This window comes from Micromonospora sp. CA-244673 (genome assembly GCF_050948395.1).
Lineage (GTDB): Bacteria > Actinomycetota > Actinomycetes > Mycobacteriales > Micromonosporaceae > Micromonospora.
The window spans coordinates 334090-447818 of record NZ_CP192019.1 but is presented as its reverse complement, the minus strand read 5'-3'; the positions used below and the strand labels follow the sequence as shown (position 1 = coordinate 447818).

The following is a 113729-nucleotide window of genomic DNA, read 5'->3' as shown; positions in this document are numbered from 1 at the left end:
GAAGGGCCGTCCGCCGGTGCCGACTGCGCCGCGGCCGGCTCGGGCGCCGCCCGGTCGGTCGCGCGTTGCTGCCTGAGGATGAAGCTTCCGACGAGCGCCAAGCCGATGGCGGCCGCCGCGACCGTGAGGGTGACCCCCTTGTTACGGCGCGACCGGTCGGTCGGCCGGGGTGCCGGCGATGTTTCGCCGCTGACTGTCAACTCGGGCCGTCCGTCGGTTTCCATCAGCCACCTTCACGTTGTCCGCAGCAGCGGATCGTACGCGAGCACCCACCTGCACCCTGTGCCGCGATCCCCACGGCCTGATCGGTCGCGGAAGGAGCGAAGCCCCGGCGGAGTTCGGGGAGATCGCATCATTCACACGGCCCACACGCGGTCGGATTCGGGGTCGACGGCATGACCCCGCACTGCCATCATGTGCGCCGTGAAGATCATTCCCGGTCCGGAGCGGACGCCGTCGGGCCGGTCAGCCACGGTCGCGCTCGGCCGACGTCATGCACAGGCCACGGCGACGGCGATCGTCGGCCTGATCGTCCTGGCGACCGCGCACTCCGTGCCGTGGTTGGCGGTACGACCCGGGCAGAGCACCGAAGACCTGATGCTGGGCCGGGCGCCCTCCGACGAGGTACGGAGGTATGCGCTGACCGACTTCCCGGGCTCCCGGGCGTCGCTGTACGTCGGGTGGGCACTGCTGCTGGCGATGCTGGTCGCGGCCTGGGTGAGGCCCCAGTGGCGCCCCGGCACACGGTTGGCCGCCTGGTTGCTCGGCGTGGCACTGACGCTCCTCACCTTCCTTCCCGGCAGCGACGCCGTGGACGCCAGCGGCTTCCCGCAGGCCGACCGCCCTCACAGCGAGTTCCTCGACGGCACGTGGCTCGCGCTGGCCGGGACGCTGATGCTGGCTGCCGCCGTCTCGACCCTGACGGCGGCGCCGGCGCCTCCGGCGGCCGCACACCCGACCCCGGCCGAGTCGGCGCCGGGCACCGAGAGCATCGCCGTCGATCGGCCAGATCCCGCGGGCCCGGCCCCGGTTTTCGCACCGGATCCACACCGGGCCGCCCGCCCGGCGCCGGTTCCCTGGTGGCGGCGCCCCTGGCCCGTGATCGGCCTGGCGGCTTCCGTCGCCGGAGCCGCCGTCGTCGGCACCGTGGTCTGGTACGCGGTTCATGCGCGCGTCGACCCAGACCGCGACCTGGGCGCGCTGGTGGTGGCGGGCCCTGCCAACTCGACGCCCACCACGCCGGCCGCGGTAGACGATCGGGTCGACATCACCCGGATCGTGCCGCTCGGCGAGGACTTCCGGTCCCTGATGCTCGTTGCGGCGGTGCGCAGCACCGTGCTGCACGCGGCCGGCGCGGCGTGGACCCGACCGGACTCCACCTCGGTGACCGTCACCCTGCTCCAATTCGACTCGGTGTCGGCGGCCGACCAGTTCCAGCAGTCCTACGTCAGTCTCCAGCCGGCGGCTCGCGGCCTCGGCGACCTGGCGGAGATCCGCGATGTGCCGGGGGCGATGACCTTCACCGGCGAGGGTCAGACCGAGGTACGCGCCGTCGCGCACCGTGACGAGATCGTCGTGCTCGTCACCGTGACCGGCGGGGCGCCAGATGCCGCAACCACCGTCGAGTCGCTGGTCCGCGAGCAGTACGGCCGGCTCTGATCCGCCCTCGACCAGCGACCCCCGGCCTCACGGCACTTTCGGCCCTCCGCCGACCCCTTGCCGACAAGGTGCGGCCCGCTCGCCTGGCCGGACAGCACGGAGCATCAGTGTGGCGGCCGTCCCCGCGGTCGCAACAAACGAGCCCTAGCATCGTCGGCGTGGCAACGCGGCTGGTTCAAATCAACATGAAGGCCCGGGACGACTCCGCGCTCGGCGGTTTCTGGGCGGAGGCGCTCGGCTGGGAAATCTCCAGCGAGGGACCCGGCGTGACCAACCTCGAACCCGAGGGCTTCGCCTACCCCGACCCCGTCGCCGTCTGCATCGACCTCATCGCCTCCCCCGAACCCAAGACGGCGAAGAACCGCGTACACGTCGACCTCGCCACCACCTCGGCGGCCCATCAGGCGGAGATGGTCGCGCGGCTGAAGGATCTCGGCGCGACACCCGCCGACATAGGCCAGGGCGACGTGCCATGGACGGTCCTGGCCGACCCGGAGGGCAACGAGTTCTGCGTGCTGGACCCCCGACCGCTCCACCGGGACACCGGACCGATCGCCGCGGTGGTGGTCGACTGCGCGGATCCGCGAGCCATGGCCCGCTTCTGGGGCGAGGCCATGGACTGGACCCTGCACGAGGTGACCGACCACAAGGCGGTACTGCGCTCGGCCAAGGGCGTCGGCCCATATCTGCAGTTCCTCCGCACACCCGACGTGAAGACCGGGTGGAACCGCGTCCATCTCGACGTCCGCCCCTACCCGGGTGACGATCTAGAGGCCGAGGCGGCCAGACTGCGGACGCTCGGCGCCGCCGCCCTCGACCTGGACCACAACGTCGCGTGGACGGTCCTCGCCGACCCCGAAGGCAACGAGTTCTGCCTCCTTGCCCCAAGCTGACCCGGTCCGTCCACTGCGGCCATGAGCCGCGACCTTGCGACGCTCCTCAGCCCCACGGCTCAAGGACCAGACGCGTCGGCGGCAAAGCGATCGACCTCGGGAACCGATTCCGCGAGACCGTTGCCGTATATACCGTCGGTCTGCATATACTGCGAGCCATGTCGAGTGCACCGATGCAGGAATCGACGTACCTGATCCTCACCGCACTGGTCGAGGAAAACCGGCACGGGTACGCCATTCTGGAGGAAGTCCGCCGGATCTCCGCCGGGCGTGTGGAACTACGCGCCGGTACCCTCTACGCCGCCTTGGACCGGCTTCGGACCGAAGGCTTCGTCGAGGTGGAGCGCGAGGAACTCGTACAGTCCCGGCTGCGCCGCTACTACCGGCTCACGGGCTCGGGCGCGCGACGGCTGGCCGAGGAGAGCGCGCGGCTGCGCAGCAATGCCGAAGCCGCGACCGAACGCCTGCGTCGTGCCGGCCTGCTCATCCAGGGCGGTGCGGCGTGACGATGGAACGGGCCTACCGGCTGCTGCTGGCCTGCTACCCCCGCGAACACCGCCAGCAGTACGCCGACGAGATGCTCGGGGTGCTGCTGGACGACGCCGAACCGGACCAGCGCCGGCCCGGGGCCCGCGATGTGCGTGACCTCCTGAGCGGGGCACTACGAACCCACGTCCACTACAGCGCCGCCCGGCTGTCCGACCGGACCTGGCGGGACGCCGCGTCGGCCCTGGGCCTCATCGCCGCGCTTGCCCTGTTCGCGTACGCCGCGCGCCTGCCGGTGCTGCATTTCGCTCTGCTCGCCACCGGTCATCCGGGCGGGCTCGGCGATGTCCTCCCGTGGCAGGCGTGGCTCCTGCCGGTGGCCTGGCTCGTCGTGGCGGTCCTGGCCGGGTTCGGGTGGCGCCGGAGCGCTGCCTCACTCGCCGGGGGAGCCGCCGCGCTCGAAGTGGCCCGGGCAGCCGGCGAGTACCTCGCGTACCGCTCGGTGTTCAACCTCTGGCCGGCAGTGCTCGCCGGAATGGCCGCCGCGGCGCTCGCCGTCCCCGCCTCCCGCTCCGGCGCGGCCGTCATCGGGCGCTGGCGGCTCGGCGTGTTCACCGGCGCCACGCTGCTCAGCGCGGGCACGCCGGCAATCGCGGCGCTCGCCCTGCCCCAACCAGGGTCCGAGGCCGTGCGGACGAGTTGGATATTCACCACCGGTGTCGACCACATCGAGGCGCTGCTGCTCGGTGCCGGCTACCTGGTCAGCGCCCTCGCCGTCGTGTCCACTCCGGCATCGCTGCGGCGGCGCCTCCTGACCTTGCTCGTGCCGGTCGGGGCGGTGCTGCTGCTGACTCGGGCCGGGATGGGCCTCCTGCAACGCTCGGTCCACGACGGGATCTCCGACGGGCTCCACCTCGCGCAGTGGCTGGCGCTGGCCCTGGCACCCGTGCTGGCGTTCGCGGCCGCCGTGGCCGCCCTGCATCGCCGGGAACGACCCTCGCGCCTGCTCGCCATCGACGGTGAACCGCGGCCGCCCGAGGACCCGCGCCGATCCCGATAGGGCGCAGGGCATCGACGGTTGGGCACACCGGGAATTCAAGCTCTTCCGCGCGGCACGGATGCGGCTACCAGTACGTCAGGCGAAACACGTCTCGGGCGACCAGGCCGCCCGGCGGCCGCAACGGGTCATAGCCGTCACCGAAATACCCCGCTCGCTGATGGGAGCGAAGAACGAGGCGATGGCCGGCGAACACCAGGATGAAGCCCACGGCAGCCATCGGTGCCGCCGCCTGTGGGGGCATCAGCGGTACACCCGCCGCCCGGAACGGCCACGGAAGAACAGCCAGGAGGATCGCCAAACGGTAGACCCAGATGCCTGCGCGGTAGGTGAAAAGCCGGCGGCACGCCTCGAACGCGCTGCTGTCGATTGACACCGCGCTAGGTTAGTCCGCGCTCGGCTCTCATCGCCGGCCCTGCCGTCGCCGCTGTCCTTGTCCGGTATCCCTCGGCGCTGCCGGTCAACCGCTCCTCTGCCCGAAGCCCATCTCCGCCGTGAGTCCGCACATCGTGGAACGGGCCTGGTCTGTTCGGCTTCGCCCGGACTTACGGTGGAGGTGAGCGGCCCGATCTCTGTCGAAGATCCCCGCCGGAGGCATCGGTCTTGGGGTCCTGGCGCAGTCTGCAACTATCGGCCGGCGCGCCGGCCGATGCCGGCGCTTGCGCCGCCAGCACGATACCTACCTATGTATGCCTACGGTGTACCCGTCGGTGCCACATAGACTGCGCACCGCCCGGGAGGGCGGAGTTCGAGACCAGCTTGGGAGAGTAGACAGATGCCTGCCTGGAGGCCGCATGGGCGGGCCATGCCCCTGCTGCTGCTCGTACTGCTCGCCGGCTGCGCGGACCGCAATCCCGCCGAAGAGGCGATATACGACTCGGCCAATGCCCTTGCCCGCGAGGTGGAGGGCGTGCCGGCGTTCCACAACGGGCAGTTGGGTACGGCCGGGGTCAACTACCTCCGGGCTGGAATCGAACGCGGTGGAGACGAGGTCCTGGGCTCCGGGGCCTCCTCCGGCGAGGAAGCGGTCGGTCGGGTCCTCGGCTGGATCGATGCTCGATTCACCCGACAAGCCCAAGGCGGCCTTATCGCCAAGAATGACTTCACCGCGACTCTGTGCCTTCGATTCGAGGTCCGATCCGACTCGACAGGCGGATCGATCTCGTACCACGAGAAGGCCTGCCCCTGATCGGACAGCGACCGTGAAACCCGCCCCACCTGCTGCGGTCTTGCCGCCCGTTCACCGCGCCTTCTCAGCTCTCGCCGCGGCTGTGGCGACGAGTTCGCGCAGCCTCCGCTCCGCCGCCGGCCTGCCTGTGCCACGGCCGGGCCCGTATCGCACCAGGGAGGTAAAGTCCCCCGCCCTCAGCAGAACGGAGTACCACGCTACGCTCGTCTCCGCCTGCCCGTATCGTGCGCTCTCGAGCCAGGCGACCGCTTCATCGCCGGCCCTCGGAGTCGCGATCGACCGCATGGACAACGTGAAGGAGTAGCCGGGGGCATCGCCGCCCTCTTGCCAGGTTCGGCACCGCGTGAGACTCGCCCGGAGACGGGCGATGTCAGCCTTGGCCCCGTGCTGGGGATGCACCTTGACGATGTGGACGACCGACTCGCTGTGCGCCGTATCGGAGAAGGTCCAAGCGGCACTGACCATCACCCGGGCGTTTCCCCTGGTGTAGAGGCCACGCTTCACTCCGGTGCAGGCAGCGTTGTTGGTCCGCCGCTCCCGACTAAGACCAGCTTCATTGTCGCGCCACTCATCGCCGACATCGTGCCGTGTCAACAGCAACTGCCGGGCCTCGCTGTCGGCGGTTGGGCTGCCGGCCGCCGGAGATGGCGCTGAAGACGGCGTAGGGCTGGCCGCTGGCCCAGCCCCCGCTGGCGACGTGCGCGACGCAGCAGGACGTCCTGTGCTCCCACCACATGCCGCCAGCAAGAGTGCCACGACGGCGCCGGCCACCAGTGACACCGGGAGCCTGACCAACGACGCCAGCAGCAAGCGGCCGAGACCACGATGCCGAGCCAACCGGCCGGCGCGTCGCAGCTCGGGAAGATAAGTCTCCGGCATGACGAGGACCGTACTGGCTACACGCAGCCGCCGTGGACCCGTCGACGACACGCACTTCGCAATCGCCAAGGGTCTCGTCGGACTGTCAGCTTGGGAATCGGGTTAGTCCACACCGTGAGTAGCTGTCTGGCCTGGTACCTCAGCACGGAGCGCTCCGCCCGCGACTGCCGGGGGGTGCCGCTGGACGCCGGTATTGACCGCTGCATCGGGCACGCATCGGGCACGGGAGCTTTGGGTGAGGCTGGAAGTATGGCTTTGGGGGCTCCGAGCTGCGACTACGTCACCCGACGCATTGCCGAGGGCAAGACCAAAACCGAGATCATGCGCTGCCTGAAGCGCTACATAGCCCGCGAAGCCTTCACCCGCCTGACAAGTACTCTGCCGCCTGATCCGGGAGCTGACGCTGGGAGATGACGGTGCACGAAGCCGAGGCAACGTCCCGTCCCCAGGATTGGACGGTCCGAGGGCTTCCCCTGCCCCCGACGCTGGTCGCCCTGCTGGAGCATGGCCTGTGGCGGCACCCAGGAGCCCAAATACTCCACGACGTCATGCCATGGTTCCAAGACCCCCTGATGTTCCTCGACAACCTTGACCACATGCGGTTTGAGAGCGATTCCCTGGATCTCCTCGCCGACGACGCCCCGTCATCGCAAATGTTCCGGGTGGGTCGCGGCAGTCAAGTCGACCGGCACGTCGCCCTGCCGTGGCTCGACGCGGAGCGCGCAGTCTTTATCGCAGTCAACCGCAACCCCGGCGACGACGTTGCCCTCGCGCTCGACTACCGCACCGACCTCACCGATCCGAGCGTTGTGGCCAGCGACTTCTGGACCAACCCGAGCCAGTGCTCATGGCGACTGGTGGCACCCACATTCACCCAACTCGTCGCGGTCCTTGGTCTCGACTGATCGGCCGCGTTCCGTTGACAGCAATAGGAGCGTCAACCTCGCCGACAGCCGGCCGATCGTACATGTGTACGAGTAGGCTGCTCCTGGTGGAGGACGCGGGCGCTGGTGGAACGGGTCTTGGGGTCGCATGGCCGGGCGGGACATCTGGTTGCTCTCCGATGGCCGGCTCTGGCGAGTCCGTGGCCGCATCGGCGGTGACGAAGGGCAGGAGGTGTCGTACGAATTCCCCGACCAAGCATCTGCCCGGTCGATAATCGACCGGGCGATGAAGACCTCGGCCGGCACCTGGCGGGACGTCACGGAGTCGCTTCGGCAGGAGTCCAACCGCCAGACTCGCTAGGTGAGTGGCCGCTCGATCTGGGAACGCGCCTGCACGAATTTGTTCGGTGAAAAACCTGACGAGCCGAGTTGGGTCACCATGCCGATGGTGTGGTTGTCTGCCCATGCACAGACGTGGACCTTGACGTCCTGGGTCTCACCCTTGCCGCAGCGAGCCTCGCCGCCCATCGGCCCTGGTCGGATGGGCTGGATATCGGACAGTCTCGGCAGAGCGGCGAAGATCTTGTCCAGGCTTCCCTTGGAATCCGTGACCCTGCCGGAGACCCCGCTGACAAGGATGGTCGTGCTGTTATCGAGGAGGGCGTAGGCGGCGCCGACCTCGCTGGTTGCCTCACCGTCGAGGAACGGCTTGAAGGTGTCTGTGTTTTGCTGGGCCTGATCGCGCAAGGTCCCGCTTGTCGACTCCGGCCAGCCGCTGAGCAGCTTCTCCGGCTTGACCACACGCATCGGCGCAGCTGGAGACGGCGACGCTGTGCGTGGCAGCGACGCCCCTTCCACCGGGTTGGCGGCTCCCGAACAGCCACTCGCCGTCAGGAGGGTCGTGAGGGCCAGCACGGCCACACCCGCCGCGCGTTCTCCCGCACCTGCCTGCCGTGTCCTTGCCATGCGCCACGTCCTCGTCTCACGTTCCTGGGAGCGCACGGTATCCCAAGCGATCATCGTCGAGGCATACGCGTCTCCCGCGACGTTCGCCTCTGCTCGGCGTAGACAGGTCGGTAGCGGTCAACGGCAGGTGTCTGGCCGGACGTGCACACCGCACCACGGTGGCAGCTGGGCTGCCCGCACCCGCCGGCCGCCGGCGTCTCGCTGAGTTTCGAACCGCCACGGGTGAGCCCGTCCCGCTGAGATTGACCAGTTCGTTCCACCAGACCGGGATGACATGGACCTGGCCGCCGGGACGCTGCGCGTGCGGGGCAGTTGCAGCGGGATCCTGAGACCGGCGGCCTGGTGTTCGTCGAGACGAAGACGTCCCGGTCTCGTCGGACCCTCCCGCTGCCGTCCACCGTGCTAACGGCACTCCGCCGCCGCAGGAGCGCCAGGCGGGGGAACGCTTCGACGCTGACAACTGGGCCGACCCTGGTCTGGTCTTTGCCACCGCCGTCGGCACGCCCCTCCACCCACGCAACGACTACCGGTCGTTCCGCGAAATCATCCGGCGGGCCGGCTCCCGACAGGTTCGTCTGCACCACCCTCCGGCACACGGCGGCCAGCGTCCACTTGCTCAGGGGATGCCCGTCCGAGTGGTCACGGAGATCCTCGGCCACTCGCAGATCAACGTCACTCTCAACATCTACGCGCACGTGGCCCCAGAGATCGCGCGGGAAGCCGCGTCACGGCTGGAGGGGGCGCTGTGATCGGGTGAGTAGGTCGGCTGCTCGCTTGGCTGCTCAGCCTCGCGATGGCAAGTAAAAGGCCCAGGTCATGATCGGCGATCAAGCCGGTGACCTGGGCCTTCCTATGGAGCCGCCTGACGGAATCGAACCGTCGACCTACGCATTACGAGTGCGTCGCTCTAGCCGACTGAGCTAAGGCGGCAACGATCGTCAAGTGTACGGCACACCTCGCCGGACGCCGAACGGGATCCCCCCGACCTTCGAACCGGACATCCGGGAGTTTCGGCACGTGCGCGGGAGAGACTTCGCGGTCGGTCGGGACTACCCTGCGGCGGGTGAGTGACGATCACGTGCCGCCGCAGCAGCCGATCCCCGAGGCGCACCCGGGCGAGCGGGCCAGCCGACGACCGCGCAGCCTGGACCCGCTGGAGCTGGGCTTCACCCCGCGCAAGCCGGTCCCGTGGCTCGCGCCGCTGCTGCTCATCAGCACCGGGCTGCGGACGCTGCTGGCGATGCTGTTCGGGGCGTACCTGGACAAGCGCGAGTTGCAGAACGCGTTCGGCGACGACACGTTCCGGCAGGTGGGGCCGGACGGCGGGCTCTGGCTGGACTACGTGGCCGACCTGGGCGACGGCTTCGACGCCACGTACTCGGTGGCGCACCTGCTCGCCCAGCCGGAGCTGGAGGTCGAGGGCCACCGGCTGCCCCGGGCGCAGACCCTGGTGATGGGTGGCGACCAGGTCTACCCGTCGGCGGCCTACGAGGCGTACGAGGATCGGTGCAAGGGGCCGTACCAGGCCGCGCTGCCGATCGCGCCGCCGCAGCGGCCGACGCTCTTCGCGGTGCCGGGCAACCACGACTGGTACGACGGCCTGACCGCGTTCCTGCGGCTGTTCGTCCGCTCGCGGGACCGGCACTTCGCGGGCTGGGGCACCGGCCAGTCCCGCTCGTACTTCGCGGTGGAGTTGCCGGCCGACTGGTGGCTGCTGGGCCTCGACGACCAGTCCGGGTCGTACCTGGACGACCCCCAGCTCACCTACTTCGACGAGGTTGCCCGGAAGCTCACCCCGCGGTCGAAGGTGATCCTGGCGGTGCCGGCGCCGACCTGGGTCAAGGCCCACGACCATCCCACGGCCTACGACTCGATCGACTACTTCATCCGTACGATCGTCGCGCCCACCGGCGCGCAGGTGCGGCTGCTGGTCTCGGGCGACCTGCACCACTACGCCCGCTACACCGGCCCGGAGCGGCAGCTCATCACCTGCGGGGGCGGCGGCGCCTACCTCTACCCCACCCACCAGCTGCCCGAGCGGCTGGAGGTGCCGCCGCGGGACACCCTGGCCCGCCGGTCCAGCCGCACCCGCGAGTACGACCTGGCCGCCCGTTATCCGGACAAGGCCCGCTCCCGGCGGTACGGCTGGGGGATCTTCGCCCGGCTGCCGTTCCGCAACCCGGGTTTCACTACCCTGCTGGGCACCCTCCACACGCTGCTGATGCTGGCCATGGCGGGGGTGGCGGGGAACCACGTCGGCACCACGGAGCAGCGGCTGTTCAGCGTGCCGCTGGTGATCATGCTGGCGGTGACCCTGCTGGGTGCGGCGTTCTTCGCCAAGCCGCCCAGCGCCGGCGGGAAGCGGCACGCCCGGCACTGGATCCTCGGCGTGACGCACGGGCTGGCCCACGTGGCGCTGGCCGCCGGCGGCACCTGGCTCTGGCTGCAACTGCCGTTCTACGACTGGCCGTGGCCGCTGCCGGCGGTCGCCGCAGCCGTCCTGTACGGGCCGGTGAGCGGGCTGGTCGCGAGCCAGCTGGTGGCGCTCTACCTGCTGGTGGCGGGATCGTTCGGGGTGAACGTCAACGAGCTCTTCGCCGGCCAGGGCATCGAGGACTCGAAGTCGTTCCTCCGCATCCGCATCGACCCGGACGGCACGCTGACGATCTATCCGATCGCCGTCGACAAGGTCTCGCACGCCTGGCAGCTGAATCCCGACGAGTCCCCCACCTCAAGCTGGATCCTCCCGAAGACCCCGCTGACCCCGCGCCTGGCCGAGCCCCCCATCGTCCTCCGCTGAGGCGCGCGCCCCAACCCAGGGAGGCCGAGGGCGGGGTTGCCCGCAAGGGGGTTACGAGTAGTGCTGGTCGTGGGCCTGGCGGGGGGCGCAGACCGAGGCGCGGCTGCAGGAGCAGCGGGAGCCGTCGGCGTCCAGGCGGACCGTGACCGAGTCGCGGGGGACGCTGTGGCCGACGACCTTGCCCTCGCCCTCCGGGGTGGAGACGCGGCTGCCCACCGCCGGGGCGGACTCCTGGAACCGCTGGTAGAGGGGGTGCTCGTACTTCAGGCAGCACATGAGCCGGCCGCACGCGCCGGAGATGCGCAGCGGGTTGAGCGGCAGGTCCTGGTCCTTGGCCATCCGGATGGTCACCGGCTCGAAGTCGGTGAGGAAGGTGGCGCAGCACAGGTCCCGCCCGCAGGAACCGATCCCGCCCTGCACGCGGGCGGAGTCCCGGGCGGAGAGCTGCCGCAGCTCCACCCGGCAGTGCAGGGTCGCCCCCAGGTCGCGGACGAGGGAGCGGAAGTCGACCCGGTGCGGCGCGGTGAAGTAGACGGTCGTCCGGTCGCTGCCGGTCTCCGGGGTGGCGAAGACGTGGTCGATCGCCACCACCTTCATGGGCAGGCCGTGCTCGCGGATCAGCCGCTTGGCGGCCACCTTGGCGTCGGCCTTGCGCCGGCGCAGCAACTCGTCGCGGCGCAGGTCGTCGTCGCCGGCCAGGCCGGCGAGCCGGGGGAAGCCGGCGGTGTCCTCGCTGACCCACTGCGCGGCCCAGACGCACTCGGCCACCTCGGGCCCGTCGTCGGTGGGCACCAGCACCTTGTCGCCCACCTGCGGGCGCAGCTCACCGGGGTCGAGGTAGAAGAGGCGCCCGTACCGGTTGAAACTGACCGCGCAGAGCATGCCCATGCCCACCACCCTACGACCTCCGGACGGATCCGGGCCGGCCACCCGTCGCCGTCCGGTCACCCGGCGCAGCGATCCATGATTGTCGACTCGACCGAACCGACCCCGACCCCTCGTGTGGTTGGTCCTCGCCCGGACGGCTGAAACATGAGTCAGCTACGGGACAAACGGCGGCCGACCGCGTTGAGTGAAGCCATACCTGCGGGGGGTGCAGGAGAAGGCCACGGCGTCGCCGCCGGAACCCGGCCACGGCCGGTTCGGCGTGCGACGCCGTGGACCTGCGAGGGCCCGGTCAGTGCCCGATCCGGGTGGTGCCGCCGTAGTGGGGCACGCTCGTGGTCCGCTCCCGCCAGGTCGTCTCGGCCAGGCTCGGCGCCCACTGCCGCAGCAACGTCTCCGCGCCGTCGTAGGCCACGCCGAGCACGCCCAGCACCCGGGTGGCGATCTCGGCGGCCGCGAGGGCCCCGGACCGGCCGGCCTCGGCGCCCGGGCGGGTGGCGACGTGCACCGTGACCGCCTCGGCCGAGCGCAGCGCCTCGGCCAGCGCCCGGGCCAGCGCGGCCCTGCTCCCCTCCACCCAGTCGGCCAGGGCGTCGGCGTAGCCGGCGGTCGACTCCAGCCGCCCGACCAGGCTCTCCGGCCCCTCGTCGAGGTGCCGGAGCAGCGCGGTGCGGGCGTCGTCGTAGGCCGCGGCGGCCGGCCCGGACCAGGCGACCGGGTCGGCGAGGACGGCGCCCGTGTCGTCGTACCCCCGGACGAGCCGGCGCACGGCATGGCCGGCGCCGGCGAGCGGCGCCGGGTGCAGGTCGAGGAACTCGCGGACGGCCGCGCCGGGGAGCACCCGCATCCGGCGCAGCAGCGGCCAGAGCCGGTGCCCCTCGGGCGCGCCGGCGGCGACCAGCGCGTCGACCCGGGCGAGCAGGTCGAGACCCGGCTCGGCGAGGCGGTCGAGGGCGTCCATCACGCCTCCCGGGCCAGCCGCCGCGCGGCGGACTGGTCGGTCGCCGAATAACGGTCGGCGGCGCTGCGCAGGGCGGCCGCGGCGGCGGCCAGCCGACTGGCGGCGGCCTGCGCCTCGCGGGCCCGGTCGCCGGTGGCCTCGGTCCACTGCCGGTGCAGGGCGCGGCCGACCTCGCCGGGCCGGCCGGCGGCGTGGGCGCCGAAGGCCGGATGGGGCGGGTCGGTGGCGGTGACCGTGTGGGCCAGCGTGGCGAGGGTCGCGCCGGCCTCGTCCAGGCGGGCCGCCAGCACGCGCAACGTCTCCATCTCAGGCTCCCGCCAGCGGCCGGTAGGCCGCGAAGGTCTCGTTGTGCAGCTTCTCCCGGGCCCACTGCGCCGCGTCGGCGGCGGCGGTCACGGCGGCCTGCACCGAGCCGGCGACGTCCCGGGGGTTGCGCTGGTGCAGCGGGCCGAGGAAGCGCACGTCGGTGATCCGCCCGCTGGCGGTCACCACCACCTCGACGAGGCCGTCCGGCGAGCGGACGGTGACCTCGACCGTCGCCACCGCCTGGTCGAACTCGGCCTGGAGGGTCTCGATGCGCCGGTAGCGCCGCACCGCCTCCTCGATCCAGGCCTCGTCGATCTCCCCCCGTGACATCGGCGGACTCCTCCCGGCTGACCTCGTCACTGAGCGTGCCGCCACCGTCACCACGCGGCCACACCGGACCGTACCGTAGTCAACAAAGCCTGTCGATGCCCTGTGGACAACCGCGACCGGCGGTGGTCAGCCCTTCCACAGGGCGAGCATCATGGCCTCCACCGCGATCCGGGGCTTGACGTTCGCCTCGATGGCCGCCCGGCACTCCAGGACGGCCTCCAGCCGGCGCAGCGCCCCTTCGGCGTCCCACTTCTGCGCGCCGGCCCCGGCCAGCGCCGCGGTGTCGGTGTGCACGGGCGCGACCGGCGCCCGCAGCGCCATGGTGAGCGCGTCCCGGTAGAAGCCGGCCAGATCGACCAGCGCCCGGTCGAGCGCGTCCCGCTGGGCCCGGGTGGCCCGCGACTTCTGCCGCCGCTCCAGGTCCTTGAGCTGCCCGGCGGCGCCCCGCATGGCCCCGGCCGCACCCCGGCCCGTGCCGCCCGCGCCGAGCGCGGTCTGCAGCGCGGCCCGTTCCGCCTCGTCGGTCTCGGCGACCGCCGCGGCGGCCTCCGCCTCGGCGGCCTCGATCAGCGCGGAGGCGGCGTCGAACGCGGCCCCGACCCCGGTCAGCCGGCGCGGCACGGCGAGCACGGCGTCACGGCGCTGCCGGGCCTCCGGGTCGCGGGCCAGCCGCCGGGCCCGGCCCACGTGTCCCTGCGCCGCCGCGGCGGCCCACTCGGCGACGTCGGGGGCGATGCCGTCCCGGCGTACGAGCACCTCGGCCACCGCGCCGGCCGGCGGCTGCCGCAGCGGCACGAGCCGGCACCGCGACCGGATGGTCACCGAGATGTCGTCCGGGTGGGTGGAGGGGGCGCAGAGCAGGAAGACGGTACGCGGTGGCGGCTCCTCGACCGCCTTGAGCAGCGCGTTGCCGGCGGCCTCGGTGAGGCGGTCGGCGTCCTCGATGATGACGACCTGCCAGCGCCCGCCGGACGGCGTGCTGGCCGCGCGCAGCACCAGCGCGCGCATCTCGTTCACGCCGATGGAGAGCCCCTCGGGCACCACCAGCCGCACGTCGGCGTGGGTGCCGGCGAGGGTGGTGTGGCAGCCGGGGCAGCGGCCGCAGCCGGTGCCGTGCACGCACTGCAGGGCGGCGGCGAAGGCGCGCGCGGCCACCGACCGGCCGGAGCCGGGCGGCCCCGTGAAGATCCAGGCGTGGGTCATCCCGGCGCCGGGGTCGACGCCCTCCGCGCCCTGACCGGTGGCGCCGCCGGTCCCGTCGAGCTCCTCGGCGAGCGCGTCGAGGTCGTCGTGCCCACCGTCCGGGTCGGCTCCGCCGGCTGCCGGGGCGCCCGCCCGCGCCACCGCCGGGGCGGCGGCACGGAGCAGGGCGGCGGCCGAGGCGGCGGCCCGCCGGAGCGTGGCCACCGCCTCGTCCTGCCCGACCAGGTCGGCGAAGACGTCCGTCATCGGTGGGGGCGTTCCATCGTCACCAGCTCCGCGTCGGATAACTCGGGCTGGACCGTGGTGTCGGGGCCCTGGGCCGGGCGGGGGTGCACGATGCCGGCCGGGTCGACGAGGAACTCGTCCACCCGCCGGGCGACCGCCGCGGCGATCTCCTCGACCGGGCGGGACGCGTCGAGCACCAGGTAGCGCTTCGGGTCGGCGGCGGCCAGGTCGAGGAAGGCGTACCGGACCCGCTCGTGGAACGCGAGCGACTCGGCCTCCAACCGGTCGGCGCCCTGGTTGCGGGAGTCGACCCGGGACCGGCCGGTGCGCGGGTCGACGTCGAGGAGCACCACGAGGTCCGGCTTCAGCCCGCCGGTGGCCCACGAGGAGAGCCAGGAGACCTCCTGCACCGGCAGGGTCCGCCCGGCCCCCTGGTACGCCAGCGACGAGTCGACGTACCGGTCGCTGACCACGACCGCGCCGCGGACCAGCGCCGGCCGGACCACGGTGGCCACGTGGTGCGCCCGGTCGGCGGCGTAGAGCAGCGCCTCGGAGCGCGGCGACGGGGCGTCGTCGTCGGAGGTCTCCAGCACCAGCGAGCGGATCCGCTCCCCGATGCCGGTGGCCCCGGGCTCCCGGGTGACCACGACGTCCCGACCCTGCCCGCGCAGCCGCTCGGCGAGCGCGGCGAGCTGGGTGGACTTGCCGGCGCCCTCGCCGCCCTCGAAGACCACGAACAGGCCGCTGGAGACGAAGGGCTCGGCCGGCATCAGCGGGCGGCCCCGGATCGAGCCCCACAGGTCGGCCAGGACCGGTACGCCCTTCTTGTCGTCCATCTGGCCGAATGCGCTGATCCCGGCGAAGATGCCGGCGGCGCCCGCGGCGAGCAGCAGCAGGCGGGTCGAGGAGACCGAGATGCCCAGGTCGGCGATGGTCAGCTGGCGGGAGCCGCCGACGCCGACCAGGAGGCTGCTCAGCGCGATGGCCAGGATCAGCACCAGCCGGGTGCCGATCTGCACCACCGCGAAGACCCGGCCGCGCACCTCGTCGGCGACCTCGCCACCGAGCAGCGTGGTGCCGGCCAGGAAGGCCATGCCGGCGCCCGCGCCGACCAGGATCGCGCCGAGCATCGCCATGGACAGGTGGATGGCGAAGGCGAGCACCAGCACCGAGGCGCTGGCCAGCACGATGCTCATGCCGAACCAGCGGCGCCGGGACATGTCCCGGACGATCATCGGCCCGAGCCCGATGCCGAGCGCCAGACCGACGAAGATCGCGCCGAAGAGCAGCGAGAACGCGGCGTCACCGGCGCCGAGCGAGTTGGCGAAGAACTTGGCCGTGCCGACCACGATGCCGCCGCCCGCGAAGGCACCGAAGATGCCCAGCACGAGGCCGCGTACCAGCGGGGTCTGGCCGATGTACTTCCAGCCGTCGGCGAACTGGCGGAACATGCTCTGCTCGACGCGCTCCGCCTCGCCGCGCTGGGCCTCGCTGATCTCCTTGATCCCGAAGGCGACCACCAGCGCGGTGGCCAGCCGGGAGAAGGCGTTGAACCAGAGGGCGAGCTGCGCCGGCTCGGCCCAGTCGGGCAGGTCGCCACCAACCGCCCCGCGCACCCCACGGTCCAGCACGGCCAGCGCGATGGCGGCGGCCACCGGGGTGAGGCCGTACGTGGTGATCAGGGTGAGCTGGTTGGCGGTCTCCAGCCGGGTCCGCGGGATCAGGTTCGGGACCGCGGCCTCCTTGGCCGGGATCCACAGCAGGGTGACCGACTCGATCAGGAAGGTGGCGATCAGCGCCCAACCGACCACCAGGCCGCCGCTGGCGCCGGTGAGCGCGTAGAGCGGGATGGAGGCGAAGAGCACGAAGCGCAGCAGGTCGCAGATGACCATGGTCCACCGGCGGTCGAACCGGTCGGCGAAGACGCCCGCCACCGGGCCGAGCACCAGGGCCGGCAGCAGGCGGATCGCGGTCACGCCGCCGAAGGCGGCACCCTGGGCGGTGCTGCCCGAGACCTGGGCGGCGGCGAAGAGGGCGGTGGCGAGCAGGCCGAGCCAGTCGCCGAAGGAGGCGACGCCGAGCACGATCCACAGCCGGCGGAACGGCCGGATGCGCAGCACCGACCGGATGGCGGCCGCACCGGAGCGGTCGGCGGGCGACGACACGCCGGGCGACTCGCCGTTGTTCTGGCTTTCGATGGCCGTACCTCCACGTGCCGGCCCAGAGCTGGGCATCCCCGGTGGAACACTCTAGTCGCGGCGAGCTGCGACCCCCTCCGCGACATTCGCCTGCTCGCCGAGCCTAGGCCGCCGGCACCACCGCCCGCAGCCCGGACAGACGCGAGGGTATTTCGCATTGGCGTCCAGACAGTTAGCGTGCAGACGTGGCCATCGACCGTGACAAACTTCGCGATCGCCTCGATCGGGCGACCGCCCACCTCGACCCGCCGTACGCGGTGGTCGATCTATCCGCCTTCGACGCCAACGCCGACGCGCTGGTCGACCGGTCCGCCGGCAAGCCGGTCCGGATCGCCAGCAAGTCGGTGCGGGTCCGGGAGCTGCTGACCCGGGCGCTGGCCCGGCCCGGCTGGCACGGCGTGATGGCGTTCACCCTCCCCGAGGCGCTCTGGCTCGCCCGCAGCGGCGTCAGCGACGACGTGCTGGTCGCCTATCCGACCGCCGACCGCCGGGCACTCGCCGAGCTGGCCGCCGACCCGGCGCTCGCCGACGCGGTGACCCTGATGGTCGACGACGCCGGGCAACTCGACCTGGTCGACCAGGTCTGCCCGCCCGGTCGCCGGCCGGCGCTGCGGGTCTGCCTCGAACTGGACGCCTCCTGGCGGCCCCTCGGCGGGCGGGTGCACGTCGGCGTCCGGCGGTCACCGGTGCACAGCGCCGGCGCGGCCGGTACGCTCGCCGCCGCCGTCGCCGGGCGGCCCGGCTTCCGGCTGGTCGGCCTCATGTCGTACGAGGCGCAGATCGCCGGCCTCGGCGACGCCCCGCCCGGGCAGGCGGTGCTCGGCACGGCCATCCGGGTCACCCAGCGCGGCTCGTACCGGGAACTGCTGGCCCGTCGGGCGGCCGCGGTCGCCGCGGTACGCGAGCACGCCGACCTGGAATTCGTCAACGGCGGTGGCACCGGCAGCGTGGCCGCCACCAGCGCCGACCCCGCGGTCACCGAGGTCACCGCGGGGTCGGGCCTGTACGGGCCGACGCTCTTCGACGCGTACCGTGCCTGGCGGCCCACCCCGGCGGCGTTCTTCGCCTGCGCGGTGGTCCGCCGCCCGGGGCCCGGGCTGGCCACCGTGCTCGGCGGCGGCTGGATCGCGTCGGGCCCGGCGGCGGACAGCCGGCTGCCCCGGCCGTGGCTGCCGGCCGGGCTGAAGCTGCTGGGCGCGGAGGGTGCGGGCGAGGTGCAGACCCCCCTGGCCGGCGACGTGGCCACCGCCCTGCGGATCGGCGACCGGGTGTGGTTCCGCCACGCCAAGGCCGGCGAGCTGTGCGAGCACGTCAACGAGGTGCACCTGGTCGACGGCGACAGCGTGGTGGCCACCGTGCCGACCTACCGGGGCGAGGGCCACGCGTTCCTCTAGACGGTGACGGCGGGTCCCGGTACACCTCGGGAACCCGCCGTTCGTCGTCAGCCCGGTCGCACCCGGGCGTCGCACCTGTGATCGCCACCGCCGGCACCAGGGCGGTGGCGCCCTGCTCAACCCTGTTGCACGGCCTCCGTCCGGGCGTCGACCTGCCGGTGCAGGTACTCCCGGATGAGCGCCTTCGCCTCGACCAGCACCCGCTCGTCGCCCTCGGTCTTCCGCCGGAACGCGAGCTTGATCAACGAGTCCGCGGCCTCCACCGCGACCTCCAGGTGGAAGCGGAGGTCAGGCACGCCAGCCAGACCGAACCGTTCCGTGAGCACCCGGGCGAGCTGATCCGCGATCACCCCGTTGTTGTCCCGCTGCTCGTCGAGCAGGTGCAGGTCGACCACGTCGCCGAAGTGCAGGGTACGAAAGCCCGGGACCGTGCGGTGCATCGAGATGTACTCGTCGATGGCCGCGTCGACGCCGTCCCACCAGTGGGTCAGGTCGGCGGAGGAGAACCGCTCGTCGAGCCGCTGGAGATACGACTCCATCGTGCGCAGCGTCAACGCCTGCACGATGGCCCGCTTGTCTGGAAAGAACTGGTAGACCGACCCGATCGCCACCTCGGCACGCTCGGCGAGCAGGGTCGTGGTCAAGCCCTCGTACCCCACCTCGTCGACGAGCTCGGCGCAGGCGTCCAGCATCCGCTGGACCCGCGCGACACTTCGACCCTGCACCGGTACCCGACGCAGCGGCCCGGTCGTGGCGGCTGGTGTGGACACTCGCCACCCCCCTTCGACGGATGAACATATCTGCACGTCACGAGTCTGTGACTACCGGTACAACGAGCCGGGCTCGATTGCGGTATTTACCAGGTACAACGTTCCTGATATGAAGTCAGTTCATATTCACGTCGAGGAGCGTCCCCATGGCCGGCACGCCAGCCGCCTGGTCCAACTGGGCCGGCAACCAGCGCAGCACCGCCGCCCTGACGGTGCGCCCACGCACCGTCGAGGAGGTCGCCGAGGCGGTGCGCCACGCCGCCGACACCGGCCGGACGATCCGGGCGGTGGGCAGCGGACACTCCTTCACCGGCACCGCCGTCGCCGACGGGCACCGGCTCGACCTCGCCGACCTGGACACCGGGGTCACCGTCGACACCGCTCGCCGCCTGGTCACCGTACCGGCCGGAATGACCCTGCACACGCTCAACGACCTGCTCGCCGCGCACGGCCTGGCACTGCCCAACCTCGGCGACATCGACGCGCAGACCGTCGCCGGGGCGCTCTCCACCGGCACCCACGGCACCGGCGCGAAACTCGGCTGCCTGTCCACCTTCGTCACCGCGCTGACCCTGGTCACCGGCACCGGCGAGGTGCTGCGCTGCTCCGCCGACGAGCACCGCGACGTGTTCGCCGCCGCCCGGGTCGGGCTCGGCGCCGTCGGAGTGCTGGTCGAGCTCACGCTGCGGTGCGTCGACGCCTTCGTCCTCCGCGCGCACGAGCGCCCGGCGGCGCTCGCCGCCGTGCTGGACGACCTGCCCGGCCTCGTCGAGCAGCACGACCACGCCGAGTTCTACTGGTTCCCCTACACCGACCGGGTGCAGGTCAAGACCAACGACCGGGTACCCGCCGACGACCGGCCGCTGCCCCGCTGGCGCGGCTGGCTCGACGACGAGTTCCTCTCCAACACCGTCTTCGCCGGGGCCTGCCGGCTGGGCCGCGCCGCGCCGGCCCTCGCACCCGGAATCAGCGCGATCTCCGCCCGGGCGCTCACCGAACGCACCTACACCGGCCGCTCCGACCAGGTCTTCTGCACCCCGCGCCGGGTCCGCTTCGTGGAGATGGAGTACGGCCTCCCGCGCGCCGCCCTGCCCACCGCGCTGGCGGAGTTGCAGCGCATCGTGGCCGGGCTGCCGTTCAAGGTGCTGTTCCCGGTCGAGGTGCGGTTCACCGCGGCCGACGACATCTGGCTCTCCCACGGGTACGGGCGGGACTCCGCGTACGTCGCCATCCACCAGTACGTGGGGGTGCCGTACGAGCCGTACTTCCGGGCGTTCGAGAAGGTCGCCACCGACCTGGACGGCCGCCCCCACTGGGGCAAGCTGCACTGGCGAACGGCGGAGTCCCTGTCCACGGCGTACCCGAAGTTCACCGACTTCCTGACCGTCCGCAACCGCCTGGACCCCGACCGCCGCTTCACGAACCCGTACCTGACCCAGGTGCTGGGCTCCTAGAGATCTTGGTACGCAGCCGCCCCTGGAGGGGCGGATCCGTACCAAGATCCGCTGGCTGTCCACAGGGGGTGGCGGGCGGCGGCGGGATCCGCAGGGATGGAGGGTGTGCGGGCGGGTGGGGAATCGGCGGGGTTTGGGCGGCGGGTGCCGGCGGATGATGCTGATGAGTTGAGTTGGCTGCTCTTTCGGCAGGGGGATGTGCTCAGCGCCTCGCAGGCACGGCGATTCCTGTCCGACAAAGCCGTCCGCCACCGCGTGGTCAGCGGGCGGTGGCGGCAGGTGCACCGGGGCATCTACGTCGCCCACAACGGGCCCGTCGGCCGCACCCAACTCCGCTGGGTCGCCGCGCTCGCGGCCGGCCCGGCGGCCGTGCTGGGTGGGCTCACCGCAGCTCAGGCGTGGGGACTACGCCGTTACGAGTCACCCGTCGTCCACCTGCTCCTGCCCGCCCGGCACCAGGCGAGGTCGCTACCGCCGTGGGTGCGGCTCCACCGGACCGCGGTGCTGCCTGCGGAGGACGTGCTGGCCGTCGGGCAGCCGCCACGGACGATGCCCGCCAGGTCGCTGGTCGATGCGGCGCAGTGGGCCTCGACCGACGACCAGGCCCGCGCGGTGATCGCCGCGGGCTTCCAGCAGCGTCTCGTCGGCGGAGACGACGTGCACCGCGTCCTGGCCAGGCTGCCCCGGGCTCGCCGACGCGAACTGATCCGGGCGACCGCGTCGGATGCGACGGGCGGCGCCCACTCCCTCGCCGAACTGGATTTCCTGAGCCTGGTCCGTCGAGCAGGTCTTCCCGAGCCGTCGCGGCAGGTGATCCGCCGAGACGCCAACGGCCGGCGACGCTATCTCGACGTGTGGTTCGCCGAGTGGCGGGTGCACGTCGAGATCGACGGTGGACAGCACCTCGATCCGCGCACCGCCTGGGCCGACATGCGACGGCAGAACGACCTGTGGAGCAGCGGAGACCGAATACTCCGCTTCCCCGCCTGGGCGGTCCGCCACAACCCGACCGAAGTCCTGACCCAACTCCGCACCGCCCTCCGAGCGGCCGGCTGGCCCGGCTGAATCTTGGTACACCGCCGCCCCTCCAAGGGCAACCACGTACCAAGATCTCGTCAGTCGGTTTCGGTGCTCGCGGTCGCCTTCTTCGGGGCTGCCTTTTTGGCTGGGGTCTTCTTTGCTGCCGTGGTTTTGGCTGTTGCCGTCTTTTTGGCGGTGGTGGACTTGGCTGCGGCGGCGGTCTTCTTGGCTGCGGTCGTCTTCTTGGCCGGGGCGGCCTTCTTGGCGGCCTTCTTCTTCGGGGCCGGGCCCTTCGCCCGCTTCTCGGCGAGCATCTCGGAGGCCTCTTCGAGGGTCAGCGCCTCCGGGGTCTGCGCGCGCCGCAGCGAGGCGTTGGTCTCCCCGTCCGTGACGTACGGGCCGAACCGGCCGTCCTTGATGACCAGCGGCTTCTCGGTGGCCGGGTCGTTGCCCATCTCCCGCAGCGGCGGCGCGGCGGCCCGGCGCTGGCGCGTCTTCGGGGCGGCCAGCAGGGCGAGCGCCTCGTCCAGCGAGACGGTGAACATCTTGTCTTCCGAGTCCAGCGAGCGGAACTCGTCACCGCGCTTGACGTACGGGCCGTAGCGGCCGTTGTTGGCGAGCACCTCGTTGCCCTCAGGGTCGGTGCCGATCAGCCGGGGCAGGCTGAGCAGCTGCAACGCCTGGTCGAGGGTGAGGCTGTCCGGCGACTGCGAGCGCAGCAGCGAGGACTTCCGGTCGCCGCTGGCCACGTAGGGGCCGAACCGGCCGGACTTGAGCAGGATCGGCTCGCCGGTGGCCGGGTCGTCGCCGAGCTTGCGCTCGCCCCCGCCGCCGAGGAACAGCTCGTGCACCTTCTCCGGGGTCAGCTCGTCGGGGGCCAGCCCCTCGGGGATGGGCGCCCGGTCGCCCTGGCCGCCGCCCTCCTCGCCCTCCGCGGCGGGCGCGGGCTGCTCACCCGGCAGCGCCCGCTGGAGGTACGGGCCGTAGCGGCCGACCCGGACGACGACCTCGCGCCCGTCGTCCTCGGTGAACAGCGGGATCGAGTTGACGCTGCGCGCGTCGATGTCGCTCAGGTTCTCGGTGACCAGCTTCTTCAGCCCGCCCGCGTGGGCGATGGCCTGGTCGCCGGTGCCGTTGGCGCTGCCGAAGTAGAAGGAGGTGAGGAAGTCGACCGCGGCGTGGTCGCCGCCGGCGATCTCGTCCAGCTCGTTCTCCATGCTGGCGGTGAAGTCGTAGTCGATGAGGCGCGGGTAGTGCCGCTCCAGCAGCCCGATCACCGCGAACGCCAGGAACGACGGGATCATCGCCTGGCCGCGCTTGAAGACGTACCCGCGGTCCTGGATCGTCTGCATGATCGACGCGTAGGTCGACGGGCGGCCGATGCCCAGCTCCTCCAGGGCCTTGACCAGCGACGCCTCCGTGTAGCGGGCGGGCGGCTGGGTGTGGTGACCCTGGGGGGCCAGCTCGTCGGCGGTGAGCGGCTGGTCCTTGGTGAGGGTGGGCAGCCGCCGCTCGGCGTCCTCGGCCTCGGCGTTCTCGTCGTCGCTCGACTCGACGTAGGCGCGCAGGAAGCCCGGGTCGGTGATGGTCTTGCCGGTGGCGCCGAAGTCGGCCTCCTCACCGGCGGTGGAGAGCGCCCGGATGCGCACCGAGACGCTGGAGCCGACCGCGTCGGTCATCTGGGAGGCGATGGTGCGCCGCCAGATCAGCTCGTAGAGCTTGAACTCCTCGGCGGACAGCTCCTTGGCCACCTCGCCCGGGGTGCGGAAGTTGTCCCCCGCCGGGCGGATCGCCTCGTGCGCCTCCTGCGCGTTCTTCACCTTGCCGGTGTAGCGGCGGGGCTCCGGCGGCACGCTGCGCTCGCCGTACAGCTCGGCGATCTGCCGGCGGGCCGCCGCGATGGCGGTCTCCGACAGGTTCACCGAGTCGGTACGCATGTAGGTGATGTAGCCGTTCTCGTAGAGCCGCTGCGCGGTGCGCATCGTCTGCTGGGACGAGAGCCGCAGCTTGCGGGCCGCCTCCTGCTGGAGGGTGGAGGTGATGAACGGCGCGTACGGGCGGCGGCGGTAGGGCTTCTCCTCGACCCGGGTGACCGTGAACGGCCGCCCGTCCAGCCGCGCGGCCAGCCCCCGGGCGCCGCTCTCGTCGAGGTGCACCACGCCGGCGCCGGCCCGGACCCGGCCCGTGGTGGGCTCGAAGTCCTTGCCGGTGGCGATCCGGTCGCCGCCCAGCGCGATAAGGGTGGCGTTGAAGGTGCGCGGCCCCTCGCCGGGGTTCGCGACCGCCAGGGTGGCCAGGATGTCCCAGTACTCGGCGGTGCGGAACGCCATCCGCTGCCGCTCCCGCTCGACCACGATGCGGGTCGCCACGGACTGCACCCGGCCGGCGGACAGGCCGCTACGGACCTTGCGCCAGAGCACCGGGGAGACCTCGTAGCCGTAGAGCCGGTCGAGGATGCGCCGGGCCTCCTGGGCGTCGACCAGGTCCCGGTCGATCTCCCGCGGGTTGGCCACGGCGGCCTGGATGGCCGGCTTGGTGATCTCGTGGAAGACCATCCGCTTGACCGGCACCTTGGGCTTCAACGTCTCCACGAGGTGCCAGGCGATCGCCTCGCCCTCGCGGTCCTCGTCGGTGGCGAGGAAGATCTCGTCGACTTCCTTGGCCAGCGACTTCAGCTTGGTGATCTGCTTGCGCCGGTCGGCGGAGACCACGTAGAGCGCGGCGAAGCCGTTGTCCACGTCGACGCCGAGCCGGGCCCAGGGCTTGTCCTCGTAGGCGGCCGGGATCTCGGCGGCGTTGCGGGGCAGGTCCCGGACGTGGCCGAAGCTGGCCTCCACGACATACCCCGGGCCGAGGTAGCCCGAGATCGTCTTGGCCTTCGCCGGTGACTCGACGATGACCAGACGGGTGGTTCCAGCGTTGCTCGGCACGTCTCTCCCCGACCTCACTCCTACGCAATGCCCGCTTGGGGGCGTGTTGCACCCTGCCGGACCACTGGCGGTCCGGATGTCCAACGTAACGCGCCGTCCGCGTTCCGGGTTTCGTGGGCGGCAAATGATCAGGTGGCGTCGACCATCGGCCGGCACCCCGCCGGACGGCGCCACCGTACACCGTGGGTAGGGCACCGAGCGGGTCACTGTGACGATCACGCACCCACGGCGGAGGGGACACCGGTCGTTTTCCTGCGCAAACCTCCGCACGGGGTGTCCGGGATCGGACAGGCGGTGGGCTTGCGCAGGAAGGTCAGCCGTGCGTCACCGGCCACTCGGCCGCCGGCACGGCCCGGGGCCGGTCCCCGACCAGCTCAACCAGCCGGTTCACCCGCCGCCGACCGGTGATCCGGTACGCCGGCCCGCCCTCGTCCGCCTCGACGAACGCGGCCGGCAGCCCCACCGCGGCCAGCGCGGCGCGCACCGTCCGCCAGCACTCCTCGTCGGCCGGGCCGAGCCGGAGCCGGAACCCGGCCGGGTCAGCCGCCCCGGCGGCGGCGAGCCAGAGCCGCAGCCGCCGCCCGTTGAGGTGGAACGCCCGTGGGGGCCGCTTCACCGTCCCCCGCAGCCAGGCCAGAGCGAGCGGGGCGAGCGTGGTGGCGTACGCGGTGCGCACCAGGTGCCGCCCGTCCCCGGTCGGCTCCCAGCTCGCCGGGATCCCCCGGGCGCCCAGCTCGGCCACCAGCACGTGCACCCGCCAGGCGGCGTCGACCACCACGGAGACCCGGGCCGTCCCGCCCATCCGGACCACCTCACCGGGCCCGGCGAGCAGGCCGGCGAGGTCCGCCAGCGACGGATCGGCCGCCTCGGTGGAGAACAGCGAGGGCTGGCGGGCCGGGTTCGGAGAGGGTGGGGTCAGCGACACTCCGGGACCTCGTCGAAGGCCTGTTTGAGCTCGGGCGAGTTGAGCTTGCTGGTGTCCAGCGCGCTCGCGTCGTACTCCTTGTTGAGCGTGTCCACGGCGGTGCGCACCCCGTCGTAGAACGGGCCGGCCTGGGCGGTGTCCAGCCCGTCGATGGTGTCCCGGGCCCGCCCGTACGCGTCCCGCACCTTGCTCAGCGAGGCGCGGAACCCGGCGGAGATCTCGTCGCCGTGGTCGGTCTCCGGCACGCCCGCCTCCTCGACCTTGCGCCGGGCGGTCTCGCTGGCCTCCTCCGCCCCGGCGAACAGCCGGACCAGGTTCTCCTTGGCCTGCGCCGGGGTGGTCTGCGCGGTCATCTGCTGCTGAGTGCTGCTGGTCAGCTTGTTGATCTCGGCGCGCCACGGGCTGAGCGCCTGGCAGACCGACGCGGCCCAGGCCTGCGGGCTGGGGCCGCCGCAGCCGGCGACGACGAGAACCAGCGTGGCCAGGACCACCGTGAGCTTTCCGGCGGTTGCCGCCCGGCGCGTACGCATGCGAAGCAGCGTACGACCTTGCGGTGGAAGTGCCACCGGTCAGGTTTCGTGCACGGGACCGCCGGACGGCACGGTTCCCGGCCGGCCGAGGCCGACCGGGAACCGTCGCGTCGTCCGGGTCAGGCGTTGACCGTCTCCACCTGCGGGTCCGGCGTGCCGGCACCGCTGTCGGAGTCGTCCATCGCGATGCCCTTGCGCTTGCTGAACACCACCGCGGCCACGATGACCAGCGCGGCCACCACGGCGATCGTGATCCGCAGCGGGGTGTTCCGGTCGGTGCCCACGCTCCAGGCCACCACGGCCGGGGCGATCAGCAGCGAGACCAGGTTCATCACCTTGATCAGCGGGTTGATCGCCGGGCCGGCGGTGTCCTTGAACGGGTCGCCGACGGTGTCACCGATGACGGTCGCGGCGTGCGACTCGGAGCCCTTGCCCCCGTACGCGCCGTCCTCCACCAGCTTCTTGCCGTTGTCCCAGGCGCCACCGGAGTTGGCCAGGAAGACCGCCATCAGGGTGCCCGCGCCGATCGCGCCGGCCAGGTACGAGGCCAGGGCGCCCGGGCCGAGGCCGAAGCCGACCGCGATCGGGGCCAGGATGGCCAGCAGGCCGGGGGTCATCAGCTCGCGCTGCGCGTCCCGGGTGCAGATGTCGACGACCTTGCCGTACTCGGGGCGCTGGGTGCGGTCCATGATGCCGGGCAGCTCGCGGAACTGCCGGCGGACCTCCATCACCACGGCGCCGGCCGAGCGGGAGACCGCGTTGATGGCCAGGCCGGAGAAGAGGAAGACCACCGCCGCGCCGATGATGAGGCCGACCAGGTTGCGCGGGTTGGCCACGTTCAGCGAGTTGAGGATCTCGGTGCCGACGTCGCTCACGCCCGCGTCCTCGTACGAGGAGCGCAGCGTGTCGGTGTACGAGCCGAACAGCGCGGTCGCGGCCAGCACCGCGGTGGCGATCGCGATGCCCTTGGTGATCGCCTTGGTGGTGTTGCCGACGGCGTCCAGCTCGGTCAGCGTCCGCGCGCCGTGCTCGTCGATGTCACCGGACATCTCGGCCACGCCCTGGGCGTTGTCGGAGATCGGGCCGAAGGTGTCCATCGCGACGATGACGCCGACGGTGGTGAGCAGGCCGGTGCCGGCCAGCGCCACCGCGAACAGCGACAGCGTGATGGAGCTGCCGCCGAGCAGGAACGCGCCGAAGACGCCGGCGCCGATCAGCAGCGCCGAGTAGACCGCCGACTCCAGGCCGACGCTGATGCCGGCGAGGATGACGGTGGCGGCGCCGGTCTGGGAGCTCTTGCCGATGTCCTGCACCGGGCGCCGGTTGGTCTCGGTGAAGTAGCCGGTGAGCGCCTGGATGGCGGCGGCGAGCACGATGCCGATGACCACCGCGCCGATGGCCACGAGCCGCGGGTTGCGGTCGACGTCGGTGAGACCGCCCTCCAGCTCGCCGAAGGTGGCGGGCAGGTAGGCGAACGCGGCGATCGCCACCAGCACCGCGGCGATCAGCGCGGAGAGGTAGAAGGCCCGGTTGATCGCGGTCAGACCGTTGCGGTCCGAGGTGCGCAGCCGGGTGATGAAGACGCCGACGATCGCGACGAGCACGCCGATCGTGGAGATGATCAGCGGGAAGACCAGGCCGGTCTCGCCGAACGCGGCGCGGCCCAGGATCAGCGCGGCGACCAGGGTGACCGCGTACGACTCGAAGAGGTCGGCGGCCATGCCGGCGCAGTCGCCGACGTTGTCGCCCACGTTGTCGGCGATGGTGGCGGCGTTGCGCGGGTCGTCCTCCGGGATGCCCTGCTCGACCTTGCCGACCAGGTCGGCGCCGACGTCGGCGGCCTTGGTGAAGATGCCGCCGCCGACCCGCATGAACATGGCGAGCAGCGCGGCGCCGAAGCCGAAGCCCTCCAGCACGGTCGGGGCGTCACCCCGGAAGATCAGCACGACCAGCGCCGCACCGAACAGGCCGAGGCCGACGGTGAGGAAGCCGACCACGCCACCCGTGCGGAAGGCGATCTTCATGGCGCCCTCGCGCCCGCCTTCCCGCTCGCGGGCGGCCGCGGCGACCCGCAGGTTGGCGCGGGTGGCCAGCCACATGCCGGCGCCCCCGATGAACGCGCTGAACCCGGCGCCCACCACGAAGAAGGCCGACCGGCCGATCTTCACGAGGGTCTCGTTGCCGTCGGTGTCGTGCACCGGCAGCAGGAACAGCAGCACGACGGCGATCACCACGAAGATCGCCAGGGTGCGGAACTGCCGCAGCAGGTACGCGGACGCGCCCTCCTGCACCGCCCCGGAGATCTCCTGCATGTTCGTGGTTCCCGTACCGGCTGCCAGCACCGCCTTGGTCAAGGCGGCCGCGAAGACGAGCGCCACCAGCGCGATGACCGCGGCGATGACGACGTACGTCACGTTGGCTCCGGTAAGGGACAGTGCGCCGCCGTCGGCGGCCAAGGTCCCGGACATCTATGTCCTCCTGTACCGAACACTCGCGCCGGCCAGTGGAGACGCACGGACCGACGCCTGGATTGCGGACTCGCAAGCGCGCGCCAACCCACCCCGGCGGACCAGCGATGAACACCCATTCCCGCTGGCTGCGAGTCGGGTCACTTGCTGACAACCCGGGTACTGTAGCCCTCCGGCGTGGTGAGGGTCACACCGAGGGGCCACCGTGTCTTGATGATCTTCGTAACTGTGCTATGTGAAGAAATCTGATATAAGCACCGGGCAGCACGACGAGGCCGCGTCCCCCGAGGGGAACGCGGCCTGCGGACAGGACAGGGTCAGGGGCGGCCGACCGGCCAGACCATCCGGACCTCGGTGCCGACGCCCTCGTCGACCGGGCGGACCTGGAGGTCCTCGACGAAGCCGGCCAGCAGGGCGAACCCCACGCCGGTGGTCAGCGCGTCCTCGCTGAGCGACTCCTTGGCCAGCTCGTCCGGGGGCAGCGCGGCGAGGCCGATGCTCGCCTCGATCGGGGCGCGGTCCACCACCCGCACCGTGTAGGCCCCGCTGTCGGACATCTCCACGTAGACCGGGTCGGGCAGCCCGTACTGCCGGTGCAGCGCGACCGCCCGGGTGCACGCCTCGCCGATGGCCAGGCGCACCTCGTCGAGCAGGTCCTCGCGTACCCCGGCCCGGCGGGCCACCGCCACGCCGACCAGGCGGGCGGTGCGGACGTGCACCGGAGCCGGGGAGAACGAGAGCTTGACGGTCGCCATCACGCGCCGGCGCCGGTCGCGTCGGCGTTGATCGCCGCGTCGACCGTGGGATGCAACGGGAAGACCTGGTCCAGGGCCGTGATGCGGAAGATCTTGAGCAGCGGCTCCTTGTCGCAGACCAGCGCGAAGGAACCGCCGGCCGAGCGGAGCCGCTTGAGCGCGCCGACCAGTACGCCGAGGCCGGTCGAGTCGAGGAAGTCCACCCGCCCCAGGTCCACCACGACCCGGCGGGCGCCGCCGTCGATCAACTCCAGGAGCCGTTCCCGCAGGCGCGGCGCGGTGTAGACGTCCACCTCACCGCCGACCTCGAGCACCGTGTGCTCCCCCACGGTGCGGGTCGCCAGCGACAGCTCCATCGGTCCCTCCTCGGTAAGCTCTTCTGGGCATCTAACCATCCCCCCGCGCGGCCCCCTGCGGGTCACCGGCGCAGGCTTCCCCATACCCCCGCCCCCGGGTTTCCAATTCCGAACACCAGTGCGAGAGTGCAGGACGTGTCTACCGACAGCTTCAGCTCGGCGCGTCTACCGCCGCGCGACGACCTGAAGCAGTCGACCGACAGCTTCGGCTCGGCGCGTCTGTCGCCGCGCGACGACCTGAAGCAGTCGTCAGCGGCCACCGGGTCGGCGGGAAGTGGCCCCGGGCGGTCGCCGGGTGAGCTGCTCCGCCGGCTGCGCCTGCGGCACGCCACCGACCCGGTCACCCACGTCGAGCGGGTGCCCGCCCGGGCCGGCGAGCCGGCGCCCTGGCCGGACTGGGCCCCCGACGAGCTCCGGGCGGCGTTCGCGCGGCGCGGCGTGGTCGCCCCGTGGCGGCACCAGGCCGAGGCCGCCGAGCTGGCGTACGCGGGGAAGCACGTCGTGGTGGCCACCGGGACGGCGTCCGGCAAGTCGCTGGCGTACCAGCTGCCGGCGCTGGGCACCCTGCTGGCCGACCCGCGCGCCACGGTGCTCTACCTGGCCCCGACCAAGGCGCTCGCCGCCGACCAGCTCCGCGCCGTCGCCGGCCTGGAACTGGAGGGGGTACGCCCCGCCACCTACGACGGGGACACCCCGCGCACCGAGCGGGAGTGGATCCGCCGGCACTCCCGGTTCGTGCTGACCAACCCCGACATGCTGCACCACGGCATCCTGCCCGGGCACGCGCACTGGTCGGGCTTCCTGCGCCGGCTCGCATACGTGGTGGTCGACGAGTGCCACACCTACCGGGGCGTGTTCGGCTCGCACGTAGCGCACGTGCTCCGGCGGCTGCGGCGGCAATGCGCGCGCTACGGGCGTACCCCCGTCTTCGTGCTGGCCTCGGCCACGTCGGGCGACCCGGCGACGGCGGCCGGCCGGCTCACCGGCCTGCCCGTCGCGGCCGTCACCGAGGACACCTCGCCGCGCGGCGGGGTGACCTTCGCGCTCTGGGAACCGCCGCTGCTGCCCTCCTCCGACGCCGCCTCCCCCGACGCCGACCTGCTCCAGGTCCGCCGCTCGGCGCTGCGGGAGACCGCCGACCTGCTGACCGACAGCGTGATCGAGGGGGTACGCACGCTCGCCTTCGTCCGGTCCCGGCGCGGCGCCGAGGTGGTCGCCGCGAACGCCCGGCGGGCGCTCGACGAGGCGGTGTCCGGGCTCGGCGACCGGGTGGCCGCCTACCGCGCCGGCTACCTGCGCGAGGAGCGCCGCGAGCTGGAACGCGCGCTGCTCACCGGCGACCTGCTCGGGCTCGCCTCCACCAACGCCCTGGAACTCGGCGTCGACCTCGTCGGGCTGGACGCCGTGCTGATCTGCGGCTGGCCGGGCACCCGCGCCTCGCTCTGGCAGCAGGCCGGCCGGGCCGGCCGCTCCGGCGACGAGGCCCTCGCGGTGCTGGTGGCCCGGGACGACCCGCTCGACACCTACCTGGTGCACCACCCCGAGGCGCTGTTCGGGCGGCCCGTCGAGGCGACCGTGCTCGACCCGGCCAACCCGTACGTGCTCGCGCCCCAGCTCGCCTGCGCCGCGCACGAGGCCCCGCTCACCCCCGCCGACCTGGAACTCTTCGGCGAGGGCGCGAAGGAGGCGGTCGACTCGCTGGTCGAGGCGGGGGCGCTGCGGCAGCGGCCCACCGGCTGGTACTGGCGGCACCGCGAACGCCCCGAGGTCGACCTGCGCGGCGAGGGCGGGGCGCCGGTCTGCGTGGTGGAGGAGTCCACCGGCCGCCTGCTCGGCACCGTCGACGGCGGGTCCTCGCACTTCCTGCTCCACTCCGGCGCGGTCTACCTGCACCAGGGCGTCTCGTACGTGGTCGACTCGCTCGACCTGGCCGACGGTTGCGCGCTGGTGCACGCCGAGGAGCCGGACTGGTCCACCCACGCCCGGGACGTCACCTCACTGTCGGTGGTATCCGTCCGCTCGTACGTGGACGCCGGGCCGGTCGGGCTCTTCCTCGGCGAGGTGGACGTGACCAGCCAGGTGGTGTCGTACCAGCGGCGGCGGATCGCCTCCGGCGAGGTGATCGACACCCGGCCGCTCGACCTGCCGGCGCGCGAGCTGCGCACGGTCGCGGTCTGGTTCACGCTCTCGCCGGAGTCGCTGGCTCTTGCCGGCGTCGAGGCGGCGGACATCCCGGGCGCCCTGCACGCCGCCGAGCACGCCGCGATCGGCCTGCTGCCGCTCATGGCGACCTGCGACCGGTGGGACATCGGCGGGCTCTCCACCGCCCTGCACCCGGACACCGAGGCGCCCACCGTCTTCGTCTACGACGGCCACCCGGGCGGGGCGGGTTTCGCCGAGCGGGCGTACGGGACGGCGGCCGCCTGGCTGCGCGCCACCCGGGACGCGATCGCCGAGTGCGGCTGCGAGTCGGGGTGCCCGTCCTGCGTGCAGTCCCCGAAGTGCGGCAACGGGAACAACCCGCTCTCCAAGCCCGGCGCGGTCAAGGTCCTCGACGTGGTCCTCGCCAACCTGGCGGCGGCCGAGGGCCGGCGAGGGGCGGTGCTGCCCCGGCAGGAGGGGCGGGCCACGGACTGATCTCCTGGTTCGTGGGACGGACGCATGAGTGGCGCCACATCGGGGCATTAATGCATGGGAGCGCTTCCATATCCCCGAGATTCTTCCCGCCGGAGGTGCGGCCATGGCCGACACGATCGCCGAGACCGTCGACCTGCTCTACACGATCGACCAGGAGAACCTCACCCCCGACCAGCAGATCGCGCTGGGCGTCGCGCTGGCCAACCTGGCCCAGGCGGAACGCCTGGAACAGATCAACGAGCGCCTGCGCGGCATCCACCAGGTGCTCAACGCCTGGGCCATGAAGGCGACGGTCGACGGCGGCCGCTGACCGTCGGGCGGCGCGTGGACGGCGGTCGATCGGAGCACGGTCCGGAACGTGCCCGTCGCGGGCGGACGGTGACGGCCGGGTTGTGCGAGACTCCGGCGTTCACCTCTTCAAGGAGACCAGATGCAGCTCGACAGCTTGCAGGCCCAGCAGCGGTTCATCGTCCGGCAGCGGATCCGGATGATGGTCAACCAGTACGAGGTCCACTCGGTGGCACCGGACGGCTCGGAAGGTGGGCTGCTCGCGTTCGCGCAGCAGAAGCGGCTCGCCTTCAAGGAGCAGGTGACCATCTACACCGACGACTCCAAGCAGTACCCCCTGCTCGGCTTCAAGGCCCGGCAGCGCCTCGACCTCGGCGCCACGTACGACGTGACCGACCACGCGGGCACCCCCATCGGCCTGTTCCGCAAGGACTTCGCCCAGTCGCTGCTGCGCTCCACCTGGCACGTCGAGCAGGCCGGCCTGCCGCAGATGACCGGCCAGGAGCGGAGCCTCCCGGTGGCCCTGCTGCGCCGCTTCGTCGACTCGCTCTCCTGGCTGCCCTACCACTTCGACTTCGTGGCCAACGGCCAGCCGGTGTTCTCGGTCGACAAGAAGTGGGGCCTGCGCGACCGGTACGTGGTCGACATCCACCACCCGCAGATCGACCGGCGACTCGTGATCGCCATGGCGGTCGGCCTGGACGCCCTCCAGTCCCGCTGACGCGCCGCCTCGGCCGCCGTACCTGAACGGCCCGGCCGGTCGGGGCGGCGAGCTGCCGCTCCGACACCGGCCGTGGCCGCCGGGGCCTTGAGCTTCCGCTCCGACAACCGGCCGTGGCCGTCGGAGCGGTGAGCTTCCGCTCCGGCACCCGCCGTGGCCGTCGCGGCGGTGAGCTTCCGCTCCGGGACCGCCGCGGGCGGTCAGCCTCGGGGCGGGCCGGCCCGGGAGGTGGCGGTCGCCGCGCGGGCGAGCCAGGGCAGCGGGGCGACCCTCACCTCCGCGGTGACCACGACGTCGAGGCCGTCGAGCCGGCAGGCCGTGAGCCGGCCGCCGTTGGCCGCGGCCAGGTCGGCGGCCCGTCCACAGGCCGCCTCGGCACCTTCCATTGCCCGGCCGGCACCCGCGAGCGCCCCGAAGTCGGCGGCGTTCCGGGCCTGGTGGCGTGCGCACCGGGCCGCGCCGAGCCCCGCGCCGAAGAGCCCGACCAGCACGAGCACCAACCCCACGGCGAGCAGGCACACGGTCGCCCCACCCCGGTCGCCGCCCGGGTCCGGCGGCCCGTTGACCACCCCCGCCGCCCGGCCCGCCGACCAGTTCCCCTGACCGGCCGGGCGGATCCCGCCGCGCACCGTCACGGTCGCGGTCCGGGGGCGCCGGGTTCGACGGCGGCGACCGCGGTGCCCGTCACGGTGAGCCCGGGCAGCCGCGCACCCAGGCTCCGGACCGGCGCCCGGACGGTCACGGTGACCCGGTCGCCGGCCACCGTCACCGAGATGTCCGCTCCGGCCGGCGCGTACCGGGAGCCGGCCGTCGACCCCGGCTCGCCCCGGGCGGCGGCAAGCGCCGCCTCGCGGGCCGCGTCGAGGCAGCCGGCCCGCGTGGTGACCGCGTCGACCGCGGTGAGACCGGTGAAGAGGAGGAGCATCAGCGCCGGCAGGCCGGCCGCCAACTCGGCCGTGAACGAACCCCGCTCCCGCGCACCCCACGATCGGCCGCTGCCGGCCCAGGTCGACGGCGAATCCGGGTCGGAGCCGGGTCGGCGGCCGGCCCACCGGCGACCGGTCACTTCAAGGCCCGGTCGATGACGGCGGTGAGCGCGGACTGCACGTTGCCGGAGGTGAGCACCTTCAGCAGGATCCCGGCGAAGGCGACCGCCGCGAGGGTGCCGACGGCGTACTCGGCCGTGTTCATTCCGGCGTCGCCGCGCAGGCGGGTGAGGAGTTTGCGCATGGCGTACTTCCTTTCTCAGGGGTTCACAGCACGTCGCCGAGGACGGCGACGATCACCGGCACCAGACCGGCGAGAATGAAGGCGGGCAGGAAACACAGCCCGAGCGGCAGCACGATGAGCACGCCGGCCCGGCGGGCGGCCGCCTCGGCCGTGGTCGAGCGGTCGGACCGCAGGTCGTCGGCGAGTCGGGTGAGTGCGCCGGCCAGCGCCGCGCCGCTCCTCGATGACCGGACCGCGCCGGTCACCAGGCGCTCCGCCCCGGGCACGGGTCGCAGGTGGTCCCACGCCTCCGCCGCCGTGCCGCCGAGTTCCAGCGTCCGCCCGACCCGGCCGAGCCGGTCGGCGAGCGGCCCACCGAGCGCCTCGGCCACCGCCAGCACCGAGCGGTCCACCGGCGCGCCGGCCCGGAGCGCGGCGGCCAGCAGGTCGGCGGCGAGGGGGAGGTCGGCGGTCTCCCGGAGCCGGCGGTCCCGGACCGCCCGTGGCTCGATCCGGCGCAGCAGGCGGTCGGCGGCCACCACGGCCAGCGCCCCGACGAGCACACCGGGCCAGCCGCCCACCACGACCAGTGCCGCCACGCCCGCCAGGCCGGCGCCGAGCCGGATGCGGTCCGGCCACCAGGCCGGTCGGCTCCGCTCCGCCCGCCGGGTGAGCGCGAGGAGGCGCAGCCGTCGAGCCGGACGGACGGCCGACCCGGACGCGACCAGGAGCAACGCCGCCGCGCCCAGGCAGGCCGCCGCCACCGCCTGCCGCGACATCAGTCGGCCCGCCCGGGTGCCGTGCCGAGGCGTTCCGCCCAGAGCAGCCCGCCGATCTGCAGCGCCACGGCCGCGAGGGCGCTCCCGCCGCCGACGGGGGTGTGCAGGAGCACGGCCACCGGGTCGACGCCGATGGCGTACCCGAGCCCGATCCCGCCGAGCGGTAGCGCGGCGAGCAGCCAGGCGGTCGCCCGTGCGCCGGCCGCCTGCGCGGCTGCCGCGGCCAGGCCCCGGTCCGCCACCCGGGCGTCGGCCTCGACCCGTTCCAACAGCTCCGCCAGGGGCGCCCCGGTGCGGTCGGCCAGTCGTACGGCGGCTCGTGCCAACCGGACGACGCGCCCCGGGCCGTCGCCGATCGCGTCGCCGGCCGGCAGCCCGGCCCGCAGGTCGGCGGCGAGTGCGCCGATCTGGTCCAGGTCGCGGCGGTGGGCCAGCTCGACCGCCCGGCGGGCCTGCCGGCGCAGCACCGCCCGGGCGGCGAGCGCGCCGTAGGCGGCCAGGACCAGCGCGGCCACCGGGCCGCCGAGCAGCGCACCGGCCCCGGCGCCGACCACGGCCCCCGCCGGCAGGGCGGTTCGCCCGGACAACCGGCCACGAGCGGAGGTAGGGACGAGAGCGGCGCCCATCCGGGGCCGGCGCGCGCGATCGGTCGGGGCGGGTCCGGTGGTCGGGCGCGTCGGGTCGCGCCGCCCGGGGGGCCGGCCCGGAAGGGGACGCTCGGCGGGACGTCCGAGCGGGGCCGGGCGGGTGTCCCTGGTGGGGAAGCCGGTGTCGGGCCGGTGGGGAACGCCGGAGTGGGGTGTCCGCACCGCCGGTCCGGGCCCCGCGCCTGGGCGGGCGCACACCGACCCAGGGTCGCCCGGAGCGCGGCGGCCCGCCAGGTCGAGGACGGCGTGCTGCCGGACCCGGCTGGCGCGTAACGGCCAGGCGATCGTCGCCGCGGCACCGGCCAGGAGCACGGCCACCAGCCACACCTGCCCGGTCACGACGGACCCGCCGAGCCGGGCCACGCCGCGCAGAGGATCGGCGGCACTGTCACGCCCCGCTCACGGAGCAGGGCACCGAGCGGTCGGGCGGCCAGGCCGAGCCCGCGCCCGCGTATCCAGGCGGGGACCACGGTGACCACCCGCTCGGGTCCCTCGGGGAGGAGCAGGCCGACCGACTCCAGCACCCGACCCTCCGTGGTCCGCCGGACCTGAAGGAGGACCTGGAGCGCGGCGGTGACCTGGGCGTGCAGTGCGGCCCGGGGCAGGCCACCGAGCATCCCGAGCGCCTCCAGCCGGGCCGGCACGTCCGCCGGGGCGTTGGCGTGCAACGTCCCGGCTCCGCCGTCGTGGCCGGTGTTCAACGCGGCGAGCAGGTCGACCACCTCGGCACCCCGGCACTCGCCCACCACCAGCCGGTCCGGCCGCATCCGCAGCGCCTGCCGGACCAGGTCACTGAGCCCGACCGCCCCGACTCCCTCCACGTTCGACGTCCGCGCCTGGAGGCCGATCACGTGCGGGTGCACGGGCCGCAGCTCGGCCGCGTCCTCCACCAGCACGATCCGCTCGGTCCCCGGCACCAGCCCGAGCAGCGTGTTGAGCAGGGTTGTCTTGCCGGAGCCGGTGCCGCCGGTCACCAGGTAGGCCAGGCGGGCGGCCACCACGGCGGCGAGCAGCGGGGCGACCGGCCGGGGCACGGTGCCCTGCCGGACGAGCTCGTCGAGCGTGAACGGCCGTTGCCGGAAGGTGCGGAGCGACAGGTAGGGCCCGTCGGTCGCCACCGGTGGCAGCACGGCGTGCAGGCGGGTGCCGTCGGGCAGCCGGGCGTCGGCGTACGGGGAGGCGTCGTCCAGCCGGCGCCCGGCTGCCGCGGTGAGGCGCTGGGCCAACCGACGCACGTCGTCGACCGTGCCGAGCGGCACGGCCACCTGGTGCAGCCCCCGCCCCCGGTCGACCCAGACCCGGGTGCCGTTCACCAGCACGTCGGTCACCTGCGGGTCGGCCAGCAGCGGTGCGAGTGGCCCGGCGCCGACGAGGTCGTGGTGGACCCGGTCGGCGATCCGGAGCAGGGCGGTGTCGCCGAGCACCGCGGCGTCCGGCTCGGCGCGTACGGCGGAGACGATGGCCGCGGGCGTGACGGGCGTGGCCTCGGCGGCGAACCGGTGCCGGACGCGGACGGCCAGGTCCTCGGAGTCGGCCGGGCCACTCATGCCGCACCCGCCGTGGGCATGCCGGTCAGCTCGTCGAGGAGTCGCTGGCAGAGCACGGCCAGGGGACCCTTCCCGCTGGCGGCCGGCGCCTCGCCCCGCTCCAGCCCCCGGCAGAGCCCCGGCTCGGGTCGGAGCGTGCCGGCGAGCGGCAACCCGAGCGCGCGGGCCACCTCGCTGGCCTTGAGCCGTCCCGGGGCGGGGCCTCGCACGATCACCGCCAGGTCGGCGCAGTGCGGGGCGGCCACGGCGACCACCCGGGCCGCGGCGGCGGTGGCCCGCAGCTCGGCGGGCACGACGATCAGCGCTCGGTCGGCCGCCTGGAGGGCGACCACGGCGGCGTCGTCCAGGTGCCGGGGCAGGTCGAGGACGACCATGTCCCGGCCCCGGCGGGCGGCGTCGACGGTGGCGGCCATCGCCTCGGCCGGCAGGTGCCGCAGTGCGCCGCGGTCCCAGGAGAGCACCACCAGGTCGCCCCGGCTGGGCAGGGCCCGGACCAGCGACGGCGGGTCCACCCGGCCGTCGGTGCCGGTGAGCCCGGGCCAGCGCAGCCCTTCGAGCTGCTCCCAGCCGAGGACGAGGTCGAGGCCGCCGCCGAGCGGGTCGGCGTCCACCAGGAGGGTGCGCAACCGGGCGCGGGCCGCGGTGACGGCGAGGCCCCCGGCCAGCACGCTGGCCCCGGCGCCGCCCCGCCCGCCGAGCACCGCCACGACCCGGGACGGGCCGGCGCCCGGGGGCTCGCCCGCGCATTCGGCGAACCGGTCGACCAGCCACGGCTCGGCGGCGGGCAGGGTGGCGACGTGCTCGGCGCCGATCAGCTCGGCGAGCTGCGTACCCGGATCGAGCTGGCCGGAGCGACCGACCAGGACCGTGCGGGACCGGCGGGGCAGCCGGGCCCGCAGGCAGGCCTGTGCCTGGTCGGCGCCGACCAGCACCAGCGGCGCCGGCGTCCAGCGGGCCCGCGCGGCGGCGGGATCGGCGGCCAGCTCGACCTCGGTGCCGCCCGCCGCGGCGAGCCGCAGCAGCTCGTCGAGGAGGTCGCCGTCGGCGGTGACGAGCAGGGGCAGCCGCCGGTACGGCGGCAGCGGGGTACGGGGCGGCATGGCGGCCTCCAGCGGTCGGACTCGGACGTGCCGCGGAGCAGCCTGTCGCCGGATCCGGCGGGCAGACACCCGGCACCACGTTCCTGTGGACAGCGACGACCGCTGTGGACGGCCCTCGGCCGCGGGGTCGATCTGCTATGGCGAGGTCGCTCACCACCGTCCTCAATGCACCGGTTCGTCCGCGCGATGTAACGACGTCGATCGTTCTCGCGGTAATTGACTGACGGCAATGTTCGGGCGATGGACGCCCGGCCGTCCGACCACAGAGAGGAACGGGGATGCAGAGAACCTGGCGGAGGGCGGCCCTCGCGGCCGGCCTGTCAATCACGGGGGCGCTGGGCGGGCTCGTCGCCGCCGCGCCGGTCCAGGCACAGACTGTGCAGTCCGGCTCGGTCTCCTTCAGCGGTGACCCCGGTGACTACATCACCGGCGGCGGGTCGTACGCGTACTCCACCGGCAACGGCGACCAGCTCACGACCGCCGCGTCGACCGACAGCAGCCACGTGTCGGTCAACGTCAACGGCTACAACGGCGACTGGTGGTATCTCGACTTCGACGCCCCGGGCAGCCAGCCGCTGACGCCGGGCACCTACGACAACGCGACCCGCTACCCGTTCAACGGCGCCGGTCCCGGCCTCAGCCTGGACGGCAACGGGCGCGGCTGCAACGAGCTGACCGGCACCTTCACGGTCCTCAACGCGGTGTTCGGCCCGAACGGCTACGTGCAGACGTTCGACGCCACCTTCGAGCAGCACTGCGAGGGCGGCGAGGCCGCGGCCCGGGGTGAGGTGCACATCGCCAACCCGCCGGCGCCCGCGCCGCTCGACCTGGAGCTCGACGTCGCCACGAACGGCACGGCCAGCACGATCAGCGGCAAGGCGGTCGTGCACGGCACGGTGACCTGCAACCAGCCGACCTCGGTGACGATGACCGGCGTGGTCGACCAGGTGGTCAAGAAGGTGCTGGTCCGGGGCAACTTCTCCGCCCTGGTCACCTGCACCCCGGGTGCCGCCGTGCCGTGGACGGCCTCGGCCACCCCCAACGGCAGCACCCCCTTCGGCAAGGGCGCCGCGGAGGTCAGCACCGAGGCGACCGGCTACGACAGCGAGTACCAGCAGTACGTCTCGGTCCACGACACGTCGATCGTCAACCTGGCCAAGTCCTGAACTGCCGGTGACGCGGGCGGCCGGACCATCCCGGTCCGGCCGCCCGCGGTCAGTTGGTGCGTCCCGGCGCGTCCACGATCCTGCCGGCGACGCGGATCAGCTCGACCTCGACGTCGCCCTTCTTCAGGCTGACCCCCTCGGGTGTCGTGTGGTCCTTGACCACGACGGTCCGGCTGCCGAGGAACTCGTGGGTGGTCGGGTCGAGCAGGATGTCCTCCTGCCGCCAGCCGTCCTGCACCATCCCCATCGCGATCGCCGGGCGGCCGTCGAAGTCGACCGGCTCGCTGGACCGGGTGACGCCCGGGATCAGGGCCAGGGCCCGCAGCAGGGTCGCCTTCACGCCGGGCGGCAGCACGTTGTCCCGCAGCATCGACTCGATCAGGACGTACGAGACGGCGTCGCCGTCCCGGTCGGAGAAGCTCCGGGCGCGCAGCCAGTCGAGCAGCGCCCGCGGATCGGTGGGCAGCCCGGCCAGCGTCGGGTAGTCCTGCGGCGGCATGACCTGCGGCAGGTCGGCGCTCTCCGGGAGGACCTGCAGCCTGCCGTCGACCAGGTCGGCGCTCTGTCGCCCGTCGGCCCGCTGCCACGACCGCGTGGTCTCGCGGGTGGCCTGGCCCTTGTCCTGGGCGATCTTGCCGCGGACCATCCTCAGCTCGACGTAGGTCCACTGGTCCAGACGCGGTGGCGTGAACGGTTCGGTCTCGGCGTGCACGGCGGCCAGTTCGAAGGTCTGCGCGACCGGCCCGCTCGCCACGTACGGCGCCGGGCGGGCCGGCGAAGTCGCCGGACCGAGGCCGCCGACCGCGACCACCCCGGCGACCAGGGCGGCCGCTCCGAGAGCGGCGAGACCGGACCGCCAGGTCCAGGCCGGCAGGCGCCGGCCGTGCCGCTCCGGCCGGCTCGGTACGGTGGCCTGGCGTTCGGTGATCCGGGCCAGCAGCGCCGCCCGGGCCCGGTCCTGAGCGCCCGGAGAGGGCGGCTCGACCTCGCTCCAACTTTCCCGCAGCGCGGTGATGTCGTCGATCACTCGGAATCCTCTCCCGTTGCCGTCGGGTCGGCGCCACCCAGCGCCGCCCGCAGTCTCGTGCGCGCCCGGTGCAGCCGGGATCGGACCGTGCCGGCGGGAATCTCCAGCGCGCGGGCGACCTCTTCGCAGGTCAGGTCCGCCCAGGCGACCAGCAGCACCACCTCCCGGTCGGCCGGTGCGATCCCCTCCAGCGCCGCGGCCAGCCGTCCCCGCACGGCCTGGGCGTCCAGCCGGACGGCCACCTGGTCGGCCGGCCCGTCGTGGCTGTCCCGGTCGGCGCTGTCGGTGTGCTCGGCCCGGGCAAGCGCCCGGTACCGCCGCGCCTCCGCCCGCTGATGCCCGGCGATGAGGTTCGACGCGATGCCGAACAACCAGGGCCGGGCGCTCCGTTGCGTGGTGTCGTACCGCCGCCAGTGGTCGAAGGCCACCAGGAACGTCTCCGCCGCCACGTCGTCGGCCAGGTCCCGGCCCAGTCGCCGGCTGGCATAGCCGTGGATCGCCGGGTAGTAGCGCTCGAAGATGGCGTCGAACACCGCCGGATCCCCGTGCATCCGGCGGATGATCTCCGCGTCGGTCTCCTCGGCGGCGGTGCACACGTCTCGTGTCACCACACCCATGAACTCTCCTTCTGGTCCGCATCCCTCCCGCACGGCCGAGGGCTCATCCCTACTTCGCCGATGGCGGCGGGAGTGTTCGCGGTGGGAGTCAGGTCACGCCCGAGCGGAACCGCATACTGAGTATGCTTCGCGCCGTGCGCACTGATCATCGGGCGGTGGCGCTCACCGCCGTGCTGGGCGGCCTCCTGCTCGGCTCCCTCGACTTCGTGTGGATCAAGTGGGTCCCGTACCCCTTCGCCGAGCTCGGCAACTCCACCGCCACCTGGGCCGTCGCGGCCTTCGCCTTCGGTTACCTGGTCCGATCGGGCCCGGTGCGCGCGGCGCTCGGCGCCACCGCCCTGCTCGTCGTGGCGGTGCCCAGCTACTACCTCACGGCGACACTCCTCCAGGGCGACGACCTGGCCGTGGTGTGGGCGCCGACGTCGCTGCTCTGGATGGCCTTCGGCGTTCTCGCCGGGGTGGTCTTCGGCGTCGGCGGCACCTGGGCGCGCCGGGAGGGCGCGTGGCAGGTCGTCGGGACCGCGCTGCCGGCCGCCGTCTTCTTCGAGGAGGCCACGCGGTTCGCGGGCAGGATCGGCGACCCCGGCCGGCCACCGGGCGCGGGCTGGAACGTCGCGATCGACGTCGCGCTCGGTGTCCTGGCCGTCGTGCTGGTCGGCCGGTCGAACCAGCAGCGGGCGCTCGCGTTGGCGGTCGCCCTGCCCCTCGCCGCCGTCATCTTCCTCGGATTCGCGGTGGCCGCCGGCCTCTGAGCCGGTTCTCCGAGTCCGGTCCGGATCACCCCGGGAAAGGGACGACCCCCGTCGGGGGGAGACGGGGGTCGTCGTGAGGTTCGGCTCCGGGGGGGTCGAGCCGAACCCACTCAGCGGTCACGGGGGGTGCAACCGCCGAGAGCCTCTGTGATCGACGGGAAGTGAACTCTCGTCGCGAGCACAAGCATGCCGCAATGGACCCTTATACGTCGAGTGGTGTCCACTCCACGCAACGCTAATTCGTGGTACGAGTGTGTGACCGCCGTCACTCAGAGGAGTGGCGGACCCCGATCGGTCCGGTCCCGGAGGGCCCAGGGACCCGACGATCGTGCCCCGTCCGGCTAGACTTTCGCGCCGTGGGCCGGAGTGCCGCTTTCTTCGATCTCGACAAGACCGTCATCGCCAAGTCGAGCGCACTGGCGTTCGGTCGGCCGTTCTACCGGGACGGGCTGATCACGCGCCGTGACGTGGTCAAGTCGGCGTACGCGCAGCTGATGTTCCGGCTGGGCGGCACCGACGAGCAGACCATGGCCCGCACCCGGGACTACCTCGCCACGCTCTGCAAGGGCTGGCCGGTGGAGCAGGTCCGCCAGATCGTCGCGGAGACGCTGCACGAGCTGATCAACCCCTACGTGTACGCCGAGGCCGCCGCCCTCATCGAGGAGCACCAGGCCGCCGGGCGGGACGTGGTGCTGGTCTCCGCCTCGGGCGAGGAGATGGTCCGCCCCATCGGCAAGCTGCTCGGGGTGACCGACGTGATCGCCACCCGGATGGCGGTGGCGGACGGCCGCTACAGCGGCGAGGTCGAGTTCTACGCGGCGGGCCCGCGCAAGGTCGACGCCGTCGGCGAGCTGGCCCTGGCACGTGGCTACGACCTCGCCGACTCGTACGCCTACTCCGACTCGTACAGCGACCGGCCGTTGCTGGAGTGCGTGGGGCACCCGACGGTGGTCAACCCCGACCGGGCGTTGCGCAAGCTGGCCGTGGAGAACTCCTGGCCGGTGCTGGAGTTCCGGCACCCCATCCCGCTGGGCCGGCGGCTGCGGGAGCGCCCGGCCGTGCCGGTCGCCGCGGCGGCCCTCGGCGTGGGCGTGGGCGTCGCCATCGGCATCGCCTGGTACGGACGGCACCGCCGCACCCGCGCCGCCACCCCGACCGCCTGACCGTCCCGGGCGAACCACCCGCCGCGCGACCGCGGCAGCCCGGGGGGACGCCGAAAAGGATCAGGACGCGGCGAGGATCTCGTCGCCGATGAGCGTGATCTGCTCCGCGCCGACCTCCACGGCCGCCATGTAGTGACGCAGCCAGGAGCGCAGCCCGTCCGGGGTGCCGGTGGCGAAGGCGCCGGCCGCGCCGACGTACTCGGGCTCCCGCTCCCGGTGGCCGACGTCAACGGCGACCAGCCCGCGCGGGTCGAACCCGGTGGAGATCAGCACGAGCCGGGCGGCGGCCCGCGCCACCACCCCGGACGGCCCGGCGAACGGGCGCAGGTTGAGCAGCTCGCCGTGCACCACGGCGGCCAGCACGAGCGGCGGCACCTTCGTGCCTCCGGCCACCAGCCCGGCCAGCCCGTCGAGGCGGGCCGCCACCACGGGGTCGGCCACCGGGCGGCCCAGCTCCGCCTCGGCCACGACGTCGCGGGCCGCGAGCACGTGCAGCCGGGCGAGGGCCTGGCGGGGCGCCTTCGGCCAGAGGTCGCTGAGGCCGGGCAGCGCCCCGGCCACCCGCAGCGCGCCCTGGAGCAGCGGATCGGTGACCGTGCCCGCGCGTACCTCCTCGCGCTCGTGCACCCGGCCCTCCAGGGCGGCGCTGGCCACGGCCGAGCGGAGGCTGACCTCGGCGGCGACCTGGCCGCCCTGGCGGCGCAGCGCGCGGTGCCGGTGGGCCTCGTCGACCCGCTCGCGGGCACGTTCGACGGCGGGCGCGATGTCGGCGAGCGCGAGCAGCGGGGCGAGCGGGTCGGTGGTCACCCCGCCACGCTAGCGATCCCCGTACGTCGCCGGAGCGCCAGCCGCCAGGAAGCGACGCGAACCACGCCCGCCGCCCACCGGCCCGGCGGTGAGAAGGGAACCCTCCTCTACCGGAGGCGTTGACAGGGGGATCCTCCTTACTGCTCGGCGCGCGCCGAGGGCCACTGGGCGCGTGACGGCTGACCGGACGGTCGCGGCGGGGGTGCGCCCCGACTAACCTCTCCCGGGTAGGAGACGCAGGTCACGCGATGAAGGAGTCACCGCATGAGCGAGGCATTGGCCAACTTGCTGAACGAGACGCGCCAGTTCCCGCCGCCGGCCGAACTCGCCGCGAACGCCAACGTGACCGCGGACGCGTACGCCGAGGCGGCCGGGGACCGGCTCGCCTTCTGGGAGCGCCAGGCCGGGCGGCTGCAGTGGGCCCGGCAGTGGGACCAGGTGCTCGACTGGTCCAACGCGCCGTTCGCGAAGTGGTTCGTGGGCGGCCAGCTCAACGTGGCGTACAACTGCCTGGACCGGCACGTGGAGGCCGGCCGCGGTGACAAGGTGGCGATCCACTGGGAGGGCGAGCCGGGTGACACCCGCACCGTCACCTACGCGGACCTGCACAGGCTCACCTGCCAGGCGGCGAACGCGCTGACCGAGCTGGGCGTCACGGCCGGCGACCGGGTGGCCATCTACCTGCCGATGATCCCCGAGGCCGCCGTGGCGATGCTCGCCTGCGCGCGGATCGGGGCCACGCACAGCGTGGTCTTCGGCGGCTTCTCGGCCGACGCGCTGACCAACCGGATCCAGGACGCCAGCGCCAAGGTGGTCATCACCGCGGACGGCGGTTTCCGCCGGGGCAAGCCGTCCGCGCTCAAGCCGACCGTCGACGAGGCGGTGGCGAACTGCCCGTCGGTGGAGCACGTGCTGGTGGTCCGCCGCACCGGCGAGGAGGTCGCCTGGTCGGCGAAGGACCACTGGTGGCACGAGACGGTGGACACGGCCTCGCCGGAGCACACCGCGCAGCCGTTCGACGCCGAGCACCCGCTGTACATCCTCTACACGAGCGGCACCACCGCCCGGCCGAAGGGCATCCTGCACACCACCGGCGGCTACCTCACCCAGGTTTCGTACACCACGCACGCGGTCTTCGACCTCAAGCCGGAGACCGACGTCTACTGGTGCACCGCCGACATCGGCTGGGTCACCGGGCACTCCTACATCGTCTACGGCCCGCTCTCCAACGGCGCCACCCAGGTCATGTACGAGGGCACCCCGGACACCCCGCACAAGGGCCGGTTCTGGGAGATCGTCGACAAGTACAAGGTGACCCTGCTGTACACGGCGCCCACCCTGATCCGCACCATGATGAAGTGGGGCGAGGACATCCCCGCCGGTTACGACCTGTCCTCGCTGCGCCTGCTGGGCAGCGTCGGCGAGCCGATCAACCCGGAGGCGTGGATCTGGTACCGGCAGCACATCGGCCGGGGCGAGCTGCCCGTCGTGGACACCTGGTGGCAGACCGAGACCGGCGCCATCATGATCTCGCCGCTGCCGGGCGTCACCGAGGCCAAGCCCGGCTCGGCCATGACCGCGCTGCCCGGCATCGTGGCCGACGTGGTGGACGACCAGGGCCAGTCGGTGCCCAACGGCGGTGGCGGCTACCTGGTGCTCCGGGAGCCGTGGCCGTCGATGCTGCGCACCATCTGGGGCGACGACAACCGCTTCATCGAGACCTACTGGTCGCGCTTCGGCGCCGGCGCCAACCAGGGCGACGACTGGGTCTACTTCGCCGGTGACGGTGCGAAGAAGGACGACGACGGGCACATCTGGCTGCTCGGCCGCGTCGACGACGTCATGCTGGTGTCCGGCCACAACATCTCCACCACCGAGGTGGAGTCGGCGCTGGTCAGCCACCCGTCGGTGGCCGAGGCGGCGGTGGTCGGCGCGACCGACCCGACCACCGGCCAGGCGATCGTGGCGTTCGCCATCCCGCGCGGCAGCACCGAGATCTCCGGCGAGGCCGGCGAGAAGCTCATCGCCGACCTGCGCAACCACGTGGCGAAGACGCTCGGCCCGATCGCCAAGCCGCGGCAGATCATGCTCGTGCCCGAGCTGCCGAAGACCCGCTCCGGCAAGATCATGCGGCGGCTGCTGCGCGACGTGGCGGAGAACCGGTCGCTCGGTGACGTCACCACGCTCCAGGACTCCTCGGTGATGGACCTGATCTCCTCCGGCATGGGTGGCGGCAGGTCCGACGAGGACTGACGGCAGGCGTACCCCGAGATGGGTGACGGTCCGGACGGGCCGTCACCCATCGTCGTTTTCCCGCCACGCGTCGGAAGTTCGGTGGAGGCGCTGCGGGCTGAACGGGCAGAGGGGTAGTTCACCCCTGTCGGTGAGGGACCCTTCTCATTTAGGTTCAGCCGCATCGGACGGGTTAGACGGACGTCACTACGACGGCCGGCCGGCCGACTCTCTCCCCCCATGCCCTACGAACGGAGTGGCATGCACACATCTCCACGGACCGGGTCACGCCGACGCCTACTCGTCGCGCTGCCCGCCATCGCCCTCGCCGCCACGTCGCTGACCGTGACGGGCAGCGCGGCCGCCCAGACGTCCGGCCCCGCGCCGGTCACGATCGGGGCGGACGAGTACTACATCAACTACGCCGAACCCGAGGTGCAGCCGGACACCGGCGGCAAGGAGGTCAAGGGTCGGGACGGCGTCTTCACCTCGGCGGCGGACGAGGCCCAGGCCTACGACCGCAAGTACGCCGGGGGCAACCCCATTGCCGCGCGGGAACTCGCCAAGGTGGAGGCCAAGGCGATCCGGACGGGCCAGAGCCCCCGCCGGATCAAGAAGGCCAAGAGCACCCAGACGGCGAAGCTGCTGACCCTGCTGGTCGAGTTCAACGACAAGGCGAACGACGACTTCACCAACGTGATGGTCCCGAAGACCGTCTTCGAGGACCGGACGTGCGTGCCGGGCACGGTCCAGAACGGACCGCGGCACAACACGATCCCCAACCCGGCGACGCTGCCGCACAAGGACAACAACTCGATGTGGGTGCCGGACTTCTCGCCGGCCCACTACGACAAGATGCTCTACACCAAGAAGGGCATCACCGAGCGGGTCCGCAAGGACCTGAAGGGGCCGGACGGCAAGCCGGGCATCAGCCTCGCCGGGCGGACCATGCACAACATGTACCTGGAGATGTCCAAGGGCGCGTACACCGTTGACGGGCAGGCCAGCCCGTGGATCACGGTGCCGCACTCGGAGGGCTGGTACGCGGCCTCCCGCTGCTTCCAGGACGAGAACGGCAACTGGGTCGCCGGTCGCGAGCAGTCGATGAACGGCCACCCGGACAACCCGCAGGGCGCGGGCCGCCTCGCCACCGACGCCATCGACGCGCTGGCGGCCGCGGACCCGAGCTTCCCGTGGGCCGACTACGACATCGAGGACCAGAGCGACCGCGACGGCGACGGCAACGTCCACGAGCCGGACGGCGTGATCGACCACCTGGTGCTGGTGCACGCCAACCAGGGCAAGTCCCGCGGCGGCGGCGACATCGGCGTCTACTCGGTCTGGGCGCACTCCTCGACCGTGGCCGGCGGCTACACGATCCCCGGCACCAACCTGAAGGTGTCGAACTACATCGTGCAGCCGGAGGACGCCGGCGTCGGCGTGTTCGCCCACGAGTTCGGTCACGACCTCGGCCTGCCGGACCTGTACGACACCTCCGGCAACGCCGACTCGGACGTCGACTTCTGGGACCTGATGGCCTCGGGCTCGCACAGCGGCGAGATCTTCCAGGCGCTGCCGACCCACATGGGCCTCTGGGACAAGTGGGTGCTGGGCTGGGCCGACCCGCTGGAGGTCAACGCGGGTGACCGCTCGCGGCTGGTCAAGCTCGGCCAGACGTCGCGGACGCCGGTGGGCACCGAGGACGGCATCAAGATCAACCTGCCGGACAAGGTGATCACGCTCGCGCAGCCGCACAGCGGCGCCAACATGTGGTACTCGGGCGCCGACCAGGCCTGGGCGGACGTCAAGCTGAGCCGGACGGTGACCGTCCCGAACGCCGCGGACGCGAAGTTCTGGATGTGGAACAACTACGTCATCGAGGCCGACTGGGACTACGGCTTCGTCGAGGTGTCCACCGACGGCGGCAACACCTGGACCGAGCGGAAGGTCTACGACGACACCGGCAAGCTCGTCACCACCGACGACGGCTACGCCGACCCGAACGGGCGGATGGTCGACTTCGGCAACAAGAAGTACGGCCTGACCGGCACCACCGGCGGTTGGCGGCACGACTACGTCGACCTGTCGTCGTACGCCGGTCAGACCGTCCAGGTCCGGCTGCGGTACGCCACCGACGAGGCGTTCCAGGAGCGCGGCTGGTTCGCCGACGACTTCTCGGTCACCGGCGGCGGCGCCACCACCTGGAGCGACGACGTCGAGGGCGGCGCCAACGGCTGGACCCAGACCGGTGGCACCTTCACCGACACCAGCGGCGCGGGCTGGCACACCGACTCGGGCACCCAGGTCAAGTCGCACTACTACCTGGCCGAGTGGCGCAACTTCGACGGCTTCGACAAGGGCCTGAAGTACGCGTACGACACGATCTACTCGCACGAGGCGTGGAAGGTCGACCGGATCGCGTACAACGCCCCGGGCATGCTGGTCTGGTACCGGGACACGGAGCTGGGCGACGTCAACCACGTCACCGCGCAGATGACCGCGCTGCCCAGCTACGGGGCGAAGGGCGGTCTGCTGATCGTCGACTCGCACAACGACCCGCTGCGCCGCAAGGGCGAGGCGGCCGTCAAGGACCCGTCGGTGCTGGACAACCTGCCCAGCCGCCCGCAGTCGTCCAACGCGGCCTTCACCCTGAAGCCGACGTACCCGTTCCGGGAGTGCCTGGAGGCGGCGGACGAGCCGTACAGCGAGTACTGCACGAAGTTCCCCGCCCAGGGCCCGGTGAAGGGATTCACCGACACCAAGGGCTGGTACCCGGGCATCGAGATCCGGGACGGTGCCGCGTACGCCCGGGACAACGACGCCTCGGTGGTCGTCCCGTCGAAGGGCAACGCGAAGTACACGACCCGGGTGACCAACCCGGACGGCACGCCGGCGACGGACTACTACGGTTCGACGCTCGGCGGCGGGGCCATCGTGCTGGGCACCGGCAACCCGGGTGACGCGGGCGTCGCGTACGGCGTCTCGATCACCATCAAGTGGGCGCCCAGGGACAACGCGTACGCCATGGTGTGGGTGACCCCACCGAAACCGTGACCTGACACGCCGGGGGCGCGTCGGAACCACACGGCGGGGCCCGTCTGGAGCACACTGCTCCGGGCGGGCCCCGCCCTTCTTACACGCGGACAATTCTTCTTCCGGCTGGTGTGACATTTTCCGGGGCCACTGCGCTCCCCCTTGGGGACCTCATAATCACCATCACTCAGAGTGATCGTGGCTGAACCGTAATGCGAATTGGTGTTGAATCGCTGCGCTCTTTTGCCCTGATTTGCCCAGGAAAAAGAGGCGAATCATCGGGTGATTGACCGGTGACAACGATGCAAACACCTGTCATTGTGAGTGACGCCTGACATGACAGTGATGGCTTTGGCTGCCCCTGCCATGTAACACATCCACAAAGGAGGAGGACCTTTGAGGAGACGAGTCACAGCGGGCCTGGCCTCGGCCGCGGCCGCGCTGCTGGCAGCCGGTGTCGTCACGACGCCGGTGTCCGCCGCCCCGGCGGCGGAGCCCACGCCTGGCGTCGAGAAGGCGAAGCACGGCAAGGACAACCTCGCGGATCCGAAGGCGGATCAGCAGCGGGAGCTCAAGAAGCAGGCGATCTCCGACCTGCTCAGGGGCAAGGCCAAGCTTCAGACGCGCAACGGCTCGAAGGTCATCCAGGTCAAGGACGACCTGTTCGTCGAGTACCAGCAGGCGCCGAAGGAAGACCCCATCTTCACGATGCTGGTCAACTTCGGCGACAAGACCGACCCGCGCGCCGGCGGCGCCGCGGGCCCGGTGGTCAACCAGATCCCGGAGCCGGACCGCAACTGGGACGGCAGCTCCACCGACGACAACAGCACCCTGTGGCGCTCCGACTTCCACCGCGAGCACTACATGGACATGTTCTACGGTGAGGGCGAGTCGTTCCGGGACTTCTACCTGAAGCAGTCCGGTGGTCGTTACACGGTCAAGGGTGACGTCAGCGACTGGATCACGGTGCCTTACAACGAGGCCCGTTACGGTCACAACGACGACCCGGACAACCCGAACGACAACATCTCCGAGGCCGAGGGGTACTGGAACTTCGTCCGGGACAGCGCCACGTCCTGGTACCAGGCCCAGGCCGCGGCCGGGAAGTCGTCCCAGGAGATCAAGGACTACCTCAAGCAGTTCGACGTCTGGGACCGTTACGACTTCGACGGCGACGGCAACTTCAACGAGCCCGACGGCTACATCGACCACTTCCAGGCGGTGCACGCCGGTGAGGGCGAGGAGGCCGGCGGCGGCGCCGAGGGCGAGGACGCCATCTGGTCGCACCGCTGGGCGGCGTTCACCAACCTCGAGGGCAAGGCCGGACCGGCCGGCAACCTCGCGGGCGGTGTGCAGATCGGCGACACCGGGCTGTGGATCCGTGACTACACCACGGAGCCGGAGAACGGTGGCCTCGGGGTCTTCGCCCACGAGTACGGTCACGACCTCGGTCTGCCGGACCTGTACGACACCGCGGGCGGCGACAACGGCGTCGGCTTCTGGAGCCTGATGTCCTCGGGTTCGTGGCTGAGCCACGGCACCGACGACATCGGTTCGACCCCGGGCTACATGGACCCGTGGTCGAAGCTGTTCCTCGGCTGGCTGAACCACTCGACCGTCGACTACGGCTCGGGCACCACCCAGGTGACCCTCGGCCCGGCGGGCGACAGCGACGGGCCGAAGGCCCAGGCGGTCGTGGTGAACCTGCCCGCGCAGACCCAGACCACGAACTACAACACGCCGTTCGGCGGGTCGTACGAGTGGTGGGGTGGCAGCGCGGACGACCTGAACGCCTCGCTGACCCGCACCCTGGACCTGACCGGCGCGACCTCCGCGTCGATCACCTCCAAGCTGCAGTACGACATCGAAGAGGACTACGACTACCTCTACGCCGAGGTGTCGACCGACGGCGGCGCCACCTGGGCCGACGTCAAGAACAACCTGGTCGATGCGGGTGACAGCGGCATCGACGGCTCCAGCAACGGCACCTGGGTCGACTCGACCTACGACCTGTCGGCGTACGCCGGCAAGTCGGTGCTGTTCCGCTACCGGTACGCCACCGACGGCGGCGTGCACTTCGCCGGTCCGTTCCTGGACAACATCTCGCTGACCAAGAACGGCGCGGTGGCCTGGACCGACGACGCGGAGACCCTCGCCGCGGAGTGGACCGCCAAGGGCTGGACCCGGATGGGCGGTTCGGTGACCGACACCTACCCCCGCTTCTACATCGCCGAGAACCGGACCTACTTCGGTTACGACGACACGCTGCGGACCGGTGGGTACAACTACGGGTTCAACAACAGCCGGCCGAACTGGGTGGAGCGGTTCTCCGTCCAGCCGGGTCTGCTGGTCTGGTACGTGAACTACGCGTACGGCGACAACAACACGTCGGAGCACCCGGGCTACGGTTTGAACCTGCCGGTCGACGTTCGGCCGGGCAAGATCCAGGTCGGCGGCGTCGGCACCATCACCAACCGGCGCAACGGCTACGACGGCGCCTTCAGCCGGTACGCCAAGCCGGCGCAGACCTTCCACCTGAACGGCGTGGCGGTCACCGTGCCGAAGCTCGACCCGACGCCGGTGTTCACCGACAGCGGGGTCAACAAGTACTGGAACAGCAACAACCCGTGGAACTCGGTGAAGGTCGCCGGCACCGGCACCAAGATCGAGATCCTGAAGCAGGGCACCACCCCGACCAGCGACATGGTCGTCAAGGTCAGCAACTGATCGGGTAGCACCACACGGAAGGGGCCGTCGGCGGCGACGCCGGCGGCCCCTTTCGCGTACCCCGAAGCCTTTCGCCCCAGCTCACGCGACCCGATTGACCGATCCTGATGTGACGGTGAGGAGCGTTCCCAACAAAAAGTTGCTACAAATTGACGCGTCTGTCTTCCCACGCGTCACGGGAATGTTTATCTTCACCAGTGGTCCCACTAATGGGATCTTCCACCGGCCCGTACCCCCGTTGGGCCGGTTCCCTCACACCGGAGGTACCACGTGCGCAAAGTCGCAGTGGGTCTGCTCGGGCTTTCGCTGACGGCGACGGGACTGGTGGCCGGCTCCGCGGCCGCCAGCGCGGCGCCGACCCCGAAGCTGCCGGCTGCCGCTCCGGCGGTCGCCGAGCCGCAGGCCCCTCACGATCTGCCGGACAAGCTCGAGGACAAGCGGCGGGCACTCCGCCAGGAGGGCCTCAGCGAGGTCCTGTCCGGCCGGGCCAAGGCCCAGAAGATCAACGGCAGCACCGTCGTCAAGGTCGGCGAGACCGCCGGCGGCGCGGCGGCGGCGGCCGGCGCCCGGACCGCCAAGGCAGGCAAGAAGGACCAGTACGTCGAGCTGGCCCGGGAGCGGACCGACAAGATCTTCGTGATCCTCGCCGAGTTCGGCGACGACCGCGACCCGGCCTACCCGGACAAGGACATCAACCCGGACATCGCCGGCCCGACCGGGTACGACGGTCCGCAGCACAACGAGATCCCGAAGCCCAACCGGGCGGTGGACAACTCCACCGTCTGGCAGGCCGACTACAGCGCCGAGCACTTCCGGCAGCTGTACTTCGGCACCAAGCCGGGCGACGAGTCGCTCAAGCAGTACTACGAGGCCCAGTCGTCCGGCCGCTACACCGTCGACGGCACGGTCACCGACTGGGTGAAGGTCAAGTACAACGCCGCCCGCTACGGCCGTTCGGACGACCCGAAGGCCGACGACGACCCCACGGGCGACCCGGCGGTCTGCGCGGACAACGTCTGCCCGAACACCTGGGACCTGATCCGCGACGCCGCGAACCAGTGGGTCGCCGACCAGAAGGCCAAGGGCCGCACCGACGCCCAGATCAAGGCCGACATGCAGTCGTTCGACCAGTGGGACCGGTTCGACTACGACGGCGACGGCAACTTCAACGAGCCGGACGGCTACATCGACCACTTCCAGATCGTCCATTCCGGCGGCGACCAGGCCGACGGTGACCCGCACCAGGGTGAGGACGCCATCTGGAGCCACCGCTGGGCGGCGTACAACACCTCCCGCGTCGGTCCGGCGAACTTCCCGATCGGCGGCACCCAGATCGGCGACACCGGCGTCTGGATCCGCGACTACACGATCCAGCCGGAAAACGGTGGCCGCAGCGTCTTCTACCACGAGTACGGCCACGACCTGGGCCTGCCGGACGACTACAACAACATCAACGGCGGCGACAACAACAACGAGCACTGGACCCTGATGGCCCAGAGCCGGCTCGGTGACAAGAACGACCAGGGCATCGGCGAGCGCGGTGGCGACCTCGGCGCCTGGAACAAGCTCCAGCTCGGCTGGCTCGACTACGAGGTGGTCAAGGCCGGGCAGAAGCGCGACCTGGACCTGGGCCCGGAGGAGTACAACTCCAAGAAGGCGCAGGCCGCGGTCGTGGTGCTGCCGCAGCGGGAGTACACCTTCCAGTACGGCGCTCCGTTCGAGGGCACCAAGCAGTACTTCTCCGGTAACGACGACGACCTGAACAACACCATGACCAGGACGCTCGACCTCACCGGGAAGACCTCGGCGGCGCTGTCCATGAAGGGCCGCTTCAACATCGAGACCGGCTACGACTACCTCTTCTTCGAGGCGTCGCTGGACGGCGGCAAGACGTGGAACGCGCTGAACGGCACGGTCAACGGCAAGCCGATCCCGCCGGTGTCCAACACCGACCCGACGCCGGGCCTCACCGGCAGCAGCGCGGGCAAGTGGGTGGACATCAACATCCCGATGGACGCGGCGGCCGGCAAGGTCGCGCAGTTCCGGTTCCACTACGTCACCGACGGTGGCGTGGCCTCGGGCGGCTTCTTCGGTGACGCCATCACCGTGACCGCCGACGGCCAGACCCTGCTCAGCGACGGCGCCGAGACCGGTGCCGGTGACTGGGCGCTCGCCGGCTGGAGCATCACCGGCGAGAGCTACACCCGGCTCTTCGACAACTACTACATCGCGGGCAACCGGTCGTACGTCTCGTACGACAAGTACCTGAAGACCGGCCCGTACTACTTCGGCTACGCGAACACCCGCCCGGACTGGGTGGACCACTACGCGTACCAGGAGGGTCTGCTGATCTCGTACTGGAACCTCCGGTACGCGGACAACGACACCTTCGAGCACCCGGGTGAGGGTCGTAACCTCTACATCGACGCGCACCCGCGGCCGATCTACAACCTGACCGGCGCCCCGTGGCGGGCCCGCGTCCAGGTCTACGACGCGCCGTTCAGCCTCAAGAAGGCGGACTCGTTCACGCTGCACATCAACAGCCAGCCGCAGTACATCCGTGGCCAGGCCGCGCAGCCGCTGTTCGACGACACCAAGCAGTACTGGTACCCGGAGCTGCCGAACCACGGCGTCAAGCTCCCGGCCGCCGGTGTGAAGATCAAGGTTCTCCAGCAGAACGGCACCTCGATGAAGGTCCGCTTCTCCTGAGCCGCTGATCACCGCTACACCCCGCGATGCCCGGGCAGGTCACCTGCCCGGGCATCGCCCTTTCCGGCGCCCGGCCGGTCCGGCATCTCCCGGAGAATCCCCTGATCCTGAAGCACCTGCGGGACCGCCCGCGCGGTGCCGGCCCTAGGCTGTGCCCCATGACCGACCAGCGTGGCGGACCCGTCGACGAGGCCTGCGTGCTCCCCGAGGGGCCGTGGACCCACCGCTTCGTCGGCGCCAACGGCAGCCGCTTCCACGTCGTCGAGGCCGGCACCGGCCCCATGGTGCTCTTCCTGCACGGCTTCCCCGAATACTGGTACGCCTGGCACGAGATGCTGCCGGCCGTCGCCGACGCCGGCTTCCGCGCGGTCGCGGTCGACCTGCGCGGTTACGGCGCGAGCGACAAGCCACCCCGGGGGTACGACGGTTACACCCTCGCCGCCGACGTGGCGGGCCTGATCCGGGCCCTCGGCGAACGGTCCGCCACCCTGGTCGGCAGCGGCGCCGGCGGCCTCATCGCCTGGACGGCCGCGTCGTTCCACCCCACCCTGGTCCGGCGGCTCGTGGTGCTCGGCGCACCGCACCCGCTCCGGCTGCGGGCCGCGATCTTCGCCGACCCGCGCGGCCAGTTCACCGCGTCCACCCCCACGCTGAAGTTCCAGCTCCCCCGCTACGAGCACGTGCTGACCCGCGACGACGCCGCCGAAGTGGAGGCGATGCTGCGCCGCTGGGGCGGGCCGCGCTGGGTGAACGGCCCGGACTTCGACGCGTACGCCCGGTGCTGCCGGGTGGCCATGCAGATCCCGCAGGCGGCGTTCTGCGCCATGGAGGGCTACCGCTGGGCGTTCCGGTCGGTGCTGCGGCTGCACGGCTACCGGTTCGTCCGGCTGATGCAGAAGCCGCTGGTCACCCCGACCCTGCAGCTGCACGGCGCGCTGGACCGGGCCTCGCTGCCCCGCACCGCCCAGGGCTCCGGCCGCTACGTCACCGCCCCCTACGAGTGGCGGCTGCTCGACGGCGTGGGCCACTTCCCGCACGTGGAGGCCCGGGACCTGGTGCTCGGCGAGATCCTGCGCTGGACGAAGTCCTGACTCAGACCCGCTGCTCGCGCAGGTCGGTCACCTCGCCGGCGGGCGCCCAGCCCTGGTAGACGCCGAAGTCGAAGGCCTCCAGCCGCATCCCTTGAGCCACCGGCCAGCGGCCGCCCGTGTACTCCACCCGCAGCCAGCCGTCGTGCTCGGCGAGCACGATGAACGGCTGCCCCTGCCAGGTGCAGGTGGTCCGCACGTACGCCAGGTCCTCGATCTCGGCCACCGGCACCACCCGGACGTGCCGGCCGGGGCGCACCTCGGTGAAGCCCTCGCCCGGCTCCGGCTGGTACAGGCGGACGTCGCCGCCGTCGGGGCTGGCCTGGTACTCCCGGCCCCTCCAGCGGGCCACGTAGCCGTCGCGGGTCACGCGTCACCCGCCCGGCGCCACAGCAGCTCGTCGGTGTCCAGCACGGCGACCACCCGCTCGCTGCGGTCCGCGCCGATCCGCCACAGCTCGGCGCCGTGCGGCAGCCGGGCGCTGTCCACCTTGAACTCGGCGACCACGTCGCTGCTCTCCCCGGGCGCGAAGCCGTTGCCGCGGAACGGGGGCCGCTCGATCACCCAGCCCTCCATGGCCCGCATCGCGGCCTCGTTCTGCCCGCCGTACGGGATGCGGTAGAGGCTCGGCCGGTAGGCCGGCCAGCGCAGCACGTAGATCTCCTCGGCGTCCCAGGAGAACGGCGAGCCGGGATGGCCGAGGCCGAGCGCGTCGTACAGCTCCGCCGGGGTGCCGAGGTGGGCCAGCTCGCTGGCCCGGTGCACGAAGCCGGAGACCCGGTCGTAGCCGCGCTCCAGGTAGTAGGCGAGCTGGCTCGGGGCGATCGCCTTCTGCATGATCACCGGGCGGGTCGGGTCCACCGCCGGCGGGACGGGCCGGGGTTCGGTCGACGACGTCGGTGCGGCGGCGGGCGGCTCCGGCTCGGTCTCGGGGTCGTCGCCCAGCCCCACCTCGGCGGCCCAGTTGGCGAGCGCGAGAACCTGCTCGCCCGGGTACGTCGCCCCGACCGGTGTGCCCGGGTTCACGGCGAACGACCAGCTCACGTCCGGCCAGCGGCGGATGAGCTGGACGAACTTGACGCGTACCGTCTCGACCGGCCCGGCCCGGTCCGCCAGGCGCTCGGGCGAGGTGTGCACGACCACGTAGGTCCCGCCGTCGATCTGCTCCGTACGCCACACGAAGCCGGCGTCCCCCGGACGGCTGCCCGCCGCCGATTCGGGGGCGACCGGCAGCAGCACCCGGGCCAGCAGCAGGGTGGTGAGGAAGCCGTCAGTGCTGCCGCTGCCGGCCGCGGCCAGCAGCTCCTCCTCCACCTCGTTCGCCGGCACGAAGTCGGCCTCGGCGGTGCTGCCGGCGACGCCCGCCGGGGACGGGATGGCGCCGGCCACCGGCTCCTCCGGCGACCCGGCAGCGGCGGTCGGCGCGAACACCGACGTGGCCGGCTCGTCCGCGGAAGCCGGCGGGAACGCCGTCGTCGCCGGCTCGTCGGCAACGGTCGGCGCGAACACCGACGTGGCCGGCTCGTCCGCAGGAGCCGGCGGGAACACCGACGTCGCCGACTCGTCGGCAGCGGACGGCGCGAACACGGACGTGGTCGGCTCGTCCACGGCGGCCGGCGCGAACACCGACGTCGCCGACTCGTCGGCAGCGGACGGCGCGAACACGGACGTGGTCGGCTCGTCGGCGGCGGTCGGCGCGAACACCGACGTGGTCGGCTCGTCCGCGGTGGCGGCCGGCGCGGTCGGCTCGAACAGCGTGGTGGCCGGCTCGGCCGGCGGTGGGGCCGGGGCGAACAGCGACGTGGTCGGCTCGGGCGGCGGCGCGGCCGGCGCGAACAGCGACGTCGTCGCCTCGTCCGCCGGCGCAACCCGGTCCGCCGGCCACCCCGCTGGGACGGTCGGGGGCTCCATCGGCGGTGCGGTCCGCTCATCCGGCGGCGAGCCGGCACCCTCGTCGGGGCTCGCGGGGGCGAACAGTGCCGCGCGCGGGTCGTCCGCCGGGGCCGACGGGCCGAACATGGTCGGCTCGCCCGGCGTTCCGAAGGGCCGCTCTCCCGGACCGGTGGGCTCGGCGGGGGCGGGTGCGGTGGGCGGGTCGACCGTCAGCGACAGGGTGGGGTCGGTGGGACCGGCCCAGGGTGCCGCCGAACCGCCGTCGGCCGTGGCCGCCGCCGTCGCGGACGCGGCGGCGGGGGCCGTGGGCACCCCGTACGGCTCGGGCGACGCACCGGCGGTGGGGGGCGGAACCGGCTCGGTCAGATCGCGGGACTCGATGACGGTGCCCTCGATGACGATCGGGGTGAAGCCCCGACGCGGCGCGGGCGGCCCGGACACCGGCTCGGCGATGGACGGCGGGATCTCCTCGGCCTCGGCGGGGTGGCCCGGGCCGGGGATCGGCTGGGTGCGCTCGTCCGGGCCCGGGTCGTCACCCGCGCCCGCGTGCCGGCGGGGCAGCGCCTGGGTGGTCTCGGCGGGCGGCGCGGCGGGGCGGAACGGCCGGGCCTGTTCCGCCGGCCGATCCGCCGGTGGTTCGGCGGAGTCCACCCGGAACGCCTGCGTCGGGTCCTGCGGCACCGGCTCGTTCAACGGCCGGCGGCGCGGGAACGGCTGGCCGCCGCCGGCGAACCGGGAGGGCGGCACCGCCCGGTCCCCGCCGCGGTGCGGCGTGTCGAGCGGCGACGGTCGCCGGGGTGAGCGGCCCGAGGTGGGGTCGAAGAAGGACCGGGCGGGCGGCGGCGCGGGCTCGGCCGGCCGGCCGTTGGCCGGTCCGGAGCGGCCGGCGCCGGCGAACGGATCCGACTCGTCGGGGCGCCGGCGCAGGTCGGTGAGCCAGCCGGCGAGGTTGTCCAGGCCCGGATCGGCGCCGGCGGCGTCGGCGGGTCGCGCGTCGTCGGGGGCACGGCGACCGAGCGGGCGAGTCGGCCGGCCGTTCGCCGGGTCGGGGCGGAGGGCCGGCGGCGGGACCGGCGGGTCCGGGCGGAGGGCCGGCGGCGGGGTGGCCGGGTCGGGGACGGCGGCCCGGGTGCTCGGGGCGGGGACGGTCGGGATCGGGACGGTCGACGGCTCGGCGCCGGCCGGGCCGCGCCCAGCCCGGACCGGGTCGGGCGGGACCCGCCCTCCGGGCACCGGCGACGGCGGGACGTCCCGGCCGGGGGCGGCCGGGCCACCCCGGGCGGCCCGGGCGGCGCTCTCCACCCGCTCCAGGCGGGCCCGGGCGCCCATGGTCCGGCCCGGCAGCCGGATGTCACCCCGGGCGAGTTGCGCGACGAACCAGGCCGGCAGGTAGCCCTCGATCGGCAGACCGGGGTTGACCGCGAGCCACCACTCGGGATTGGGCCAGTCGCCGGCCAGGCCGGCGTACGGGACGCGGCGGGTGGCGCCGGCGTTCTCGCCCAGGCAGGCGCGCAGCGCGCTGGCGGATGTGAAGGCCAGCACGTGCGTGCGGCCACCGGTGGTCCAGGTGCCCCAGCCCCCCGGGCCCGGCCCGGCGAGCGTCTCCCCGGCGACCGGCAGGAGCAGATCGAGCCGGGTCAGGATGCGGAAGTAGAGCTGCTGGTCCTGCGCGCGCAGCGCATCGCGCATCGCCACCTCGGCCTCGGTGGCCGGTTCCCATCCGGTCACGGCCACCTCTCCTTCCGCGAACAGGCCACAGGCATCGCCTACAACCTACAAGGTGGTAACAAGATCACAAATGCCTGGTTGTCGACGGTCGGCCGCGTCCTCGGCGAGGCGCTAACATCCCGTTCCGGAGTCGACACGATACGGAGGCCGTCGATGTCCCGGCCCACCGCGCGCCCGGCCCTGGCCGTCCTGGCGGCCCTCGTCGTCGCCGGGTTGCCGGCCGACCCGGCCTCGGCCCGCGCGCCCTCGGCCTGCGCCGCACCGCCCGCGCCGGCCCGCCCCGTGGCGGAGCAGCCATGGCCCCAGCAACGGTACGCGCCGGACCGGCTCGCCCCGCTCGCCACCGGCGCCGGGGTGGTGGTCGCGGTGGTCGACTCGGGGGTGGACCGCTCGCACCCGCAGCTCACCGGCCGGGTCCTCGACGGCGCCGACTTCCTCGATCCGGGCGGCGACGGCACCCGCGACTGCGCCGGGCACGGCACCGGCGTGGCGAGCCTCGTCGCCGCCGCGCCCCGGCCGGGCGTGGCCTTCCGCGGGCTCGCCCCGGGCGCCCGCATCCTGCCCGTACGCGTCAGCGAACAGCAGGTGGTCGACGGGCGGGAGTCGGGGCGTACGGTCGGCGCGGCCGACTTCGCCCGGGCCATCCGCTGGGCGGTGGACCACGACGCCGACGTGGTCAACCTCTCCGTCGTGCTGTACGCGGACAACCCCGCCGTCCGCGCCGCCGTCGCCTACGCGGTGCGGCGGGACGTCGTGGTGGTGGCCGCCGCCGGCAACCTGCACGACAGCGGGGACCCCCGGCCGTACCCGGCCGCGTACGACGGGGTGCTCGGGGTGGGTGCGATCGGGGCGGACGGCACCCGCGCCGCCTTCTCCCAGACCGGCCCGTACGTCGACCTGGTCGCCCCGGGCAGCGACGTGCTGATGGCGGCGCCCGGGCAGGGCCACCGCCGGGCGGAGGGGACGAGCTACGCGGCGCCCTTCGTGGCCGGCACCGCGGCGCTGCTGCGGCAGTATCACCCCGAGCTGGGCGCGGCGGAGATCGCCCGGCGGATCGTGGCGGGCGCCGATCCGGCCCCGGGACGGGGCGACGGCTACGGCGCCGGGGTGCTGAACCCCTACCGCGCGGTCACCGAGTCGCCGGCCGTCGCCGCCGCTCGTCCCCGGGGCGGGGCCGCCCTGCCGGCCGGCGGCCCGGACGAGGCGGAGCTGGCCCGGCAGGGCCGCCGCACGTCGGCCCGGCACCGGGCGCTGCTGGTGGGCGCCGCGACGGGTGCCGCGGCCGTGGCCGTGGTGCTGCTCGCCATGGTGCTGCCCCGCGGGGCGCGCCGCCGCTGGCACCCGGCCGGGCCGGCCTGACCCGCACCACCGCCCGGCCGGAGGGAAGCGACGGGGCGGCACGGGCGGAAGAGCCCGTGCCGCCCTCGCGCGGCGGTCACTGGAACAGGTTGACGTTGCGCTTCTCGGTGTCGAGGTAGTCGGTCGCGGAGTCCTCCACGGCCAGCTTGATGTCGCGCAGCATGGTCTGGAGGTCCTGTGAGGCGGCCCGCCAGCGGGCCTGCCGCTGCTCGTACGCCTCGCGCGCCTCGCCGGACCAGCTCGACACCAGCGGGGCGGCGTCGCGTTCGAGCTGCCCGAGCTGGCTCTCGAGCGTGGTCAGCGCCCTCTGGATGTCGGCGCCGGCCTGTTGCAGAGCGGCGAAGTTGACGACCAGCACACCGTGGTCCATCGATCGGTCCTTCCCGTGCGTCAGAGGGGCAGCTGGATGCCGCGGTTGGTGCCGGCCACCCGGCCGGCGGCCTCGGTGTCGGACACGTCGTAGTGCCGGCCGGCGGTGCGGATGGCCGTCGCGGTCTCCCGCAGCGCCCGCTGCAGGGCCGTCTGGTCCTGCGCCCACTGCTGCTTGACCTGCTCGAAGGAGCGCCCACCGGCGCCCCGCCAGGCCTGCTGCAGCACCTCCAGCTCGGCCATGAGGCCGCTGAGCATGGTTTGCAACGACTGGTCGACCTGCTCGAACTTCGCGGCGGTCTGCTGCATCACCGCGGCTTGTGCCTGAGTCTGGGACACCCCGGACGTCACCTCGTCTCCTCGGTCGTGGCTGGCCGCCGGAGCGACCACCGTGGACTCGCCGGAGCGCGCCACCGGAGAAGGGGGGAAGGGGACGGCGGGCGCGCTCGACGGAACTCGTCGCTGACGGTAGCCGTCCGACTCCGGTTCTGCTACCCCTCGGGCTCCCCTGTGGACAGCGAAGCTCTACGATGAGCCACGGCGGCGTCACCCGGCGAACGCGTGGAGGAGGTGCGGTGACCGCGACCACCACCGCACGACCGGCGTCCGCCGACCCTCCACACCGGATCCGGCGCCCGGCGCCGTCGGTCCGGGCCGGGCAGGTGGTGACGGCGCAGGTGGCGGTGGCCGCGCTGGTCGCGGCCGTGGGCCGGGGCGTCCCGGTGACCGCGGCCGCCCTGCTGCTGGCGGCGGTGCTGCTGCCCGCCGCCTGGGTCCGGCTCCGGGGGCGCTGGCTCTTCGAGTGGCTCGCCGTCGGCGCGGCCTACCTGACCCGGCGGCGCGCCCTCCCGGCCACCTGCGGGCCGGCGGCGCTGCTGGAGCTTGCCCGCCCCGGCGCGGCGGTGCACGCGGCCGAGCTGGCCGGCGGTCCGGCGGCGGTGCTGGAGGACGCCGCCGGGATGACCGCGTTGCTGGAGATCGGCGACCCGGACGACCTGCTCGGCGACGGCCCGCGGGAGCTGCCGCCGCCGGTCGGCCTGCTGCCCCCGGTGGGACCGGAGAGCCCCCCGGTGCAGATCCAGCTGCTGTTCTCCGCGTCGCCCGCGCCGGCCCCCGCCGCCGGGGCGGGCACGGCCGGCACCTCGTACCGGCAGCTCACCGACGGGCGGCTGGCGGCCCGGGCCCGGGTGGTGCTGGCCGTCCGGGTGCTCCGGGCCGACGGTTGGTCCGACGACGAGCTGCGCCGGGCGCTGTCCGGCACGGTCCGGCGGATCGTGCGCCGGCTCGGGCCGCTCACCGGTCGCCCCCTCGGCGGCCCCGCGGCGCTGCGCGTGGTGGCCGAACTGGCCCATTACGACGCCGGGGCTCCGGTCCGGGAGAGCTGGGCCGCCGTGACCGTGGGCGGGCTCCCGCAGATCACCTGGCGGCTGCGCCGCTGGCCGGATCCGCGCACCGACGCCGCACGGCGGCTGGTGCCGCGGCTGCTGGCACTGCCGGCGACCGCCACCACCGTCTCGCTCTGCGTGGGTCCGCGGGCCGGCGCCGACCCGGCGTCCACGCCGGCCGAGCTGACCGTACGCCTGGCCGCCCACACCACCGCGGAGCTGTCGGTGGCCGGGCGGGCGCTCCGGCGGCTCGCCGGGGATGTCGGTGCCGGCCTGCGCCGGCTGGACGGCGAGCACCTGAGCGGGCTGGCCGCCACCCTGCCGCTGGCGGCGGCCCGGCCGGACGCGCCCCCGCTCGGGCCCGAGCTGGCCGCCCTGGAGTTCGCCCTCGGCGAGTCCGGGTTGATGGTGGGCGCCAACCGGCACGGCGGCGCGGTGACCGTACGCCTGTTCCGTCCCACGACGACCCGCCTGCTGCTGGTCGGTGGGGTGGGCGCCGCCCAGCTGCTGACCCTGCGGGCGCTGGCGCTCGGCGCGCGGGTGGCGGTGCAGACGGCGCGCCCCCGGGTCTGGGAGCCGTTCGTCCGCGGGGTCGGCGTGCCGGGCGGCGCGGTGCCGCTGGTCCCGCCGGGGCGGCCCGTCGGCGGCCCGCCCGGCTCCCCGCTGCGTCCCCTGCTGCTGGTGGTCGACGCCGGCCCGGTGCCGCCGGAGGCCGGCCCCGCGGCGGCATGGCAGTCCGTTCTCGTGGTCCGCGACGAGCTGACCCCGGCCGACACGGCAGCGCTGGCCCGCGCCGACCTGGCGATCCTGCAACCGCTCGACCCCGGTGAGGCGGCGCTGGCCGGCGCGGCGCTCGGCCTGGGCGGCTCGGCGGAGTGGTTGACCCGGATCCGGGACGACATGGTGGCGGTGGTGAACCGGCGGGCGCTGCGGTGGGCGTTGCTCTCGCCGACGCCGATCGAGTCGCAACTGGTCGGTCGCCCGGCCCGCCGCTGAGCCGGCACGGGTTCCGCGAGTCGACGCGGCGTGGCACGATCCCGGCCATGGATTTTCTGAAGGGTCTCCTGATCCGGCTGGGCACGACGGCCGTGGCGTTCTGGTTGGCCACGCTGCTCATCCCGGGCATCACGCTGGACTCGGATTCGGCCACCGAGACGGTGACCACGCTGGTGCTCGTCGCGGTGATCTTCGGGGTCGTCAACGCGGTGCTGCAGCCGATCATCAAGACCGTCGGCTGCGGGTTCTACCTGCTGACCCTCGGCCTGATCGCGCTGGTGGTCAACGGCCTGCTGTTCCTGCTCACCAGCTGGATCGCCGGTGAGGCCGGGCTGCCGTTCCACGTGGACGGCTTCTGGCCGGCCGCCGTGCTGGGCGCGCTCTTCGTCGGCATCGTCACCTGGATCCTGGGCGCCGTCCTCGACCGCGACTGAGCCCGCGCCACCCCGTCGATTCCCGCCCGCCGGCCCAGGCCAGTGGGCGGGAATTGGCTGGTGAGGCCGGGTGGCGCCGCAACTAGGGTCGGAGGGGTGTTCACCTTGACCCGTCCCGACGGCTACCTGCTCAGCACCGATCCGGATCGGCTCGACCTGGACCGGGTGCACCACTGGCTCGCCACCGACGCGTACTGGGCGCTGGGGCGGGACCGGGACACCGTGGGGCGGGCCTTCGCCGGGTCGATCGGCTTCGGCGTCTACCGGCCCGGCGATGGGCGGCAGGTGGCGGTGGCCCGGGTGGTCACCGACCGGGCGACCTTCGCCTGGCTCGGCGACGTCTACGTGGACCGGGCCGAGCGCGGCCGGGGGCTGGGCACCTGGCTCGCCGGCGCGGCCCGTGACCACCTGGCCGAGTGGGGCGTACGCCGGATCGTGCTGGCGACCGCCGACGCGCACGGGGTCTACGCGAAGGTCGGTTTCACGCCGGTCGAGCCGGGCCGCTGGATGGAGTACGACCAGCGGGTGACCCAGCTCACCGGAAAGGAGCAAAGTGCCGGTTCACCACTTACGGTAGAGGCGTGAACCAGACCCGTCTCGGCTACCTCTACGGCTTCGGCGCGTACCTGATCTGGGGTTTCTTCCCGATCTACCTGAAGCTGCTCCGCCCGGCCGGCCCGGTGGAGATCCTCGCGCACCGGATCGTCTGGTCGGTGGTCTTCGTGGCGCTGCTGCTGGCCGCCATGCGCAACATCGCCTTCCTGCGCGCGCTGGCCCGGCGGCCCCGGACGCTGGCCGCCATCGCGGCCGCCGCCGCGCTCATCGCGGTCAACTGGGGCACCTACATCTACGGGGTGAACTCCGACCGGGTGGTGGAAACCGCCCTCGGCTACTTCATCAACCCGCTGGTCATCGTGCTGATCGGGGTCTTCCTGCTGCGCGAGCGGCTGCGCCCGGCCCAGTGGGTGGCGCTCGGCATCGGCGGGGCGGCCGTCGCGGTGCTGACCGTCGACTACGGCCGGCTGCCCTGGCTGGCCCTCGTGCTGGCCTTCAGCTTCGCCGGGTACGGGCTGGTCAAGAAGCGCCTCGGCCTGCCCGCCGCGGAAGGGCTGTTCGTCGAGTCGGCGGTGCTGGCGCTTCCGGCGCTGGCCTACCTGGGTTGGCTGACCCGGAGCGGCGCGGCCACCTTCGGGCACGTCTCGGCGGGGCACACCGCGCTGCTGGTGCTGGCCGGTGCGGCCACCGCCATCCCCCTGCTGCTCTTCGCGGGCGCGGCGAACCGGCTGCCGCTCTCCACCCTCGGCATGCTCCAGTACGTCGGCCCGATCCTCCAGCTCGGCTGCGGCGTGCTGGTCTTCCACGAGCCGATGCCGCCGGCCCGGCTGGCCGGGTTCGGCCTGGTCTGGGTCGCCCTCGTGGTGTTCACCGCGGACGCCCTCCGCCACGCCCGCCGGACCCGCGCGCGGGCACGGGCCGCCACCCTGGTGCCCGCCGAGGCCCGCTGACCGCGCCTCACCGGGCGTCGAAGGCGAGGACCGGGGTGCCGTCGGCGCGGACCAGTTCGAGCCGCACCAGCTCCCCGTGGGTGAAGTGGGTGGCCCCGACCACGCGGACGTTGTCGCCGGGTGCGGCCAGCCACGTGCCGACCTGCTCCGTCGCACCGTCCGGGCCGTGCGCCACCAGCCGGAAGGTGTACGCCTCCCGGTGACCGGCGCGCTGGTCGTACCCGCAGCGCATGGTGACCTCGGTACCCCACCTCTTGTCGGTCAGGCCGACCTCGGCGTGCAGCGGCACCGCGCCGGCGACCGGCTGCATGGCCGTCATGGTCACCGGCGCCGCGGTGGCCGTGGGCAACGCCGTGGGCGGCGGTACGGCCGGCTGGCGGACCAGGGACACCCCGACGCCGGCCAGCACCGCGAGCGCGGCCGCGGCGAGCGCGGTCAGCGCGTACCGGCGCCGGGACCGGGACCGCTCGCGGCGCCGGCGGTCCCGAGCGGCGTCGAGCAGCGCGGGCACCCGGGAGGTCTCGGTGGCGGACGGCAGGAACTGCTCGAGCCCCGCCGGGTCGAGCCGGCCCAGGAGGCCGGGCAGCACCGCGATCTCGGCCACCGCCTCACGGCAGGGCGCGCAACCGCCCAGGTGCCGCTCGTAGGCGGCCCGGTCGGCGGGGGCGAGGGCGCCCAGGACGTACGCGCCGTCGTCGTGCTCGAACTCGCAGCGGGTCATCCGGTCACCCCCATCTCGGCCAGCACCAACCGTAGTGAGCGCAGCGCGTAGTGGGTCCGCGACTTCACCGTGCCCGGCGGCACCCCGAGGCGGGCGGCCGCCTCCGCCACCGACCGGCCCTGGTAGAAGCACTCGACGAGCACCTCTCGATGGGTCGTGCTGAGCCGGTTCAGCGCCTCGGCCACGGTCCACGCCTCCACCGCGCGCTCCGTCTCGTCGACCGTCTCGGCAGGTTCGGGCAGCTCGTCGGTGTAGACCTCGCCGACCCGGGTGGACCGCCGCCGCCAGGCGTCGATGGCCAGGTTCCGGGCGGTGGTGAAGAGCCAGGCGCGGACGGAGCCGCGCCGCGGGTCCAGCGACTCGGGGTGCCGCCAGGCCCGGAGCAGCGTCTCCTGCACCAGGTCCTCGGCGCGCGACCGATCGCCGTTGACCAGCCGGAGGGCGTGCGCGAAGAGCGCGTCGGCATGCTCGTCGTGCAGCGCGCGCAGCAGTTGGGCGTCGTGGTCGCTGATGGCGGTACCTCGCTTCCGGCGGCGGGGAGACCGGCGATGCGTTCGCCACTTGATACGTGCCGTGACGCCGAACGGTTCAGCCGCAGGTCACGGCGCGCCGGGTCAGGCGTCCGCGGCGATGCCGTCGGCGACCGCGCGGGCGACGGTGAGCAGCTTGGCCCGGACCACCCGGGCGGAGGTCATCATCTCGCTGGCCGGCAGCGCGCAGGCCAACACGACGCGGCGCTCGATGTCCTTGTCGGGGGTGACCAGCACCGCGGCGCACGCCACCCCCTGCCGGAACTGCCCCAGCTCCAACTGCATGCCGCGCCGGTCGCCGGCCGCCAGGTCGGCCTCGAACGCCTCCGTGGTGGTGAGGGTGGCGCCGGTGAACGGGCGCATGCCGTATTCGCGCAGGTAGCGGAACCGCTGCTCGGCGGTGAGGGTGGCCAGGAGGCTCTTGCCGAGCGCCGTGGCGTGGGCCCCTTCGTCGAAGCCCGGCACCAGGTCCTCCAGGTACGGCGAGCGCGGCCCCTCGGACACCGCAGTGACCGCCACCTGCCCGCCGACGAACCGGCCCAGGTAGTGGCTCCAGCCGGTGTCCGCGGCGGCCCGCCGCAGCGCCTCCCCGACCGGCGGCGGCCCGCGGAACGCGGTGACCAGCTCGCGGTAGCGGTCGGCGACCTCCAGCCCGACGATGTACGTGCCGTCCTCCCGGCGGATCACGTAACCCTCGTACGCCAGCGTGCGCACCAGGTGGTAGGTGGTGGCGACGGTCAGCTCGCAGCGGCGGGCGATCTGCTTGACGGTGAGCCCTTTCGGCGCACGGCCGACCGACTCGAGCACTCGTAGCGCGCGGGAGACACTTCGGATCAGGTCCGAAGGTTCCGCCAAGGGGTCACGCACAACCACCTCCGCCGCCGGGGACTTACACCATATGAAAAACAGGCCGAGTGCGAAATGCCTGTTCGGATCGAGGATGCCAGATCACCGGGCACAGACAGTGCACCGACAGACACGATCAGCTGCCGAAACGTGACCGGCGTAGGTTTGCCGGACCATGACCGAAACAGCGCTGCACCCCGCTCCGCCCGCGCCCCGGCGTACCGTCCGGGTCAACGCGGGAGCGATCGCCACCACGATCGCGTGCGTCCTGCCCGTCTTCCTGGTCGGCGGCCTCGCCGTGCAGATGGGCGACGACCTCGACCTCACCCCCGCCAGGCTCGGCCTGGCCGTCTCGGTCTACTTCGGCGTCAGCGCGCTCGCCTCGGTGCCCTCCGGAGCGCTTGTCGAGCGGTACGGGCCGGACGTGGTGGCCCGCGCCGGCATCCTGCTCTCCGCCGGCTCGCTGCTGGCCGTGGCGGGGCTGGCCCGGTCGTACCCGGTGCTGGTCGCGCTGCTCGCGCTCAGCGCCGCCGCCAACGCCCTCGGCCAGCTGGCCAGCAACGCCGCGCTGGCCCGCCACGTGCCCGCCCACCGGCAGGGGCTCTCCTTCGGGGTGAAGCAGGCCGCCATCCCGGTCTCCACCCTGCTGGCCGGCGCGGCGGTGCCGACCGTCGCGCTGACCGCCGGCTGGCGCTGGGCGTTCGTGGTGGCCGCCGTCGCGGCGCTCGCCGCGCTGCCGGCCGTACCCCCGGCCGAGCGGGACCGGGTCCGGCCCGCCGCCGGCCGGGCGGGCCGGGCCACGACGGCGCTCGTGGTGGTCGGCGTGGCGGCGACCCTGGCGGCCGCCGCGGCGAACGCCCTGGGCACCTTCGTGGTCGACTCGGCGGCCGGCCGGGGGCTGTCCCCGGCGCTGGCCGGGCTCACCCTCACCCTGGGCAGCGCGGTCTGCGTGGCGGCCCGGGTGGGCGCCGGCTGGCTGGCCGACCGCCGGGAGACCGGGCACGTCGCGCTCATCGCCGGGATGCTGGTGGTGGGCGCCGTGGGGCTGGTCCTGCTCGCGGTGGCCGGCCCGGTGCCGCTGGTCGCCGGCGTGGTGCTCGGCTTCGGCCTCGGCTGGGCCTGGCCCGGGCTGATGAACTTCGCGGTGGTCCGGCTCCACCCGCAGGCACCGGCCGCCGCCACCTCGATCACCCAGACCGGGGTGTACGCGGGCGGCTGCCTCGGGCCGCTCGGCCTCGGCACGATCGCCGACGTGGCCGGCTACCCGGCGATGTGGGGCACCGCGGCGGCCGCCATGCTCCTGGCCGCCGCGTTCATGCTGGCGGGCGCCCGCCTCCTGTCCCGCTCCCCGTCCCCGTCGCGTTGATCATGAAGTTATTGCCACGACACGCCGTGGCCGATGGCAATAACTTCATGATCAAGGCCGTGGAGGGACGGTGCGGCGCGCGGCCGGGAGGCCGGCGGGTCAGCTGGTGCGGTCGGCGATGTAGTCGCAGAGGGATTCGAGGGCGCGGCGGGCCGGGCCCTCGGGGAGCGGCGCGAGGCGGGCGCGCGCGTCCTCCGCGTAGCTGCGGACCGTCTCGCGGGCGCGCTTGAGCGCCGGGGACTCCCGGAGCAGGCCGAGGGCCTCGGCGTGCAGCGCGTCGTCGACCAGCGGCCCGGTGGCCAGGATCTCCCGCAGCCGGACGCTGGCCGCGTCGGAGTCGTCGGAGGCGAGCGCGTAGAGCACCGGCAGGGTCGGCACGCCCTCGCGCAGGTCGGTGCCGGGCGTCTTGCCCGACTGCATCGACTCGCTGGCGATGTCCAGCAGGTCGTCGGAGAGCTGGAAGGCCACCCCGATGACCTCGCCGTAGCCGGCCAGCGCCTCGACGTGCTCGGCGGACGCCCCACTGAACATGCCGCCGAAGCGGGCCGAGGTGGCGATCAGCGAGCCGGTCTTCTCGGCGATGACGTGCAGGTAGTGCGCGACCGGATCGGTGCCGCGCGGGCCGACCGTCTCGGCGATCTGCCCGTGCACCAGCCGGGCGAAGGTGCGCGCCTGCAGGCGTACGGCCTGCGGGCCCAGGTCGGCCGCGATGTCCGCGGCCCGGGCGAAGAGATAGTCGCCGACCAGGATGGCCACCGAGTTGGTCCAGCGGGAGTTGGCGCTCGGGGCGCCCCGGCGCACGGCCGCCTCGTCCATGACGTCGTCGTGGTAGAGCGTCGCCAGGTGGGTGAGCTCCATCACCACGGCGGCGGGGACGACCTGCGCGGCGTCCGGATCGCCGAACTGGGCGCCGAGCGCCACGAGCAGCGGGCGGAACCGCTTGCCACCGGCCTCGACCAGGTGCCGGCTGGCCTCGGTGACGAGCGGGTCGGCGCTGGCCACGCTGGCCCGCAGGTCGACCTCGACCCGATCCAGGAGGCCCAGCACGGAAGCCTCGACGCGCGGATCGGCGAGGTGCAGCCCGAGCGCGCCGAACTGACCCGTGCCCTCCGGGCCCGGACGACCGCCCGGCCCGGTGGCACCTGAACGCTCGCCAGCCGGAATCACCACGCCATCAACCATGCCACACCCGTTCGACCTGCCCAGCGAGGGGGATACGGACCGGGGGCCGGTACGCCACGGCGTACCGGCCCCCGGGGGTGAACCTGGGTCATCGCACGAATTCGGCGGCACCGTTGGCCAGGTCGAGCAGGGGTGCCGGGGCGACACCCAGGACCAGCGTGGCGAGCACGCCGATGACCAGGGCGGCCGAGGTGAGCGCGCCCGGCACGGTGACCGTCGGGGTGGCCTCGCCCGGCTCGGAGAGCCACATCATCACCACGACCCGCAGGTACGGGAAGGCCAGCACCATGCTGGTCAGCACGCCGGCGATCACCAGCCAGGCCTGGTTCGCGTCCAGCGCCGGGGCGAAGACGGCGAACTTGCTGGTGAACCCGCTGGTGAGCGGGATACCGGCGAAGGCCAGCAGGATGAACGTGAAGATGGCCGCGAAGAACGGGGACCGGCGACCCAGCCCGGCCCAGCGGGACAGGTGGGTGGCCTCCCCGTCGGCGTCCCGGACCAGGGTCACGACGGCGAACGCGGCGAGCACCGAGAAGCCGTACGCGACCAGGTAGAACATCGTGCCGGAGAGCCCGTCCTTGCTGGGCGCCAGCACGCCCACCAGCAGGTAGCCGGCGTTCGCGATCGACGAGTACGCCAGCAGCCGCTTGATGTCCGTCTGGGTGACCGCCAGCACCGCGCCGATCAGCATGGTCAGCACGGCCACCGCGCCGAGCACCGGGGTGAAGTCCCAGGCGGCGCCGGCGAAGGCGACGTGGAAGACCCGCAGCAGGGCACCGAACGCGGCGACCTTGGTGCAGGCGGCCATGAAGCCGGTCACCGGGGTCGGGGCGCCCTGGTAGACGTCCGGCGTCCAGACGTGGAAGGGGGCGGCCGCGGCCTTGAAGAGCAGGCCGATGGCGAGCAGCGCCATGCCGGCGAAGAGCAGCACCGGGCTGGACGAGGACTCGCCCACCGCGGCGTGCACGGTGGCGAAGTCGACGCCGGCACCGCGGTTCGGGATCCCGACGGTGAAGCCGTAGATCAGGGCCACACCGAAGAGGAAGAACGCCGAGGCGTACGCGCCGAGCATGAAGTACTTCAGCGCGGCCTCCTGGCTGAGCAGCCGCCGGCGGCGGGCCAGCGCGCAGAGCAGGTAGAGCGGCAGCGAGAAGACCTCGAGCGCGATGAACATGGTCAGCAGGTCGTTCGCCGCCACGAAGATCAGCATGCCGCCGATCGCGAAGGTGACCAGCGGGTACACCTCGGTGGCGCCACCCATCCCGTCGGCCTGCCGCCGGTCGTCCTCGGACTCGGCGGTGACCGCGGCCTGGGCCACGAAGGCCCCGCCGCGCTCCACCGTGCGCTCGCCGACGAGCAGCAGCGCCATGGCGGCCAGGATCAGGATGGCGCCCTGGAGGAAGAGCGTCGGCCCGTCCACGGCGATGGCCTGGCCGGCGGTGATCAGCCGGTCGTCGGCATTCAGGATCACCATGGTCAGGGCGGCGAGCACCGCCAGCAGGGCGAGCGTGAGCTGCACCGCGTTGCGCAGGCGGCGCGGCACGAACGCCTCGACCAGGACGCCGACCAGGGCGGCGCCCAGCATGATGAGGATGGGCGCGAGCGCCGCGTAGTCGATCGACGGCAGCTTCAGTTCACTCACTTCGCAGCCTCCTGGACGCTGCCGATCTCAGGGGCGGGATCGGTCTTGCCGACGTCCTGCATGGTCGCCTGGACGGCCGGGTTGATGACATCGGTGACCGGCTTGGGATAGAAGCCGAGCAGCACGATCAGCGCGATCAGCGGGGCGACCACGACCTTCTCGCGCAGGCTGAGGTCCCGGCGCATGCCGTCGACCTCGGTGAGGGCCGGGTTGAGGGTGCCCTGGGTGGTGCGCTGGATCATCCACAGCACGTAGGCCGCGGCCAGGATGATGCCGAGCGTGGCGATCACCGCGACCGGCTTGTTCGTGGTGAACGTGCCGATCAGCACCAGGAACTCGGAGACGAACGGCGCCGTGCCGGGCAGCGCCAGCGAGGCGAGACCGGCGAAGAAGAACACCCCGGCGAGCACCGGGACGAGCTTGCCCGCGCCGCCGAAGTCGCTGATCAGCGCCGAGCCCCGGCGGGCGATCAGCATGCCGACCACGAGGAAGAGCAGGCCGGTGGCCAGGCCGTGGTTGAGCATGTAGAGCACCGCGCCGGTGCCGGCCTGGGTGGTGAAGGCGAAGATGCCGACCCCGATGAACCCGAAGTGCGCGATCGAGGTGTACGACACCAGCCGCTTGAGGTCGTTCTGCCCGACGGCCAGCAGCGCGGCGTAGATGATGCCGATGACGCCGAGCGCCAGCGCCCACGGGGCGAACCACCTCGACGCCTCGGGGAAGAGCGGCAGGCAGTACCGCAGGATCCCGAAGGTGCCGACCTTGTCCAGCACGCCGACGAGCAGTGCGGCCGCGCCGGCCGGGGCCGCGCCACCGGCGTCCGGCAGCCAGGTGTGGAACGGGAAGAACGGCGCCTTGATCGCGAACGCGATGAAGAAGCCGAGGAACAGCCAGCGGGCCGTGTCGGTGGCGAACTCGGCCTGGCTGAGCGCCTGCCAGTCGAAGGTCTTCCCGCCGACCACCCAGAGGCCGATCACCGCGGCCAGCATGAACAGGCCGCCGACCAGGGAGTAGAGGAAGAACTTGACCGCCGCGTACTGCCGCTGGTGGCCGCCGTAGCTGCCGATGAGGAAGTACATCGGCACCAGCATGACCTCGAAGAACACGTAGAACAGGAAGACGTCGGCGGCGGCGAAGACGCCGATCATCGTGCACTCGAGGACGAGCAGCAGCGCGAAGTAGACCGGCACCGAGCGCCGGGACGACTCAGCGTCGTGCCACGACGCCAGGATCACCAGCGGCACCAGGATCGCGATGAGCATCAGCATGACCAGCGCGATGCCGTCCACCTCGAAGGTGAAGTTGACGCCCCAGTTCGGGATCCACGCGTACGACTCGCGGAACTGGAACCGGTCACCGTCGGCCTGGAAGGCGATCCACATGACCACCGACAGCACCAGCACCAGCAGCGACCAGCCGAACGCCACCAGCTTGGCCAGGTCCGGGTTGCGCCGCGGCAGCAGGGCCACGATCAGGGCGCCGACCAGCGGTGCCACGGTCAGCACCGAGAGGAACGGGAAGTTGGACATTATTCGGCCTTACCTCCGTCGTGACTGCGTGGCCCGCCGGCGGGGGCGGCCGCGTTGAGGTCGATCACGCCAGCCACCCCGCCTGCACCGCCAGGAAGGCCGCCACCACGAGCAGCGCGCCGGTCAGGATCGAGGTCGCGTACGACCGCACGAAACCGGTCTGCAGCCGCCGGAGCCGGCCCGAGCCACCGCCCACCGCGGCGGCGAGGCCGTTGACCAGCCCGTCGATGCCCCGGTTGTCGAGGAAGACCAGCGCCCGGGTGAGGAAGATGCCCGGCTTCTCGAAGACCGCCTCGTTGACGGTGTCCGTGTAGAGGTTCTTGCGGGCGGCGGTGACCAGCACGCCGGCCGGCTGCGGCTCGGTGGCCGTGCCGTTGCGGAACAGGAACCAGGCCAGCCCGGCGCCGAGCACGGTCACCAGCAGGGAGAGCGTGGTGATCAGCCAGTGCGCGAGGACGGCCGCGTGGCCCTCCTCCTGGCCGCCCAGGCCCGCGGTCGCCTCCAGCCAGTCCGGCACCGACGTGGCGAGCAGGAAGCCCGCCCCGACCGAGCCGATCGCCAGCAGGATCAGCGGGATGGTCATCAGCTTCGGCGACTCGTGCGGGTGCTCGATGTCCTCGGTCCACCGCTTCGGGCCGTGGAAGGTGAGCACGAACAGCCGGGTCATGTAGAACGCGGTGAGCCCGGCGCCGAGCAGCGCGGCCAGGCCGAAGAGCCAGGCCGTCCAGCCCTCCCGCTCGAACGCGGCCACGATGATCGGCTCCTTGGAGAAGAAGCCGGAGAACGGGAACATGCCGATGATGGCCAGCCAGCCCATCATGAAGGTCAGCCAGGTGACCTTCATGTACTTCGACAGGTTGCCGAAGCGGCGGATGTCCACCTGGTCGTTCATGCCGTGCATGACGGAGCCGGCGCCGAGGAACATGTTGGCCTTGAAGAAGCCGTGCGCCAGCAGGTGCACGATGGCCAGCGCGTACGCCGCGCCGCCCAGGCCGACGCCGAGGAACATGTAGCCGATCTGGCTCACCGTGGACCAGGCCAGGACCCGCTTGATGTCGTCCTTGGCCGCGCCGATGATGCAGCCCATCAGCAGGGTGACCGCGCCGACGCTGACCACCACGAGCTGGAGGGTGTGGTCGGCCGAGAAGATCGGGTTGGAGCGGGCGATCAGGTAGACGCCCGCGGTGACCATGGTCGCCGCGTGGATGAGCGCGGAGACCGGGGTCGGGCCCTCCATGGCGTCCGGCAGCCACGCCTGGAGCGGGAACTGGCCGGACTTGCCCGTCGCGCCGAGCAGGAGCAGCAGGCCGAGCACCAGCACGGTGGTGCCGCTCAGCGCGCCGACGCCGTTGAAGACCTCGTCGTACTGGGTGGTGCCGAGCATGGCGAACATGACGAAGATGCCGATGGCCAGGCCGGCGTCGCCGACCCGGTTCATGAGGAACGCCTTCTTGCCGGCGGTGGCCGCGCTCGGCCGGCCGTACCAGAAGGAGATCAACAGGTACGACGCCAGACCGACGCCCTCCCAGCCGAAGTAGAGCATCACGTAGTTGTTGCCGAGCACCAGCAGCAGCATCGCGGCGACGAACAGGTTGAAGTACCCGAAGAACCTTCGCCGGCCCTCGTCGTGCGCCATGTACTCGACCGCGTAGAGGTGGATGAGGAAACCCACCCCGGTGATCAGCAGCACGAAGACCGCGGCCAGCGGGTCGAAGAGCAGACCGAAGTCCACCTTGAGGTCGCCGACCGTGATGAACTGCCAGAGGCTCTGCTCGACCTGCTTGTTCTCCAGGCCACGGAGCTGGAAGAAGTAGGTCAGGCCGAGCACGAACGCGGCGCCGATGGCCGCCACGCCCAGCCAGTGACCCCAGCGGTCCGCCCGCTTGCCGAGCAGCAGCAGGATCGCCGCGCTCACCAGCGGGATGGCCACCAGCAGCCAGACACTGCTTAGAAGCCCATCTGCCGTCGCGAAGGCGACGGTTCCGGCCGGTTCGGCCTGGGCGTACGTCAGAATCTCTTCCACCACGAGCCCCTCAGTACTTCAGCAGGTTGGCGTCGTCGACGCTCGCCGAGCGCCGGGTCCGGAAGATCGACATGATGATGGCGAGCCCGACCACGACCTCGGCCGCGGCCACCACCATCACGAAGAACGCCATGATCTGGCCGTTCAGGTCGCCGTTGATGCGGCTGAACGTGACCAGCGTCAGGTTGGCCGCGTTGAGCATCAGCTCGACGCACATGAACAGCACGATCGCGTTGCGCCGGATCAGCACGCCGACGGCGCCGATGGTGAACAGCACCGCCGCGAGAATCAGGTAGTAGTCCGGGGTCACTTCTCCGTCCCCTTCAACGAGGTCTCCTCGGCGGTGAGCTCCCGCACCGGCATGATCTCCGGGATGCTGCGGTCGGTCAGCCGGCCGTCGGGCAGGCGGGCCGGGGTGGCCACCGAGGACGACGTGGCGAAGACACCCGGGCCGGGCTTCGGGCCGGGGTAGTTGCCGGGGCGGAACCGCGCCTTCATGGTGGCGACCTGGTCCATCCGGTCCTCCTTGCGCCGCTCCACGTGCGCCAGCACCATCGCGCCCACCGCGGCCGTGATGAGCAGCGCGGAGGTCAACTCGAAGGCGAAGACGTACTTGGTGAAGAGCAGCCGGGCGATGCCCTGCACGTTGCCCTCGGCGTTCGCCCGGTCCAGGCCGACGGCCTGCACGCCCTCCAGCGCCCGGTAGAGCCCGGAGCCGACCAGGCCGGCGAAGCCGAGCCCGAGCACGACCGCGGCGACCCGCTGGCCGCGCAGCGTCTCGATGAGCGAGTCGGAGGCGTCCCGGCCCACCAGCATCAGCACGAACAGGAACAGCATCATGATCGCGCCGGTGTAGACGATGATCTGCACCATGCCGATGAACGGCCCGGCCTGCAGAACGTAGAACACGCCCAGGCAGAGCATGGTCAGCACCAGCCAGAGCGCCGAGTGCACGGCGTTGCGCGCCCAGACCATGCCGATGGCCCCGATCAGGGCCAGCGGGGCGAGGATCCAGAAGGTGACCTGCTCACCCCCGGACACCTGGCCCGCCGCGGCGAGCACCGTCTGCGTGGTCATGCCCCTGCTCCCTTGCCCGCCTCGGCCCGCTGCGCGGCCTGCTCGGCGCCGGGGAAGGTCACACCGGGGTGCTCCTCCACCTGGTACCGGCCCGGGCCCATCGGCGAGTGCTCGGCCCCGGCCGAGGTGCCCGGGTTGGTCAGCCCGCCGACGTAGTAGTCCTTCTCACTGTCGCCCAGCCGCATCGGGTGCGGCGGCTGCTCCATGCCCGGCAGCAGCGGCGCGAGCAGCTGCTCCTTCGTGAAGATCAGATCCTGCCGGTTGTCCCGGGCCAGCTCGTACTCGTTGCTCATGGTGAGCGAGCGGGTCGGGCAGGCCTCGATGCAGAGCCCGCAGAAGATGCACCGGGCGTAGTTGATCTGGTAGACGCTGGCGTACCGCTCACCCGGGGAGAAGCGCTGCTCCTCGGTGTTGTCGCCACCCTCAACGTAGATCGCGTCCGCCGGGCAGGCCCACGCGCACAGCTCGCAGCCGATGCACTTCTCCAGCCCGTCCGGGTGCCGGTTGAGGATGTGCCGCCCGTGGTAGCGCGGCGCCGAGACCGGCGGCTTGAACGGGTAGTCGGTGGTGACGACCTTCTTGAACATGTGCGAGAAGGTGACCCCGAAGCCCTTGAACGTTCCGGTGATCGCGCCCACGTCACACCTCCCCTGACTCCGAGCCGGCGACGACGTTGGCCGGCTCCCGCTCGGCGACCACGCGCTTGGTACGCGGGCTCGGCGGAACCTGAAGATCCATCGGCGGCAGCGGGAAGCTGCCGTGTGGACGGCTGTTCACCTGCTCCTGCAGTGGCGGCTTCGGCGCCTTCTTCCGGCTCGGCCAGAAGAGCGTGGCCAGCAGGAGCACGCCCGCGCCGATGCCGGTGGCGACCAGCCGGTCCGTGGTCTGCCAGTCCTCGATCGAGCGGAGGCCGCTCAGCACCAGGATCCAGACCAGGTTGATCGGCAGCAGGACCTTCCAGCCGAAGCGCATGAACTGGTCGTAGCGGAGCCGGGGCAGGGTGCCCCGCAGCCAGACGAAGACGAAGACCAGGGCGATGACCTTGCCGAAGAACCAGAGCATCGGCCACCAACCCGAGTTGGCGCCCGCCCAGAGCGTGATCGGCCAGGGGGCCCGCCAACCGCCGAGGAACAGCGTGGTGGTGACCGCGGACATGGTCACCATCGAGACGTACTCGGAGAGCATGAAGAGCGCGAACTTCAGCGAGCTGTACTCGGTCATGAAGCCCGCGACCAGCTCCGACTCCGCCTCGGGCAGGTCGAACGGCGCCCGGTTGGTCTCACCGACCATGGCGATGAAGAAGATGACGAAGCTGGGCAGCAGCAGGATCGCGTACCAGCCCGGGGCCGGGATCTGCTGGCCGGCGATGGTGAGCTGGGTGGCGTCCCCCTGCGCGGCGACGATCCCGCTGGTCGACATCGTGCCGGCGGTCATGAACACCGCCACGATGCTCAGGCCCATGGCGACCTCGTACGAGATCATCTGGGCGCTGGACCGCAGACCGCCGAGCAGCGGGTACGTCGAGCCGGAGGCCCAACCGCCGAGCACGATGCCGTAGATGCCCATCGAGGAGCAGGCCAGGATCACCAGCACCGCCACCGACACGTCGGTGACCTGCAGCGGCGTCCAGTGGCCGAAGATGCTCACCTTCGGGCCGAACGGCACCACCGACAACGCGGTGACCGCGCAGATCACCGAGACGGTCGGCGCGAAGAAGAAGACCACCTTGTCGGCGGCGCGCGGCAGGATGTCCTCCTTGAACGCCATCTTCAGGCCGTCCGCGAGGGTCTGCAGCAGGCCGAACGGTCCGACCTGGTTCGGGCCGGGCCGGACGGCCATGCGGCCGACCACGCGGCGCTCGAACCAGACGCCGAGCAGGGTGGCCAGCAGGCCGAAGACGAACGCAAAGACGATCTTGATGAGGACCAGCCACCACGGGTCCTTGCCGAAGTCCGCCAGCGTCGGATCCTGCGCCGCGAGGTAGAGGTTCACTGGACACTCCCGGTGTTGAGGAGCGGACCCGGACGGCCGGCCACGTCGGCGGCGACCGCCGCGGCGGAGACCTTCACGACCTCGCCGGACGTCGCGCCGAGGCTGCGCCGGACCGTCGAGCCGGGTGAGTTGGTCGGCAGCCAGACGACGCCGTCCGGCATCTCGGTGATCGCGGTCGGCAGGGTGACCGCGCCGCGGTCCGTGCCGACGGTCACCGGGTCGCCGTCCGCGACACCGAGCGCCTCGGCGGTGCCCTTGCCCAGCCGGACCACCGGCGGGCGGGCGGTGCCGGCGAGGTGCTCGTCGCCGTCGGTGAGGCTGCCCAGGTCGAGGAGCTGGTGCCAGGTCGCCAGGACGGCCTCGCCGGCACCGGGCTGCGGCACGGCGGTCGGCTCGACCGACGGGGCGGACGGCCGGTCCACCCGGGTCGGCGGCAGCCCGCCCAGCTCCCGGCGGACGCTCTGCACGTCGCCGGTGCCGAGCCGCACGTCCAGCTGCGCGGCGATCGCGTCGAGCACCCGGCCGTCGGTCATCGCGCCGGTGTCCAGCACCCGCTCGAAGGTGCGCAGCCGGCCCTCCCAGTCCAGGAAGCTGCCGGCCTTCTCGACCACCGGGGCGACCGGAAGGACCACGTCGGCCCGGCGGGACACGGCGCTCATCCGCAACTCCAGGCTGACCAGGAACGGCACCGCGTCCAGGGCCTGCTCGGCCAGGCGCGGGTCGGCCAGGTCGGCCGGGTCGACGCCGGCCACCACGAGGGCGCCGACCTGACCGTTGGCCGTGGCCGTGAGGATGCCGTCGGTGTCGCGGCCGGCCTGGCTCGGGATCACCCCGGCCGGGATGTCCCACGCCTCGCCCAGCTCGGCGCGGGCGGCCGGCTCGGTGACCACGCGGCCACCGGGGAGCAGGTTGGGCAGGCAGCCCGCGTCGACCGCGCCGCGGTCACCCGCGCGCCGCGGCACCCAGGCCAGCTTGGCCCCGGTGCGCCGGGCCACGTCCGCCGCGGCGGAGAGGCCGCCGGGCACCGCGCCCAGCCGCTCGCCGACGATCAGGACGGCGCCCGGCTGGCTCAGGGCCTCGGCCACCGTGGCGTGCTCGGCCAGCACGCTGGCCTCCTCGCCCGGCACCACCCGGGCCAGCTTGGCCCCGAGCTTCTCCAGGCCGCGGGTCGCGAACGGCGCGAGCGCGTACACGGTCAGCTTCTTCTTCAGGTACGCCTTGCGCAGCCGCAGGAAGAGGATGGGGCACTCCTCCTCCGGCTCCAGGCCGACCAGCACCACGGCGGGCGCGTTCTCCACGTCCGCGTAGGTCACGTCGGTGACCCCGGCGACGCTACTGGCCAGGAAGTCGGCCTCCTCGCGGGAGACCGGGCGGGCCCGGAAGTCGATGTCGTTGGTGTGCAGCGCGACACGGGCGAACTTCGCGTACGCGTAGGCGTCCTCCACGGTGAGCCGGCCGCCGGTCAGCACCGCCGTGCCCTGCCCGCCGTCCCGGGCGGCGCGCAGCCCCTCGGCGGCGCGGGTCAGCGCCTCGCTCCAGGACGCCTCACGCAGCTCCCCGGTCTTCCCGTCCCGCACCAGCGGGGTGGTGAGCCGGTCGAACGCGCGGGCGTACTGGAAGCCCCAGCGGCCCTTGTCGCAGTTCCACTCCTCGTTCACGGCCGGGTCGTCGCCGGCCAGCCGGCGCTGCACCTTGCCGCGCCGCCAGTCGGTGCGCTGGGCGCAGCCGGCCGCGCAGTGCTCGCAGGCGCTGGGCGTGGAGACCAGGTCGAACGGGCGGGCCCGGAACCGGTACTGCGCTCCGGTCAGCGCACCCACCGGGCAGATCTGCACGGTGTTGCCGGAGAAGTAGGAGTTGAAGGGGACGTCGCCTTCGTCGCCCTCCTCGCCGTAGGCGTCGTCCCGGTAGATGTTGATCTCCTCGGCGGACGACCGGCCCATCAGGTCGATGAACTTGTCGCCGGCGATCTCCTCGGAGAACCGGGTGCAGCGCTGGCACAGCACGCAGCGCTCGCGGTCGAGCAGCACCTGGGTGCTGATCGGCAGCGGCTTCGGGTACTCCCGCTTGTGCTCGTGGAACCGGGAGTCCGTGCGGCCGGTGGACATGGCCTGGTTCTGCAGCGGGCACTCGCCGCCCTTGTCGCACATCGGGCAGTCCAGGGGGTGGTTGAGGAGCAGCAGCTCCATCACCCCCTCCTGGGCCTTCTTGGCGACCGGCGAGGTGAGCTGGGTCCGGACCACCATGCCGTCGGCCACGGTCTGGGTGCAGGAGGCGACCGGCTTGCGCTGGCCCTCCACCTCCACCAGGCACTGCCGGCAGGCGCCGGCCGGGGCCAGCAGCGGGTGGTCGCAGAACCGCGGGATCTCGGTGCCCAACTGCTCGGCGACCCGGATCAGCAGCGCCCCCTTGGGCGCGGTGACCTGGACGCCGTCGATGGTCAGGGTGACGGTCTCGGTCTGCTTGGCTACGTCGGTCATCAGTGGGCTCCCACCAGCTGCTTCTCGGAGAGCTTCGGCGCGGTACGTCCCTCGATGTAGTCGAGGTAGTCCTGCTTGAAGTACTTCAGCGACGAGGTCACCGAACTGGTCGCACCGTCACCCAGACCGCAGAACGAGCGGCCGAGGATGTTGTCGCAGGTGTCGAGCAGGGTGTCCAGGTCCTCGTGGGTGCCCTGGCCGGCGAGGATCCGCCGGTAGACCCGGACCATCCAGTAGTTGCCCTCGCGGCACGGGGTGCACTTGCCGCATGACTCGTGGTGGTAGAACTCCAGCCACCGGTAGGTCGCGTACACCGGGCAGTCCTGGTCGGAGAAGATCTGCGTGGCCGTGGTGCCCAGGATCGAGCCGGCCGCCGCCACCCCCTCGAAGTCCAGCGGCACGTCCAGGTGCTCGGCGGTGAGCAGCGGCGTCGACGAGCCACCCGGGGTCCAGAACTTCAGGTTGTGCCCGGGCTGCATGCCGCCGGCCAGCTCGATCAGCTCGCGCAGCGTGATGCCCATCGAGCACTCGAACTGGCCCGGGTTGGCGATCCGGCCGGAGAGCGAGTAGATCATCGGACCGGACGACTTCTCCGTGCCCATGGTCTTCCACCAGTCGGCGCCGCCCAGCACGATGTACGGCACGCTGGCGATGGTGCCGACGTTGTTCACCACGGTCGGGCTGGCGTACAGGCCGTGGGTCGCCGGGAACGGCGGGCGCAGCCGGGGCTGGCCCCGGAAACCCTCCAGCGAGTCCAGCAGCGCGGTCTCCTCGCCGCAGATGTACGCCCCGGCGCCGGAGTGCACCACCAGGTCGAGGTCGAAGCCGCTGCCCTGGATGTTCCGGCCGAGGTAGCCCTTGGCGTACGCCTCCTGCACGGCGTTGCGCAGCCGGCGGGCGGCGTGCACGGCCTCACCCCGGATGTAGATGTACGCCCGGTTGGCGCGGATCGCGTACGAGGCGATGATGACGCCCTCGACCAGCGAGTGCGGGTCGTGGGTCATCAGCGGCAGGTCCTTGCAGGTGCCCGGCTCGCCCTCGTCGGCGTTCACCACGAGGTAGTGCGGCTTGCCGTCGCCCTGCGGGATGAATCCCCACTTGAGACCGGTCGGGAAGCCCGCGCCGCCGCGGCCGCGCAGCCCGGAGTCCTTGATGAGCTGGATCAGGTCGTCCGGGTGCGCCTTGAGCGCCTTGCGCAGGGCGGCGTAACCGTCCAGCTTCTCGTAGGTGCCGATCCGCCAGGCGTCCGGCGACAGCCAGCGCTTGGTGAGCACCGGCGTCAGCTTGGCCAGCGTCTCCGGCCGAGGAGCGGTCACTTCTGGACCCCCGTTTCGCTCGCGACCGCCGGGCCCGCGCCGTTGGCGCCCGCCCCGGCCTCCGCTTCCTTGAGGTTGCGCTGCTGCGCCCCGGCCTCGTCGCCGGCGGGCTTGCCGTCACCGGCCGGCGGGTTCGCGGCCGCACCGGCGGACTCCGCCGCCTGCGCGTCGCGCGGCGCCGGCGGCGTACCGTCCGTCGGGACCTTGAGGCCCGGGGCGTCCGGCACGGCGGTGCGCGCGTCGGGCTGCCGGGTCTCGGCGGTACGCACCTGCGGCGACTTGTCGTCCGGCGCCTTCACGTCCGGTGCGGTGCTGCCGGTCGCCGCCGCGGGCTTCGCCGGCTCGGCCGCCGGGGCCGGCTTCGCGGCCTCGGCCCGGGCCTTCGCCTCGGCGGCGGCCTTGTCGGCCTCGGCCTTGCTGCGGATCGGGGTGTTCGGGTCGAAGCCCGGCACCGAGATCCCGTGCTGCTCGGCCAGGCGCAGGCCGCGCAGGGTCGCCTCGCCCGGCCCGCCGTCGCCCACCGCGCCGTCCCGCTCGTCGGCGAAACCGGCGAGCTGGACGGCCATCTCCTTGAGGGTGCACAGCCGGGCGCCCCGGGTCGGCATGGGCCGACCGCCGGCCCGTAGCTCCTCCACCACGCCGAGCGCGCCCTGCGGGTCGACGTTGTCGAAGAAGTCGTAGTTGACCGTCATGACCGGGCCGTAGTCGCAGGCCGCCAGGCACTCGGCGTGCTCCAGCGTGATCCGGCCGTCGGCGGTGGTCTCGTCGTGCCCGACGCCCAGGTGCTCGGCGAGGGTGTCGTAGACCTCCTGGCCGCCGAGCACGTTGCACATCGTGTTCGTGCAGACGCTGACCAGGTAGTCACCGGTCGGCTTGCGCTTGTACATGGTGTAGAAGGTGGCGACCGCGCCGACCTGGGCCTTGTTCAGGCCGAGCACCTCGGCGCAGAACTCGACCCCGGCCGGGGAGACGTACCCCTCCTCGGACTGGACCAGGTGCAGCAGCGGCAGCAGCGCCGAGCGGGACCGGTCCGCCGGGTACCGGGCGATGATCTCCCTCGCCCGCTCCCGGGTCTCTTCAGTGAAAGTCGTCATCGGTCACAACCACCCATCACGGGGTCCAGCGAGGCGCCACCGGCGATCACGTCGGCGATCAGGCCGCCCTCGGCCATCGCCGGGAGGGCCTGGAGGTTCACGAAGCTCGGCTCCCGGTAGTGCACCCGGTAGGGCCGGGTGCCGCCGTCGGACACCGCGTGCACGCCCAGCTCACCGCGGGGCGACTCGATGCCGACGTACACCTGGCCGGGCGGGACCCGGAAGCCCTCGGTGACGAGCTTGAAGTGGTGGATCAGCGACTCCATCGACTGACCCATGATCTTGGCGACGTGCTCCAGCGAGTTGCCCATGCCGTCGACGCCGATGGCCAGCTGCGCCGGCCAGGCGATCTTGCGGTCGGCGACCATCACGGGCCCCGGCTTGAGCCGGTCGAGGGCCTGCTCGACGAGCTTCAGCGACTCGCGGATCTCGGCGAGCCGGACCAGGTAGCGGCCCCAGACGTCACCGTCGGTGTGGGTCGGTACGTCGAACTCGTACGTCTCGTAGCCGCAGTACGGCATGGTCTTGCGCAGGTCCCAGGCGAGACCGGCGGAGCGGAGCACCGGGCCGGTGACGCCGAGCGCGAGGCAGCCGGTCACGTCGAGCACGGCCACGTTCTTGGTGCGCTCGATCCAGATCGGCTGCCCGGAGAGGAGGTCCTCGTACTCCTTGAGCTTCTTCGGCATCAGCTTCAGGAAGTCGCGGATCTTGACGATCGCCTCGTCCGGCACGTCCTGGGCCACGCCGCCCGGCCGCACGTACGCGTGGTTCATGCGCAGGCCGGTGATGGTCTCGAAGATGTCGAGGATGTACTCCCGCTCGCGGAAGCCGTACAACATCATGTTGATCGCACCCAGCTCCATGCCGGTGGTGGCCAGCCAGACCAGGTGCGACGAGATCCGGTTGAGCTCCATCATGAGCACCCGGATGGTGGTGGCCCGCTCGGTGATGTCGTCGGTGATGCCGAGCAGCTTCTCCACCGCGAGCGCGTACGCCGTCTCGTTGAACAGCGGGGAGAGGTAGTCCATCCGCGTCACGAAGGTCGAGCCCTGGACCCAGTTCCGGTATTCGAGGTTCTTCTCGATGCCGGTGTGCAGGTAGCCGATGACCGAGCGGGCCTCGCGGACCGTCTCGCCCTCCAGCTCCAGGATCAGCCGGAGCACGCCGTGCGTGGACGGGTGCTGCGGACCCATGTTGACGACGATCCGCTCGTCGTTGATCGGGTCGGTGCCGGAGACGACCTGGTCCCAGTCCCCACCGGTGACGGTGAAGACCTTGCCCTCGGTGGTCTCGCGCTCGGTCGCGTAGTTCGACGTCGTCACTGGTAGGACCTCCTCCGGTCCGGCGGGGGGATCTCCGCGCCCTTGTACTCCACCGGGACGCCGCCCAGCGGGTAGTCCTTGCGCTGCGGGTGCCCCTCCCAGTCGTCCGGCATGAGGATCCGGGTCAGGGCGGGGTGGCCGTCGAAGACGATGCCGAACATGTCGTACGTCTCCCGCTCCTGCCAGTCGGCGGTCGGGTAGACGGCGGTGACGCTCGGCAGGTGCGGGTCCTCGACGGAGACCGCGGCCTCCAGCCGGACCCGCCGCCGGTAGGTCATCGAGGTGAGCTGGTAGACCACGTGCAGCCGGCGCCCGTCCGTGCCCAGGTAGTCCACACCGGACACCGAGGAGCAGAGCTCGAAGCGGAGCGCCAGGTCGTCGCGCATCACCTGGCAGACCTCGGCGATCCGCTCCGGGCGGACGTGCAGGGTCAGCTCGCCCCGGTCGACCACGACCTTCTCGATCGCGTCGCCGAACTCGGGGTACGCCTCCTCCAGCGCGTCGCGCACCTCGTCGAAGTAGCCCCCGTACGGCCGGGCGGCCTCCTCGATGGGCTTGCGCTGGCGGACCAGGCCGCCGAAGCCGGAGACGTCGCCGGTGCCCTGGTTGCCGAACATGCCGCGCCCGGCCGGGCTGGCCGGCGGGTACTCCGCCGGGGCGGTGCTGCTGGCCCCGACGGGGGTGGTCGGCACCGGGACCCCGCCGTCGTTGTTCTTGTCGTTCGGTGCGGTCACTTCGGGCCCCCCTGCGGCTGGAGGTGGTTCTGCGCCTTCATCCAGTTCTCGATCCGCAGCTGCTCCTCGCGCCCCTCGCGGACCGCCTGGGTCCACTCGGCGCGCCGGGCCTTGTCGTTGCGGTACGACGACGGCATCGAGCCGTAGGGCACGACGGGCATGTCACCGCGCTCCTTGCGGGCCTCCAGCATCTTGCGGCCGTTCGCGCCCAGCGGCTCGTACATGATCTTCTCGCGGAGCTTGAGCACCGCGTCGATGAGCATCTCGGGCCGGGGCGGGCAGCCCGGGAGGTACATGTCGACCGGCACGATGTGGTCGACGCCCTGCACGATGGCGTAGTTGTTGAACATGCCGCCGCTGCTGGCGCAGACACCCATCGAGATGACCCAGCGGGGCTCGGCCATCTGGTCGTAGATCTGGCGCAGCACCGGGGCCATCTTCTGGCTCACGCGGCCGGCCACGATCATGAGGTCCGCCTGCCGCGGCGAGGCCCGGAAGACCTCCATGCCCCAGCGGCCCATGTCGTAGTGCGGACCACCGGCGGCCATCATCTCGATGGCACAGCAGGCCAGGCCGAAGGTGGCGCCCCAGACGGACGACTTCCGCGACCAGTTGACCAGCTTCTCCACGGAGGTGAGCAGGACGCCGGCCGGGAGCTTCTCCTCGATGCCCATCTGACGTACCTCCCTCAGTCCCAGTCCAGGCCGCCGCGCCGCCAGACGTAGGCGTAGGCGACGAAGACCGCGACGATGAACATGACCATCTCCACGAAGCCGAAGATCGGCAGGGCGTCGAAGGAGACGGCCCAGGGGTAGAGGAAGATGATCTCGATGTCGAAGACGATGAAGAGCATCGCCGTCAGGTAGAACTTGATCGGGAACCGGCCGCCGCCGACCGGCTGCGGGCTCGGTTCGATGCCGCACTCGTACGCCTCGAGCTTGGCCTTGTTCAGACGCCGGGGGCCGGCGAATCGGGCGGCGGCCACGGAGAACAGCGCGAACCCCGCGGCGAGGGCGAACAGCCCGATGATCGGTGCGTAAGGAGAGAGCGTCATCGTTATCTCCTGCTCGTCCTTCCCTGACCTCGGTGGTTAGCGAAAATCACACTATTCACGTCCCTCACGACCTCGACGGCGGGGGTCGATCTTTGTCGGTCCCGGGGTCCGGGACCGGTGGTCTACACGGCGGGTGCCACCCTCGTCATGGCGTTGATGACCCGGTCCATGGCGTCCCCGCCCCGGGGGTCGGTGAGGTTGGCCAGCAGCTTGAGCACGAAGCGCATGAGCATCGGGTGGGGCATGCCGTGCTTCGTGGCCATCCGCATGACCTCGGGCCGGCCGATGAGCTTCACGAAGATCCCGCCGAGCCGGTAGTAGCCGCCGAAGCGGGCCTTCAGCTCCTGCGGGTACGCCAGCAGCGCCCGCTCCCGCTCCGCGCCGGCCGGACGGGCCAGCGCCTGTACCGCCACCTCGGCGGCCAGCTCGCCGGACTCCATCGCGTACGCGATGCCCTCGCCGTTGAACGGGTTGACCATGCCGCCGGAGTCCCCGACGAGCAGGACCCCGCGGGTGTAGTGCGGGACCCGGTTGAAGCCCATGGGCAGCGCGGCGCCGAGGATCGGCCCCTCCGCGTTGGTCTCGTCGGTCATCCCCCAGTCCTCGGGGGTGTTGGCGAGCCAGTCGGTGAGCAGCCGCCGGTAGTTCGTCTTGCCGAAGGCCGAGGAGGAGTTGAGCACGCCCAGGCCGACGTTCACCCGGCCGTCGCCGAGGCCGAAGATCCAGCCGTAGCCGGGCAGCAGCGCGTCGCTGCCCTTGGCCCGCAGCTCCAGCCAGGACTCCAGGTAGTCGTCGTCGTGCTTCGCCGCGGAGCGGTAGTAGCGGCGCACCGCCACGCCGATCGGCCGGTCCTCCCGCTTGGCCAGCCCGAGGGCGAGGGGGAAGCGGCCGGAGACGCCGTCGGCGGCGACCACGAGCGGCGCGTGGAAGGTGGCCGGCTCCTTGTCCGGGCCCACCTCGGCCTGCACCCCGATCACGCGGTCGTCCGCGTCGAGCACCGGAGTCAGCACGTTGACGCTGGTCCGCAGCTTCGCCCCGGCGGCGACGGCCCGCTGCGCGAGCAGGTCGTCGAAGTCGAGCCGGGTCCGGACCAGGCCGTAGTTGGGGAAGCTGGCCAGGTCGGGCCAGTCCAGTTCGAGGCGTACCCCGCCGCCGATCACCCGCAGGCCCTTGTTGCGCAGCCAGCCGGCCTCGGGCGAGGTGTCCACGCCCATCCGGATGAGCTGCCGCACGGCCCGGGGCGTGAGCCCGTCACCGCAGACCTTCTCCCGGGGAAATTCGGTCTTCTCCAGCAGCAGCACGCGTACGCCGTGCCGCGCCAGGTGGTACGCCGTCGCCGATCCTCCGGGACCGGCGCCCACGACGATGACGTCGGCGTCGTTCTCCACCGCGGCCATCCGCGCCTCCTCCCGCATGCTCGTGAAATGCTTCACAAGCCGATCGGGTTGGAGTCTATGACCGGCGTTACACCTGTATGCGCTGAGGGGGGCCTAACTCGCGGAAACAGGCCGGCGGGAGCCCCTCGGGCGGTCAGGAGCGGGCGGCGGTAGCGGGTCCCAGGCCGGCGTCGAGCCGGATCGCCTCCGGCAGGTGATCGCGCAGCGCGCCGCCGGCCGCGCGGTCGAGTGCGGCCAGCACCTCGGCGACCACCTGGCGGACGTCGGCGGGATCCGCGCCGGCCAGGTCCCGGAGCTGGGCGATCAGTTCCGCCGCGTCGTCGTCGGTCGTCGCTCGGTCTGGTCCCGTCATGGGGGCGAGCTTACGGGACAAAGTAGACCTAAAACGGATATTCACGAAAAGGGCGGTTTGCTACCGCCCGGGCGTCACTCCCGCGTCGCGCGGTGCAGCGCCACCACGCCGCCGGTCAGGTTGCGCCAGGCCACCCGGCCCCAGCCGGCCCCGCCGATCCGGGCGGCCAGCGCCGCCTGGTCCGGCCAGGCCCGGATGGACTCGGCGAGGTAGACGTAGGCGTCGGGGTTGCTCGACACCGTGCGCGCCACCGCCGGCAACGACCGCATCAGGTACGACAGGTAGACGGTGCGGAACGCCGGGTTGACCGGGGTGCTGAACTCGCAGACCACCAGCCGGCCGCCCGGCCGGGTGACCCGGGCCAGCTCACGCAGCGCCGCGTCGGTGTCGTTGACGTTGCGCAGCGCGAAGGAGATGGTGACCGCGTCGAAGCTGGCGTCGGCGAAGGGCAGCCGCAGGGCGTCCCCGGCCAGCAGCGGCACCCCCGGCCGGGTGCGCTTGCCGGCGTGCAGCATGCCGAGCGACAGGTCCGCGCCCACCGCGTACGCCCCGGAGTGGGCCAGTTCCTCGGTCGAGACGCCGGTGCCGGCGCCCACGTCCAGCACCCGCTCGCCGGGGCGCAGCCCCAATGCCGCCCGGGTGGCCCGCCGCCAGAACCGGTCCTGCCCGAAGGAGAGCACGGTGTTGGTCAGGTCGTAGCGGGCGGCCACGCCGTCGAACATGGCGGCGACCTCGTGCGGCTGCTTGTCCAGGCTGGCGCGCTGGCCCTGGGGGGTACGGCTCACGCCTCCACTCTGCCAGCCGACCCGCGCCCGACTCCTCCCGGGTACGCGAAAGGGCGGGGTGGTCGCCCACCCCGCCCGTCGCTGTCCAGGTCGGTCAGTCCTCGGTCCGCTCGTCGGTCGGGGTGACCAGGACCACCTTCCGGCGGCGGGAGAGCATCAGCAGCGCCCCGCCGGCGAGCATGATGGCCGCGCCGACGCCACCGATCAGCCCGACCTGCCACCGGGCCTCCGTCCTCTGGGGAGACACAGACAGCAGGGGCGGGATGGTGACCCATCCCGCCCTTGCTGCCGTGCGTTATGTGAACGACCCTCGCGGGCCGATGGAGGACGACCGTCAGCCGCAGCGTAACCGCCGGCAGCGCCGCGCGGACCAAGGTCGCGCTGGTCGCCGCCGTCCTGTTACCTGGGAGGCCGCCGGCCCGGCCGTTCGGTGGAGGTCAGTTGACGTCGACCAGCGGGAGGGACTTCCCGACCCCGCCGCCCGGCAGGGCGATGGAGGAGAAGTGCGAGACCACCCGGTCGTCGCTCGGGTCGTCGGCCGGGGTCCGGTGCACCGCGAGGCGGTTGTAGAGCGTGTCCCGCTGGGCGGGGATGCGGTCCGCGGTGCGGATCATCGAGATCAGCTCGTGCAGGTTCGAACGGTGCCGGGCGCCGGCCGAGGAGATGACGTTCTCCTCCAGCATGATCGAGCCGAGGTCGTCCACCCCCATGTGCAGGGCGAGCTGGCCGACGTCCTTGCCGGTGGTCAACCACGACGCCTGCAGGTGCGGCACCGTCTCGAAGAAGAGCCGGGCCACCGCGACCAGCCGCAGGTACTCCAGCGTGGTCGCCTGGGTGCGGCCCTTCAGGTGGTTGTTCTCCGGCTGGTACGTCCACGGGATGAACGCGCGGAAGCCGCCGGTGCGGTCCTGCACGTCGCGGATCATCCGGAGGTGCTCGATCCGCTCGGCGTGCGTCTCGCCGGTGCCCATCATCATGGTCGCGGTCGATTCGAGGCCCTGCCGGTGCGCCAGCTCCATGACCTCCAGCCAGCGCGCGCCCGACTCCTTGAGCGGCGCGATGGCCTTGCGCGGCCGGTCCGGCAGCATCTCGGCGCCGGCGCCCGCGATCGAGTCCAGCCCGGCGGCCTTGATCCGGGCGATCGCCTCGTCCAGGCTCACCCCGGAGACCTTGGCCATGTGCAGGATTTCGCTCGGGCCGATCGAGTGGATGGCGAGCTGCGGGTACGCCTGCTTGACCGAGGAGAACAGCTCCTCGTAGTACTCCACGCCGTAGTCCGGGTGGTGGCCGCCCTGGAGCATCACCTGGGTGGCGCCCAGCTCGACCGCCTCCCCGCAGCGGCGCAGGATCTCCTCGGTCGGGTGGGTCCAGCCCTCCTTGTGCTTGGGGGCCCGGTAGAAGGCGCAGAACTTGCACGCCGTCACGCAGACGTTCGTGTAGTTGATGTTGCGGTCGATCAGGTAGGTGACGATGTTGTCCGGGTAGCGCCGCCGGCGCACCGCGTCCGCCGCCTCGCCCAGCGGGTGCAAGGGCGCCTCGGTGTAGAGCAGCAGGGCCTCCTCGGGCGTGATCCGCCCGCCGTCCGCGCCGCGCTGCAGGATGTCGTCGATCTCCCGGCTCACCGTCACGTCCCCGAGGGTACGCCGCTGGAGCACCGGTCCTGCCAGGGGTGCTCGGCGGTGTGACCCTCCGCCCGGCTCAGTTCATCCCCGGGCTGGCCACCGCGAGGCCGACCGCCTTCGCGGCCTCCAACAGTCGCCGGTCGTAGCTGACGAACGCGACGAAGTCGGCCCCGGCCTGGCGGGCCAGGGTCTCCGCGGTGGCGAGGTGGATGGCGTCCAGGCTGCGCAGCTGGGGTTCGGCATACGCACCGGCCGCCGCCCGGACCGCCGCGTCGATCTCGACCCGGTAGAGCCGCCCCAGCACCGACGGAACACCGGCCAGCGCCTGCGGCGCGGCACGGCGCAACGCTCGCGGCACCTCGACCTCGACCAGGGCCGACGAGACGAGCGGCGCTCCGGCGTGGTCGTTGAGCCAGGCGATCAGCTCCGGCGTCTCGTCCTCGCGCCGGAGCATCTTGATGACCGCCGCCGAGTCGAGATAGATCACCAGCGCTCCTCGTCCCGCGCGTCCGCCAGGACCGCGGCGACGTCCACCGCGGGATCCCCGAGCACCGGTGGCATCGGAACCGGCCCGGCCGTGGTCGGCGCCGTCGCCCGCCCCTCGGCAACCAGGCGGCCGACCAGCGCGTCGCCGGCCAGCACCGGGACGAGACGCGCGATCGGCTTCCCGCGATCGGTCACCTCGACCGTCTCGCCCGCACGCACCCGGGCCAGCACCCGGCTCGTGTGCTGGTTCAGTTCCCGGACCGCGATCTGCTCCACGCTCCGAGTGTAGAACGATTTGTTCTACAGGTCGCACCGGCGGGACAACGAATGTGCTGATCTTGGCTTATCGTGCGGTGCTCTCAGACTTCGATCAAGGAAGAGTCGTGACCGCACCTCTCGCCAACCCACCGCAGGTCCCGCCCGCGCCCCAGCCCGGGGCCTGGCCCGGCACCGCCCTCACCTGCCGCTGCTGCGGCTCGGTTCCCGCCATCAAGGGGACGCTCCACGGGCACCAGGGCTTCCTCCTCTTCATGCGCACTCTCACCCAACGCGGCCCGTTCTGCCGGTCGTGCGGCATCGCCGTCTGCCGCGACATGAGCGCGAAGACGCTCTGGCAGGGCTGGTGGGGGCCGCTTTCCATGATCATCACGCCGCTGGTCCTGATCGGGAACCTCGTCACCCGGGTTCGGCTGGGCCGCCTCGGCGAGCCGGCGCCGGGCGCTCCGGGCACGCCCGCGACGCCGGGCAAGCCGGTGTTCCGGCGGGCGGCGGTGTTCGGTCTCGGCATACCCGTGGCCATCGCCCTCGCCGTCGGCTGGTCGATCTCCACCGACCCGTCCTACGCCGACGTCGGTGCCTGCGTCAGCGCCACCGGCCTGAGCACCGACCCGTTCGTCAACGTGGTCGACTGCGGCGACCAGTCGGCCGCCTACGTCGTTGTCGGAAAGGTCGAGGACAGCACCGACGACGCCCAGTGCGAGCGGTTCTCCGGCGCCGTCGCGGCCTACACCCAGGAGGACGGATCGCGGAAACTCCTGCTCTGCCTCGGCGCCAATCGCTGACGGCCCGCGCCGCGTGCCGGTCCCCGCTTCCGGCGGGAACCGGCGCGCGGCGTGCCGTCAGGCGTCGTAGTCGACCGTGAGCTTGTCGGTGACCGGGCTGGACTGGCAGGTGAGGACGTAGCCGGCGGCCACCTCGTCCGGCTCCAGCGCGTAGTTGCGGGCCATGGTCACCTCACCGGAGACCACCTTGGCCTTGCAGGTCGAGCAGACGCCGCCCTTACAGGCGTACGGCAGCTCGCCGCGGACCTTGAGCGCGGCGTCCAGCACCCGCTCGTCGTGGCCCATGGTGAAGCTCGACGAGCGTCCGTCCAGCACGATCGTCACCTCGGCGCCGGTGCCGGGCTCGTCGCTCGGGCGGCGAACCGGCTCCGGCGGGGCGTCGACGTGGAACAGCTCGGCGTGCACCGCCGAATCGGCCACGCCCCGGTCGGCGAACACCGCCTTGGCGTCCACCACCATCCCGTACGGGCCGCAGAGGAACCACTCCTCGATCACCTCGCCGGGGACGACGGTGTCGAGCAGCCGGGTCAGCCGGTCGGCGTCGATCCGCCCGGAGAGCAGCGCGGACTCGCCCATCTCCCGGGAGAGCACGTGCACGAGGTGCAGCCGGGTCGGCCACCGGTCCTTCAGGTCGGCCAACTCCTCGGCGAACATCACCGTGTTCGCCGTGCGGTTGCCGTACACCAGGGTGAAGGTGCTGGCCGGCTCGACGGACAGCGCGGTCGCGACCAGCGAGAGCACCGGGGTGATGCCGGAGCCGGCGACCACCGCGCCGTAGTGGCGGGCCCGGTCCGGGGCGAACGCGGAGGTGAAGTGCCCGAGCGGGGGCAGCACCTCTATGGTGTCGCCGCCGCGCAGGGCACCGCAGGCGTACGCCGAGAAGGCGCCGCCGGGAACCTCCCGCACCCCGATCCGCAGCCGGCCGTGCCGGGCCAGCTCGTCGGGGGTCGAACAGATCGAGTACGACCGCCGCACCTCATCAGCCCCGCCCTCACCGCCGGGGCCGGTGGGCCCGCCTCCGGCGGCAAGCCGGACCGTCAGGTGCTGCCCGGCGGAGAACGCGAACGTCTCCCGCAGCTCCTCGGGCACGGCGAAGGTGATCGCCACGGCGTCGTCGGTGAGCCGGTCGACGGCGGCGACGGGCAGCGGGTGGAAGACCGGCCGGCGGCGGACCGGTCGGGTGATCGTGACAGTCACAGCGCCTTCAGGTGGTCGAAGGGTTCGGAGCAGGAACGGCAGCGCCACAGGGACTTGCACGCGGTGGAGCCGAACCGGCTGACCTGCTCGGTCTCCGGTGAGCCGCAGCGCGGGCAGCGGACGGCCAGGGTCAGCGGGACGACCCCGCCGGCCCGCCCGGCCGGCGCGGGTGGGGCGATGCCGGCGGCGGCCAGCTTGGCCCGGCCGCGCTCGGAGATCCAGTCGGTGCTCCACGCCGGGGCGTACACCGTGCGGACCTCGGCGTCCGGGTGCCCGGCGGCGGAGAGCGCACGGCGGATGTCCTCCCGGATGACGTCCATGGCCGGGCAGCCGGTGTAGGTGGGGGTGATGGTGACGACCACCCGGCCGGTGGCCGCGTCCTCGTCGACCGACCGCAGGATGCCCAGCTCGTCGATGGTGACGACCCGGATCTCGGGGTCCACCACCGCCGCCACGGCCGCCCTGGGATCAGTCACCAGCGGGCTCCGGGGTGGGCGCGGTGCAGCACCTGCATCTCGGCCAGCAGGTAGGAGAGGTGTTCGGTGTGGACGCCGGCCCGACCGCCGCCCGGCGCCCAGCCGTCGGCGGGCCGGGTCAGCGTCGCCTCGTCGAACACCGCGGACACGACGGCGTCGAAGTCGGCCCGCAGGGTGGCCGGGTCGACCGGCGCCGCCGGGTCCGCGGTGAACAGCTCGTGGGTGTACGGCCACACCTGGTCGACCGCGTCCTGCATGCGCCGGTGCGACTCCTCGGTGCCGTCGCCGAGCCGCTTCACCCAGAGCGAGGCGTGGTCCAGGTGGTACGCCGACTCCTTGCGGGCCTTCGCCCCGATCGCGGCCAGCCGCTCGTCGGCGCACCCGCTCAGCGCCGTGTAGAGCGGGAGCTGGTAGGCGGCCAGGAAGAACAGCTTCGCCATGGTCACGGCGAAGTCGCCGTTGGGCAGCTCGACCAGGAGGCAGTTGCGGAACTCCCGGTCGCCGCGCAGGTAGGCCAGCGCGTCCTCGTCGCGGCCGGCGCCCTCCAGCTCTCCCGCGTAGGTCAGCAGGAGGCGGGCCGCGCCGAGCTGGTCGAGGGCGATGTTGGCCAGCGCGATGTCCTCCTCCATCTCGGGCGCACGGGAGGTCCACTCGCCGAGCCGCTGCGCCGCGATCAGCGCGTCGTCGCCCAGGGCGAGAGTGAAGTCGAACAACTCGCTCACAGGTGGGCCACCCCGTCCGGCACCTCGTAGAAGGTGGGGTGGCGGTAGACCTTGTCGGCCGCCGGGTCGAAGAAGGCGTCCTTCTCGTCGGGGCTGGACGCGGTGATCGCGCTCGCCGGCACCACCCAGATCGAGACGCCCTCCTGGCGCCGGGTGTAGAGGTCGCGGGCGTTGCGCAGGGCCAGCTCGGCGTCGGGGGCGTGCAGGCTGCCGACGTGGGTGTGCGACAGCCCGCGCCGCGCCCGCACGAAGACCTCCCACAGCGGGGTCTGCTCGGTCATGCCGTGCTGGCCGGGCATGCCCTCACGGCCCTCGCTTCGCTCGGTGCGTTCGGTCATGCCGCCACCTTCTCCTTGTTCCGCTGCTTCGCCGCGTACGCCGCGGCGGCCTCCCGCACCCACGCGCCGTCGGCGTGGGCCCGGCGCCGGTGCTCCATCCGCTCCCGGTTGCACGGCCCGTTGCCCTTGATCACCTGCATCAGCTCGGCGTAGTCGGGCTGGGTGTAGTCGTGGGACTGCCGCTGCTCGTTCCAGCGCAGGTCCGGGTCGGGGATGGTGAGACCGAGGATCTCCGCCTGCTGCACGCACATGTCGACGAAGCGCTGGCGCAGCTCGTCGTTGGAGAAGCGTTTGATCTTCCAGGCCATCGACTGGGCGCTGTGGGTCGAGTCTCCGTCCGGCGGGCCGAACATGGCCAGTGAGGGGTACCACCAGCGGTCCACCGCGTCCTGGGCCATGGCCTTCTGCCCCGGGGTGCCGTGGGCCAGGGTGTGCAGGATCTCGTAGCCCTGGCGCTGGTGGAACGACTCCTCCTTGCAGACCCGGATCATGGCGCGGGCGTAGGGGCCGTAGGAACAGCGGCACAGCGGCACCTGGTTGACGATCGCCGCGCCGTCCACCAGCCAGCCGATCGCGCCCACGTCGGCCCAAGTCAGGGTCGGGTAGTTGAAGATCGAGCTGTACTTCTGCCGGCCGTCGATCAGCAGCTCGACCAGCTCGTCGCGGCTGACGCCGAGCGTCTCCGCGGCGGCGTAGAGGTAGAGGCCGTGGCCGGCCTCGTCCTGCACCTTGGCCAGCAGGATCGCCTTGCGCTTGAGCGAGGGGGCCCGGCTGATCCAGTTCCCCTCCGGCTGCATGCCGATGATCTCGGAGTGCGCGTGCTGGGCGATCTGCCGGATGAGCGTCTTCCGGTACGCCTCGGGCATCCAGTCCCGCGGCTCGATCTTCTGGTCGGCGTCGATCACGTCCGCGAAGTACGCCGCGAAGTCCTCGTCCGGAGCCGGTCCGCCGCGCCGGGCGCGTGCCGCCGCCTCCCGCAGCGCGGCCTCCGCCGCCTCCACCTCGCCGAGCAGGCCGCCGCCCGGGCCGTCCTCGGGCGGGGCGAAGTCGTTGCCATACATGAGGCCAGTGTTACAGCTCGCGCCCGATGACACCAGAGGGTGTAACAGGTTTCCCGACGTACCTTCCGTCACCGGACGACCGCTTCCCGTGACAACCCCTGACCTGCGCAAACCTTGTGACCTCGGCCACGCCGAGAAGATGAATCCTCACAAGGGCGGCATAGCGGTCCAATGTCCCGCCTTCACGGCGAGTTGCCGGGCCTGGGGATCTGGCATCCGGCCTGTCCGGAAGTAGACTTCGCCCGGCACACCGATCGGCTGCTGACGATCGCCAACGCTCCAGGCCATCTCCCCCGGCCCCGGCGATCAGGCCGAACCACATTCGGAAAGCGCCGGTCCCCCCGGCCAGACAACCTGGAGTTCACCCACTCATGCGACCTCGCGTGACCATGGTGCTCGCCATCGTGGCGGTCCTTCTCGGCGGCGGCATGCTGGTCCCCGCCGCGTACGCCAAGCTCTCCGGCGGCGACGGCATCAGCGGTCTCGGCGGCATCGGCGGCGGTGTGGCGCAGGTTCCCGCGCCCGCCCCGACCGCGCCCCCGGAGCCGACGCTGGCCGCCGGGCCGGTCTCGGTGAACTTCAAGGGCAAGTTCTTCTCCTGGGCGCTGATGGACCGGAAGACCGGCAAGATCAGCGGTGCGCCGAACATGGCCTCGACCAACTCCACCGAGTCGATGATCAAGGCGTGGATCGTCTCGGACTACCTGCGTAACCTCCGCGACAAGGCGCCCAGCGCGACGCGGAAGAAGCAGGCCGAGACCGCCATCCGCGACAGCAACGACATCTCCGCCGAGGCGCTCTACAACGCCGGCGGGCGCAGGCCGGTGCTGGAACGGCTGATCAAGATGTGCAAGCTGACCGACACGAAGATTGAACCCACCCGGGCCAAGTGGGCGTACACCCAGATGTCGCCGCGCGACGCGGTGCGCATGGGCGACTGCATCGGCGACGGCACCGCCGCCGGGCCGAAGTGGACGAAGTGGGTGTTGAGCGAGATGGCCAACGTGCGCGGCAGCGTCAAGGACCAGAAGTCCACCGCCGTCCAGGGCGGTCACTGGGGCATCGTCGACGGCCTGCCCGAATCGATCACGTCGCAGGGGCCGGTCAGCATCAAGAACGGCTTCACCATGCTCTGGGCCGACGGTCAGTGGCACGTCAACTGCCTCGCGGTGGCCGACGACTGGACCCTGGCCGTGATGATGCGTTATCCCGGCGCCGGCGACACGAGGACCCCCTCGTACGGCGCGAAGGTCTGCGCCAGCGTCGCCACCCAGCTGGTGACCCCGCAGCCGGGCGCCGCCCTCAAGGTGCCGCAGCAGCCGGTCGGGAAGCTCTGATGGCGGGCAGCCGGCGCCGGCCGGGCAGTGACCGCCGGCCGCTGCTCTACAGCGCGGTCGCCGTGACCCTGGTCGGCCTCATGCTCGTCGCGCTCCGGCTGGTACCCGGCTCGCCGCTGCACCCGACGGCCGCCTCGCACCCGGCCGCCACCAGCGCCGGCCGGTCCACGGGGACGTCGCCCGACCGCAACGCGCGTCCCGAGCCGTCCCCATCCCCCTCGCTGACGCCGCTGCCGTTCGAGGCGCAGGACCTCGACGACCTGAACATCAAGGGCTGGTACGCCTGGAGCGTGCTGGACAAGCGCACCGGCAAGATCATCGGCTCGAAGAACATGGCCGAGACCAACACCACGGCGTCGCTGATCAAGTCGTGGGTCGTCGCCGACTACCTGCGGCGCGCGGCCGAGGCCGGGCAGACCCCGAGTGACGCGAAGCTGGCCGACGCCACGAAGATCATCCGGGACAGCGACAACACCCGTGCCGAGCAGTTCTACAACAGCGTCGACCGGTCCGCCTCGATCAAGCGCCTGATCAGCATGTGCGACCTGACCGACAGCAAGGTCGCCAGCGACGGCGGCTGGAGCCGCACACTGCTGTCCCCGCGGGACACCGCCCGGCTCGGGCTGTGCATCGACGACGGCCGGGCCGCCGGCCCGAAGTGGACGAAGTGGCTGCTCAACGAGATGCGGCTGGTTCGCGGCGCCGGTGACTTCGGCATCCGCAAGGCGTTCCCGTCCGCCGAACAGAAGACCATCGCCATCAAGAACGGGTGGATCGACCGGCAGAAGGAGCAGGAATATCACGTCAACTGCCTGGCCATCGGCGACGCCTGGACGATGGGCGTGATGGTCCGCACCCCGTTCAGCGCCGGCGGCGGGTGGGAGTACGGCATGAAGGCCTGCGAACGGATCACCGAGGCACTGCTGCGCGACGCCACCTGACCACTCGATCACGTCACGATGTGGCGGTGTCCCGATCCCGGGACACCGCCACATCGCCGTCGTGGGCGGGTCAGCCCTGGAAGAACTCAGGTCCCCCGGCGGGCAGCGGCGGCGCCTCGCCGATCGCCGCGGCGCGACGGGCGAACTCGCGCAGGCCGGCCACCTGCCGCTCACCCAGTGAGAAGTCGAGGGTACGGAAGTAGGTCGCCAGGGTCTCCGCGTCGAACGGCTCCCAGCGGGCCCCGGCCTCGGCCACCTGGTCCAGCTCGGCCAGGCACAGGTCACGCGAGCGCAGGAACGCCTCGTGCACCTCCTTGACCAGCCCGGGGTGCACGGCGGCGAACTCGCGGCGGACCGCCCAGACGGCGAAGACCATGGGCAGCCCGGTCCACTCGCGCCAGGCCTGCCCGAGGTCGGTCACCGCCAGGCCCTTGCGCGGCGCCTCGTAGAGCGCGCGCAGCGCCACGTCGCCGATCAGCACCCCGGCGTCGGCCTCCAGCAGCATCTGGGTCAGGTCGGGCGGGCAGCGGAAATACTCAGGGCGCACCCCGTAGCGCTCGCCGAGCAGCAACTGCGCCAGGAGCACCCCGGTGCGCGAGGTGGAGCCGAGCGCCACCCGGGCGCCGTCCAGCTCGGTGAGGGGTCGGGTGGAGACCACGTTGACCGAGAGCACCGGGCCGTCGCTGCCGACCGCCAGGTCCGGCAGGAGCAGCAGCTCGTCGGCGTGCCGCAGGTATTCCACCTGCGAGATCGGGCCGATGTCCAGGTCACCGGCGACCAGCCCGGCGTTCAACCGGTCCGGCGAGTCCTTGTGCAGGTCGACGTCGATCAGCGCGCCGGACCGCATCAGCCCCCAGTAGATGGGCAGGCAGTTGAGGAACTGGATGTGCCCCACGCGGGGGCGGGCGATACGGTCGGCCATGACCCGACCGTATCGCTGCCCGTCGCAGGCGGCTCAGCGGGAGGAGGACGAAGTGGCCAACTCCGCATCGGGCGTCGGCCCGCCTGGCCCGGCCGGCTCCGCACCGGCCACCGCCGACCCGGGCGTTTCCGGGCCGACCGCCGGCGCGGGACGAGCGTCCGCCGCCGCGCGCTCGATCCGGACGGCCCGGGTGACCGGCAGCGCGACCAGCACGATCACCAGCAGCCCGGCCGCCCCGCAGGCGGCGACCAGGGGCCGGGGGGCGGCCACTTCCAGCAGCAGGCCGCCGAGCACGTAGCCGACCATGGCGGCGCCCTGGACGGACGCACCGAGCGCGGCGTACGCGCGGCCGCGCGCGGCTTCGGGCACCCGCCGGGCCAGCAGCACGTTGTCGAAGACGTTGGCGCCGCCGTTGCCCACCCCGCCGAGCAGCCAGACGGGCACCAGCAGGAGGGCGGCGGGTACGGCGGCGGAGAGCAGGACCATCAGGCAGCACCCGGCGAGCAGGGCGAGGTAGCCGATCAGCATCCGGCCGTCGTCGGTCAACCGCCGGGCCAGCCGGGCGAACAGCCACGCCCCGACCAGGATGCCGAGCGTCCAGGAACCGGTCACCAGGCCGTACATGGTGGTGGAGCTGCCCAGCGTCTCACGGATGAAGAAGACCTCGATCACATTGATCGCCCCGACCGCGCCGATCACCCCGGCGAGGGTCGTGATCATCGCGACCAGCAGGGGGTCCCGGCGCAACCGCCAGGTGGCCGCCGGCAGCTCGCCGGCCGTGCTCGGCATCGTCACCGGGGCCGGTCGGCGGCTCCCACCCCGGCGGGTCCGGATCAGCAACCCGGCCGCGACCAACGCGAGATAGCTGCCGGCGTCGAGCAGCAGCGGCAGCCGGGCGCCGAACCCACCGACCAGCACCCCGGCGAGCGCCGGCCCGGCCAACGCGCCGAGGGTGCCGGCGGTCTGGTTGAGCGCGCTGGCCCGGGGCATGTCCTCGGCCCGGACCATGGCCGGCACCAGCGCGGAGAGGACCGGCTGGGTGACGGCGAGACCGGCGGCGAGCGCCGCCACCAGCGCGACGATCAGGGCCGGGTGCCCGGCGTACGCGAGCGCGAGGCAGATCGCGGCCTGGCCGAGCCCGGCAGCCACCAGCAGTAGGCGACTGTCCACCCGGTCGGCGAGCCGGCCGGTCAGCGGGGCGAGCACCGCCAGGGGCAGGGTGGCGGCGAGCATCAACCCGGAGACGGCGAGCCCGCCCGCGCCGGCGGACTGGAGGGCCAGCGCCAGCGCGCTGGCGGCGAGGAAGTCGCCGCAGGTGGAGACCCCTCGGGCCGCGGTGACGAGCCAGATGTCGGACCAGCGCGACGGACCAGATGTGAAGGACATACTTCGAAGATAATCCTTCACACCTGTTTGCTCAACCCCCGATTCACTCCAGTGGCAGCGCCCGGTACTGCACGGCGACCGTCCGCGCACCCTCCGGCGGGTCGGTCCGCAGCCGCCGCCGGTACGGGTCCAGCAGCCCATGGACCGCCTGGTTCAGCGCGGCCAACTCGTCGGCCGTGAGCAGCAGCAGGGTGTCACTGAACCAGGCCGCCTCATACCAGTCGCTGGGCTCGTCGGGGGCGCGGCGGATCCAGTCCCGGGCGCGCTGGCTGTCCCGGGCCAGGTGCGCGTCGACCAGGGCCAGCTCGGCGGCGCGGGCCTCGGAGTCGGCGTCCTGCCCGGTCTCGATGTAGTAGGACGGGCTGAACGCCCGCCAGACCCGCTCGCGGGCATCCCCCCGGCCCGGGGCCTCCTCGATCAGGCCGAACTTCGCCAACTCCCGCAGGTGGTAGCTGGTCGCGCTCGGCGACAAGCCGGCGATCTCGGCGCACTCGGTGGCGGTCGCACCGCCCTCCACCGTGCTGAGATGCTCCATGATCGCCATACGGGCCGGGTGGGCCAGGGCCCGCATCACCTGCGGGTCGCTGATCGTCACCCGGCGCTGCTCCGGCCGCGCCTCCGTCATGCCACCCATGATCCCGCCTAAGCCGGTGACCGGGAAATTCAGTTGCCCACTCACCCGGCCGGAGTAGGCTGCTCTGTCCCGCCCGACGGCCGTGGTGAGTAGCACCGCACAGGACGTCCCGCGCCGACCCGAGGTCGGAAACGCGAGCGGCAGCGTTGTTCCCCGTGACGAGGAGTACGTGGATGACCCTGCACGCCCAGGAACAGACCCTCGACGCCGAGCTCGTCGCCGAGCGCGCCCACCTGGACACCTCCCGCGCGGCGCTGCGGCAGATGCGCGAGCGCGCCGAGTCCCTCTTCGCCACCGGCGACAAGGTGGCCGGGGACGCGTACACCGCCGAGCAGCTCGGCCGGCACATGGCCCGGCGGGTGAAGGAACTCGCCGACGACCCGAACACCCCGCTCTTCTTCGGCCGGCTCGACTTCGGCGACAGCGATCCGGACCATGCCGGACGCGACTACCACGTCGGGCGCCGGCACGTGAGCGACGAGCTGGGCGAGCCGCTCGTGCTGGACTGGCGGGCACCGGTCTCCCGGTCGTTCTACCGGGCCAGCGCCCGGGACCCGCAGGGCGTCGCGGTCCGGCGCCGGTTCGGGTTCAGCTCCGGCGTGCTGACCAGCTTCGAGGACGAGCGCCTCGACCGCGGCGAGGAGCTGGGCACCGCCAGCCGCATCCTCACCGCCGAGATCGAGCGCCCCCGCGTCGGCCCGATGCGCGACATCGTCGCCACCATCCAGCCCGAGCAGGACGAGCTGGTCCGGGCCGACCTCGCCGACTCGATCTGCGTCCAGGGCGCGCCGGGCACCGGAAAGACGGCGGTCGGGCTGCACCGCGCCGCGTACCTGCTCTATCTGCACCGCGAGCGGCTGCGCCGGTCGGGTGTGCTGATCGTCGGACCGAACCGGGCGTTCCTGTCCTACATCGCGGCGGTGCTGCCGGCGCTCGGCGAGGTCGAGGTCGAGCAGGCCACGGTCGAGGACCTGGTCGTCCGGCTGCCCGTCCGCGCGGTCGACGATCCCGCCGTGGCCACCCTCAAGCACGACGTCCGGATGGCCGAGGTGCTGCGCCGCGCGGTCTACGCGCACATCGGCACGCCGACCGAGCCGATCATGGTCTCGGACGGCTCGTACCGCTGGCGGATCGGCCTCGACCCGCTGCACCGGCTGGTCGAGGAGACCCGCCGCGAGGACCTGCCGTACGCCACCGGCCGGGACCGGGTGCGCGCCCGCGTGGTGGGGCTGCTGCAACGCCAGTCCGAGGCCCGCCGGGCCGAGTCGCCCAGCGACGCCTGGTTGCGCCGGATGAGCAAGGCGAAGCCGGTCACCGAGTTCCTCGACGCGGTCTGGCCGGCGCTCACCCCCGACGGGCTGCTGCACCGGCTGCGGACCGACCCCGACGCGCTCGCGGCCGCCGCCGACGGCCTGCTCACGGCCGAGGAGCAGGAACTGTTCCGGTCGGGCCCGGTCGGGCGCACCCCGAAGGCGACCCGGTGGACCGCCGCCGACGCGGTGCTCATCGACGAGGCCGCCGGGCTGCTGGAACGGCCCGCCGGCTTCGGGCACGTGGTGGTCGACGAGGCGCAGGACCTCTCCCCGATGCAGTGCCGGGCCATCGCCCGGCGCAGCGAGCACGGCTCCGTCACCCTCCTCGGCGACCTCGCCCAGGGCACCGCGCCCTGGGCGGCCACCGACTGGCGGGAGTCCCTGGCCCACCTGGGCAAGCCGGACGCGGCGGTGGTGCCGCTGAGCATCGGCTTCCGGGTGCCGGCCGCGGTGGTCGCCTTCGCCAACCGGCTGCTGCCGGCGCTCGCCGTCGACGTGCCCCCGGCGCAGTCGCTGCGCCGCGACGGGACGCTCGACGTGCGTACCGTCGAGGATCTGACGGCCGCGGCGGTGGCCGAGGTGCGGGCGGCGCTGGCGCACGACGGCTCGGTCGGCGTGATCGCCGCCGACGACACGGTGGACCGGCTCCGCGCGGCCCTCGCCGACGCGGGCGTCGAGACCGCGACCGCCGACGACGTGGAGGCCGCGGCGCGGGTCACCGTCGTCCCGGCGACCCTGGTCAAGGGCCTGGAGTACGACCACGTGGTGGTCGTCGAGCCGGCCGCGATCGTGGCCGCCGAGCCGCGCGGCCTGCACCGCCTCTACGTGGTGCTGACCCGGGCGGTCTCCCGGCTGGCCGTGCTGCACCGGGAACCGCTGCCCGCCCCGCTGGCGGGCTGACCGGCCCCGGCCGCCGGGGGCTCAGCCGGCGAGGGCGGCGGCGACGTCCCGCAGGGGGCGGCCGGACTCGGCGATCGGCACGGTGAAGGCGAGCCAGGAGCCGTCGGCGAAGTCGAGGCGCAGCCGCTTCGGGTTCAGCCGGTGCCAGCCCACCCGGGCCGACGCCACCTCCGCCCGCGACGCCGACCAGGCGATCCCGGTCTCCGCCACGGACCGCTCGTCGTCCGCCCGGCTGGACAGCAACTTTCTCGGCCCGCTCACACAGACCAGCAGCCGCCGGTCGGTGGCCACGAGCAGGGTGTCCCGCACCGCCAGGTCCGGACCGGGCGGTTGCAACGCGTGGCGCAGGCGGGAGGCCGCCGAACCGGGGGCGCCGCGCCCCGCGATCCCCCAGACCACCCGGTCCACCACCCGATCGCCCCAGGCCCAACTGACCAGCGGCGAGATCACGTTGAGCAGCACGGCCCCGATGCTCACCGGGCCGGCGGGCGCCTCCGGCTTCGCCGCCTCGGCCGGCGGAGGTGGAGACGCGCCGTTCGCCGCCTCGGCCTCCGCGTACGCCAGCACCCGCTCGCCCGGCTCGACGAGCTGGCCGATCCGGTCCCGGTATGCGGTCTGGTCCATCGGTTCAGTACCGGTCGTGGCCGTGGCCGTCGTCGCTGGGGCGCTCGGCGGCCGGCGCGGCGCCCATCACCTCGCCGACGATCTCCCGAACCCGGGTGGCCGCGGCCTCCTGGGCCCGGTTCGCCGCGGCGGTGATCTCCTCGGCGAGGGTGTAGGAGTCGAAGCGCATGGCCCGCGCGTTGATCTCGGTGGAGAGGATCCTGCCGTCGGCGGCCGCCGTGACGGTGACCAGGCCGGAGTCGCTCACCCCCTCGGCGCTGCTCTGCTCCAGCTCGGCCATCCGCGCGCCGAGTTCGCGCTGCCACCCGTCCAGGTTGCGGGCCAGCGCCTCGATCCGGTCCAGGGCCGGGAAGGTCATGGCTGCCTCTCAGTTCACGATCGAGTCGAAGACGTTCTGCACGCCCTTGGTGTACGGCCCCAGGTCCTCCGAGTAGGTGCCGTCCACCAGGTAGTTGCGGTCCTTGTGCCCGTCGGAGATGTCGTGCAGGCCGACCCCCGTGTCGAGCAGGGCGCCGCCGATGCCGTTCACGTTCACCGGCGAGGCCTGGTTGATCGCGAACTTGCCGGGGAAGAGGATGGCCGTCCGCTTCGCCATGAACGAGAGCCCCTCCCGGCTGTAACCGGACTTGTTCCAGAGCCGGTACGCCTTCTTGGCCTTCTTCAGCTCCAGCACCACTCGGCGGTACTCCATGAGCAGCTCGGCGACCCGCTCCAGCTTGGCGACCAGCTTCGTGAGGATCTCCGCGAACCGGGCCACAATCTTGACCATGCGGCCGACCGTGGTGGCGAGCCGGGCCAGCACCCGGACGACCGTGGCGGCCAGCGTCACGCCCGCGCTGAGCACGGCGGCCACCGCGGCGATGATCACCTCGGTCAGGAACCAGAGCAGGAACTCCAGGATCAGCTCGACCAGCAGGTTGAACGCGTCGACCGCCGCGTTCGCGGCGTCGACCAGCACCTCCTTGGTGCCGTCCAGCCCCTTGGCCAGCTCCTCGATCGCCTCCTCGACCGATTCCATCGAGGCGTGGAACTTCTCCGCCGCGTCGCCGTCCCAGGCGCCGCGCAGCCGGGCCCGGTCGGCGATCTGGTCGCCGGCGATCTGGCGTACCGCCTCACCGGTGCTCAGGGCGAGCTGGGCCGCCTGCATGAGGTCGTCGGGCTCGCCGGCGACCAGCTCCAGCAGCTGCTCGAACGGCCAGAGCACCGCGTTGGAGAGCGGCTTGAACGGGTCGGGCGTGCCCGACACGATCTGCTCGAAGTAGGTCTTGTTGCGCTGCAACGCCTCGGTGCTCATCAGGCCCCCTCAGCCGCCCGGCGTGAACATGTCGGTGATCGCCACGTCGGTCCCCGTGTAGGCGCCGGCGGTGTCGCTGATCCCCTCGGCGATGTCGGCCATCACCTCGGCGCCGTCCTCCAGCCCCTGCAGGCACGCCTCGAACTGCTCGGCGTACGCGGCGGCGAGGCTGAACGACGCCGGCATGATGCCGAAGGAGTGCCGGGGCACGTGCCCGTCGTGGAAGACCCGGCGCAGCTCGCGGAAGCGGCCGGCCCGTTCCCGGGACGCGGCGGCGAAGGCGGTCAGCGCTTCCGGCTGGACCTCCAGGTTCCTGCTCGGACTCGTCACGCGGACCCTCCCCAGTGTCCAGTCGGCGGTCACCCGTCCCCGGCGCGGCCGGACAACGGGATTACCACAGTAGGCGATCGGCACCCCTTCGCGCGGGGCGGTGGAATTCGCGCCGGCACGGTACACAGATCAGGGCACGCCCGCCCGGGACCGCAACCCCTGAGGAGCCTGAAGATGATCCTGGCCCGCGCCGACCAGGTCAGCCGCCGCTACGGCGAGGTGCTGGCACTGGACCGGGTCGACCTGACCGTCCGCGCCGGGGAGCTGGTCGGCCTGCTCGGTCCGAACGGCGCCGGCAAGAGCACCCTGCTCAACCTGCTGGTCGGGCTGCGCCGCCCCACCGCAGGCCGGGTCGAGCTGCTCGGCGGCGACCCGCGTGACCCGGCGAGCCGGCGGCAGCTCGGGGTGACCCCGCAGGAGACCGGCCTGCCCGGCACGCTGCGGGTCGGCGAGGTGGTCGACTTCGTCTCCGCGCACTTCCCCGACCCGGTGCCCCGGGCCGAGCTGCTCGACCGGTTCGGCCTCACCGACCAGGTGCGCCGGCAGACCGGCGGCCTCTCCGGCGGGCAGCGCCGCCGGCTGGCCGTGGCGCTCGCCTTCGTCGGCCGGCCCCGCCTCGTGGTCCTCGACGAGCCCACCACCGGGCTGGACGTGGAGGCCCGGCGCACCCTGTGGGAGGCCGTCCGGGCCTTCCACGCCGAGGGCGGCACGGTCCTGCTGAGCAGCCACTACCTGGAGGAGGTGGAGGCGCTGGCGGAGCGGGTGGTGGTGATCGGCCACGGGCGCGTCCTCGCCGACGACTCGGTGGCGGCGATCCGCGGCATCGTCGGCGTACGCAGGGTCAGCCTGGTCGCCGACGACCTGCCGTCACTGCCCGGCGTGGTGGCCACCGAGCACGCCGAGGGACGCACGCACCTGCTCACCACCGACGCCGACCAGCTCGTCCGGGACCTGGTCACCGCCGGCGTGGCGTTCCGCGACCTGGAGGTCCGGCCCACCTCGCTGGAGGAGGCGTTCCTCACCCTGACCGCCGACGACCGGCCCGCACCCACCCTCGCCTAGGAGATCTCCGTGCCGCTCGCCCTGGTCCACGCCCGCTACCAGCTCCTGGAGACCATCCGGATCCCCGTCGCGGTGGTCGGCAGCGCCTTCTTCCCGGCCGCCGCCATGCTCTTCTTCGTGGTGCCGTTCGCCGGTGACGACGCCGCCGGCGCCACCTACGCCACCGCCGCCATGGTCACCTTCGCGGTCATGAGCGCCAACATCTTCCAGTACGGCATCGGCGTGGCCGAGGACCGCGACCAGCCCTGGAACCCGTACACGCGCACCCTCCCGGCCGGTCCCGGGCCGCGCCTGGCCGGGCGGATCCTGGCCGGGCTGGTGCTGACCTACTTCTCGATGATCCCGGTGGTGGTGATCGCCGCGGTCGCCACCGCGGCGCGGGTCACGCCGGCGCAGTTCCTGCTCGGCCTCGCCGGCGTGGCGGTGATCTCGGTGCCGTTCACCCTGCTGGGCATGGCCATCGGCTACTCGCTGCCGAGCAAGGCGGCCATCGTGGTGGCCCAGGTGGTGTTCTTCCCGCTGGCCTTCGGCGGCGGCCTGCTCTCCGGCCCGGACGACGCGCCCGGCTTCATCCAGGCGATCGCCCCCTACCTGCCGACCCGGGGCGCGGTCGAGCTGATGTGGGCGGCCGTCACCGACTGGCGGCCCGACCCCCGGGCCCTGGTGATGCTGGTCGTCTGGGTGGTGGTGCTCGCGGGGGTCGCCGGGTGGGCGTACCGGCGGGACGAGGGACGCCGCTTCACCTGACCTTTTGTCCGAATCCGGCCCGGCGGCCGGCGGGACGGTGCCACGATGCCGGCAGGGCGTGCCATCGGGGCCGCTCCCGGCGAGAGGGGTCAGCGTGGACGGCGTGGAGCCCGGCACGCCCTGCTGGGCCGACCTGGCCACGCCCGGCCTGGACGACGCGAAGCGGTTCTACCCGGAGCTGTTCGGCTGGACCGGCCGGGTGTCCGCGGAACCGGGTGCGGGCGGTTACACCACGTTCCTCAAGGACGGCCGGGCCGTCGCCGGGGCCGGGCCGCCCGCCGCACCGGACCAGGTGCCGGTCTGGTCGACGTACGTGGCCACCGACGACGCGGACCTGGTCGCCACCCGGGTGGAGGCGGCCGGGGGCCAGGTGGTGGTCTCCCCGTTCGACGTCTTCGAGCAGGGCCGGATGACGGTCCTCGCCGACCCGGCCGGCGCGGTGTTCAGCGTCTGGCAGCCGATGGCGATGCGCGGGGCGGAGTTGTTCAACGCCCCCGGCGCGATGTGCTGGAACGAGCTGGTCACGCCCGACCCCGAGAGGGCGAAGGACTTCTACGCGCTGGTCTTCGGCTGGCATCCCGAGGAGCAGGCGTCCGGCCCGGTCACCTACACGGGCTGGCGGTGCGGCGCCCGGATCGTCGCCGGCATGATGCCGCAGTTGGAGCCGCTGCCCGAGGACCTGCCGGCCTACTGGACGGTCTACTTCGCGGTCGAGGACGCGGACGCCACGGCGGCGCGGGCCGCCGAGCTGGGCGGCACCATCCTCGTCCCGCCCCGGGACAATCCCGCCGGCCGCAGCGCCGCGCTCCGCGACCCCCAGGGCGCGCTCTTCTCCGTCACCGCCCTCCGCTGAGCAGCCCGGTCAGCGGGGGCGGACGGGGACCACCAGGGGACCGTGGTCGCCGGGGATGACGCGCACGTTGGCGCGGTAGTGGCGGGCCAGCAGGGCTTCGGTGAGGACCTCCTGCGGCGGGCCCGCGGCGGCGACCCGGCCCTCGGCGAGCAGGACCAGGCGGTCGGCGTACTCGCCGGCGATGGAGAGGTCGTGCATGGTGGCGAGCACGGTCAGGTCGTGCTCCCGGCGGAGCTGGTCGACCAGCTCCAGCACCTCCTGCTGGTGCCCGATGTCCAGCGCGCTCGTCGGCTCGTCCAGCAGCAGCAGGGTGGCGCCCTGGGCCAGCGCCCGGGCCAGGAAGACGCGCTGCCGCTCGCCGCCGGAGAGGGTGGCCAGCTCGCGCCGACCGAACGCGCCCAGGTCGAGCCGGTCCAGCACCTCGTGCACGGCGGCCAGGTCGGCGGCGGACTCCCGACCCAGCGCCGGGATGTACGGGGTGCGCCCCAGCAGCACGTAGTCGAGGACCGACATGCCGGCCGGCACCACCGGGGACTGCGCCACGGTGGCCACCACCCGGGCCCGGTCGCGGCGGCGGAGGGAGTTGATCGGCGTACCGAAGAGGGAGACCGCGCCCGGCGCGGGCAGCAGGCCGCCGACGGCGCGCAGCAGGGTCGACTTGCCGGCGCCGTTCGGGCCGATCACGGTGACCCACTCGCCCACCGCGACGGCGAGGTCGACGCCGGCCAGGATGGGCGTGCCGCCCAGCTCGACCCGGAGGCCGCGCAGCTCGACCGCGGGCGCGCTCACGTCAGCACCCGGCGGGCGGTGCGCAGGACGAGCACGAAGAACGGGCCGCCGAGCAGGGCGGTGACCACGCCGATCGGGATCTCGGCGGGGGCGGCGGCGGTCCGGGCGACCACGTCGGTCAGCGCCAGGAACGCCCCGCCGAAGAGCATCGACAGCGGCAGGATCACCCGGTAGCTCGACCCGGCGAGCAGCCGCACGGTGTGCGGCACGATGATGCCGACGAAGCCGATCAGGCCGGAGGCGGAGACCGCGGCGGCGGTGCCCAGCGAGGCGGCGGCGATCAGCAGGTAGCGGGAGCGCTGCGGGTGCAGCCCGAGGCTGGTGGCCTCGTCGTCGCCGACGGAGAGCACGTCCAGCTCACGCCGGTGCAGGAGCACCACCACGGCGGTGAGCACGAAGTAGGGCAGGACCAGCAGGACGTCGTGCCAGCCGGCGGTGGCGAGCCGGCCGAGCAGCCAGGAGTAGACCTGCTGGATGCTGTCGGAGTGCCGTTGCAGCAGGTACGTCTGCCCGGCAGAGAGGAACGCCGAGACCGCCACCCCGGCCAGGATCAGCGTGGCCGGTGACCGGGACCGGCCGCCCGCCGCGCCGAGCCCGTACGTCATGGCGACCGCGCCGAGCGACCCGACGAACGCGGCGAGCGGGATGGTGACCGGCATCCCGGTGATCGCCCCGCCCGCGCCGGCGCCCAGCGTGATGACCGCGGTCACCGCGAGCCCGGCGCCGGCCGCCACCCCCAGCAGGTACGGGTCGGCGAGGGGGTTGCGGAAGACGCCCTGGTAGCAGCCGCCGGCCAGGGCGAGCAGCCCGCCGACGAGCAGGCCGAGCACGACCCGGGGCAGGCGCAGCTCGGTGACGATGGCGATCTCCCGCTCGGTCAGCCCGCTGTCCAGGTGTACCCCGGGCAGCAGGTTGAGCAGTTCGGCGGCGACGCTGCCCGGTGGCAGGCTGACCGGGCCGAGCGAGACGCCGGCCACCAGCGCCACCAGCACCGCGGCGATGCCGGCCAGCAGCCAGCGGATGCGCAACCCGGCCGGCCGGACCGTCGCACCCGGTCCGGCCGCGGGCCGCCCGCCGCCCGCCCGCCCGGCCGGCGCGGTTGCGGGTACGCCGGCCGGCCGGGACGCCTCGGGCGCCCCGGCCGGCCGGTCGGTGGGTTCCGCTGGTCGCACGGTCGGGCTCAGGCCGGGACCTTGGCGGTGGCGTCGACGATCACCTTGAGCAGGTCGACCACGCGCGGACCCCAGCGGGAGGCGACGTCGTCGTCCAGCGCCACGATCTGGTTGTTCTTCACGGCGGTGACGCCGGCCCAGCCGCTGCGGGCCTTGACGGTCTCCGGGGTCTGCTTGCAGCACTTGGTGTCGGCCAGGAAGACGAAGTCGGGGTTCGCCCGGACGATGACCTCCTGGGAGAGCTGCGGGTAGCCGGCGTTCTTCCCGTCGGCGTCCGCGGGGTCGGCGATGTTCTCCAGGCCGGCGAGGGCGTAGATCGAGCCGATGAAGGTCTTGCTGGTCGCGCTGTACAGCTCGGGGCCCAGCTCGTGGTAGTAGGTGAGCTTCGTCGCCCGCTTCGGCAGGTCCTTGGTGAGCGCGGTGACGTCGTCCTTCATCTTCTTCGTGACGGCGTCCGCCTCGGCCGGGTGGCCGGTGAGCTTCCCCAGGTCGGTGATCTGCTGGTAGGTGTCGTCCAGCGTGGTCGCCGCCGGGGTGAGCAGCACCGGGATCTTCAGCGTGGTGAGCTGGTCGACGATCTTGTTGGTGTCGTTGGCGAGCACCACCAGGTCGGGGCTCCGGCCGGCGATCGCCTCGGCGCTCGGCTGGTAGCCGGAGAGGTCGGTCTTCGGCGCCTCCGGCGGGTAGTTCGACTGGTCGTCCACGGCGGTGACCTGCTTGCCGGCGCCGACGGCGAAGAGCATCTCGGTCGCGGTGGGCGAGAGCGAGACGATCTTCTCGGGGCGCTTCTCCAGGGTCAGCTTGCCGACCGTGACCGGGAAGGCCGCGGCGGCCGGGCTGCCGCCGGCCGCGGGGGTGTCGTTCGAGGTCTTCTCGGCGCAGCCGCCGAGGAGCAGCGCGCCGACCGCGAGGGCGGCGGCGAAGAGCCGGGGGGTACGTCTGGACATCGGTCCTCCTGTCGGTCGAGGAGCGTGGTGCTTCGCCGACAGGGACCTGAGCGGGCCCGTCCGCGAGGCGCCCTTCCTCGAGAGCGCGTGTCGCGACCGTGCCGCAGGCGACCTGGCTCGTCCCCCCACAGGTGTCGGCGCCGGCCGAGGCCGACGCCGTGTGCGGGGCATCACAGTTGCGGGACAGCGCCGGTTTCGCACCGGCTTCGCTGCGGGGTGGTCGGTGCCACCGTAGCGCACGACCAGCGGAGATCGTCCGGACGGGAGGGGGCGGTGGGGCCCCGGTACCGGGGCCCCACCGCCGCTTCGTGGTCAGCAGTACTGGCTCTGCTTCCCGATCGCCCGGTACGGGCAGTCGGCGTACTCGGAGAGCAGCAGCACGGCCTCCCGGTTGCGGGAGGTCTGCGCGGGGATCACCTCGTCGGGCGGGTAGAAGCCGCCCCCGGAGGCCGACCCGGGGTACATCTCGAAGGTGTACGCCCAGATCTTGTGGGTGCCCCACATCCAGTCGATGCTGGTGCCGTCGGCGATGTAGAGGTCGCTGGACTGTTCCGGGGTGTAGCCGTTGCTGGACGCCATCTGCCGGCCGATGGTGGCGAAGGTGTTGTACTGGTCGGTGTTCATCCCGGTGGCGGTGTTGCTGTACGTGTAGCCGTACGGCCAGAGCACCAGCTGCGAGTAGGTGTGGAAGTCGATGTTCGCCTTGATCTGCTGGACCCCGCCGACCACCCGGCTGTTGACGAAGGTGCGCAGCGCCGCGGTCTCCGGGGCGGAGAAGGCGGACGGGCCGCGGTAGGTCTCCGACGAGGTCGAGCCGGACGAGCCGCCGCAGCAGCCCCACTGGTAGGACCAGTTCCGGTTCAGGTCGGTGCCGACGGACGAGGAGCCGGTGTTCGGCTGCCGGTTCTTCCGCCAGGAGCGGTAGGAGCCGGTGGCGATGTCGTACTCGCTGCCGTCGGGGTTGACCGTGGGGACGATCCAGATCTCGCGGGAGTTGACGAGGTTCGTGATCCGGGAGTCGCTGCCGTAGTTGTCGGTGAAGAGGTTGAGCAGGTAGATCGCCATCTCGACGGTCAGGTGCTCGCGGGCGTGCTGCTGGGCGTTGAAGAGGATCTCCGGTTCGCTCTCGTCGGTGCCGACGTTGTCGGAGATCTTCACGGCCATCAGGTCCCGACCCTGGTAGGACCGCCCGATGCTGAGCTTGCGGGCGATGGCCGGGTGGTCGGCGACCACGGTGTTCACCACCGACGTCAACTCGGCGTAGTCGTGGTAGTTGGAGTCGGCGGGCGGGAACGCGTACGCGACGGCGCCGGCGGCCGTGGCCGGTGCGACGTCCTTCTCGAGCCGGAAGCCGAGCCGGGTGATCGCCGCGGCCTCGGCGGTGGTGGCCGTGACGTGCAGCACCCCGTGTTCGGAGTGGTCGATCGCCGCGCCGGTGCGGGCGACGGCGCTCCGGTCGGCGAGGGTGCGCGGGCCGAGCACCCGGTAGGCGACGGCGGCCGGTTCGCCGTCCGGTGCGGGCCGGGCGGCGGCCGGGCCGGTGACCGCGGCGACGAGGGTCAGGCCGACGGCGGCGGCGAGGGCCAGCCGGCGGCGGAGGCGGGACGTGCGGAGGGCCATGGACAACCTCCTCGGGGTACGGGCGATCCCGTTGTCCGCACACTTCACCAGGAGTCACATGGTCATATCAATATTCGTCACTATGTACTTCCATCCCGACCGCACCCTCACGTCGGCAATGATTTTCCATGCGTCACCCTCTGGCGAAACTTCCCGCCAGGCGCGACAGTGAACGGCAACGAGCCCTTCCCACCTCACGGAGTGCACATGGTCAGACCAGCCCTGCGCGCGGTCGCCCTCGTCGGCGCCGCCGCGCTCGCTCTCGTCGGCGTGACGGCACCCGCCCACGCCGGAAACAACCTGCCGGTCGTCTCGCACGACGAGCAGATCACCTTCCAGGAGTGGTCCAAGTACCCCGACTGGCGCGGCGGCACCCACCAGGGCACCTTCGCCATCCCGGGGCACCGCACCGGGATCACCATCGGCCGCCCGGCCGGCACCACCGAGTTCACCGACGAGCACACCGGCACCACCCGGACCTGGGAGTACGCGACCTGGACCTCGCCGCAGCGGCAGGTCGGCTTCGACGCCAGCGAACTGGTCGCCTCGTGGAACGCCGCGACCCCGGCCGGCACCTGGATCCAGGTCGAGCTGCACGGCACCTACAACACCGGGCAGCAGACCCCCTGGTACGTCATGGGCCGCTGGGCCTCCGGCGACCAGGACATCAAGCGGTCCACCCTGGACGGCCAGGGCGACCCCTGGTCGACCATCTGGACCGACACGTTCTCCATCGACGACGCCAAGGCCGGCGTGCTGCTGCGGTCCTACCAGCTCCGGCTGACCCTCTACCGCGCGCCGGGACAGACCGCCTCGCCGCGGGTCTGGATGCTCGGCGCGATGAGCTCCAACGTGCCGGACCGGTTCACCGTCGCCCCGAGCAAGGGCGGCATCGCCTGGGGCACCGAACTCGCGGTGCCGCGCTACTCCCAGAACATCCACATCGGGGAGTACCCCGAGTACGACGGCGGCGGCGAAGCCTGGTGCTCCCCCACCTCCACCGAGATGGTGGTCG

Annotated in this window: 105 protein-coding genes, 1 tRNA gene, 2 pseudogenes and 1 riboswitch (1 of these 109 running past the window's edge); of the genes and pseudogenes, 37 read left to right on the top strand and 71 right to left on the bottom strand. The window is 72.6% G+C overall.

What is annotated here, in order from left to right:
* Positions 1-423: 423 nt before the first annotated feature.
* From ACQP12_RS02220 to ACQP12_RS02205, 4 genes are all read left to right on the top strand, one after another.
* Positions 424-1659, top strand: a complete 1236-nt coding sequence (locus ACQP12_RS02220) for a hypothetical protein (protein WP_433284626.1) — start codon at positions 424-426, stop codon at positions 1657-1659.
* 158 nt (positions 1660-1817) lie between these two features.
* Positions 1818-2552 carry a VOC family protein gene (locus ACQP12_RS02215; RefSeq protein ID WP_433284624.1) on the top strand — a complete coding sequence of 245 codons (735 nt, stop codon included), beginning with the start codon at positions 1818-1820 and terminating at the stop codon, positions 2550-2552.
* A gap of 158 nt (positions 2553-2710) precedes the next feature.
* The gene (locus ACQP12_RS02210) at positions 2711-3058 is read left to right on the top strand and encodes a PadR family transcriptional regulator (protein WP_433284622.1); all 348 of its coding nucleotides are present in this window, start codon (positions 2711-2713) and stop codon (positions 3056-3058) included.
* Positions 3055-4098: a hypothetical protein gene (locus ACQP12_RS02205; RefSeq protein WP_433284620.1), complete on the top strand. Its 1044-nt coding sequence runs from the start codon at positions 3055-3057 to the stop codon at positions 4096-4098. The genes ACQP12_RS02210 and ACQP12_RS02205 overlap by 4 nt, the downstream gene beginning before the upstream one ends.
* Positions 4099-4162: 64 nt before the next feature.
* Here ACQP12_RS02205 and ACQP12_RS02200 read toward each other — a convergent pair whose 3' ends face one another.
* The gene (locus ACQP12_RS02200) at positions 4163-4471 is read right to left on the bottom strand and encodes a hypothetical protein (protein WP_433284618.1); all 309 of its coding nucleotides are present in this window, start codon (positions 4469-4471) and stop codon (positions 4163-4165) included.
* A gap of 429 nt (positions 4472-4900) precedes the next feature.
* On the opposite strand from ACQP12_RS02200, the gene ACQP12_RS02195 reads away from it, so the two are divergent.
* The 3 genes and pseudogenes from ACQP12_RS02195 to ACQP12_RS02185 all read left to right on the top strand — a co-directional run bounded on the left by ACQP12_RS02195 (position 4901) and on the right by ACQP12_RS02185 (position 7068).
* Positions 4901-5284, top strand: a complete 384-nt coding sequence (locus ACQP12_RS02195) for a hypothetical protein (protein ID WP_433284617.1) — start codon at positions 4901-4903, stop codon at positions 5282-5284.
* Between the two features lie 1155 nt (positions 5285-6439).
* Positions 6440-6577 (top strand): annotated as a pseudogene (locus ACQP12_RS02190) (IS110 family transposase); the annotation flags it as partial.
* Between the two features lie 158 nt (positions 6578-6735).
* Positions 6736-7068 (top strand): hypothetical protein, encoded by a 333-nt coding sequence (locus ACQP12_RS02185; protein ID WP_433284615.1) that lies wholly within the window; start codon positions 6736-6738, stop codon positions 7066-7068.
* 336 nt (positions 7069-7404) lie between these two features.
* On the opposite strand, the gene ACQP12_RS02180 is transcribed toward ACQP12_RS02185, so the two are convergent.
* Positions 7405-8013: a hypothetical protein gene (locus ACQP12_RS02180; RefSeq protein ID WP_433284613.1), complete on the bottom strand. Its 609-nt coding sequence runs from the start codon at positions 8011-8013 to the stop codon at positions 7405-7407.
* A gap of 476 nt (positions 8014-8489) precedes the next feature.
* Here ACQP12_RS02180 and ACQP12_RS02175 point away from each other — a divergent pair, with 476 nt between their 5' ends.
* Entirely contained in the window at positions 8490-8762 is a 273-nt protein-coding gene (locus ACQP12_RS02175) for a tyrosine-type recombinase/integrase (RefSeq protein WP_433289089.1), read from the top strand.
* Between the two features lie 104 nt (positions 8763-8866).
* Here ACQP12_RS02175 and ACQP12_RS02170 read toward each other — a convergent pair.
* Positions 8867-8943 (bottom strand) — tRNA-Thr (locus ACQP12_RS02170).
* 133 nt (positions 8944-9076) lie between these two features.
* Between ACQP12_RS02170 and ACQP12_RS02165 the strand changes: the two genes are divergently transcribed.
* On the top strand, positions 9077-10813 hold the full coding sequence (locus ACQP12_RS02165) for a metallophosphoesterase family protein (protein WP_433284611.1): 1737 nt from the start codon (positions 9077-9079) through the stop codon (positions 10811-10813).
* Positions 10814-10864: 51 nt separating this feature from the next.
* Here the strand turns inward: ACQP12_RS02165 and ACQP12_RS02160 are convergent, their stop codons facing one another.
* The 6 genes from ACQP12_RS02160 to tmk all read right to left on the bottom strand — a co-directional run bounded on the left by ACQP12_RS02160 (position 10865) and on the right by tmk (position 16807).
* Complete coding sequence (locus ACQP12_RS02160) at positions 10865-11701, bottom strand: PSP1 domain-containing protein (RefSeq protein WP_357940252.1); 837 nt, start codon at positions 11699-11701, stop codon at positions 10865-10867.
* A gap of 289 nt (positions 11702-11990) precedes the next feature.
* Positions 11991-12659, bottom strand: coding sequence for a hypothetical protein (locus ACQP12_RS02155; protein WP_433284609.1), 669 nt, complete (start codon positions 12657-12659; stop codon positions 11991-11993).
* Positions 12659-12964, bottom strand: a complete 306-nt coding sequence (locus ACQP12_RS02150; RefSeq protein ID WP_433284607.1) for a hypothetical protein — start codon at positions 12962-12964, stop codon at positions 12659-12661. Before ACQP12_RS02150 ends, ACQP12_RS02155 begins: the two co-directional genes overlap by 1 nt.
* Before the next feature lies 1 nt (position 12965).
* On the bottom strand, positions 12966-13295 hold the full coding sequence (locus ACQP12_RS02145) for a YbaB/EbfC family nucleoid-associated protein (protein ID WP_433284605.1): 330 nt from the start codon (positions 13293-13295) through the stop codon (positions 12966-12968).
* A gap of 126 nt (positions 13296-13421) precedes the next feature.
* Entirely contained in the window at positions 13422-14744 is a 1323-nt protein-coding gene (locus ACQP12_RS02140) for a DNA polymerase III subunit delta' (RefSeq protein ID WP_433284603.1), read from the bottom strand.
* Entirely contained in the window at positions 14741-16807 is a 2067-nt protein-coding gene (tmk, locus tag ACQP12_RS02135; protein ID WP_433289087.1) for a dTMP kinase, read from the bottom strand. Before tmk ends, ACQP12_RS02140 begins: the two co-directional genes overlap by 4 nt.
* A gap of 299 nt (positions 16808-17106) precedes the next feature.
* Between tmk and ACQP12_RS02130 the strand changes: the two genes are divergently transcribed.
* The gene (locus ACQP12_RS02130) at positions 17107-18315 is read left to right on the top strand and encodes an amino acid deaminase/aldolase (protein ID WP_433284601.1); all 1209 of its coding nucleotides are present in this window, start codon (positions 17107-17109) and stop codon (positions 18313-18315) included.
* A 116-nt stretch (positions 18316-18431) separates the two neighbouring features.
* Here the strand turns inward: ACQP12_RS02130 and ACQP12_RS02125 are convergent, their stop codons facing one another.
* On the bottom strand, positions 18432-19007 hold the full coding sequence (locus tag ACQP12_RS02125) for a TetR family transcriptional regulator (RefSeq protein ID WP_357940240.1): 576 nt from the start codon (positions 19005-19007) through the stop codon (positions 18432-18434).
* A gap of 224 nt (positions 19008-19231) precedes the next feature.
* On the opposite strand from ACQP12_RS02125, the gene ACQP12_RS02120 reads away from it, so the two are divergent.
* Positions 19232-20539: a D-arabinono-1,4-lactone oxidase gene (locus tag ACQP12_RS02120; protein ID WP_433284599.1), complete on the top strand. Its 1308-nt coding sequence runs from the start codon at positions 19232-19234 to the stop codon at positions 20537-20539.
* Between the two features lie 168 nt (positions 20540-20707).
* Complete coding sequence (locus ACQP12_RS02115) at positions 20708-21604, top strand: DUF559 domain-containing protein (protein ID WP_433284597.1); 897 nt, start codon at positions 20708-20710, stop codon at positions 21602-21604.
* Positions 21605-21654: 50 nt separating this feature from the next.
* Here the strand turns inward: ACQP12_RS02115 and topA are convergent, their stop codons facing one another.
* The 6 genes from topA to ACQP12_RS02085 all read right to left on the bottom strand — a co-directional run bounded on the left by topA (position 21655) and on the right by ACQP12_RS02085 (position 29523).
* A complete protein-coding gene (gene topA / locus ACQP12_RS02110; protein ID WP_433284595.1) occupies positions 21655-24489 on the bottom strand; it encodes a type I DNA topoisomerase in 2835 nt (944 codons plus the stop codon).
* A gap of 313 nt (positions 24490-24802) precedes the next feature.
* Positions 24803-25414: a hypothetical protein gene (locus ACQP12_RS02105; protein ID WP_433284593.1), complete on the bottom strand. Its 612-nt coding sequence runs from the start codon at positions 25412-25414 to the stop codon at positions 24803-24805.
* Positions 25405-25944: a hypothetical protein gene (locus ACQP12_RS02100; protein WP_433284591.1), complete on the bottom strand. Its 540-nt coding sequence runs from the start codon at positions 25942-25944 to the stop codon at positions 25405-25407. The genes ACQP12_RS02105 and ACQP12_RS02100 overlap by 10 nt, the downstream gene beginning before the upstream one ends.
* Before the next feature lie 119 nt (positions 25945-26063).
* The gene (locus tag ACQP12_RS02095) at positions 26064-28412 is read right to left on the bottom strand and encodes a sodium-translocating pyrophosphatase (protein WP_357940226.1); all 2349 of its coding nucleotides are present in this window, start codon (positions 28410-28412) and stop codon (positions 26064-26066) included.
* 317 nt (positions 28413-28729) lie between these two features.
* Entirely contained in the window at positions 28730-29167 is a 438-nt protein-coding gene (locus ACQP12_RS02090) for an ATP-binding protein (protein WP_357940224.1), read from the bottom strand.
* Positions 29167-29523, bottom strand: a complete 357-nt coding sequence (locus ACQP12_RS02085; RefSeq protein ID WP_357940222.1) for an STAS domain-containing protein — start codon at positions 29521-29523, stop codon at positions 29167-29169. The genes ACQP12_RS02090 and ACQP12_RS02085 overlap by 1 nt, the downstream gene beginning before the upstream one ends.
* A 219-nt stretch (positions 29524-29742) precedes the next feature.
* Between ACQP12_RS02085 and ACQP12_RS02080 the strand changes: the two genes are divergently transcribed.
* The 3 genes from ACQP12_RS02080 to ACQP12_RS02070 all read left to right on the top strand — a co-directional run bounded on the left by ACQP12_RS02080 (position 29743) and on the right by ACQP12_RS02070 (position 33169).
* Complete coding sequence (locus tag ACQP12_RS02080; RefSeq protein ID WP_433289085.1) at positions 29743-32160, top strand: DEAD/DEAH box helicase; 2418 nt, start codon at positions 29743-29745, stop codon at positions 32158-32160.
* A gap of 103 nt (positions 32161-32263) precedes the next feature.
* Positions 32264-32470: a hypothetical protein gene (locus ACQP12_RS02075; RefSeq protein ID WP_313723462.1), complete on the top strand. Its 207-nt coding sequence runs from the start codon at positions 32264-32266 to the stop codon at positions 32468-32470.
* 120 nt (positions 32471-32590) lie between these two features.
* Positions 32591-33169 carry a hypothetical protein gene (locus tag ACQP12_RS02070; RefSeq protein WP_212838366.1) on the top strand — a complete coding sequence of 193 codons (579 nt, stop codon included), beginning with the start codon at positions 32591-32593 and terminating at the stop codon, positions 33167-33169.
* 200 nt (positions 33170-33369) lie between these two features.
* Here ACQP12_RS02070 and ACQP12_RS02065 read toward each other — a convergent pair whose 3' ends face one another.
* The 7 genes from ACQP12_RS02065 to ssd form a co-directional block, all read right to left on the bottom strand.
* Complete coding sequence (locus ACQP12_RS02065) at positions 33370-33738, bottom strand: Rv3654c family TadE-like protein (protein WP_433289084.1); 369 nt, start codon at positions 33736-33738, stop codon at positions 33370-33372.
* A 62-nt stretch (positions 33739-33800) separates the two neighbouring features.
* On the bottom strand, positions 33801-34118 hold the full coding sequence (locus ACQP12_RS02060; protein ID WP_433289082.1) for a TadE family type IV pilus minor pilin: 318 nt from the start codon (positions 34116-34118) through the stop codon (positions 33801-33803).
* A gap of 113 nt (positions 34119-34231) precedes the next feature.
* Entirely contained in the window at positions 34232-34399 is a 168-nt protein-coding gene (locus ACQP12_RS02055; protein ID WP_013283643.1) for a DUF4244 domain-containing protein, read from the bottom strand.
* A 23-nt stretch (positions 34400-34422) separates the two neighbouring features.
* Complete coding sequence (locus ACQP12_RS02050; protein ID WP_433284587.1) at positions 34423-35157, bottom strand: type II secretion system F family protein; 735 nt, start codon at positions 35155-35157, stop codon at positions 34423-34425.
* Positions 35157-36143 (bottom strand): hypothetical protein, encoded by a 987-nt coding sequence (locus ACQP12_RS02045; protein WP_433284585.1) that lies wholly within the window; start codon positions 36141-36143, stop codon positions 35157-35159. Before ACQP12_RS02045 ends, ACQP12_RS02050 begins: the two co-directional genes overlap by 1 nt.
* A complete protein-coding gene (locus ACQP12_RS02040; RefSeq protein WP_433284583.1) occupies positions 36140-37351 on the bottom strand; it encodes a TadA family conjugal transfer-associated ATPase in 1212 nt (403 codons plus the stop codon). Before ACQP12_RS02040 ends, ACQP12_RS02045 begins: the two co-directional genes overlap by 4 nt.
* Entirely contained in the window at positions 37348-38451 is a 1104-nt protein-coding gene (gene ssd, locus ACQP12_RS02035) for a septum site-determining protein Ssd (protein WP_433284581.1), read from the bottom strand. Before ssd ends, ACQP12_RS02040 begins: the two co-directional genes overlap by 4 nt.
* Before the next feature lie 278 nt (positions 38452-38729).
* Here ssd and ACQP12_RS02030 point away from each other — a divergent pair, with 278 nt between their 5' ends.
* Positions 38730-39617: a hypothetical protein gene (locus ACQP12_RS02030; RefSeq protein ID WP_433284580.1), complete on the top strand. Its 888-nt coding sequence runs from the start codon at positions 38730-38732 to the stop codon at positions 39615-39617.
* Positions 39618-39666: 49 nt separating this feature from the next.
* Here the strand turns inward: ACQP12_RS02030 and ACQP12_RS02025 are convergent, their stop codons facing one another.
* Both ACQP12_RS02025 and ACQP12_RS02020 read right to left on the bottom strand, forming a co-directional pair.
* Positions 39667-40644 carry a CU044_5270 family protein gene (locus ACQP12_RS02025; protein ID WP_433284578.1) on the bottom strand — a complete coding sequence of 326 codons (978 nt, stop codon included), beginning with the start codon at positions 40642-40644 and terminating at the stop codon, positions 39667-39669.
* Positions 40641-41261, bottom strand: coding sequence for an RNA polymerase sigma factor (locus tag ACQP12_RS02020; RefSeq protein WP_433284576.1), 621 nt, complete (start codon positions 41259-41261; stop codon positions 40641-40643). Before ACQP12_RS02020 ends, ACQP12_RS02025 begins: the two co-directional genes overlap by 4 nt.
* Positions 41262-41395: 134 nt before the next feature.
* On the opposite strand from ACQP12_RS02020, the gene ACQP12_RS02015 reads away from it, so the two are divergent.
* Positions 41396-42013, top strand: a complete 618-nt coding sequence (locus tag ACQP12_RS02015; protein WP_433284574.1) for a DUF6518 family protein — start codon at positions 41396-41398, stop codon at positions 42011-42013.
* A 356-nt stretch (positions 42014-42369) separates the two neighbouring features.
* The gene (locus ACQP12_RS02010; RefSeq protein WP_357940204.1) at positions 42370-43176 is read left to right on the top strand and encodes an HAD family hydrolase; all 807 of its coding nucleotides are present in this window, start codon (positions 42370-42372) and stop codon (positions 43174-43176) included.
* 60 nt (positions 43177-43236) lie between these two features.
* Here the strand turns inward: ACQP12_RS02010 and ACQP12_RS02005 are convergent, their stop codons facing one another.
* Positions 43237-43983, bottom strand: coding sequence for an oxidoreductase (locus tag ACQP12_RS02005; RefSeq protein ID WP_433284572.1), 747 nt, complete (start codon positions 43981-43983; stop codon positions 43237-43239).
* 264 nt (positions 43984-44247) lie between these two features.
* On the opposite strand from ACQP12_RS02005, the gene acs reads away from it, so the two are divergent.
* The 5 genes from acs to ACQP12_RS01980 all read left to right on the top strand — a co-directional run bounded on the left by acs (position 44248) and on the right by ACQP12_RS01980 (position 55775).
* On the top strand, positions 44248-46236 hold the full coding sequence (gene acs / locus ACQP12_RS02000; protein WP_433284570.1) for an acetate--CoA ligase: 1989 nt from the start codon (positions 44248-44250) through the stop codon (positions 46234-46236).
* Between the two features lie 240 nt (positions 46237-46476).
* Positions 46477-49269, top strand: coding sequence for an immune inhibitor A domain-containing protein (locus ACQP12_RS01995; protein WP_433284568.1), 2793 nt, complete (start codon positions 46477-46479; stop codon positions 49267-49269).
* A 375-nt stretch (positions 49270-49644) separates the two neighbouring features.
* Positions 49645-51975, top strand: a complete 2331-nt coding sequence (locus ACQP12_RS01990) for an immune inhibitor A domain-containing protein (RefSeq protein ID WP_433284567.1) — start codon at positions 49645-49647, stop codon at positions 51973-51975.
* 285 nt (positions 51976-52260) lie between these two features.
* A complete protein-coding gene (locus ACQP12_RS01985) occupies positions 52261-54684 on the top strand; it encodes an immune inhibitor A domain-containing protein (protein ID WP_433289080.1) in 2424 nt (807 codons plus the stop codon).
* 158 nt (positions 54685-54842) lie between these two features.
* The gene (locus ACQP12_RS01980; RefSeq protein ID WP_357940194.1) at positions 54843-55775 is read left to right on the top strand and encodes an alpha/beta fold hydrolase; all 933 of its coding nucleotides are present in this window, start codon (positions 54843-54845) and stop codon (positions 55773-55775) included.
* 1 nt (position 55776) lies between these two features.
* On the opposite strand, the gene ACQP12_RS01975 is transcribed toward ACQP12_RS01980, so the two are convergent.
* Both ACQP12_RS01975 and ACQP12_RS01970 read right to left on the bottom strand, forming a co-directional pair.
* Entirely contained in the window at positions 55777-56142 is a 366-nt protein-coding gene (locus tag ACQP12_RS01975) for a hypothetical protein (protein ID WP_357940192.1), read from the bottom strand.
* Positions 56139-59393 (bottom strand): SseB family protein, encoded by a 3255-nt coding sequence (locus ACQP12_RS01970; protein ID WP_433284564.1) that lies wholly within the window; start codon positions 59391-59393, stop codon positions 56139-56141. The genes ACQP12_RS01975 and ACQP12_RS01970 overlap by 4 nt, the downstream gene beginning before the upstream one ends.
* A 153-nt stretch (positions 59394-59546) precedes the next feature.
* On the opposite strand from ACQP12_RS01970, the gene mycP reads away from it, so the two are divergent.
* Positions 59547-60752, top strand: a complete 1206-nt coding sequence (gene mycP, locus ACQP12_RS01965; RefSeq protein ID WP_433284562.1) for a type VII secretion-associated serine protease mycosin — start codon at positions 59547-59549, stop codon at positions 60750-60752.
* 76 nt (positions 60753-60828) lie between these two features.
* Here the strand turns inward: mycP and ACQP12_RS01960 are convergent, their stop codons facing one another.
* Together ACQP12_RS01960 and ACQP12_RS01955 are read right to left on the bottom strand one after the other, a co-directional pair.
* Positions 60829-61122, bottom strand: coding sequence for a WXG100 family type VII secretion target (locus ACQP12_RS01960; RefSeq protein ID WP_433284560.1), 294 nt, complete (start codon positions 61120-61122; stop codon positions 60829-60831).
* A 20-nt stretch (positions 61123-61142) separates the two neighbouring features.
* Entirely contained in the window at positions 61143-61460 is a 318-nt protein-coding gene (locus tag ACQP12_RS01955) for a WXG100 family type VII secretion target (RefSeq protein ID WP_357940184.1), read from the bottom strand.
* Between the two features lie 236 nt (positions 61461-61696).
* On the opposite strand from ACQP12_RS01955, the gene eccE reads away from it, so the two are divergent.
* From eccE to rarD, 4 genes are all read left to right on the top strand, one after another.
* Positions 61697-63502 carry a type VII secretion protein EccE gene (gene eccE, locus ACQP12_RS01950; RefSeq protein WP_433284558.1) on the top strand — a complete coding sequence of 602 codons (1806 nt, stop codon included), beginning with the start codon at positions 61697-61699 and terminating at the stop codon, positions 63500-63502.
* A 47-nt stretch (positions 63503-63549) separates the two neighbouring features.
* Complete coding sequence (locus ACQP12_RS01945; protein ID WP_151461348.1) at positions 63550-63936, top strand: phage holin family protein; 387 nt, start codon at positions 63550-63552, stop codon at positions 63934-63936.
* A 96-nt stretch (positions 63937-64032) separates the two neighbouring features.
* A complete protein-coding gene (locus tag ACQP12_RS01940; RefSeq protein WP_433284556.1) occupies positions 64033-64521 on the top strand; it encodes a GNAT family N-acetyltransferase in 489 nt (162 codons plus the stop codon).
* Positions 64518-65441 (top strand): EamA family transporter RarD, encoded by a 924-nt coding sequence (gene rarD, locus ACQP12_RS01935; RefSeq protein ID WP_357940178.1) that lies wholly within the window; start codon positions 64518-64520, stop codon positions 65439-65441. The genes ACQP12_RS01940 and rarD overlap by 4 nt, the downstream gene beginning before the upstream one ends.
* A 7-nt stretch (positions 65442-65448) precedes the next feature.
* Here the strand turns inward: rarD and ACQP12_RS01930 are convergent, their stop codons facing one another.
* The 3 genes from ACQP12_RS01930 to ACQP12_RS01920 form a co-directional block, all read right to left on the bottom strand.
* Positions 65449-66162 carry an anti-sigma factor family protein gene (locus ACQP12_RS01930; protein ID WP_433284554.1) on the bottom strand — a complete coding sequence of 238 codons (714 nt, stop codon included), beginning with the start codon at positions 66160-66162 and terminating at the stop codon, positions 65449-65451.
* Positions 66159-66674, bottom strand: a complete 516-nt coding sequence (locus ACQP12_RS01925; RefSeq protein WP_151461344.1) for a sigma-70 family RNA polymerase sigma factor — start codon at positions 66672-66674, stop codon at positions 66159-66161. Before ACQP12_RS01925 ends, ACQP12_RS01930 begins: the two co-directional genes overlap by 4 nt.
* Before the next feature lie 102 nt (positions 66675-66776).
* Positions 66777-67559: an IclR family transcriptional regulator gene (locus ACQP12_RS01920; protein ID WP_357940174.1), complete on the bottom strand. Its 783-nt coding sequence runs from the start codon at positions 67557-67559 to the stop codon at positions 66777-66779.
* Positions 67560-67713: 154 nt separating this feature from the next.
* Here ACQP12_RS01920 and ACQP12_RS01915 point away from each other — a divergent pair, with 154 nt between their 5' ends.
* Positions 67714-68904 (top strand): MFS transporter, encoded by a 1191-nt coding sequence (locus ACQP12_RS01915; RefSeq protein ID WP_433284551.1) that lies wholly within the window; start codon positions 67714-67716, stop codon positions 68902-68904.
* Between the two features lie 99 nt (positions 68905-69003).
* On the opposite strand, the gene ACQP12_RS01910 is transcribed toward ACQP12_RS01915, so the two are convergent.
* From ACQP12_RS01910 to ACQP12_RS01805, 22 genes are all read right to left on the bottom strand, one after another.
* Positions 69004-70086, bottom strand: a complete 1083-nt coding sequence (locus ACQP12_RS01910) for a polyprenyl synthetase family protein (RefSeq protein ID WP_433284548.1) — start codon at positions 70084-70086, stop codon at positions 69004-69006.
* Positions 70087-70174: 88 nt separating this feature from the next.
* Entirely contained in the window at positions 70175-71728 is a 1554-nt protein-coding gene (gene nuoN, locus ACQP12_RS01905; protein WP_433284546.1) for an NADH-quinone oxidoreductase subunit NuoN, read from the bottom strand.
* Positions 71725-73257, bottom strand: coding sequence for an NADH-quinone oxidoreductase subunit M (locus ACQP12_RS01900; protein ID WP_357940166.1), 1533 nt, complete (start codon positions 73255-73257; stop codon positions 71725-71727). Before ACQP12_RS01900 ends, nuoN begins: the two co-directional genes overlap by 4 nt.
* 64 nt (positions 73258-73321) lie before the next feature.
* Positions 73322-75280, bottom strand: a complete 1959-nt coding sequence (gene nuoL / locus ACQP12_RS01895) for an NADH-quinone oxidoreductase subunit L (RefSeq protein ID WP_433284543.1) — start codon at positions 75278-75280, stop codon at positions 73322-73324.
* 10 nt (positions 75281-75290) lie between these two features.
* Positions 75291-75590, bottom strand: a complete 300-nt coding sequence (gene nuoK, locus ACQP12_RS01890) for an NADH-quinone oxidoreductase subunit NuoK (protein WP_073834091.1) — start codon at positions 75588-75590, stop codon at positions 75291-75293.
* Positions 75587-76357, bottom strand: coding sequence for an NADH-quinone oxidoreductase subunit J (locus ACQP12_RS01885; RefSeq protein WP_357940162.1), 771 nt, complete (start codon positions 76355-76357; stop codon positions 75587-75589). The genes nuoK and ACQP12_RS01885 overlap by 4 nt, the downstream gene beginning before the upstream one ends.
* Positions 76354-76995: an NADH-quinone oxidoreductase subunit NuoI gene (gene nuoI, locus ACQP12_RS01880; protein ID WP_091261226.1), complete on the bottom strand. Its 642-nt coding sequence runs from the start codon at positions 76993-76995 to the stop codon at positions 76354-76356. The genes ACQP12_RS01885 and nuoI overlap by 4 nt, the downstream gene beginning before the upstream one ends.
* A gap of 1 nt (position 76996) precedes the next feature.
* Positions 76997-78349 (bottom strand): NADH-quinone oxidoreductase subunit NuoH, encoded by a 1353-nt coding sequence (gene nuoH / locus ACQP12_RS01875; RefSeq protein WP_357940160.1) that lies wholly within the window; start codon positions 78347-78349, stop codon positions 76997-76999.
* A complete protein-coding gene (locus ACQP12_RS01870; RefSeq protein ID WP_433284540.1) occupies positions 78346-80826 on the bottom strand; it encodes an NADH-quinone oxidoreductase subunit G in 2481 nt (826 codons plus the stop codon). The genes nuoH and ACQP12_RS01870 overlap by 4 nt, the downstream gene beginning before the upstream one ends.
* Positions 80826-82142, bottom strand: coding sequence for an NADH-quinone oxidoreductase subunit NuoF (gene nuoF, locus ACQP12_RS01865; RefSeq protein WP_433284538.1), 1317 nt, complete (start codon positions 82140-82142; stop codon positions 80826-80828). The genes ACQP12_RS01870 and nuoF overlap by 1 nt, the downstream gene beginning before the upstream one ends.
* Complete coding sequence (gene nuoE, locus ACQP12_RS01860; RefSeq protein WP_433284536.1) at positions 82139-83236, bottom strand: NADH-quinone oxidoreductase subunit NuoE; 1098 nt, start codon at positions 83234-83236, stop codon at positions 82139-82141. Before nuoE ends, nuoF begins: the two co-directional genes overlap by 4 nt.
* Positions 83233-84558: an NADH-quinone oxidoreductase subunit D gene (locus ACQP12_RS01855; protein ID WP_357940152.1), complete on the bottom strand. Its 1326-nt coding sequence runs from the start codon at positions 84556-84558 to the stop codon at positions 83233-83235. The genes nuoE and ACQP12_RS01855 overlap by 4 nt, the downstream gene beginning before the upstream one ends.
* A complete protein-coding gene (locus ACQP12_RS01850) occupies positions 84555-85292 on the bottom strand; it encodes an NADH-quinone oxidoreductase subunit C (RefSeq protein WP_357940150.1) in 738 nt (245 codons plus the stop codon). The genes ACQP12_RS01855 and ACQP12_RS01850 overlap by 4 nt, the downstream gene beginning before the upstream one ends.
* Positions 85289-85966, bottom strand: coding sequence for a NuoB/complex I 20 kDa subunit family protein (locus ACQP12_RS01845; RefSeq protein ID WP_357940148.1), 678 nt, complete (start codon positions 85964-85966; stop codon positions 85289-85291). The genes ACQP12_RS01850 and ACQP12_RS01845 overlap by 4 nt, the downstream gene beginning before the upstream one ends.
* Positions 85967-85980: 14 nt before the next feature.
* Positions 85981-86346, bottom strand: coding sequence for an NADH-quinone oxidoreductase subunit A (locus ACQP12_RS01840; protein WP_089154551.1), 366 nt, complete (start codon positions 86344-86346; stop codon positions 85981-85983).
* A gap of 122 nt (positions 86347-86468) precedes the next feature.
* On the bottom strand, positions 86469-87743 hold the full coding sequence (locus tag ACQP12_RS01835; RefSeq protein ID WP_357941028.1) for a geranylgeranyl reductase family protein: 1275 nt from the start codon (positions 87741-87743) through the stop codon (positions 86469-86471).
* 133 nt (positions 87744-87876) lie between these two features.
* Positions 87877-88095, bottom strand: coding sequence for a hypothetical protein (locus ACQP12_RS01830; RefSeq protein WP_151461326.1), 219 nt, complete (start codon positions 88093-88095; stop codon positions 87877-87879).
* A gap of 74 nt (positions 88096-88169) precedes the next feature.
* Positions 88170-88880, bottom strand: coding sequence for a demethylmenaquinone methyltransferase (locus ACQP12_RS01825; RefSeq protein ID WP_357940145.1), 711 nt, complete (start codon positions 88878-88880; stop codon positions 88170-88172).
* A 94-nt stretch (positions 88881-88974) separates the two neighbouring features.
* A complete protein-coding gene (locus ACQP12_RS01820; RefSeq protein WP_433289587.1) occupies positions 88975-89127 on the bottom strand; it encodes a hypothetical protein in 153 nt (50 codons plus the stop codon).
* A 190-nt stretch (positions 89128-89317) separates the two neighbouring features.
* On the bottom strand, positions 89318-90508 hold the full coding sequence (gene mqnC / locus ACQP12_RS01815; RefSeq protein ID WP_357940141.1) for a cyclic dehypoxanthinyl futalosine synthase: 1191 nt from the start codon (positions 90506-90508) through the stop codon (positions 89318-89320).
* A gap of 70 nt (positions 90509-90578) precedes the next feature.
* Positions 90579-90989: a type II toxin-antitoxin system VapC family toxin gene (locus ACQP12_RS01810; RefSeq protein WP_433284531.1), complete on the bottom strand. Its 411-nt coding sequence runs from the start codon at positions 90987-90989 to the stop codon at positions 90579-90581.
* A complete protein-coding gene (locus ACQP12_RS01805; RefSeq protein WP_433284529.1) occupies positions 90986-91264 on the bottom strand; it encodes a type II toxin-antitoxin system Phd/YefM family antitoxin in 279 nt (92 codons plus the stop codon). Before ACQP12_RS01805 ends, ACQP12_RS01810 begins: the two co-directional genes overlap by 4 nt.
* 107 nt (positions 91265-91371) lie before the next feature.
* Between ACQP12_RS01805 and ACQP12_RS01800 the strand changes: the two genes are divergently transcribed.
* Entirely contained in the window at positions 91372-92049 is a 678-nt protein-coding gene (locus tag ACQP12_RS01800; RefSeq protein WP_433284527.1) for an LppU/SCO3897 family protein, read from the top strand.
* Between the two features lie 57 nt (positions 92050-92106).
* On the opposite strand, the gene paaE is transcribed toward ACQP12_RS01800, so the two are convergent.
* The 5 genes from paaE to paaA are packed head-to-tail and all read right to left on the bottom strand — an operon-like array spanning position 92107 to position 95843.
* Complete coding sequence (paaE, locus tag ACQP12_RS01795) at positions 92107-93246, bottom strand: 1,2-phenylacetyl-CoA epoxidase subunit PaaE (RefSeq protein WP_433284525.1); 1140 nt, start codon at positions 93244-93246, stop codon at positions 92107-92109.
* Positions 93243-93722, bottom strand: coding sequence for a 1,2-phenylacetyl-CoA epoxidase subunit PaaD (gene paaD, locus ACQP12_RS01790; protein ID WP_433284523.1), 480 nt, complete (start codon positions 93720-93722; stop codon positions 93243-93245). The genes paaE and paaD overlap by 4 nt, the downstream gene beginning before the upstream one ends.
* Positions 93719-94444, bottom strand: a complete 726-nt coding sequence (paaC, locus tag ACQP12_RS01785) for a 1,2-phenylacetyl-CoA epoxidase subunit PaaC (protein ID WP_433284521.1) — start codon at positions 94442-94444, stop codon at positions 93719-93721. Before paaC ends, paaD begins: the two co-directional genes overlap by 4 nt.
* Positions 94441-94743 carry a 1,2-phenylacetyl-CoA epoxidase subunit PaaB gene (gene paaB / locus ACQP12_RS01780; RefSeq protein WP_433289077.1) on the bottom strand — a complete coding sequence of 101 codons (303 nt, stop codon included), beginning with the start codon at positions 94741-94743 and terminating at the stop codon, positions 94441-94443. The genes paaC and paaB overlap by 4 nt, the downstream gene beginning before the upstream one ends.
* Positions 94744-94778: 35 nt before the next feature.
* Positions 94779-95843 (bottom strand): 1,2-phenylacetyl-CoA epoxidase subunit PaaA, encoded by a 1065-nt coding sequence (gene paaA, locus ACQP12_RS01775; protein WP_433284520.1) that lies wholly within the window; start codon positions 95841-95843, stop codon positions 94779-94781.
* 371 nt (positions 95844-96214) lie between these two features.
* On the opposite strand from paaA, the gene ACQP12_RS01770 reads away from it, so the two are divergent.
* Positions 96215-97180 carry a hypothetical protein gene (locus ACQP12_RS01770; protein WP_433284518.1) on the top strand — a complete coding sequence of 322 codons (966 nt, stop codon included), beginning with the start codon at positions 96215-96217 and terminating at the stop codon, positions 97178-97180.
* On the top strand, positions 97180-98121 hold the full coding sequence (locus tag ACQP12_RS01765) for a hypothetical protein (protein WP_433284516.1): 942 nt from the start codon (positions 97180-97182) through the stop codon (positions 98119-98121). The genes ACQP12_RS01770 and ACQP12_RS01765 overlap by 1 nt, the downstream gene beginning before the upstream one ends.
* A gap of 70 nt (positions 98122-98191) precedes the next feature.
* On the opposite strand, the gene ACQP12_RS01760 is transcribed toward ACQP12_RS01765, so the two are convergent.
* Genes ACQP12_RS01760 through ACQP12_RS01750 form a run of 3 tightly spaced genes read right to left on the bottom strand, consistent with a single transcriptional unit; the run spans position 98192 to position 101054 of the window.
* Positions 98192-99043, bottom strand: coding sequence for a menaquinone biosynthetic enzyme MqnA/MqnD family protein (locus tag ACQP12_RS01760; RefSeq protein WP_433284514.1), 852 nt, complete (start codon positions 99041-99043; stop codon positions 98192-98194).
* A gap of 33 nt (positions 99044-99076) precedes the next feature.
* The gene (locus ACQP12_RS01755) at positions 99077-100429 is read right to left on the bottom strand and encodes an MFS transporter (protein WP_433284512.1); all 1353 of its coding nucleotides are present in this window, start codon (positions 100427-100429) and stop codon (positions 99077-99079) included.
* Positions 100430-100472: 43 nt separating this feature from the next.
* A complete protein-coding gene (locus tag ACQP12_RS01750; RefSeq protein WP_433284510.1) occupies positions 100473-101054 on the bottom strand; it encodes an ArsR/SmtB family transcription factor in 582 nt (193 codons plus the stop codon).
* 182 nt (positions 101055-101236) lie between these two features.
* Between ACQP12_RS01750 and ACQP12_RS01745 the strand changes: the two genes are divergently transcribed.
* Complete coding sequence (locus tag ACQP12_RS01745) at positions 101237-103276, top strand: HelD family protein (protein WP_433284508.1); 2040 nt, start codon at positions 101237-101239, stop codon at positions 103274-103276.
* Positions 103277-103297: 21 nt separating this feature from the next.
* On the opposite strand, the gene ACQP12_RS01740 is transcribed toward ACQP12_RS01745, so the two are convergent.
* The 4 genes from ACQP12_RS01740 to ACQP12_RS01725 are packed head-to-tail and all read right to left on the bottom strand — an operon-like array spanning position 103298 to position 105524.
* Positions 103298-103900 (bottom strand): hypothetical protein, encoded by a 603-nt coding sequence (locus tag ACQP12_RS01740; protein WP_357940110.1) that lies wholly within the window; start codon positions 103898-103900, stop codon positions 103298-103300.
* A gap of 4 nt (positions 103901-103904) precedes the next feature.
* Positions 103905-104258 carry a YbaB/EbfC family nucleoid-associated protein gene (locus tag ACQP12_RS01735; RefSeq protein WP_357940108.1) on the bottom strand — a complete coding sequence of 118 codons (354 nt, stop codon included), beginning with the start codon at positions 104256-104258 and terminating at the stop codon, positions 103905-103907.
* A gap of 9 nt (positions 104259-104267) precedes the next feature.
* Positions 104268-105194 (bottom strand): WXG100 family type VII secretion target, encoded by a 927-nt coding sequence (locus ACQP12_RS01730; protein ID WP_357940106.1) that lies wholly within the window; start codon positions 105192-105194, stop codon positions 104268-104270.
* A gap of 9 nt (positions 105195-105203) precedes the next feature.
* Entirely contained in the window at positions 105204-105524 is a 321-nt protein-coding gene (locus tag ACQP12_RS01725; protein WP_357940104.1) for a type VII secretion target, read from the bottom strand.
* Positions 105525-105698: 174 nt separating this feature from the next.
* Between ACQP12_RS01725 and ACQP12_RS01720 the strand changes: the two genes are divergently transcribed.
* The 3 genes from ACQP12_RS01720 (at position 105699) to ACQP12_RS01710 (ending at position 108186) form a co-directional block, all read left to right on the top strand.
* On the top strand, positions 105699-106586 hold the full coding sequence (locus ACQP12_RS01720; RefSeq protein WP_357940102.1) for an ABC transporter ATP-binding protein: 888 nt from the start codon (positions 105699-105701) through the stop codon (positions 106584-106586).
* A gap of 9 nt (positions 106587-106595) precedes the next feature.
* On the top strand, positions 106596-107333 hold the full coding sequence (locus ACQP12_RS01715; RefSeq protein WP_357940100.1) for an ABC transporter permease: 738 nt from the start codon (positions 106596-106598) through the stop codon (positions 107331-107333).
* 94 nt (positions 107334-107427) lie between these two features.
* Complete coding sequence (locus ACQP12_RS01710) at positions 107428-108186, top strand: VOC family protein (RefSeq protein ID WP_357940098.1); 759 nt, start codon at positions 107428-107430, stop codon at positions 108184-108186.
* Positions 108187-108195: 9 nt separating this feature from the next.
* On the opposite strand, the gene ACQP12_RS01705 is transcribed toward ACQP12_RS01710, so the two are convergent.
* From ACQP12_RS01705 to ACQP12_RS01690, 4 genes and pseudogenes are all read right to left on the bottom strand, one after another.
* Entirely contained in the window at positions 108196-108975 is a 780-nt protein-coding gene (locus ACQP12_RS01705) for an ABC transporter ATP-binding protein (RefSeq protein ID WP_357940096.1), read from the bottom strand.
* Complete coding sequence (locus tag ACQP12_RS01700) at positions 108972-110003, bottom strand: FecCD family ABC transporter permease (RefSeq protein ID WP_357940094.1); 1032 nt, start codon at positions 110001-110003, stop codon at positions 108972-108974. Before ACQP12_RS01700 ends, ACQP12_RS01705 begins: the two co-directional genes overlap by 4 nt.
* 152 nt (positions 110004-110155) lie before the next feature.
* A complete protein-coding gene (locus tag ACQP12_RS01695) occupies positions 110156-111094 on the bottom strand; it encodes an ABC transporter substrate-binding protein (RefSeq protein ID WP_433284503.1) in 939 nt (312 codons plus the stop codon).
* Between the two features lie 111 nt (positions 111095-111205).
* Positions 111206-111299: riboswitch (cobalamin riboswitch) on the bottom strand.
* 110 nt (positions 111300-111409) lie between these two features.
* Positions 111410-112714: pseudogene (locus tag ACQP12_RS01690) on the bottom strand (M14 family metallopeptidase); the annotation flags it as partial.
* 207 nt (positions 112715-112921) lie between these two features.
* Between ACQP12_RS01690 and ACQP12_RS01685 the strand changes: the two are divergent.
* A protein-coding gene (locus ACQP12_RS01685; RefSeq protein ID WP_433284501.1) for a C39 family peptidase crosses the window boundary here: on the top strand, positions 112922-113729 show its 5' portion. It continues 533 nt past the right edge of the window; only the first 808 of its 1341 coding nucleotides appear in the window; the start codon lies at positions 112922-112924; the stop codon falls past the right edge of the window.

What these genes read in the sequence shown, in the direction of transcription:
- ACQP12_RS02210 (WP_433284622.1), top strand. Translation starts at nt 2,711, where the DNA reads ATGTCGAGTGCACCGATGCAGGAATCGACGTACCTGATCCTCACCGCA.
- ACQP12_RS02195 (WP_433284617.1), top strand. Translation starts at nt 4,901, where the DNA reads ATGCCCCTGCTGCTGCTCGTACTGCTCGCCGGCTGCGCGGACCGCAAT.
- ACQP12_RS02185 (WP_433284615.1), top strand. Translation starts at nt 6,736, where the DNA reads ATGTTCCTCGACAACCTTGACCACATGCGGTTTGAGAGCGATTCCCTG.
- ACQP12_RS02180 (WP_433284613.1), bottom strand. Translation starts at nt 8,013, where the DNA reads ATGGCAAGGACACGGCAGGCAGGTGCGGGAGAACGCGCGGCGGGTGTG.
- ACQP12_RS02160 (WP_357940252.1), bottom strand. Translation starts at nt 11,701, where the DNA reads ATGGGCATGCTCTGCGCGGTCAGTTTCAACCGGTACGGGCGCCTCTTC.
- ACQP12_RS02155 (WP_433284609.1), bottom strand. Translation starts at nt 12,659, where the DNA reads ATGGACGCCCTCGACCGCCTCGCCGAGCCGGGTCTCGACCTGCTCGCC.
- ACQP12_RS02150 (WP_433284607.1), bottom strand. Translation starts at nt 12,964, where the DNA reads ATGGAGACGTTGCGCGTGCTGGCGGCCCGCCTGGACGAGGCCGGCGCG.
- ACQP12_RS02145 (WP_433284605.1), bottom strand. Translation starts at nt 13,295, where the DNA reads ATGTCACGGGGGGAGATCGACGAGGCCTGGATCGAGGAGGCGGTGCGG.
- ACQP12_RS02140 (WP_433284603.1), bottom strand. Translation starts at nt 14,744, where the DNA reads ATGACGGACGTCTTCGCCGACCTGGTCGGGCAGGACGAGGCGGTGGCC.
- ACQP12_RS02125 (WP_357940240.1), bottom strand. Translation starts at nt 19,007, where the DNA reads ATGCTGGACGCCTGCGCCGAGCTCGTCGACGAGGTGGGGTACGAGGGC.
- ACQP12_RS02120 (WP_433284599.1), top strand. Translation starts at nt 19,232, where the DNA reads ATGGCCGGCACGCCAGCCGCCTGGTCCAACTGGGCCGGCAACCAGCGC.
- ACQP12_RS02100 (WP_433284591.1), bottom strand. Translation starts at nt 25,944, where the DNA reads ATGCGTACGCGCCGGGCGGCAACCGCCGGAAAGCTCACGGTGGTCCTG.
- ACQP12_RS02095 (WP_357940226.1), bottom strand. Translation starts at nt 28,412, where the DNA reads ATGTCCGGGACCTTGGCCGCCGACGGCGGCGCACTGTCCCTTACCGGA.
- ACQP12_RS02090 (WP_357940224.1), bottom strand. Translation starts at nt 29,167, where the DNA reads ATGGCGACCGTCAAGCTCTCGTTCTCCCCGGCTCCGGTGCACGTCCGC.
- ACQP12_RS02085 (WP_357940222.1), bottom strand. Translation starts at nt 29,523, where the DNA reads ATGGAGCTGTCGCTGGCGACCCGCACCGTGGGGGAGCACACGGTGCTC.
- ACQP12_RS02075 (WP_313723462.1), top strand. Translation starts at nt 32,264, where the DNA reads ATGGCCGACACGATCGCCGAGACCGTCGACCTGCTCTACACGATCGAC.
- ACQP12_RS02070 (WP_212838366.1), top strand. Translation starts at nt 32,591, where the DNA reads ATGCAGCTCGACAGCTTGCAGGCCCAGCAGCGGTTCATCGTCCGGCAG.
- ACQP12_RS02055 (WP_013283643.1), bottom strand. Translation starts at nt 34,399, where the DNA reads ATGCGCAAACTCCTCACCCGCCTGCGCGGCGACGCCGGAATGAACACG.
- ACQP12_RS02050 (WP_433284587.1), bottom strand. Translation starts at nt 35,157, where the DNA reads ATGTCGCGGCAGGCGGTGGCGGCGGCCTGCCTGGGCGCGGCGGCGTTG.
- ACQP12_RS02040 (WP_433284583.1), bottom strand. Translation starts at nt 37,351, where the DNA reads ATGAGTGGCCCGGCCGACTCCGAGGACCTGGCCGTCCGCGTCCGGCAC.
- ssd (WP_433284581.1), bottom strand. Translation starts at nt 38,451, where the DNA reads ATGCCGCCCCGTACCCCGCTGCCGCCGTACCGGCGGCTGCCCCTGCTC.
- ACQP12_RS02030 (WP_433284580.1), top strand. Translation starts at nt 38,730, where the DNA reads ATGCAGAGAACCTGGCGGAGGGCGGCCCTCGCGGCCGGCCTGTCAATC.
- ACQP12_RS02020 (WP_433284576.1), bottom strand. Translation starts at nt 41,261, where the DNA reads ATGGGTGTGGTGACACGAGACGTGTGCACCGCCGCCGAGGAGACCGAC.
- acs (WP_433284570.1), top strand. Translation starts at nt 44,248, where the DNA reads ATGAGCGAGGCATTGGCCAACTTGCTGAACGAGACGCGCCAGTTCCCG.
- ACQP12_RS01995 (WP_433284568.1), top strand. Translation starts at nt 46,477, where the DNA reads ATGCACACATCTCCACGGACCGGGTCACGCCGACGCCTACTCGTCGCG.
- ACQP12_RS01980 (WP_357940194.1), top strand. Translation starts at nt 54,843, where the DNA reads ATGACCGACCAGCGTGGCGGACCCGTCGACGAGGCCTGCGTGCTCCCC.
- mycP (WP_433284562.1), top strand. Translation starts at nt 59,547, where the DNA reads ATGTCCCGGCCCACCGCGCGCCCGGCCCTGGCCGTCCTGGCGGCCCTC.
- ACQP12_RS01960 (WP_433284560.1), bottom strand. Translation starts at nt 61,122, where the DNA reads ATGGACCACGGTGTGCTGGTCGTCAACTTCGCCGCTCTGCAACAGGCC.
- ACQP12_RS01945 (WP_151461348.1), top strand. Translation starts at nt 63,550, where the DNA reads ATGGATTTTCTGAAGGGTCTCCTGATCCGGCTGGGCACGACGGCCGTG.
- ACQP12_RS01930 (WP_433284554.1), bottom strand. Translation starts at nt 66,162, where the DNA reads ATGACCCGCTGCGAGTTCGAGCACGACGACGGCGCGTACGTCCTGGGC.
- ACQP12_RS01915 (WP_433284551.1), top strand. Translation starts at nt 67,714, where the DNA reads ATGACCGAAACAGCGCTGCACCCCGCTCCGCCCGCGCCCCGGCGTACC.
- ACQP12_RS01910 (WP_433284548.1), bottom strand. Translation starts at nt 70,086, where the DNA reads ATGGTTGATGGCGTGGTGATTCCGGCTGGCGAGCGTTCAGGTGCCACC.
- ACQP12_RS01900 (WP_357940166.1), bottom strand. Translation starts at nt 73,257, where the DNA reads ATGTCCAACTTCCCGTTCCTCTCGGTGCTGACCGTGGCACCGCTGGTC.
- ACQP12_RS01885 (WP_357940162.1), bottom strand. Translation starts at nt 76,357, where the DNA reads ATGACCACGCAGACGGTGCTCGCCGCGGCGGGCCAGGTGTCCGGGGGT.
- ACQP12_RS01870 (WP_433284540.1), bottom strand. Translation starts at nt 80,826, where the DNA reads ATGACCGACGTAGCCAAGCAGACCGAGACCGTCACCCTGACCATCGAC.
- nuoE (WP_433284536.1), bottom strand. Translation starts at nt 83,236, where the DNA reads ATGACGACTTTCACTGAAGAGACCCGGGAGCGGGCGAGGGAGATCATC.
- ACQP12_RS01845 (WP_357940148.1), bottom strand. Translation starts at nt 85,966, where the DNA reads ATGGGCATCGAGGAGAAGCTCCCGGCCGGCGTCCTGCTCACCTCCGTG.
- ACQP12_RS01840 (WP_089154551.1), bottom strand. Translation starts at nt 86,346, where the DNA reads ATGACGCTCTCTCCTTACGCACCGATCATCGGGCTGTTCGCCCTCGCC.
- ACQP12_RS01835 (WP_357941028.1), bottom strand. Translation starts at nt 87,743, where the DNA reads ATGGCCGCGGTGGAGAACGACGCCGACGTCATCGTCGTGGGCGCCGGT.
- ACQP12_RS01830 (WP_151461326.1), bottom strand. Translation starts at nt 88,095, where the DNA reads ATGACGGGACCAGACCGAGCGACGACCGACGACGACGCGGCGGAACTG.
- paaB (WP_433289077.1), bottom strand. Translation starts at nt 94,743, where the DNA reads ATGCCCGGCCAGCACGGCATGACCGAGCAGACCCCGCTGTGGGAGGTC.
- paaA (WP_433284520.1), bottom strand. Translation starts at nt 95,843, where the DNA reads ATGTATGGCAACGACTTCGCCCCGCCCGAGGACGGCCCGGGCGGCGGC.
- ACQP12_RS01770 (WP_433284518.1), top strand. Translation starts at nt 96,215, where the DNA reads ATGCGACCTCGCGTGACCATGGTGCTCGCCATCGTGGCGGTCCTTCTC.
- ACQP12_RS01765 (WP_433284516.1), top strand. Translation starts at nt 97,180, where the DNA reads ATGGCGGGCAGCCGGCGCCGGCCGGGCAGTGACCGCCGGCCGCTGCTC.
- ACQP12_RS01760 (WP_433284514.1), bottom strand. Translation starts at nt 99,043, where the DNA reads ATGGCCGACCGTATCGCCCGCCCCCGCGTGGGGCACATCCAGTTCCTC.
- ACQP12_RS01755 (WP_433284512.1), bottom strand. Translation starts at nt 100,429, where the DNA reads ATGTCCTTCACATCTGGTCCGTCGCGCTGGTCCGACATCTGGCTCGTC.
- ACQP12_RS01750 (WP_433284510.1), bottom strand. Translation starts at nt 101,054, where the DNA reads ATGACGGAGGCGCGGCCGGAGCAGCGCCGGGTGACGATCAGCGACCCG.
- ACQP12_RS01745 (WP_433284508.1), top strand. Translation starts at nt 101,237, where the DNA reads ATGACCCTGCACGCCCAGGAACAGACCCTCGACGCCGAGCTCGTCGCC.
- ACQP12_RS01740 (WP_357940110.1), bottom strand. Translation starts at nt 103,900, where the DNA reads ATGGACCAGACCGCATACCGGGACCGGATCGGCCAGCTCGTCGAGCCG.
- ACQP12_RS01735 (WP_357940108.1), bottom strand. Translation starts at nt 104,258, where the DNA reads ATGACCTTCCCGGCCCTGGACCGGATCGAGGCGCTGGCCCGCAACCTG.
- ACQP12_RS01730 (WP_357940106.1), bottom strand. Translation starts at nt 105,194, where the DNA reads ATGAGCACCGAGGCGTTGCAGCGCAACAAGACCTACTTCGAGCAGATC.
- ACQP12_RS01720 (WP_357940102.1), top strand. Translation starts at nt 105,699, where the DNA reads ATGATCCTGGCCCGCGCCGACCAGGTCAGCCGCCGCTACGGCGAGGTG.
- ACQP12_RS01695 (WP_433284503.1), bottom strand. Translation starts at nt 111,094, where the DNA reads ATGTCCAGACGTACCCCCCGGCTCTTCGCCGCCGCCCTCGCGGTCGGC.